Genomic DNA, 111,115 nt, shown 5'->3' on the forward strand with positions numbered 1-111,115 from the left:
TGGCGGCTCGCACAAGGCGCATATCCACCCCGAGGGATGCTGGGGGCTTCGACGCGGGCGGACCTATGAATTCGGTGCCTCCGAGATTGATTTTGTCTGCGAACATGCAGAGCCGCATGACGGCCGTCCCTATTTCTGCTTTCCAATTTTGGCGCATGGTGAAACGGTCGGTCTGCTGCATCTGCGCGCGCATGAAGATTGCGGTGACGAGTTTCACGCCAGCAAGAAACTGGCGCAGCTATGTGCCGAGCAGATCAGCATGGCAATCGCCAATGTTCGGATGCGCGATCAGTTGCACGATCAGTCGGTGCGCGACCCACTGACCGGGTTGTTCAACCGACGCCACATGACTGAGACCTTGCGCAAGGGGATAAGTCGCAGTCAACAGACCGGTGCACCGCTGAGCGTGATTGCCGTGGATGTGGACCATTTCAAGAAGTTCAACGACACGCACGGGCATGATGCGGGCGACATGGTTCTGCGCGCGGTTGGGGCCGCGTTGGCACAGGGCTGTGACCGGGACGAGGTCGCCTGCCGCATCGGTGGCGAGGAATTCATGCTGATCCTTCCGGACAACACGCCCGAAGATGCCATGACCCGGGCCGAAAAGTTGCGACAGGCGGTCGAAGTCATTTCCGTTCGCTATGGTGAGAAATCCCTGCCGCGCATCACGATATCCGTTGGAGTGGCGCATTACCCGGCACACGGAACCATGCCGCAGGATCTGATGCGCGCGGCGGATGATGCGCTGTATGCGGCCAAGGACAAAGGGCGCAATCAGGTACAGGTTGCGCGCGACGCCCCCTGCGACCTTGCAAAGTCCGCAGAACACACGCCCCCCACACATGCGGCGCAAAAATCGGCGCCACCGGCAAGCGCGGCCTGAAATCCTTGCCGAATCGCGCCGCAGGTCGGATCAATCCGCATGGACCTGCACAGTACATATCCCGGGATTGAGGATCTGAAGTGGCGCGCAAAACGGCGGCTGCCGCATTTCGTCTGGGAATACATCGACAGCGGAACCGGGGTTGATGCGGCGCGGCGCCGAAACCGGGCGGCTCTGGATCGTATCCAGTTCAGCCCATCGATCCTGCACGGTGAACTGGAGTTCGACACGGGCGTGCGGTTCCTTGGGTGCGAATACACGGCCCCCTTCGGCATCGCGCCAATCGGAATGTCCGGCCTGGTCTGGCCGGATGCCGAAGGTATCCTGGCCCGTGCCGCCGCCGCGGCTGGAATTCCTTACACATTGTCAACGGTCGCCAGCCAGAGTCCCGAAGATCTCGCCCCGCATCTGGGCGGCACTGGCTGGTTTCAACTCTACCCGCCGAAAGACCCGGACGTCCGCGCCGATGTCCTGAAGCGTGCACGGAACGCCGGGTTTCAGACGCTGGTTCTGACAACGGATGTACCGGTCGCCTCACGTCGCGAACGGCAAACGCGGTCCGGACTGACCCAGCCACCCAAATTCACCCCGCGCCTGATGGCGCAAGTGTGCCGGCGTCCGGCCTGGGCCATGGGGATGTTGCGCAATGGCGTGCCCAGGATGCGCACCCTGGAGAAATACATCGACAGTACCCAAAACCTGCCGCCGACGGCGCATATCGGATACCTGCTCCGGGCGTCTCCGGATGTCGACTATGTCAAGTGGCTGCGCGACCACTGGGACGGGCCTTTGATCGTCAAAGGCGTGTTGCGCCCCGAAGATGCTGAGCGGCTGCATCCGGTCGGCGTCGATGCCTTGTGGGTATCGAATCACGGCGGCCGACAGTTTGACGCCGCCCCCGCCACGATCGATGTCCTGCCTTCCATCCGCGCCGCAACAAGACTGCCGTTGATATTTGACAGTGGCGTCGAGGGCGGGCTGGATGTTCTGCGCGCTCTGGCCGCAGGGGCCGATTTCGTCATGGCCGGACGGGCATTTCTCTATGGCCTTGGGGCGCTTGGCGCGCGCGGCCCGGCGCATGTGATCGACGTTCTGAGGCAGGACATGCTGGCGAATATGGGTCAGATGGGGGTCGCAAATCTGGCTCAGTTACCCCCGCGTAAAGAGGGCAATTGATGCTGCGGCGCAGCGTGCGTATAAGAAATCCGCGAACATAGGGCGTTTGCGAGCGATAACATGCCGGTTCTACCCAGAACGACTGATATACGCGCGCATAATCTCCGCCTATTACCACGCCCAAACCAATAAGACCGGGACATCACATGACCGACTTCAACAAGATCCTGATCGCCAATCGCGGCGAGATTGCCATTCGCGTGATGCGCGCAGCCAATGAAATGGGCAAACGCACCGTCGCTGTCTTTGCCGAGGAGGACAAGCTGGGGCTGCATCGCTTCAAAGCGGACGAGGCATATCGCATTGGCGAGGGCATGGGACCGGTCGCGGCGTATCTGTCCATCGACGAGATTATTCGCGTGGCCAAGGAGTGCGGCGCGGATGCGATTCATCCGGGCTATGGCCTTTTGTCCGAGAACCCGGATTTCGTGGATGCCTGCGTCAAGAACGGTATCACCTTCATCGGCCCCAAGGCCGAGACCATGCGCGCCCTTGGCGACAAAGCCAGCGCGCGGCGTGTTGCGATAGCGGCAGGTGTTCCTGTCATCCCGGCGACCGAGGTGCTGGGTGACGACATGGACGCCATCCGAAAGGAGGCGGCCGAGATCGGCTATCCGCTGATGCTCAAGGCGTCGTGGGGCGGTGGCGGTCGCGGGATGCGGCCCATCGACTCGGAAGAGGAACTGGAGGAGAAGGTCCTTGAGGGCCGCCGCGAGGCCGAAGCCGCCTTTGGCAACGGTGAAGGCTATCTGGAAAAGATGATCACCCGCGCCCGCCACGTCGAGGTGCAGATCCTGGGCGACAAGCATGGGGAGATTTACCACCTCTACGAACGGGACTGCTCGGTTCAGCGTCGCAATCAAAAGGTCGTGGAGCGCGCGCCTGCCCCGTACCTGTCTGAAGAACAGCGCGCCGAAATCTGCGAACTCGGCCGCAAAATCTGCGCTCATGTGAATTATGAATGCGCGGGCACCGTTGAATTCCTGATGGATATGGAAACGGGCAAGTTCTACTTCATCGAGGTAAACCCCCGCGTGCAGGTCGAACACACGGTCACCGAAGAAGTCACCGGGATAGACATCGTTCAGGCGCAAATCCTGATCGCCGAGGGCAAGACGCTGGCCGAGGCCACCGGCGCCGCCAGCCAGGCCGGTGTTCAGTTGAACGGCCACGCGTTGCAGACCCGGATCACGACCGAGGACCCGCAAAACAACTTCATCCCCGACTATGGGCGCATCACCGCCTATCGCGAGGCGACCGGAATGGGCATCCGGCTGGATGGTGGGACAGCCTATTCCGGCGGGGTGATCACACGGTTTTATGACTCTTTGCTGACCAAGGTGACAGCATGGGCTCCGACACCGGATATGGCGATTGCCAGAATGGACCGCGCCCTGCGCGAGTTCCGTATTCGCGGCGTCAGCACCAATATCGACTTTGTCATCAACCTGCTGAAACACCCGACCTTCCTGTCGAATGAATACACAACCAAGTTCATCGACACGACGCCGGACCTGTTCACGTTCAAACGCCGTCGCGACAGGGGCACAAAGGTTCTCACCTACATCGCGGATATCACCGTGAACGGGCATCCCGAAACCAAGGACCGCCCCAAACCGCGCCCCGACCTGAGAGAAGCCAAGCCCCCGGCGCTGAAAGCCGAGCCCCAGATGGGTACCCGCAATCTGCTCGAGCAGAAGGGGCCGCAGGCCGTGGCCGACTGGATGAAGGCACAGCGCCAGCTGCTGATCACCGACACCACCATGCGGGACGGGCACCAATCCTTGCTGGCCACCCGCATGCGCTCGATCGACATGATCAAGGTCGCTCCGACCTATGCCGCCAACCTGCCGCAACTGTTCAGCGTCGAATGCTGGGGCGGCGCGACGTTTGATGTGGCCTACCGGTTCCTGCAGGAATGCCCGTGGCAGCGCCTGCGTGATCTGCGCGAGGCAATGCCGAACCTTATGACCCAGATGCTGCTGCGCGGGGCGAACGGGGTTGGCTACACCAATTATCCCGACAACGTGGTTCGGGAGTTTGTTCGTCAGGCATCACAGAATATCGACGTGTTCCGGGTGTTCGACTCGCTGAACTGGGTCGAGAACATGCGGGTCGCCATGGATGCGGTCGTTGAAAATGGCAAAATCTGCGAAGGCACGGTCTGCTACACGGGCGACATCCTTGACCCGGACCGTGCCAAATACGACCTGCAATATTATGTCGGAATGGCCAAGGACCTGCGCGATGCCGGGGCGCATATTCTGGGGCTGAAAGACATGGCGGGGCTGTTGAAACCGGCCTCGGCCAGGATCCTGATCCGCGCATTGAAAGAAGAGGTCGGGCTGCCGATCCATTTCCACACCCACGACACCGCAGGCATTGCCAGCGCGACCATTCTGGCCGCGTCCGAGGCTGGCGTAGATGCGGTGGATTGCGCGATGGACAGTTTTTCGGGCAACACGTCACAGGCGACGCTGGGCACGGTGGTCGAGGCCCTGCGCCATACCGACCGGGACACCGGGCTGGACATTAAGGCGATCCGCGAGATCAGCGATTATTTTGAGGCAGTTCGCGGCCAGTACGCCGCCTTCGAATCCAGCCTGCAGGCACCGGCCTCCGAAGTGTATCTGCACGAGATGCCGGGTGGGCAGTTCACCAACCTCAAGGCGCAGGCACGGTCTCTGGGCCTTGAAGAGCGCTGGCACGAGGTGGCGCAAATGTATGCGGATGTGAACCAGATGTTTGGTGACATCGTCAAAGTGACACCCTCGTCCAAAGTGGTCGGCGACATGGCGCTGATGATGGTCAGTCAGGGGCTGACACGCCAGCAAGTCGAAGACCCGTCGACCGATGTGGCCTTTCCCGACTCGGTCGTGGACATGATGCGCGGCAATCTGGGGCAACCTCCGGGCGGGTTCCCCGACACGATCATTCGAAAAGTGCTCAAGGACGAGGCCCCGAACACGGCCCGTCCCGGAAAGGATGTCGCGCCGGTCGATCTGGAAGCCACTCGCGCAGATCTGTCCAGTCAACTGGACGGCAAAGAGGTCGATGACGAGGATCTGAACGGATATCTGATGTATCCCAAGGTGTTCCTGGACTACATGGGTCGCCATCGGATTTACGGCCCGGTCCGTACCTTGCCGACGCGGACATTCTTCTACGGTATGGAGGCCGGAGAGGAGATCACGGCTGAGATCGACCCCGGCAAGACGCTTGAAATCCGGTGTCAGGCCATTGGTGAGACTGATGAAAAGGGTGAGGTCAAAGTCTTCTTTGAGCTGAACGGCCAGCCGCGTGTGATCCGCGTCCCGAACCGCATGGTGACATCGGCCACCCAAGCCCGTCCCAAGGCCGAGGTGGGTAGTCCCAACCATGTCGGCGCGCCGATGCCGGGAGTGGTGGCAACTGTCGCAGTGACCGCAGGGCAGGAGGTCAAGGAAGGAGACATGCTGCTGACCATTGAAGCCATGAAAATGGAAACCGGCATCCACGCCGAGCGTGACGCAACAGTCAAGGCCGTGCATGTGCAGCCCGGCGGTCAGATTGACGCAAAGGACTTGCTCATCGAACTGGAATAAACTGCGCAACGCGATACAGTCATGGGGGCCGCGTGGGACACCGCGCGGCCTTTTTCGTGAGAGAACGGAGCCTTGGCATGCTTACGATAACCCCGATCTACGCCGCCCTGCTGGCGTTTCTGTTTGTGGCCCTGTCCGTCAACGTGATCCTGCGACGGCGCAGCGACAAGGTGTCGGTGGGCGATGGTGGTCAGAAAACGATGATCAAAGCCATGCGAACGCAGGCCAATTGCGCAGAATATGCACCATTTGCCCTTCTGCTTATCGCCATTGTCGAGTTGCAGGGCGCCAGTGCATGGCTGATCAATCTGCTTGGCCTGACACTGGTTGCAGGGCGTGTTTTGCACGCCTACGGTTTTGGCCGCACACCCCAGATCATCATTTTGCGGCAAATGGGCATGGGGCTGACCTTTGCCGCGATTCTGTTGGCAGCCATGGCAAGCCTTGCGCTGGTACTGTAGGCCTTAGCCCGCCAACACCTGCATCTCGATACCCGGTGCAGTCCGGAAGAGCGGCTCGAATTGACCGATCCTGTCCTTGCCCGTCACCGACATCAGCTTCACCAGCAAAATCATGGCAGCCAGAACCGCGATCTTAAGGTCTCCGGCACGCATCATATCGTCCCTCCGGCCATTTTCTTTTCGAAATTTTCTGGTCTTTTAACGTCCGAGACGCCGGTTTCCGTCGAAAGATTTTTGCTGGCTGATGTGTTTTTCCGCTTGCAGCGCGGCATGGGAATTAATACATCCCTCCTCACTCAACGGCGCGGGCGTAGCTCAGGGGTAGAGCATAACCTTGCCAAGGTTAGGGTCGGGCGTTCGAATCGCCTCGCCCGCTCCATTGAGAGGCCGAAAGGCCAAGCATGTATCTGATGCGGGCGTAGCTCAGGGGTAGAGCATAACCTTGCCAAGGTTAGGGTCGGGCGTTCGAATCGCCTCGCCCGCTCCAGATACCAAATTCTCTGAACATTCTGGTTCTTTGTGGGGCGTTGCGCCATTCTGGCTGCATTGCGCAACACAGGATCATTGCCCATGTCAGATTATGTTATCCGGCCCCTGACCGCCGACGAAGTTCAACACGCCGTGGATTGGGCCGGGCGAGAGGGTTGGAATCCGGGTGTTCATGATGCCGAGTGTTTTCGCCCGACGGACCCGGATGGGTTTCTGGGTGGGTTTCTGGATGGTGAGATGATCGCCTCGGTCTCGGCCGTGAACTACGACGACGCGTTTTCGTTTCTGGGCTTCTACATCGTGAAGCCGGAATTCCGGCACCACGGCCACGGGCTGGAGATCGCCGGGCACGCGCTCGCCCATTGCACAGGGCGCAATATGGGGCTGGATGGCGTCGTCGAACAGCAGGACAACTATCGCAAATCCGGCTTCACCTTCGCCTACAACAATTACCGTTTTTCCGGGACGAAGACTCGGATGCTTGCCAAGTTGGGCACCGAACCAAACGACCACGTAACCGATCTGAACAGCGCATCCGATGAGCTGAAAGCATACGACCGCGAGCTGTTCCCCGCCCCGCGCGAGCTGTTTCTAGATAGCTGGCTGAGCGCCTACAGCCATGTCTCGAAGCTGTATTCCGAGAACGGTAAAATCCGCGGCTATGCGACGCTGCGCCCCTGTCTGACCGGCTACAAGGTTGGCCCTTTGTTTGCGGATACGCCCGAAATTGCGAGGGCTCTGCTGGGTGCACTTCTGGAGGCGGTTCCAGAGGACCATAACGAACACCAAGTCTTCGTAGATATGCCCCAACCCAATACGGCAGCCTTCGCGCTAGCCAGCGAACTTGGGCTGGACAAGGTGTTTGAAACGGCCCGGATGTATTCCGACCACGAACCGGATATCGATCTGAGGCGCATCTTTGGCGTGACGACGTTCGAACTGGGCTAAAACGCCTTGAAGGTCATCGTGGTCAATGACCGTTCGATGTTTGGAATCACCAGCAGGTGCTCATTGATGAAATGACCCACATCTTCGGTCTCGGGGATGTAGAGTTTGAGCATCAGGTCATATTCACCGCTGGTCGAATAGAGTTCCGAGTGAATTTCCCGCAGAGCGATCTCTTCAGCGACCTTGTACGTCGTGCCGGGTTTGCAGCGGATCTGAATGAATACGCAGGTGGACATGGGCCGGGCCTTTTTGGTTCAGTTGAGCGCAGGCTGTCATGGGCTGCGCCCGGGTGCAATCCCTTGCAACAGTTTGCGCCCAATGGCTGATGCGGTCTGGATCAATCCACCCCACCCCGTCTATAAGCGCGCCTGTAACAAAAGGAATTCGCCCATGCGCAGTGCAAAGATCAGCCGTCAGACTGCGGAAACCGATATCTCGGTTGAGGTCAATCTGGACGGGACCGGCCAGTATGACAACCAGACCGGCGTCGGCTTCTTTGACCACATGCTGGATCAGTTGGCCCGCCACTCGCTGATCGATATGACGATCCGCGCCAAGGGCGATTACCATATCGACGACCACCACACCGTCGAAGACACCGGCATTGCTCTGGGTCAGGCGTTGACGCAGGCTTTGGGCGATAAGAAAGGCGTCCGTCGCTATGGCGAGTGCCATCTGCCCATGGACGACGCGCAAGTCCGCTGTGCGCTAGACCTGTCGGGCCGTCCCTATCTGATCTGGAACCTCGACCTGCCAACGCCCAAGATCGGAGCGTTCGACACAGAACTGGTGCGCGAGTTCTTTCAGGCGTTGAGCACACATGGTGGCATCACCCTGCATATCGACCGATTGCACGGATTTAACAGCCACCACATTGCCGAGGCGGCGTTCAAGGCTGTCGCACGTGCACTCCGTCTGGCCGTTGAAACCGATCCGCGCAAGGCGGATGCGATTCCGTCGACCAAGGGTGCGCTCTGAATGCTCACCGCGATTATCGACTATGAAAGCGGCAATCTGCACTCGGCTGAAAAGGCATTTCAGCGCATGGCACGTGAGATGGATGCAGGTGAGGTCGTGGTCACTTCTGATGCGGACGTTGTGTCGCGCGCAGACCGGTTGGTTCTGCCGGGGGACGGAGCGTTTCCGGCCTGCGCCGCAGAACTGCGCGGTCACAAGGGCATCTATGACGCGATGGTCGAGGCGGTCGAGCAGAAAGGCCGCCCCTTTCTGGGCATCTGTGTCGGCATGCAACTGATGGCCACCAAAGGCCATGAATATGTCGAGACCGGTGGCTTGGGCTGGGTCGCGGGCGATGTCGTGCGGATCGAACCCTCGGACAAGGCGCTAAAGGTGCCGCATATGGGTTGGAACGATCTGGTGCTTGAGAGCGACCACCCGGTCTTTTCGGGGGTCCGTTCAGGCGATCACGTCTATTTCGTGCATTCCTACCACTTCCGGGTTGATGACCCCGCGCAGCGCCTGGCTTATGTGGATTATGGGCAGGAGGTCACGGCCGTCATTGGCCGCGACACGATGCTGGGATTGCAGTTTCATCCCGAGAAAAGTCAGGATGTGGGGCTGCGCATGATCGGGAATTTCCTGACCTGGGCTCCCTGAGCAGTTATTGAACCCGCGTCCAGGTCTGACCACGGCAAACCAGACCACCGGCGACACAGCCTTTGACCGTCAGTGTGTTCTGTCCATCCAGCGCCATTTTCGAACTATAGGTTTTGTCGCGATCAGGCGCCCAGATTTTTCCACTGTCGTATTGGCCACCACCATCGGGCACCATGTCCCAGATGATCTGCTTGCCGAGGTTTTCGTAATCCAGCTGCTCATCGCCGTTTGCATCAAACGCAGTGTCGATGGTCCCACAGATGGCGCTGCCGCAGGACCCGATGGACACATGCAGATAACCACCGGTATCGCCCGGCTGGGTTTTCCAAATCCCGTCAACCGGATCAGCGGCAAATGCGGTGGATGCCAGAGCGGCAAAACCCGCTGCGAGTACAATTCTCTTCATGATGTTCTCCCTATTTTGCCATCAGTCTGGCCCGACCACCAGTTTCGGGCAAGATTGACTTTGCGTCGCGTTGCATCCCCTACCCGGCTTGTGCGATATCCCGCCCGAATATCCGTGATACAAGGCCGCACGACATGATCCTCTACCCTGCTATCGACCTCAAGGACGGCCAGGCCGTGCGCCTGCTGCGTGGCGAAATGGACAAGGCCACGGTTTTCAACGATGACCCGGCGGCTCAGGCCCAGGCTTTTGTGGAGGCCGGCTGCGAATGGCTGCATCTGGTCGATCTGAACGGGGCATTCGCCGGTGAACCGGTCAACGCGGCCCCGGTCGAAGCCATTTTGAAAGCCTGCAAAGTGCCAGCACAACTGGGTGGAGGGATTCGCGACATGGCCACCATTGAAATGTGGTTGGACAAAGGTCTGGCGCGGGTGATCTTGGGCACCGTTGCCGTCGAAAACCCCGAACTTGTGCGCGACGCAGCCAAAGCGTTTCCCGGTCAGGTCGCCGTCGGCATTGACGCGCGAAACGGGATGGTGGCCACCAAGGGCTGGGCCGAAGAAACCGATGTCGAAGTCACCGATCTGGCACGCAGTTTCGAGGACGCGGGTGTCGCGGCGATCATCTACACTGATATCAACCGCGACGGCGCAATGCAGGGACCGAATATCGAAGCAACCGCAGCATTGGCACGCTCGGTCTCGATTCCGGTCATTGCATCCGGTGGCGTCTCGTCGATTGGCGACCTTGTTGCCCTGCGCGATTGTGGCGCAGGATTGAATGGTGCGATTTCAGGACGCGCGCTTTATGATGGGGCGATTGATCTGAAAGAGGCCCTTGAGGAACTCAAGGCGTAGTCCGATGTTGAAACCGCGCGTGACACGATCCGACCTGCCGGCGACAAGCCTGCTACACAAAAGGCATCAGGCGGGTGATTTTCTGGACTGCTACAGCGTCGCGTCCGATCTGCCTCCGCGACCAGCAGCGGAAATCATCACCTCTTTCCCGGGCTGGGCCATGGCGCTGGTCCGCTTGCGCGGCCTTCTGGTTGCGCCGTTTGGGATCAGCAAATCCGGACCCGCTGCTGAGGATAAGGTCGGTATTTTTCCGGTTGAACACGACGACGGGACAGAAGTGATCGCGGGGTTCAACGATCGCCATCTGGATTTCCGGGTGTCGGTCCATTCCGAAGGTGGTCGCGTTTCATTGGCCACCTGGGTGCACCGGCACAATCTGGGGGGACGGCTGTATCTGGCCTTGATCCTGCCGTTTCACATCTTGATCGCCCGGAACGCGCTTGCGCGGGTCAGCCGCGCAAGCCCCTGATTTGATTTCGGTTACCCCGCTGCGGCGGCGGTCAGCTTGGCCAGCGCGCCGCGCATTTTCTCGATGACCGGAGAATTCTCGACCGCATCAAGCTCATCCATGGTTTCCTTGGGGTCTTCATACGCCAGCCAGACCTGACCGTTCTCGTCCTCATAGGCCTGCACCTTGAGCGGCAGGAACAGACCTGCGCGTGGATCGATCTGCATGGCGGGTGTGCCAAGCGCCGGATTGCCGAAGATCAGCACCTGATTGGCCGGGATAGTCATGCCGACCTTTTCCGCCCCTGCCGCGTGGTCCACACGGGCAAAAACGGTCGCACCCGCATTTCCGACGGCAGCCTCCAGTGCGTCCAAAGCCTCGGACACAGATTTGTCGGTGTTGATCTTGATGATGTCATCGTCCGCCATCGCTGCGACAGCTCCTCCGAGAATAAATGCCGTTGTCAAAATGAGTTTACGCATCTCATTGATCTCCTGATGAATTTGGGGACAGTTTTCACAGGTTTAAGTCGACTGGCAATCACAAGTCTGGCATCGGCGGGGCTTTGCCGGTACAGGTGCGGCAACAAAGGAAGGCGTATGCTGAAAACCCGTATCATTCCCTGTCTGGATGTCGCCGATGGCCGTGTGGTCAAGGGCGTCAATTTTGTCGGCCTGCGGGATGCCGGAGACCCGGTGGAATCGGCCAAGGCCTATGACGCGGCGGGGGCGGACGAGATCTGCTTTCTGGACATCCACGCCACCCATGAAAATCGCGGGACCATGTTTGATGTCGTGCAACGCACTGCAGAGCAGTGCTTTGTTCCGCTGACCGTGGGCGGCGGTGTGCGGACCAAGGATGACGTGCGCGCCCTGCTGCTGGCGGGGGCGGACAAGGTCAGTTTCAACTCGGCTGCCGTCGCCAATCCGGATGTCGTGGCCGAGGCGGCCGACCAGTTCGGCAGCCAGTGTATCGTCTGTGCAATCGACGCAAAGACCGTCAGCCCCGGAAAGTGGGAGATCTTCACGCATGGCGGGCGAAAGCCAACCGGTATCGATGCCGTCGAGTTTGCCAAAACGGTGGTCGCCAAGGGCGCGGGTGAAATCCTGCTGACCTCGATGGATCGCGACGGCACAAAGGCCGGGTTCAATCTTCCGCTGACCCGCGCAATCTCGGATGCAGTGGACGTGCCGGTGATCGCTTCGGGCGGGGTTGGCACCCTGGATCATCTTGTCGAAGGTGTGACCGAAGGCGGGGCAAGCGCGGTTCTGGCCGCGTCGATCTTTCATTTTGGCGAGTTCACCATTCGCGAGGCCAAGGAGCATATGGCCGCCGCCGGTATCCCCATGAGGCTGACATGAGTATTCTGCACGATCTGGCCGCAACGATCGAAGCCCGCAAAGGTGCCGACCCCGAGTCCAGCTGGACAGCCAAGCTGTTGGCCAAAGGACCGGAAAAATGTGCCGAGAAGTTCGGAGAAGAGGCCATCGAGGCCATCGTCGAGGCCGTCAAAGGCGATCAGGACAGGTTAACGGCCGAAGCAGCAGACGTTCTGTACCACCTGCTGGTCATGCTCGCTGCGCGCGATGTGTCTCTGGAGTCCGTTCTGAAAGAACTTGCGGGGCGCCAGGGAACAAGTGGGATCAACGAAAAGGCTGCGCGCCCGCAAACCTAGAACCCGGGCTTTCGTCGCGTCGGCACACCGCATATAATCGACTGTCAGAGCGCTCCGGCGCACTCACAACGGGGATGGCCCAAGTGTTCCGACGTTTTGCATTTGCGCTGATGCTTTTGTGCGGTCTGTTGTTGGCCGCTTGCGCGACACCACCACCCTCGGACGGTCAAGAAGTGCAAAGGCTGGCTGCTGAAATACGCAGTCTCGGACCGGACGTGGACCCAGCGGAGGCAGATCGCGCAGCAAAGATTGCCTATGCCTATACCGCCCAGTTGGTAAAGGAGTACGAAATCACTGACCCGCCACTGATCCACAACACAAAGGTGAATAACGGGTTGCGCCCGCGGGGGTTGTGCTGGCACTGGGCTGAAGACATCGAACGCCGATTGAGGCAAGAAAACTTCAAGACCCTCACACTCCACCGCGCCATCGCCAATGCGGACAACCCGTTCCGAATCGATCACAGCACGGCGATTATCAGCCGAAACGGCGACACGTTGTATGAAGGCGTGGTTCTGGACCCGTGGCGCTATGGCGGGGTACTGTTCTGGTCGCCCTTGCTTGAGGACACACGGTACGACTGGGTGCCGCGTGAGGTGGTTCTGGAGAAGCGGCGTCAGGAACAGGTGGCCCGGCTGAAACCCTATGCCGGCGGGTAAACCGCTACAGTTTGGACGAAATGATCCCGGTGCTGAACCCGCCCATGCGCAACTCTCCAAACAACCGTTGATATTCGATTTTGGGACATCGGTTCATAACCACGTCGACCCCGCGCGCCTTTGCCTGTGCTGCGGCTTGGTTGTTCTCAACGCCGATTTGCATCCAGATCGTTCGCAGCGCCGGGAAGGCGTCCAATGCGTCGTGGACGATGGGCGGTACGGCCTCTGACTTGCGGAATATGTCAACCATATCAACGGGCTCTGTTATGTCTGACAGTGCACCCTGAACCGTCCGGCCAAAAAGCTCTTTTCCCGCGTGACCCGGATTCACCGGGATGACGTTGTACCCTTTCAGCGACAAATATCGCGCCACGTAGTAGCTGGGCCTAACCGGATTCATCGATACGCCCACAACTGCAACCGTTTTTGTGCGCTGCAGGATGGATTTGAGAAAATCGTCGGAATACTCAGGCATGCGCTTACCTTAGGCATGGTTCAGACAAGAAAAAAGCGCCCAAGAAACCTTGGGCGCAAGTTTTGGAACGAGGGACAGTGAAATGACCCGCGGCAGTTCCGTTCCGCGGTCACTGTGACATTTAAGCATGATTTGGTTAAAAAAAAGAGGGGCCGCTCTTTTTTGTGATGACTTTTCACAAACGGCGGAACTTGCCCTATTCCCGATACAGAATACCCGGCCAGTTTTCCTCGGCCATATGGATGTAATCGCTGCGATCCTCGCGCCAGATTTGCTCGATCACCGGCGAATGGGTCAGATACAGCCTGCCATCGATCACCTGCCAGGCCATCGGATCCGTGCTTTCAAGTACTCCAAGCGCCATCCCGTAGGAACAATAGCCGCCGAACTGCGGCGCAAAGGCGCGCGGGTTGCTTTCAAACAGCTCCCGGTTTTCCTGCGATGCGAAGAACCACAACGCCCCTTTCCACATCACGGCAATCTCGGGCTGGCCGCGCATGGGAACGTCACCTTCAAAGTAGGATACGGGATCATATCCTGCCATCGCGGCTCCGTCGGTCACAAAGTAGACAGGCTTGTCCTGCGCATGAACGGCAGAACCAAGAAAAAGGGCGGTCAGCGCGCCAAAAAGGGAACGTCGGGTCAGCATCACAGATACAGGGTTAGGATTTCAGACCCTCAACCTGCAACTTTTTCGGCGATATGACACCCCCGTTGACGCGGTTGTGAACGCCCGTGTCGCCAAAAGCCGAGGTCAGTCAAAGATGTCCTCGATGACGTCCCACGCCTCATCCAGAACATGTGAGAACAGGCTTCTTTTCTTCTTCTTGCGTTTTGATTTGTGGGGCATGTTTCGAACCGATTTGTCCCGCACGTATTTGTTGCTGTCCACCTTGCGTTTTGGCAGCATCTTGAGGTTGTGCAACGGCGCGCCGCAACTGGAACAGCTGAGTTCGTGACGCTGCTTGCCTTTGAGAACCAGCGCGGCACGTGTCCCGCAATAACAGCAGGTTGCGATTTTGGACGGACCTGAAATAGCGCTCTCCCGTTATCTGTGCCGAGACGCATATAGGGCGATTGCGGCCGCATTTGAAACGTTCAGGGACCCAAACCCGCCGACTGCGTCAATTTTCACCAGATGATCCACCGTTTCCTTGGTTTTTTGTCGCAATCCTGGCCCTTCGGCTCCGAGCACAAGTGCAACGGGACGATCCCGCTGGTCCCCTAGAGTGGCCTCGATCGTTTCCTGTGCCTCACCGTCGAGGCCCAGAACCAGAAAACCCATGTCCTGAAGTTCGAGAATCGCATCCGCCAGATTTCGGACACGCAAATAAGGCTGGCGTTCCAACGCACCGCTGGCCGTTTTGGCCAACGCACCCGTCTCCGGTGCAGAGTGGTGGCGGGTGCCGATCACCGCGCTGGCCCCCAACACCTCGGCCGACCGCAGGATTGCCCCAACGTTGTGCGGGTCGGTGACCCGATCCAGCAGAATGACACGCGGGTTTTCACGCCCGATACAGTTCTCGACCAGCCCACCCCAATCCAGCGGTTTGACTTCGAGCGCGGCCCCCTGATGGACAGAGCCGGGATCAATTGGTGCGGTGAACTTCCGTGGATCGGCCATCTCGGCCTCAATCCCGGAAAACGCAATGGCGTCGGTCAACTTGTCCTGTGCATTCCGGGTTACGATCAGGCGCAGTTTCTGCCGTTTGGGGTTCATCAGTGCATCCCGAACCGCATGTAAGCCAAACAGCCAAACCGTCTCGGACGCGGCCGCTTTACGCGCCTGTTCCTTTTCGACGACCCACTTGGGTTTTTTCATTTTCTGGGCCTCCGGGCCGGGGGATTGATTTCCTGTGCGACGGCGGAAATTTCCTGTTGACGCTCCTTTAGAGCGCTAGTAATCACGCCTCCACGTCAGGTGCAACGCCTGACAGTGGGCGACAGGCCGCAAGGTGTGGCAGGGGACTGTAACTCCCTCGCGGAGACGCACGCCTGGTTCGATTCCAGGGTCGCCCACCATCTTCATAAATTATCGTTTAAGATCAATGACGTTCTGTACCGCAGTTCTGACCCACTCCCCCGCCTTTTCATGCTGCCGGAGTACAGGTTCACGTCCACGTAAAACGGCAGGGTTGCCTTGACCTGATCCGAGGTTTGGCGCGCTGTGCAGATGATAGACCGCGCGCTTCCCACCTCTCAGGGTTTGCATACCGAGTATCAAGCCAACTGGTTTCAGGTCCTTGGCTGCCACACAGACAGACATTACCAAACGGCAGTTGCCTGCGCGATTGGGTTCAAGCGTCTTGAAAGGGTCTTAGAGAATTCGGCTCGGCCAGTCAGCCACTGGCGGCTTCATTTAGGACCTCTCCTACTTCATCAATCTCGCGAAGTTTCTGCAAATCATCGCAAGACTTTTGATTTCCGTCGAAACACTGGAGTTCCAGTTGTTGCCGGTCCAAACTTTCCTGCTCCTTTTGAATGCTCGCTTCCTGCTCCGGGGTGGGAGGAGGAACGTCGCAGGCCGAGACCAATAACAGTGAAGCGAGAATAATGACTTTTTTCATTTGCAATCCTCTGAACGCAAGACCCCGACAAATTGTCGGTTATCACTCAGTCCAAACTGTAACACAAAGTCGAAAGAAACCAGTGCTTTTGAGTTGAGAAACTACGCATTCCTTCTGCTTCATCTATCACCTGTGGCTGAACGAGGTTTCGTGCGATGCGCACCTATTCCAGTTTGCCCGAATTCGGTGACCTAATCACGGACTTCAAAGGCAATGCCGCCTCGGGTCTTTCGAAGTAAAGCACGGCGGACACCTGATGACCTTCGTCTGGCATGCCTGCCAAATTCATCCGCAGGCAACCGCTCCCCGCTGCCGCGGATTACACTCGTGCACTTGCCAGAAAGGGATGCAGCTCAGGTGAATGGGCCACGTGAAGTCCGTTCACGCCGCAGCGCGCTGCGCAGTCACCCGATCAAACCAGTCTGCGATGACCTCGATATCCGCAGACAGTTGCTCCGCCTCACCCCCGGTGAATTCCCGGAACTTGGCACTGTTCAGATCGTTTACACCAACCAGAACCGGAATGTCCTGTGCCAAAGCCTCGGCAATCACCGGGCGAAAGCCGCGCCCGTCTGCCTCGTGCTTGCCGAATTTATTGATGATCAGCAGTTGCGGATCATCCGCCAGTGAAGCGGTGACGTATCCAACGGCCTGTTCAAGTGCCGCCGGATCCAATCGACAACCACGGGAGTGAGCACCCAGCGATTGCGAGATGCGGATCGTTTCCCCGTGCGGCAAGACCCGCACATCCATATCGCATTTGCTGCTGTCGGTGCATTCGGTGTTGGTTTGTACCACCCCCGCCAAGCGTGCGCCCGACGTCAACAGCCGTTCAGCAACCGCACTCAACAGGCGGTCGGTTGCGCCTCGATCCGTTGTCGTGACATAGGCCAGATACATTGGGGTCCCCCGAAGTCCTAATGGTGACAGTTCAGATAGCACGCCGGACCCTGCTCGACCACTCCCCACCTTATGGCAGCGGAGACAGACCGATCACAGGTGCGTGCAGGTGCAGAAGAGCCAAGAAAACGGCAATCGTTGCCAGCCATATCCAGGGGCGTGGCCAGGGACGTGGCGCCCGCAGCGACAGCCGCGCCGTGTTACGTGTCAGTCGGGCCCACTCGACCCCCATCTCGCGCGCTTTGCGGCGATCAATCAGTGCCATACCCATCGCCGCGAACCCCGCAAACAGCCCGAACAGGATGACATGGGACAGGCTGCCATTGGCCACCAGATGCGCAATTGCCCACAACATCAGGGCTGCGAGGATAGGATGGCGTGTGGTGCGCAGGACACCGGGTTCGTCAGGATCAAAGGGCGCTCGGCCTAAGCCACCAAACGAAAACGGGTTATTCGTGGCCAACCCTGCAAGGGCCAGCCAGCAGACCAGCGGCATGATCAGCAAAGGCACCCAGCGCAAGAAGGGGAAAGGCGGAATGATCTCAACATAAGGAGCATGTGTGGCGGCGATGATCAGCCACGCTAACACCATCAGCGATAACAGGGAATAGGCCGTGAAATACCCTGTGCGGCCCAAGGTATTGATCAACCAGCCCCGCACCCCCGGACGTACGGGAATGACATGGCTGAGCAGAAAAGTAACGAGTGCTGCAAGGAATACGCCCCAGCCGGCCATGATTGTCTCCGAACCTGTTGTCGCCCGGTGTAAACTGCGCTGCGCGGTTGGTCCTTGTCCAAAATCAAATTTGGCAGGGGCGGAAAACCACCCCTGCCCCGTGGTTAAAGACCCAAAGCCTTGCGCCGTTCTTCGGCAAAGCCCTGCACCATGCGGTCGGCGATCAGCGCGAGGATTGCCATCGCAGCGCCAGCCGAGATGCCAAGGCCGACATCCGCCTGCCCCAGCGCGAGGTAGATTGATTGTCCCAGACCGGTGGTGCCGATCAGCGCGGCGATCACCAGCATGGCAAAGGCATACAGGATCGTCTGGTTCAGCCCCAGCAGAATGGTCGGCGCGGCGTACGGCGCGCGGACATCGCGCATGATTTGCCAGTCGGTTGCGCCGCTGGAAATGGCGGCTTCCATCATTTCATCTGGTGTGTTGACCAACCCGTGGCGTGTGTAACGGATCATCGGAACGATGGCATAGGCACAGATCGCCAGAAAGGCCGAAAACTCGCCGATCTGAAACACCATCAGAACCGGGATCAGGAAGACGAACAGAGGGATTGTCTGCAGCATGTCGCAAATCGGCCGGACGACTTTCCAAACGGGTTCCCACACCGCACTGGCCAATCCGATCATCCCGCCAATCACAGCGCAGGAAAACACCGCCGCGCCGCTGAGGTAGAGTGACAAAAGCGCCCTCTCCCACAGGCCAGAGATCAGGATCGTGCAGAGCAATCCCACTGACAGGGCAGACAAACGCCAGCCTCCGGCGACCCAAGCCAGCGCTCCGGCGCCGGTCAGAACGAAGGGCCACGGCAGGTTGGCGATGCCGGTTTCCAGCATGCCGATCAGGATCAGGACGACCAAGCCACCGGTCATGTGCCCGCGCCAGGTCATCAACAGGGCAATGACCGCACCGACCGCGAAGAGGCCATAGCTCATGGCAGGCGCCCACTGGAAGCCCCATGTAAAAGGCAGAACTGCTTGGTCCAGACCAATCCGAAGCGGCAGCAGCACGTAGAACAGCGAATTGTTCTTGAGTGCGTCCAGCCAGGGGCCATTGTTCTGCGTGAACGCGGTCAATCCACTGTCCACGGCTTGGGCCACCGGGTCCAGCAGGGTCAGTCCCGCCGGGTTCGGCAGCCACGCCCAGAATACGGCTGAGATCCCCACCGCAAAGGCCAATACTGCCCAGACCACACGTTGATCGTAGCGTTTGCGTTCGGTCGCCAGCGTGCCGCTCATGCGGTCAATCACTACGGCAAACACCACAATCACGAGGCCAGCCATCAGCGATTCGCCGAACTGTGCCTTGCGCATGGTCAGCAGGACCTCCCATCCGATATCGTTAAAGCCACCAATGACTGCGGCGATGATGACCATGGACAAAGCGGCCATCAGGCACTGGTTCACGCCGACCATGATCTGGGTGGTCGCCGCAGGAATCTCGACCTGAAACAGCTGCTGGAACCGCGTGCCGCCGGACATGATGGCGGCCTCTTTGATCTCGGGCTCAACGCGTTCAAGCCCGAGCATCACATTGCGCGCCATTGGTGGTGCGGCGTAAATCGCCGAGGCGATCAGCCCCACAACTGGTCCAAAGCCGAACAGCAGAAGCAAAGGCGTCAGATAAGCAAAGGTCGGGACCGTCTGCATGACGTCCAGCACGGCCTGCACGAAGGATTTCACCCTTGGTACCTCATTGGCGAGGATACCGATGGCCCCGCCCATGATCAGCGCCACAGGGACTGAAACGGCGACGAGCGCCAATGTGTTCATGCTTTCGGCCCAATAACCCGAAGCCAACACAAAGCTCAGCCCCAGGAACCCCAAAGCGGCCATCGGCAAACCGCCCAGATACCAGCCCAAAGCCGTGACAATTCCGATCAGAATGGGCCATGGGGTATTGCCCAACACGAAATTCGCCCAGTTCATCGGATAGGCCATCAGGTCCGAGAACAGCCGCGCCGCTGGTTTGATGCCGTTCAGGAACCAATCCAGAAACGCACCAACCCATTCGGTCACCGGCAATTCCCAGGCAGTGGGCCATTTGATCAGCCAAGGTGCGATGCCTTCCAGCGAGAGGCAAAGCGCGCCCACAACCACGGTGATCAGCGCAGCCTGTGCGCCCGCTGTCAGCCGCTGCGCCTGTTGCCCGGGGATATCGGTGACGGCAGTCATGTCTCGTCCACCTGCAGGGCGGCAGCCAGATCAGAAGGATGAACGGTACCAACGATTTCGCCACTCGCGTCCCGCACCGGGACCGGCTCGTATAACTCCATGCAACTGGCCAGCGCCGAGTCCAGCGTCATCCCGGTCGTCAGCCCCGGATCGTCCGGCCCACAATCACTGTCGCGATCCCGCATGACCGAGGCGACTTTGGCATGCTGGCCCTTGGCAACGTCCTTGGAAAACTCGCGCACGTAGTCATCTACGGGACGCAGGACGATATCTGTCGGCGTTCCGATCTGGACAATCTTGCCATCCCGCATGATCGCAATCCGGTCGGCCAGTTTCAGTGCCTCCTGAATATCATGGGTAATGAACACGATGGATTTCTTCAGGGTCGCCTGAATGTGCAGGAACTCGTCCTGAAGCTGGCGGCGGATGAGCGGATCGAGCGCCGAAAACGGCTCGTCCAGAAACCAGATATCGGGATTCACGGCCAGGGATCGAGCGATTCCGACACGTTGGCGTTGCCCGCCAGAGAGCTGGCGCGGGAAACTGTCTTCGCGCCCGTCCAAACCGACCAGAGAAATCACTTCCTGTGCCCGCGCAAGTCGTTCCGCCTTGCCAACACCCTGAACGCGCAGAGGATAAGCCACGTTTTCCGCGACGGTCATATGTGGAAACAAACCGAAATGCTGGAACACCATACCCAGCTTTTTTCGGCGTAGTTCCGTCAGGGCTTTCTTTGAGGCACCAACAACGTTTTCGCCATCCACACGAATCTCACCGCCAGTTCCCGGCAGCAATTGCGAGATACAGCGGATCAGCGTAGACTTGCCCGACCCGGACAAGCCCATGATGACGAAAAGCTCGCCGTCCTTGACCTCGAAATTGGCATCCTGAACCGCGGGAATAAAACCGTTCTCGCGCAGGTCTGCGGCGGCCTTGTCCGCGTCGTTCCCTGACCGAGACAGCGCGTCGGTCAGAGCTTTGTCAGCGCCGGGACCAAAGACCTGCCAGAGATTCTGGCAGGCGATGGCTGGCGTCATCGTCTCGGTCACCTATGCGACCTTACTGCGTGGCTGCGTCGACAACCGGACGCCATTTGTCCTCATTTTCCGACATCCATGCGGCCACGACCTCTTCGACCTGACCGCCGTCAACATCGATCGCACCCATCATGGGTTGCTGATCTTCGACCGCCAACTGGTAGTTGGTCAGGATTTCGTAGGCGGCAGGCCATTTCTCTTCCATGCCGCTCCACCCCGCCTTGAAGATGCGCGACGGGGAAAAGTCGCAGTCATTCACAGCATTGGGGTTCGGACCCCAGGCCGGGTCGCTGAAACAGGCCTCTTCCCCTGCTGGCAAATCAACAAACTGCACGTCATAGGCGGACATTGCCCAGTGCGGTTGCCAGAACGTGATTAAAAGCGGCGATTTGCGCTCGGTCGAGGCGCGCAGTTCGGCGATCAGAGCGCCTTCGGACCCCGCCGGAACCGCCTTGAACGGCAACTCTAATCCGGTCATACGGTCCGCCCCGGGAGTACCCCAGTCGGCCGGGTAGTCGACCAGACGGCCACCGGGCAGCGTCTCAGCCGTGGCAAAGACCTGTGCGCAGTCTTTCAAGGCCTCCCAGGCCGGCAAGCCAGGACACAGGTCCGCCACATGCGCCGGGTAGGCAATGCCTTCCTTGGCATCCAGCCCGAGATCTCCGATTTCTACGACGGTGCCTTCATCGATCTTCTTGGCGTATTCGTCAGACACGTTCGACGACCAGATTTCCAGCGTCGCATCAATGTCGCCGTCTGCCAACGCCTGGAACTGGTTCATCATACCGGCGGTGACATATTCAACATTGTATCCAGCGGCCTTGAGCATCTCACCCGCGACATGCGTGGTCACGTGCTGTCCCGTCCATTCGTTGATCGCCAGTTTGATCGGTTCGTCCACGGCACCCATGTCCGCCGCCTGCGCCGATCCAGCAACCGCAAGGGCCAATAGGCTTAAACTCAGTTTTTTCATGTTTTTTTCTCCCTGTTTCATTCTCTTTGTCCCGGCTAGCGATGCGACGCCAACCGAGGGAAATCTGTCAAAGCGGCACCTGTCGCAGCATGCACAAATTTGGCCAAAAAAGGAAAGGGAACAGTCGCCCCGGAACGCCGCTTCTTTCGGACCGCTCCTGCCGCTGCGTCCCCATTTGACCAAATCACACCCACCCGGCTTCGCTAACCCGGAAGGTTAGGGGGATATTGATTGACTAGTCAATATAAAACACGCGACCGGCGCTCATCGTGTGTGAACTGGTTTCTCCTTGCCTTCCTGACACAATCACCGAAACTCGGACTCCGAAGGGAAATTGCAATGCACCACTTTGACGAGATCTATGAGATTGCAGCAAAGCGCCACGGCGGACCGGACGCGTTGGACGGCAAGCTGACCAAACCCAAGTCAACGACCGAACTTGCCGCGATGCCGGAAGATCGCTGGCTGTCCATCATCACGAAATGCGTGTTTCAGGCAGGTTTCAACTGGAAGGTCATAGAGAACAAGTGGGATGGATTTGAGGCCGCGTTTGACGGGTTCGATGTTGGCCGATGCGCCTTTATGGATGACGAGAAATTCGACGCCTTGTTGCAGGACACCCGTATTGTACGCAACGGCACAAAGATCGCTACAGTGCGTGACAATGCGGCCTTTCTTCTGGAATTGCGGGAAGAAGGTGGCGCGGGTCAGGTGTTGGGGGGCTGGCCCTCGACGGACTACATCGGACTATTGGCCATGCTCGCCAAGCGCGGCTCGCGCCTGGGCAGTGCCTCTGCCCAGTTTGCGATGCGGTTTGCCGGGCGGGACAGCTTTATCCTATCGCAGGATGTGACGGCACGGTTGGTTGCCGAAGGGGTCATAGACAAGGCCGCAACCTCCAAAAAAGCGATGACCTCCGTTCAGCAAGCCTTCAACACCTGGATGGATCAGTCCGGTCGATCGCTGACCGAAATCAGCCGAGTTCTGGCGATGAGCCTTTGAAAACGGTTTGCGGTCTCCGCTCATCCCTTTAGGCTCACCGCCATGGCTATCCGTGTGTTGTTCCTGGCCCTTTTGTTGGTTGCGTCCTGTGGTCGTCCGCTGACCGATCACGAGCGCGCCTTTGCGGATACCGTTCAGGGCGAAACGCTGAATCTGGATCGCGTGCGTCTGGTCGAGGGTGCGCCGGTGGCACCGATAACCTACTTCCGTGAGGCCCGACCCCGGCTTGCGTGTCGCGAGCGCATCCTGCCGCCGATAGAAGACGGCATGGTGACCGGCAAACCGGCGGCAGTTGCCCTGTTCAACAAGGTCTATTTCACCCGCGACTGGTATCTTGAAGACTATATGTCGGAGTACCCAGAGGAGATGAACCTGATCGCGGCGATGTTGCTGGCCCATGAACTGACCCATGTCTGGCAATGGCAGAACCGCAAGACGACCGGGTATCACCCGTTGCGTGCGGCTGCCGAGCATGGCGGACGCAAGGACCCTTACCTATTTGATCTGGACACGTCCCCGGATTTCCTGTCCTACGGGTTCGAACAGCAAGGCGCGATTGTCGAGGAGTACGTGTGCTGCCGCGCGCTTGATCCGGGCGCAGAGCGCACCCAAAGGCTTCACGACATGCTGAGCGTGCATTTCGACCTGGAACAGCTCCCTAAAGGCAATCGCGAGAAAGATGTGGTGATCCCATGGAGCGGAGCCAAGGTTCAGGGCATCTGCAGTTGACGGGTCAGTTCTCCTGCAGTGTTTGCAGGTAGGTAACCAGATCCACGATGGGCTGACTGGTCAGGATCGGTTGACCGGCAGGTGTTTTCATTGATGTGTCCTGACCTTCGAAATACGGACCATAGACCGGCATCGGGCTGCCATGGCTGACCAGAGGATCACGCCCGTCGATCCGGGCGACCACGCGGGCCGTCGGGAAAACACCGTCATCGCCCGCCAGCATTCTCAGGTTCGTTGGCTGGATGATGAGGACGCTGGCCATTGGGCCCTGCCCGGTTGCATCAAGCCCGTGACACGTCGCGCAATAGTGCCGATAAAGTTCGGCGCCCGTCTCCACGTCTTGCCCCCACGCAGCATGTGATGCCGTCACCGCAAGTCCGATCGACGCAGCACCAAGTATCCCCTTAATCATCGCATCCTCCTGTCAAGATTGACATTTACAGGCTTGCCCGGCGGGCACACAGGCGCAATGATCCAGATCAACGAAATCGGCGCAGAGGGTTTGGGCAATGACACAATACGCAGCCATCATGCTGGCCGCCGGAATCGGGGTGCCAATCCTGGCCGCCCTCAACGCAGCCCTCGGAAAACTGATCGGCTCGCCGACCACGGCAGCGGTCATCCTGTTTGCCATCGCCTTTGGTGCGTCGGCGGCAGTGATGCTGCTGTTTCCGGGGTTCGAGGCACTCGCGAAAGTTGCACAGGCGCCAAAGCACCTGTTGCTGGCGGGCGTGCTCATTGCCTTTTATGTCCTGTCGATCACGCATGTCGCCCCGCATTTCGGTGTCGGCAACGCAGTGTTCTTTGTGCTGCTTGGGCAATTGATCAGTACTGCGGCCATTGACCATTTCGGGCTGTTTGGCGCGCAAATCACCCCGCTGACATGGATGCGCGCAGGCGGAATTGCCGTCATGGCCGTCGGCGTTGCAATCACTCAACTGGCCTGAGCACTCCGCCCTCCAGCCGCACCACCCGGTCCATCCGCCCCGCCAGTTCAAGGTTGTGCGTGGCGATCAGCGCCGACAGCCCCTCGTCGCGCACAAGTGACATGAGCGCGTCGAACACCTGATCGGATGTATCCGGGTCCAGATTGCCCGTTGGTTCGTCCGCCAGAAGGACCCGCGGTTTGTTGGCCAGCGCCCGGCAAAAAGCCACGCGCTGCTGCTCGCCGCCCGACAAGGCCGCCGGGCGATGGCTGGCCCGCGGTGCAACTCCGACGCGTTCCAGCAAGCGCATGGCACGGTCCTGCGCGGCACCCTCGGAAACGCCGTTGGCCAGTTGCGGCAGGGTGATGTTTTCAAGCGCCGTGAACTCGGGCAACAGATGGTGGAATTGGTAGACGAATCCCACGTCCTGCCGGCGCAAGGCGGTGCGAGTCCGGTCCCCCTTTCCAGACAGGTCCTGTCCACCGATCTCGACCGTTCCGGCGTCGGGTGTGTCCAACAAGCCGGCGATATGCAGCAATGTCGATTTGCCGGCCCCCGAAGGCGCGACCAGCGCCACGGCCTCGCCCGAGCGCAGTTCGAAATCGGCACCGCGTAACACCTGAACCTCACCCGGCGTGCCCTTTAGGTAGGTTTTGGTCAGGCCGCTCAGACGCATCGCCACATCATTCATAGCGCAACGCCTCGACCGGATTCAGACGCGCCGCACGGCGGGCCGGGAAATAGGTGACAAAGAATGACAGGCCCAGAGACAACCCGACCGCCTTGAGCACGTCCGACAGATGTAGCTCGGCCGGCAGCGCATAGATGCCCCGAATGGCCGGATCCCAGACCCCGCCGCCCATGACAAAATTCACGAACGAAAAGATCGGGTCGATATAGATGGCAAACAGGCACCCCAAAAGAACCCCCATCGCGGTTCCGATGAGTCCCGTGAACGCACCGCAGATGAAAAAGACGCGCAACACTGATCCTTCGCTCAGCCCTATGGTGCGCAGAATGCCAATATCCCGTCCCTTGTTCTTGACCAGCATGATCAGGCCCGAAACGATATTCATGGCGGCGATCAGAACGAGGATCGAGAGGATGATGAACATCACGTTGTCTTCAACCTCCAACGCCCTCAGAAAACCGCCCGAGGCATCCTGCCACGTCCAGATCTGGCTGCGGTCCCCGGCGGCCTCCAGGATCGGGATCAGGATTGGACCCAGATCTTCGGGGCGCGCCACCATGACTTCGATCTCATCAGCCACGCCTTCGCGATTGAAAAAGCTCTGGGCTTGGGAAAACGGCATGTAGACACGCGTGCGGTCGATGTCGTAGCGCCCGGCGGAAAAGACGTAGACGACGCGGTAGGCGTTGACGCGCGGCGACGTGCCAAACGCCGTTTTGACGCCGTTTGGCGATGTCAGCTTGACCGTGTCGCCGACCGTGGCGCCGATACTGCGCGCGACGCCCGAGCCGATGGCGATGACGTCTTCACCTGTCACAAACTGGGACAGATCCCCCGTGGCCTGTTCACTTTGGGCGACACCGGGCAAGTCGCGCAGATCATCGGGCCGAATTCCAAACACTTCGACCCCGCTGCTGCGGTCGCGATTGGTGATTAGGACCTGCCCCTTGACCAACGGCGCGACACGTTCGACCCCTGCAACCCCCGCAATGCGGGACGACATGTTTTCGTAATCGGAGATCGTACGATCAACGCGCCCCTGCGCATCAATCTCGCCGGACGAATAGACCGTGACATGAGCGTTGGCGCCCAGAATTGTGCCCACGAACTCTGCGCGGAAACCGGACCGTACGGACAAGGTGGCAATCAAGGCAAACACCGCCAGCGTAATGCCGATCAAGGAGATCCACGTCATAACGCTGACGCCACCTTCGGCACGGCGCGCGCGTAGATACCGCCAGGCTATTTTCCATTCAAATGGCGCAAAGGGCGGGGGTGTGTTGGCCATGCCTGCTCCGGTTAATAGATCGCGGCGACCCTTTCGGCATTTTACCGGATGGTCAACCCGGTTGTCAGACTGTGCGGTGCTCTCAGCCCTAGAGCGCCGAGGTTTCCTTTAGCACCATCTCTGCCTCAGTCCGACCGCATATTCCCCTCGCCTCCAAGGCCGCGAAGACCTTTTGGCGCAGGTCATCCGGTAAGTTCGAGATCGCCCGGTTGTGCAATCCAAGGCTCAGCGGTTCGGGTTTTTCCAGTTGAGAAACTAGGTCCGCCAGTTCGTCTTGCGAATATGTCGGCCACAATCCGATATTCTGGGGATGGGCGTGTTCGAACCAAGGGGCATATCCGGCTGGAGTTTTCAGGCAAAACGCATTCAACAGCATGAATTCCGACGGACGCCTGCGCGAGGCAAACAAGGACTGAACGGACCCGTAGCGTGCATTTATCTCGTCCAACAGCCCAAGGATAAGGGACCTGCGCACCGGAAACGGCGTCGAAAAAGTCGTGGTCTGGCATTGAGACAAATCCGGGCGGTCCACACCCAGTGCATCCAAACTCTGGCAAAACCAGTTTTGGTGATAGTCGCTTTTGACGTCGATGAACGAGATACGGGCCGCACCTGTTGTCGAAAAGAACTCTTCTTCGTCAAAGGGACGCAAAAACAGGTTCTTGGTATCCAGTATGACCATGTTCTCAGACGCCGCGACACGCGCGGCCCCAAGCTTCAACACCTGCTGCGCCCTGTATCCATTGTTGCCGCGCCATCCCCGTTTTCGGATCAGCGGGAGACGACAACGGTTTTCAATCAGGACCCGATCGCGCAATGGCCTGCGCGTACTATGGCCCGGTCCCAGTAAAACGTCATCACCGCTCAGAACCTGCACCTTGGATCGCAACGGCCCATAGTCGGAAAGGATCGGCTCGACTTTGTGTCGAAGGGTGGTTTCGTCAACGTCGTTCAGGATCACGTGGATGGATGCGACTTGGTCAGGGGCGACAAACCGGGCGAAGGACATGGCCTGAAGTTTGAGCAGGGGGAAATCTTTGGAATAAACGATGGTGGAAAAGCTCAGCAAAACGCATATTCCTTCTGGCCGCTTTGCCCTCCTGTATCACCTGATCCAGTCGGGTCAATTGTTCCTGACGCGCGCAAAAAGCGAATCAGGCATGTATGCCGAACACACAGAAGTAGTCCTCGAGGCCAGCGCACGATACCTCAGGTTGTGAAGTCAATCACAGACAGATGCCGATTGTTTCAGCTATGAAGTCAATGCAGGCATTGCGTGAGTCACTGAACTCAAAATGCAACATTTATTAAGCAACTTTATTTCGCTTTTTGCTTATTTTTAGAAACTTTGTCACCCTGACTGCGGGGGAACACATTTCAGAGCGGGGGTCGCTCATGAATATCTATACTAGACCAGAGGGGTCGGGCCCGATTTTGGCCCGCAATGCATCAACAGACCTAGATTGTGAGACCGCAGCCTTGCTGCGCGCGGCGATCCGGCCGATCTTTGCCAGTGCTGCAAGCTGGGCCAACTTAACGGACATTCTGAAAACCAAAGGATACGATCTGGCGTTCCGGCAAGGGCGGTTGTGCATTACCGACCGTACCAGCGGCGCCCGGGTTTGCGGGCTGCGGTTTCTTGGGTTCGAGTTTCGGGATCTTGTTCGTCGGCTTGGACGTCCGATTGTCGTCGCCCGGGGCAACGGAGCCGATGGCGACGTGCTTGCCGTGCGGCCGACACGCGGTGGAGCCTAGTAGCTCCGCCAGAACTGTGCCGAACGTCTCAGGGTTTTCGACAGGCTGTGACGAGCGGCAATCTTGATCGGTTCGGGTGTGTCCGAGTTACGCAACACCTCGACAATCAACCTCAGCGGCATGTGCCCGCGGCGATAAAACTCCGCAAAATCCTGCTGGGTCAGATGGCGCGCGGAATTGAAACCCGCATAGTATTTCATCCAGACACCCGCATAGTCTTGGCCGGTTGCGGCATCGTCACTGGTGGCCCCACGGTCCCAGAACAGGGATATCGGGTCATCCATCCGCTCGCCCTGGTATCCGCCCCCGATCAGGCGCAGCATCAGGTCGTAATCCGCGGCGATGCGAAACTGCGTGTCATGGCCACCGAGGGCGAGGAACACGTCCCGCTTCAGAAACACCGAGTTATGGCAAAACGGCATCCGTTGCAGGATGGCCTTCAACGACATGCGTTTTTCCGCTCTTTCACTGCCATCGTCGAACCGGCGCAGCGTTGAGCCATACAAAAAATCGGGGCGGGTTTTTTCCAGGCGATCTGCCGCACGGTTCAGAATGTCGTCTGACGCCAACGAGTCGTCGGAGTTCAGAAACAACAGGTAATGTCCCTTAGCCGCCTGAGCGCCCTTGTTCATCGCGTCATACAAACCGCTGTCCGGCTCGCTGATCACACGTGTACGGTCTGCGTTCTGGCTCACATCCATCAGGAAATCGACTGTGCCGTCGATCGACGCGCCATCCTGTATGATGTGTTCGGCGCGGCTGCAATTTTGCCGCGCCATGCAGTCGATGACGCCGCGAAAGCTGTCCTGCCGTCCCTGTGACACCAGATCATAGGTCGCCGTGATCACCGAGATCAGCGGCGTGTCGGATTGATCAGGCGATTTGCTCATAGATCCCGGCGACCTTGGCGACGGCGGCTTCGGGGCTGAGCTCTTCGCTTTCACCCGTGCGGCGGCTGGTCAGTTCCACGACGCCGTTTTTCAGGCCGCGCGGCCCGACGGTGATGCGCCAGGGCAAACCGATCAGGTCCATGGTGGCGAATTTGCCCCCTGCCCGTTCGTTGCGATCATCGTAGAGCGGCTCCAGGCCCAGCGCGGTCAACGCAGAATAAATCGTTTCGCAGGCGGCATCAGCCTCATCATCGCCCTGCTTGAGGTTGACGATCCCGCAGTGGAACGGAGTGACACCTTCGGGCCAGATAATGCCCTTGTCATCGTGGCTGGCCTCAATGATCGCGCCGACCAGTCGGCTGACCCCGATGCCGTGGCTGCCCATATGAACCGGGACCGGTTTTCCGTCCTGGCCTTGTACAGTCGCGCCCAGCGCTTCGGAGTATTGGGTGCCGAAATAGAAGATCTGGCCAACCTCAATGCCACGCGCCACACGGCGACGCTCTTCGGGAATCTCGTTGAACATCGCGTCGTCATGGGTTTCGTCCGTGCGCGCGTATTTCGAGGTGAACTCTTCGAGGATTGCCTGACATTGCGCCCGATCATCATAGTCGATGACCCGGTCGCCAAATGTGAGGTCGGTTACCGCACTGTCGTAGAAAACCTCGGATTCACCGGTATCTGCCAGTACCAGGAATTCATGGGTGTAATCGCCGCCAATCGGACCGGAATCGGCGCGCATCGGGATGGCTTGCAACCCCATCCGCTCATAGGTGCGCAAATAGGTAACCAGATGGCGGTTATAGGCGTGCAGCGCATCCTCTTTGGTCAGGTCGAAATTGTAGCCGTCCTTCATGTAGAACTCGCGGCCCCGCATCACGCCGAAACGCGGACGGATTTCGTCGCGGAACTTCCATTGGATCTGGTAGAGCGTCAGCGGCAGGTCTTTGTAGCTGTTCACATGTCCACGAAAGATATCCGTCACCAGTTCCTCGGCCGTGGGAGTGAACAGCATGTCTCGGTCATGTCTGTCCTTCATCCGCAGCATTTCCTGCCCGAAGCCATCATAGCGCCCGGATTCGCGCCACAGATCGGCCGATTGCAGGATCGGCATCTGGATCGCGATGTGCCCTGCCCGCGCCTGTTCCTCGTGCACGATGTTTTCCAGCTTGCGCAGCACTTTGAAGCCCAGCGGCAACCAGGAATAGATACCCGCAGCGGCCTGTTTGATCATCCCGGCGCGCAACATCAGCCGGTGGCTGACGATTTGAGCCTCGGACGGATTTTCCTTGAGAACGGGCAGAAAGTAACGGCTGAGGCGCATTGTTTGACCTTCACGGGTAAGACTTAAACAAAAAGGTGATTATTCTAAAGCCCGGCCGGGGGCAATCAGGCACATGCGATTTTGCGAATTGAGGAATATCAGTTTTTTCAGTTGGCCCGCCGGTCAGATTCCCAAATTTCAACAAAAACTGAAAAACTCAGAGGCATCGATTGCCGATAAAGTCATCGAACCGGTCCTGCTAGCGGGCGTCGTCTTGAGTCGCGGTCTAATCGGCGCAGATCTTGCGGGCATCGCGGCAGCGCAGTCACCGAAAAGCAACCGAGAGTTTGACGCCTTTGATCTGGCACCTTTGCACATGGAACTCGATCACCAGGACGTACGGGTCTTTTGATCGCTGGGATCGCTGATTGTGGCACTGATCCCCCATCCGGGAACCCGGTTCATGAACCGCTTGCAAAAAACAGGCCCATGGGCCTAGAACGCCAGAAGACGCCGCAACAAGGGGACCGCCATGGCTTTGCCGGTGAAGGATCAGCTCAGATACTGGGGCATCGCGGCAGCGGTTTTCATATTCATTCTTTGGGTGCTCGGGGATGTCCTGCTGCCTTTCGTGATCGGCGGCGCGATTGCCTACTTCCTGGACCCGGTTGCGGATCGGCTGGAAAAGCTGGGCCTGTCGCGCATGGCCGCCACGGGCATCATAACGGTCGTGGGCATATTCGGTTTTGTTTTGGCAATTCTGATGGTTGTGCCCGCGTTGGTCACCCAGCTGATTGATCTGATCGATGTTTTGCCCAGCCTGTTTCAGGAGCTGCGCAGTTTCATCGAGAAACAGTTCCCGTCGATTCTGGATCGCAATTCCAGCTCGCACCAGTTTCTGGTGTCGCTCGGCGAGACGCTGAAGTCCAAAACCGGCGATGTGCTGCAATCTGTCGTCGCCTCGCTTGGATCGGCCATCAACGTGGTTGTCCTGCTGGTCATCGTGCCGGTTGTCACCGTATATCTTCTGCTCGACTGGGATCGCATGATTGCGCGGATCGCAGAGCTTCTGCCGCGTGATCACGCGCCGACCATCAAGCGGCTTGCCGGTGAAATTGACAACGTTCTGGCCTCGTTCGTGCGTGGCATGGGAACCGTGTGTTTGATACTCGGAACCTACTACGCCGTGGCGCTGATGATCGTAGGCCTTCAGTTCGGCCTGATCGTCGGGTTTATCGCCGGCCTTGTGACGTTCATTCCTTATCTTGGTGCACTGATCGGCGGAACGCTGGCCATTGGACTGGCTCTGTTCCAGTTCTGGGGCGACTGGGCACATGTCGGGCTGGTGGCCGGGATTTTTGCATTGGGTCAGGTGACCGAAGGCAACTTTCTGACCCCGAAGCTGGTCGGTCATTCGGTAGGGTTGCACCCGGTCTGGCTGCTGCTGGCCCTGTCGGTCTTTGGCGCGTTGTTCGGGTTTGTCGGAATGCTGATTGCGGTTCCCGTTGCGGCTGCTTTGGGTGTGTTGGCGCGGTTCGGAACTTCGATCTACCTCGACAGCCGTCTGTATACCGGCCTGGAAAACCAGGACCAGGAAGCCGAGTGAATGCCCCGACAGCTGAGCTTTGATCTGCCGGCTAAAACTGCGCTGGGGCGCGAGGATTTCTTTGTGTCTTCTGCCAATGCCCTGGCAGTGGCGATGATATCCGCCACCTCCTGGCCGGGAAACAAGGTGGTGCTGAGCGGTCCTGCGGGGTCTGGAAAAACACATCTGGCCCATGTCTGGGCTGCCGATACGGGTGGCCGGATCGTGCAAGCCGCGGCCCTACGCTATGACGACGTTCCTGACCTCGCTCGCGCACCGGTCGCAGTCGAAGACGTGCCGGTAATCGCCGACGAGCCCGAGCGACAAAAAGCACTGTTTCACCTGCATAATCTGGTCCTGTCCCAAGGGCATGCCTTGTTGCTGACCGGGCGTCCTGCACCGAAATTCTGGAATTTGCCGCTGGCCGATTTACAAAGCCGCGTGGAAGGTGCCCACCATGTTGCGCTGGATCCCCCGGATGACGCCTTGCTGGGCGCCGTGCTGGCGAAACTGTTCATGGATCGGCAACTCAACCCACGACCGGATGTCATTTCCTATCTGGTCAAACACATGGATCGGCGTTTCGAAACCGCCGCTGCGGTTGTTGCCCAACTGGATCAACTGGCCCTGTCGGAAAAGAGGGATATCACCCGCGCGCTGGCTATACGGGTCTTGAACGCAAACAGTGATCAAACTGACACAGGCGATTGACCCATGAGCAGTGATTTCGCATCCTGAGAACGGAATATCTGGAAAGACCATGGATCAGACTGTCGATGCCAACATCCCGGATTGGGGACCTTTCGGAAGGCCTCTGTTCGATGACCCGGGAACCAGGGCCCTGTCGCGCGTGGGCGTGGTCGATGTCGGGTCGAACTCGGTTCGGATGGTGATCTTTGACGGCGCGGCGCGGTCACCGGCATATTTCTACAACGAGAAAGTGATGTGCGAACTGGGGGCCGGGCTGTCGGAAACCGGGCGTCTCAACCCGTTAGGGCGTGAACGGGCACTTGCGGCCTTGCGCCGATTTCATCAACTGGCCGAGGATTTGGGTCTGCCCGGTCTGCACGTGGTGGCCACAGCCGCGGTGCGGGAAGCCCAGGATGGCCCGGAATTCTGCGAAGAGGTCAAGACCGAGACCGGTCTGCACGTGGCTGTCATCGACGGTCAGGAAGAGGCACGCCTGTCAGCTCAGGGTGTCCTGTTGGGGTGGCCCGGAGCCTATGGTCTGATTTGCGACATTGGCGGGTCCTCGATGGAGCTGGCAGAAATCGGTGAAGGTCAGGTCGGGCGGCGCCTCACGTCGCCTCTGGGTCCCCTGAAACTGCGAGACATCAAAGGCGGGCGGCGCGCGCGCAAGGCGCATATCAAATCCACCATGGAGGAATTGCGCGACCAGATGGGCCCACAGCGTGATCGCCTGTTTCTTGTTGGCGGCAGCTGGCGCGCGTTTGCGCGCCTGGACATGCTGCGCCGAGGCTACCCGCTGAACGTGCTGCACGAGTATCGCATGACAACGAAACAAGTGCGCGAAACCATCAAGTTCATCGAAAGAAACGACCCGGACAAGCTGCGTGGTCAGGCAGGTGTCTCCGGTTCGCGGATGTCATTGATCCCGTTTGCGATGGATGTTCTGGCGCGGCTGATCCGCACGTTCAAGCCCAAGGATATCGCAATCTCCAGCTATGGGATCCGCGAAGGGCTGCTCTACGAACAAATGTCGCAAGAGCTTCGCGATCGCGACCCATTGATCGAGGCCAGCCGATTTTCCGAAGCCAAGGATGCCCGCCTGCCGGGATTTGGCCGTCATCTTTATGAATTCGTGATGCCGTTGTTCAGATCCGCTTCACCCGCACGCGTGCGGTTGATTCAAGCCGCGTGCCTGTTGCATGACGTCAGCTGGCGCGCGCACCCGGATTATCGCGCCGAGGCGTGTTTTGATTATGTGACCCGTGCCAATCTGGGCGGTCTGAAGCACTCGGAACGGGTGTTCATCGGCCTGGCCCTGCAGCACCGGTATCGCAACAAACGCGAAGGCAACCGCTTTGCCCCGCTCTACGATCTGCTGAGCGATGCCGATCAGAAACAGGCCGAAATACTGGGCAAGGCGATGCGCTTTGGCGCCATGTTGTGGATGCACAACGACGCCAATATGGGCCGGTTGCGTTTCTTCCCCAAAAAGCGGCAACTTGATCTGTTTCTGCCCAAGGCGGCAGAACCCTTGTTCAGCGAGGTTGCCGAGGCCCGACTGAACTCACTGGCGAATGCCCTGAAATCAGAGACCCGCGTGATAATCAAAGGCTAAGCCCTTAGGCGGTCAGATATCCGTTGCGCCCTCGGGTGCCTCGTCAGTCTCTTCTGGCTCATCGGAAGGACCTTTGGGAGGTTTCTTTCGGATAATGATATCGCCGTTTGGCAGCATCTCGGGCGCGTCATAGACGCTCCAGTCCTGTATTTCACCGGCCAGTTCGGCCAGGGCGGGACCCATTTCCTCAAAGAATGACTGCATCGCCGGACCAAACCGGCTGGCCAAACCGCGCAGATCATCCAGCGCCGGCTCCATTTCCTTGCGCAGGCCCTCAAAAAACAGCTCGGCGCCCTGCTCCATTAGCGACTTTCCATCGTCGTCCTGCGCGCTGACCGGACCGGTCAGCAGGACAGGGATCACACTGATCGCGAGAAATCGTTTCATAGGCAGAAATATAAGCGACACGGAGAAAGCCTGAAAGGTCATAATTCGATTTCCAAGGTAACCGGGAAGTGGTCGGAGGCAACCAGCAAGGCGTCACGAAGGTCGGTGGACGCCCAGCAGGCTGCGTCGTGAAACGGATGCCAGATACGCCATTCCGGACGCCGGTCGCGCAGGTCCTTACTGATCATGATGTAGTCCAGCAAGGCCTCAAGAAAGCGTCCTTCATCAGGTCGCGCAAATCGAGCGGTCGACGGTACAGATCCAGGTCGGGGTCCGGACGCAGTGGCTGCATGCGGGTCATATAGTCCGGCCTGCAGCAGAATTTCGACCGAGGAATGCCCGAACAGATGTTCAAACTCATCCAGTCCGGGTCCGTCGTTTAGATCACCCATCAGGATTACCGGCTCATCCGCCGCCAGATGTGTCTCGACCCGCCGCGCCAGCCAGACCGCCTGCGCCAATTGCTTGCGGCGGTTGGCGATCGAGATGCGGATGGCTTCGTCGCGGGTCTCGGCCCCATGCGGTGCCTTGGACTTCAGATGTGCGCCGATCAGGCGGAACTCGGCCCCGGTCTGAGTGCGAACGGCCAATTCCATCGGGGGCTTTGAAAACCGAACCAGGTCCTCGGTTGCGTCGATATCCAGATCGATTCGAAAATCGCCGTCAAAACGCGGTGCGTCAGTCGAATCCGCATCGCCTTGCGGATCATGGCGCACCGTCAGAACCATGGGGTCGTAAAGCAGCGCCAGTTCCTGATGCGTGTCATTGGCGAACCCCATGATCGCGTTGGATGTGCGCAGACCGAAGGCCTCGGCAAACTCCTGCAGCGCACGAACCGTGTTTTGCGTCTTGCCGGTATTCGGGGCCTCGACGATCAGCATCGCGTCGGCATCAACCGCGGTCAGAACAGTAGCGATGGCTTCGATCTGCTGTGCTTTGGTCACGTCCTGACGGCCAGACCAACTGTCGTCAACGATCAGGTTGTCCTTGCGGTCGAAAAGGTTGGCGAACCATTCGATATTGTATGTCGCCAGCCGCATCCGCCTAGACCCGTGCGCCGTTGATCTCATCCCAGGCGCGGTTGATATCAATCATCTTTTTCTCGGCCAGACGGATCGCCTCTTCCGGTACACCGCGCGCCATCATGGCGTCTGGATGCGTGTCCCGGACCAGCTTGCGCCAGACTTTTCGAATGTCCGGCAGCGGCATTTCGCGCGGAACACCCAAAACCGTGTATGGGTCCTTGGGCGCGTCGGGCACAAATCGCGCGCGCAGCGCCATGAATTGGGCATCAGTCTGACCAAAGATGTTGCTGACATCCTCCAAAAACTCGTTCTCGTTTGGATGATAAAACCCGTCCGCCATGGCGATGTGGAACAGCCCCTCCATCAGATCACATAAGGTCGTGCTGTCTTCGGAAAACATACTCGCGATCTTCCGGGCGTAATCCTGATACCCGGCAACATCCGTCCGGGCCATGTTGAAGACACGGGCAGCGCCCTCTTCATCCTCGCGCGCAATCTGAAACACGTCACGAAAGGCGGTAACCTCGTCCCGGGTCACCTGCCCGTCCGCCTTGGCCATTTTGGCACCCAAAGCGATCACGGCGATTGTAAAGGCAACGGATTTTTCGGGGGGGGATCGCAGCTTTTCGAATACGGCCGTCAGGCTTTCGCCCTTGGCAAGCGCGCTGAGTGCGTCGGATATTCGGGTCCAGATCGACATGGCCGCACCCTAGCGCCACAATGCGCGCCTGTCAGGTGCCGCAGATCAATCCGACCCAAGTATTTTTTGCATCAGGACAAGATCCAGCCACCGGCCCCATTTGAACCCGACTTCGGCCATGCGGCCAACCTCAACGAAACCCAGACGAGTATGAAAGGCAAGTGCGGCCGGGTTTTCTGCGGAAATCCCGGCAACAAGTACATGCACGCCATCGTCGCGTGCGACAGCCTCCAGCCGGGTCATCAACGCCCGGCCGCCGCCTTTGCCGCGCGCTGCAGGGGCCAGCTGTATGGTCAGTTCTCGACTGTGGGCATAGCCCGGGCCGGGCCGGAACTGCCCGTAGGTCGCAAACCCGACGACCTGCCCCTCGACCTCGGCGACCAGAAACCGGGCGCCCTTGTCGCGGATGTCCGCCGCGATGGCTTCGAGTGATTTGAGGTCTGTGGTAAAAGTCACCAGCGTGCCGGAAATGATCGCGTTGGTTATCTCTTGAACAGCTTGCGCATCCGGGACCTCGGCTTGCCGGACAATCATTCCAGCACACGCGGCCCATGTGGCGTTTCAAACTCAGCCCGCAGCCCGGGTGCACCTGTGTGAAACTGCACGCCGTCCACTGTCCCTGTCAAAGCCGCAATTTCCAAAGCCTTAGGGTGTGACACATGCAGTTGACGCAGCGTGCAGCCACTTGCCTTCAACATCGTTGCCGGATGCAGATCACCCAGCCACTGGATTTGCGCCGGGTACAGATTGTCAAACGGCAAGCGCCCCGATTTCGGCACAGCCATACGCCACCTAAGCGCACCGCGCGCCAGATCGATGGGAGGCACGGGCCCATCCGGCATCGCAACCTTCTCGATATCCTCAACCCGGCAAATCCAGTTTGTCAGTTTTGGCGGACCTTCGAACCGGTCCAGATCAAACCACCGCGGCTGATCTGGATCAGGCGCGCCAGGATCAATCGCTATCGCTTCGAGGTACAGATTGTCTGCTAACCCAAGCAGCCTGTTGTAGGTCCCGAACTTTGCGTGCTTGCCACCGTCCTGCAGCTTGACGCCCAACGCCTCTTCGACATGTGACGCCGCCGCATCGAGTGTTTCGCCGGCAATCGCAAGATGATCCAGTTTCACGCGTTTTCTCCCAAGCTCAGTGATCCCTGAAAGATCGGTGCCCCGCCGTTTTTATGTCTACCCGCGGGCTTCGCCGATCAGTCGCAAAATGTCCTGTGCCGCCTCGGGAATATTGGTTCCCGGGCCAAAGATCGCTTTCACACCGTGATCGTACAGGAATTGATAATCCTGCTGCGGAATAACGCCGCCGCAGATCACGATGATATCCTCGGCACCTGCCTTCTTGAGCTCCTCGACCAGTTGCGGTGCCAGGGTTTTGTGTCCTGCTGCCTGAGACGAAATTCCAACGACATGGACGTCATTGTCGACCGCATCCTGCGCCGCCTCGGCCGGGGTCTGGAACAATGGTCCCACATCAACGTCAAAACCGATATCCGCAAACGCTGTCGCGATCACCTTGGCACCCCGGTCATGCCCGTCTTGCCCCATCTTGACCACCAGCAGACGCGGGCGGCGACCCTCGGCCTCGGCGAAGTCTTCGATGGACTTCTGAATAGCGGCAAAGCCTTCGTCGCCTTCATATGCCGCGCCATATACCCCTGCCAGTGTTTTCACCTCGGCGCGATGGCGACCGAATTCTTTTTCCATTGCCATGCTGATCTCTCCTACGGATGCGCGGGCGCGGGCGGCCTCGACGGCTGCGGCCAGCAGGTTTCCGCCCTCTTTGGCGGTCTTGGTCAGGGTGTCCAGTGCGTGTTGGCAGGCGGCCTCGTCTCGGGTCGCGCGAATGCGTTCCAGTCGGGCGACCTGCGCCTCGCGCACCGCGACATTGTCGACGTCAAGAATGTCGATCGGGTCTTCCTGTTCCTTGCGGTATTTGTTGACCCCGACGATGACCTCTTCGCCCCGGTCGATCATCGCCTGACGCCGCGCGGCGCTTTCTTCAATGCGCAGCTTGGGCATGCCGGACGCGACGGCCTTGGTCATGCCGCCCATCTCCTCAACCTCTTCCATCAGGGCCCAGGCCTTTTCGACCAGCTCATTGGTCAGGCTTTCGACGTAGTAGGACCCGGCCAGCGGATCGACGACATCGGTCACGCCGGTCTCTTCCTGCAACACAAGCTGGGTGTTCCGCGCAATGCGGGCCGAGAAATCGGTGGGCAGGGCAATCGCCTCATCCAGCGCGTTGGTGTGCAAGCTTTGCGTGCCACCCAAAACCGCGCTCATCGCCTCATAAGCGGTGCGGATCACGTTGTTGTACGGATCCTGCTCCTGCAGTGACACACCCGAGGTCTGGCAGTGGGTCCGCAACATCTTGGAGCGTTCGGATTTTGCGCCAAAGTCAGTCATGACGCGGTGCCACAGGGTCCGGGCGGCACGCAGTTTGGCGATTTCCATGAAGAAATTCATGCCGATGGCGAAGAAAAACGACAAACGTCCCGCGAACTTGTCCACATCCATGCCCGATTGCGTGGCCGCGCGCACATATTCGCGCCCGTCGGCCAGCGTATAAGCCAGCTCTTGCACGAGGTTCGCGCCAGCCTCTTGCATATGATAGCCCGAAATCGAGATTGAGTTGAATTTCGGCATTTCGTTCGAGGTGAACTCGATGATGTCCGAGATGATCCGCATCGAGGGGTCAGGTGGGTAGATATAGGTGTTGCGCACCATGAACTCTTTCAGAATGTCATTCTGAATGGTGCCGGACAAAACGGATTTATCGTGGCCTTGCTCTTCACCCGCCACGATAAAGCTCGCCAGTATCGGGATCACCGCGCCATTCATGGTCATCGAGACCGAGACCTTGTCCAGCGGGATGCCGTCGAACAGGATTTTCATGTCCTCGACACTGTCGATGGCCACACCGGCCTTACCGACATCGCCCACGACACGCGGGTGGTCGCTGTCATAGCCCCGGTGCGTGGCCAGGTCGAAGGCGACCGAGACACCCTGCTGACCCGCCGCCAAATTGCGACGATAAAAGGCATTCGACTCTTCCGCCGTCGAAAACCCGGCGTACTGGCGGATCGTCCACGGCCGCCCCGCATACATCGTCGCCTTAACGCCGCGCGTGAATGGGCCGAAGCCCGGCAGCGACCCCATATGTGGCAGATCGACGGTGTCGTCCTGCGTGTAGAGTGGTTTGACGTCGATCCCCTCAAGGGTTTCCTTGGTCAGATCATCCAACGGCCGTCCGCGCAGCTCTTTCTCGGCCAGCGCGCGCCAGTCATTCGTGTCGGTCATTGAGTTTCCTCTCGTCAATTCGGATCGCAGTCAGCATTTCCGCGTCTGCATTTGAGCGTTCTAGAGATTTCAGTTCCGCGTACCCGTCGGCACCAGAGGCCAGCCACGACAGGTCATCCGCGTATGTGGACCACAACTGCAGGGTTTGCGCCTGGCTCAGACCTTGTGGTCTGGGGTTTCTGTCACGGTTCGTCCAGACATCGCTGTGCATTTGCGGCGCATTGCATCGCGCTACCTCATTCATCTGAGCGTCCGGATGGCCCGCAAATTCCTCGAAGGGTAAAACAGCAACGGATGCGCCCGGAAATCCGTCTGCCAGGTCCGTAATCACGTGTCGCCAGCTGCGTTCACCCCCGACGATGCGTTTCCAATGCGCTGGCGCAACTGGATTGTTACCCCGCCGGATCATGTAAGCCGCGACAGAGGCCCAATACATATCCAGCGAACGGATATTCAACACCACCCTCGACACCCAGCCGTTGAATGCCGTAGCGAGCAACTGCGCGCGTGCCAATGCGTCGGGATACAGCGTTGATTGTCTGAGGTTTTGTGCCATCCGACCGAGAAAGTTCTCTTCGCTGATCAACAGCTGTTTGACGCCATCGTCTTGGCAGTCCTGCAGATTGCACTGCAGCCGCTCCAGCGCTTCGGGTGTCAGCGACTTCAGGGCGTTCAACTCCGTTTTGCGAATCCAGTCCGGCCCCCAGAAGGCAATGCCCTGACGTGCAAACTCCGTCTCGTTGCGTTGAACGTATTCCTGAAAACTGGTGGTCGCGCAGCGATGGGCGCCGAGATGCAGAACTACTTCCATAGCCTCACCCCCTGACCGCACCTTGACCGGACTCCGGGCCGCAACAAGTGCTCATTGCAGCCGTTTAAGCCGGACGTTCCGTTTGTTGCCCCTAACTTTTTTGAGGCGATGCGCATTTCGCCGGTCGCATTCGCGAACACAGGGTCTATATTCATCGGAACAGGAGGCCATATGAATCGCACGCTTGCCCTTGTTTTCTCGGCACTATTCCCGCTGGCTGCTCTGGCTGCCGACGGATCCACCCCCGCAGAAGACGAATTTGTTCGCCCTGTGGGCGACAGCGACCTCAGCGAATTCCTTTGGACGCATCGCCCGATCGTGGTTTTTGCCGATACTCCGGCTGATCCGAGGTTCCAGCAACAGATCGACATGCTGCTGGAAGGGGAAGAGGCGATGCGCGACCGGGATGTTGTTGTTCTGACCGACACCGATCCCGCCGCACGATCCGCGATCCGGTCCAAACTGCGCCCGCGCGGGTTCCAAATGGTGTTTGTCGACAAGGACGGCGTGGTCAAACTGCGCAAACCATCGCCGTGGAGCGTGCGCGAAATCGGCCGTTCCATCGACAAAACCCCTCTGCGTGAACGCGAAATCCGCGAACGGCGAGAGGGCGGCTGAGGCCCGCATCCCTTGCTGAAACGTGAATGTTCACCTATATTTAAGGCAGACAGGGCACGAGGTCCTGTTGGCAAACACGGAAAGGACAACTGGATGGAAAAAGATCCCAACATTCCGTTTACTCCGATCCCTGTGACAGGTCGGACGGGACCTCGTCCGGGCTACTGAGCTGTTTGGCCAGAGCTTCGGCGGCGGCCTGACCGTTTTCCGCATATTCTTTGATGAGCCGCAGAGCATATTGCCCCATGGCAAAAGCGCTTTTTCGGGTTTCGAAATAGTCCCGATACATCAGTATGCGCCGTTCCTGGGCCATGTCCTGACTGCGAAAGATGTCACCGCGCATGTCTTCGGCCTGTGCGGCAAGCGATTTGATCAGACTGTAATAGGCCACCACAGCGTCAATCGTGATCCGGGGAAGCACTTCGATTTCGTCGACCAGCGAATCGTAGACAAAATCATGATGTTCCCGGGGGATCAGAGGGATGAAACCTGGGTCCGCTTTCATTCGATCGACCAAGGCTTCGGCTTCGGTCTCGGCCTCGCCCCGGTCCCATAAAATCTGCAGCGTGTTTCCGATTTCGGCGTAAAGCGCCTTGTGATAGTCCCTGAGCTTTTCCGCCTTGTCGCGGGATTTACCCAACGCGCCGAAAATCGCCGTGGTCAACCAGCCCGTCGCGATCACGAGGCCCGCAATGATCGCCGCCCAGATACGATCATCCAGTTCCACCTGTGTTGCGAGCACAACCAGGCCGCTGCCGAATATGACCAACAGCGGCAAGGCAATGTTAAAGATGAACTGCACAAACACCCGGCGGGCCACATGGGCATCCTCGGACAGCCAGAAGGCAATCACAAGAACAGCGCCGGCAAAAAACGCCAGAAGCAGCCAGTTATGGGACAGAAGTTCGGCCATTACCGGGTCACTCGAACTCCATGATCACGTCATCAACGGCCAGACTATCGCCAGGTCCAGCATTGATTTTGGAAACGACGCCCTTTTTCTCGGCGCGCAGGATGTTCTCCATCTTCATCGCTTCGACGGTGCAAAGCGCCTGCCCCTCCTGCACCTCCTGCCCCACATCGACATCAATCTTCACGATCAATCCCGGCATCGGGCAGAGCAGCATCTTCGAAGTGTCGGGCGGCAGTTTCTCGGGCATCAGCTTGGCAAGTTCGGCTTGACGCGGACGGCGCACATGCACTTTTACATCGGCACCCCGGTTGCGAACACGAAAGCCGCCCGAGACCTTGCCGACCTTCAGAACCAGCGGGCTGCCATCGACGTCCAGAACAGCCAGTTGATCGCCCGGCGTCCAATCAGACGTGACACGAAGGGTCGAGCCGTCTTCAAACCTGACGCTGGCCCCGTCTCTGTCCGCGTCGACGCGCACCGTATATTCCTGCCCCTCCAGCGAGACGGCCCAGCGGTTGCCGACCTTGCGCTCGTGATTGTCCATGCGACCGGACACACGCGTCCGCCGGATTTCTGCGACGCGATGCATCGCCGCACAGGAGGCGGCGATGCGACGCAAATCAGCCTCGGGCAATTCAACACCGTCGAAACCGTCCGGGTATTCTTCGGCAATGAAGGCGGTGGTCATATCGCCGCTGATAAATTTTGGGTGGTCCATAACCGCTGACAGGAACGGCAGGTTGTGCCCGATGCCTTCGACTTCGAAACTGTCAAGCGCCACCCGCATCGCCTCAATCGCGGCGTCGCGGGTCGGAGCCCAGGTGCAGAGCTTGGCGATCATCGGGTCGTAATACATGCTGATCTCGCCGCCCTCATAGACGCCGGTGTCATTTCTGACTGCAGCATCACCTTCGGGGGCATCGCCCTGCCACTTGCCGTTGACCAGCATCGGGCCTGCCGCCGTTTCCTGCGGCGGGCGGTACCGGGTCAGGCGGCCAATCGAGGGCAGAAAGTTGCGGTAGGGATCCTCGGCATAGAGGCGGTTTTCGATGGCCCAGCCCGTGAGGGTCACGTCATCTTGCGTTATCGACAAAGGCTCTCCTGCAGCAACGCGGATCATCTGCTCAACCAGATCGACGCCGGTGATCAACTCGGTAACCGGGTGTTCCACCTGCAGACGGGTGTTCATTTCAAGAAAGTAGAAGTTCTTTTCCCCATCTACGATGAACTCTACCGTTCCGGCGCTGGAATAGCCCACGGCCTTGGCCAGGGCGACGGCCTGTTCCCCCATCGCGCGGCGGGTGGCCTCATCAAGGAACGGCGACGGCGCTTCTTCCACTACCTTCTGGTTCCGACGCTGGATCGAGCATTCCCTTTCGCCCAGATAAATGCCGTTCCCATGGGTGTCGCACAGAACCTGAATTTCGATATGGCGCGGCTGGGTCACGAATTTCTCGATGAAAATCCGGTCATCCCCAAAAGAATTCGCCGCCTCGTTCTTGGAAGACTGGAAGCCTTCACGCGCCTCTTCGTCGTTCCACGCGATCCGCATGCCCTTGCCCCCGCCCCCGGCGCTGGCCTTGATCATCACCGGATATCCGATCTCGTTAGAGATTTTCACCGCCTCGTCAGCATCCTCGATTAGACCCATGTAACCGGGAACCGTGGAAACGTTCGCCTCCTGCGCGATCTTTTTCGAGGTGATCTTGTCGCCCATCGCCTCGATGGCGCCTTTCGGAGGGCCCACAAAGGCAACACCTTCGGCTTCAAGCGCCTCGGCAAACCTGGCGTTTTCAGACAGAAATCCATACCCGGGGTGAACCGCCTGTGCACCACTCAGACGGATGGCATCCATGACCTTGTCGATGACGATATAGGACTGGTTGGCCGGCGGCGGACCGATATGAACCGCTTCGTCCGCCATCGAGACATGCAGGGCCTGGCGGTCCGCGTCCGAATAGATGGCGACCGTGCCTATTCCCATTTTGCGGGCCGTCTTGATGACCCGGCAGGCGATCTCGCCCCGGTTGGCGATCAGGATCTTGTTGAACATGGAACGTCCTTTGTCTTGCTGTGCTGAAAACGCAAAACGCCACCTCCGGGCAAAAGCCCGGTGATGGCGTGATACGCGATGACGGTCGGGGCGTAACGCGCCCCGGAAATTCTGGTGTTAGTTACAGTTGTTCTGCGTCTTGCAATACAACACGTTGCCTGCCGCACCGACCGCAGCGCCGAAAAGCGGATCGGCGTTGAGGACCGCGGCTCCAACCGCGCCCGCGCCACCGCCAAGCAGGGCTTGTTCACCGGTGGTGTCGCCACAGGCCGCAAGGCCTGCGCAAGCTGCAATTGCAAGGAAAATTCGGGAGGTACGCATGATATTTGCCCCTTCTTCGTTATTGACTGCTTGGGGCTCAGATGCCGGGACAACCGTCGCGCGCGCAACAAACGATGCCGTAAGACGGGCTTTTGCGCGGTTTTTTGCCGTTTTTTGCCCGCCAATTGGGGAAAGAAAAACGCGGGCAGGACTATGTGGGGAACACAAGCCTGCCCGCGGAAGGAAGGGGTACGGAATAGTAGGTGCATGTGCGGCGCAGGCAAAGTAGAGCCGCACGGCCCGCTCACCTTGCACCGCACAATATCAGTCGGAAACAAAGTATTGTTTCCAATTGAGATTCCGGCTGGAATCTGCCCATACGGCGGGTTTTCGCGCAGAATTGCGCCGATCGCCCTTTGATGCGGGTCAACCCGACGCAGAACGCGCGTTGTCACAGTGTCGTTACATTTCTCAATCCAAACCGGCCTTTTCGCAGATGCGGCATCACAGGGCGACGGCATCGGCCTGAACGGAAATATGTTCACATTCATACGCTTGGCAGGGCGGTTCACCTTGCCGCGAGCCGATACGTCTTGATAAGCACATTCCCTTGAGAAATTTGGGCTTTTTCGTCCCAATCTCGTGATTTCCGCAGCCACAAGCTGCGTGAAACGGTGCAAGCGCTTACTCGCACACAAGGAAACACCCACATGAATTTGATACAAAGAAAGGCGATCCTGCTTGCCGCCTCTGCGCTCTGTGTAACCGGCACGATTGCGTTGGCTGAGGACGCTCAAACGCAGGCCGAACTGGATGCGCTGCGCGCGCGGGTCGAAGCGCTTGAGGCCAACCAAGCAGGACCTGCCAATGGTGATTTCAGAATCGGAAACACCGTCCTGGACGTCTACGGCTATGTCAAAGCCGATTTCTTCTACGATTTCGAATTTGATCAGGGCGATACCGCTTTTGTGAACGTCATCGGCGAGCCATCGGCTGCCACCGATGGAACCTTTGGTGCAACGCTCCGCCAATCGCGGATCGGGTTGCGCACAAGCACCCCAAGCAGCATTGGCGAAATTGGCGGACAGTTGGAGCTGGACCTGTTCGCCTCGAACGGCACCGCTGAACTGCGGCTGCGCCATGCCAACATCACGATTGGCGACAGTTGGCTGATCGGGCAGTACTGGACCAACTTCATGCCGCTGGATACCTACCCAACCTCGGTTGAGTTCAACGGACCGGTTGGCATCGCCTTTGCGCGGGTGCCACAGGTCCGCTACACGGCCAATCTGGGCACGAACACCGTGTTCAGCACCTCGATCGAAGAAAATGTCAGCGGATCGAACTCTGACGATCCGGTTCTGACGGCAGCAGCCGAGTATAACAACGGCACCTATATTGCGCGTGCCGCGGCACTGTACGGCAACGCACAAACAAGTGATGGCGCGACCGAGGTCGATCAGTGGGGCGTTACCCTGTCCGGATCGGTCCGGCCCTGGTCCGGCGGCCTGTTTCAGGTCAACTATGTCCATGGCCAGGCCCTTGGCCCGTATTTGATTGGCCTGGGCGATGCGATTGTCGGAGGCGAAGCCAACGATGTCGATGGCTACACGGTCGAGTTCCGCCAGGATCTGAGTGAAAAGTGGAACGTGGGCATCGCCTACGGGCATGAGGATTATGATCTGGCCACATCGACGGGAACACTGGCCTTCACCGAGTTGGAGACGATCCACGTCAACGCCTTCTACAAAGCGACCGATAGCCTGACCCTTAGCGCCGAATACATCTATGGCGAGCGGAACGACGTGAATTCCGGTCAGGACTTCGACGGCAGCCGGGTTCAGCTGGCCGCCCAGCTGAATTTCTGACGCGCCCATTGGACCCTGCCCCACACCGGGCGGGGTCGCTCTCATTAAAGGCGGCGTCAGGTTCAGCATGCTCAGTCTGCCGCAAACAAATCGGGGAATGACGCACGTGCGGCATCCAGATCAATCACCAGCAAAGCATCATAGCTTTCCGGGTCGAACGGATCTTCCGCTGGGATGACCTCCCGCCCGAACAGCCAGCTGAGCCGCCCCGCATCCAGATTGCCGCGCTCAAACGGCTGATCACCGAACTGCTGCCACAGCGCCTCCATGAATCCCGCATCAGCTCTGCGGTCGGCGGGTTTACGATCCCGGAACCGTTCGCGCCGGGTGATCGGGGTCACACCTTTTGGATTGGCACGGCGAATGGTGAACTGAAAATCGGTACCGGGCAGGCGTCCGGGGAAACCGCGGTGTTTCAGCATATCTGCTCCTCCGCTCGTGAGGCTTTTTCGACCCCAGATAATGGGGAGATACTGAATCGGCCTATTTTGGTCATTGCCCCTCCCAAACACACTGCGATTGATCCAATTGGTAGGCCTCAAAAAACTGCGTCGCATCCGGGGCGACATCGCCAAACTCTATGGGTCTGTCTGACAGAGAAATGACAACCACAGCCGGGTCCAACTCATGCTGCGCGACGTAGGCGACCGCCAGTGTCTGGCACAGATGCTCCATATCCTTCGAGGCCACGTCGTACCCGATCCGCCCGACAGTTGCGCCGATCTTCGGCGCGATAAAGCGAAACCGCAGCCACAGCTCTCCGGGGTTATTGTCGAGCAGCACGTCACTCAGATGCACGGGCTGACCAGAGGGCACCGGCAGCAGTGCTTCTGTCTGCGCAAATACGGGTTGGGCAAATCCGGAAATCACCAAACATATGGCGCGACCCCGGACCCGCCAACGGCAGGCTCCTCCTTCCGGGATCGCGCGCGCAGTGCTGTTTGCCTGCGCTGTGCTATATTTGGCGGGTCGGATCATTCAACTATTCAGCGGTTCTTGTCAAACCTGCCTCTTTTTTCGGCTACATTTGGATGTTCTGTCGGCTTTTCTATCTCCTTGGCCGACGACCGGGAGTACCAACTCGCACACTCACAGCGGAATATTGTCGTGCTTCTTCCACGGATTCTTTAGTTGCTTACCGCGCAGGCTTGCAAAGGCCTTTGAGACCCGCCGCCGGGTGGAATGCGGCATGATCACCTCATCCACAAACCCGCGTTCAGCGGCGACAAAGGGGTTGGCAAAGCGGTCTTCGTAATCCGCCACGTGTTTCGCGGTTTTGTCCGCGTCTGCCAGATCGGCCCGGTGAATGATCTCGGTCGCGCCTTTGGCGCCCATCACGGCGATCTCGGCGGTTGGCCAGGCATAGTTGAAATCCCCCCTGAGATGCTTTGACGCCATAACGACATAGGCGCCGCCATAGGCCTTGCGGGTGATGACGGTCACCTTCGGCACCGTCGCCTCACCATAGGCATAGAGCAGCTTCGCGCCGTGTTTGATCACGCCACTGTATTCCTGCGAGGTGCCCGGCAGAAAGCCCGGGACATCCACGAAGGTCAGGATCGGGATCTCAAAGCAATCGCAGAACCGCACAAACCGGGCGGCTTTGCGCGAGCTGTCAATGTCCAGACATCCTGCCAGAACCATCGGCTGGTTCGCCACGACACCCACCGTCTGCCCCTCCAGCCGGATAAAGCCGGTGATGATGTTCTTGGCAAAGTCTTCCTGAATCTCGTAAAAGTCGCCCTCATCCGCGACCTTGGTGATCAGTTCCTTCATATCGTATGGCGTATTGGGATTTTCAGGTACCAGCGTGTCCAGAGATCCCTCTATCCGGCCCGGCTCATCAAAGAACGGACGCACGGGCGGCTTTTCGCGGTTGTTCAGAGGCAGGAAATCAACAAGGCGACGCACCTCGGCCATGGCTTCGACGTCGTTTTCAAACGCCCCGTCAGCAACCGAGGACTTTTTGGTATGTGTCGAGGCGCCGCCCAGTTCCTCGGCGGTGACGACCTCGTTGGTGACCGTCTTGACCACGTCGGGACCGGTCACGAACATGTAGGAGGAGTCTTTGACCATGAAAATAAAGTCGGTCATCGCCGGGCTATAGACCGCACCGCCGGCGCAGGGGCCCATGATCACGCTGATCTGCGGAACGACGCCCGAGGCGGTGATATTGCGCTGGAACACTTCGGCGTAACCGGCGAGCGAAGCGACGCCCTCTTGGATTCGCGCCCCGCCCGAATCGTTGATGCCAATGATCGGCGCGCCGTTCTGTACGGCCATATCCATGATCTTGCAGATCTTCTGAGCGTGCGTTTCTGACAGAGAGCCACCGAACACAGTGAAGTCCTGACTGAACACATAGACCATGCGGCCGTTGATCGTGCCCCAGCCGGTGACCACGCCGTCTCCGGCAGGTTGTTGCTTTTCCATTCCGAAATCGGTGCACCGGTGACTCACGAACATGTCGAATTCTTCGAAACTGCCTTCGTCCACCAGCAGTTCAATGCGTTCCCGCGCGGTCAGCTTTCCGCGCGCATGCTGTGCGTCGATCCGTTTCTGTCCGCCACCCAACCGGGCGTTGTTGCGGCGGTCTTCAAGCTCGGAAAGGATGTCTTTCATGGCGATGATCCCCTGTAAAATCTGGCTGGACCCTACCGCTTGCGCCGTCTGAGCCAAAGCGCTTTTCGGCAAATTTGCAAAGTTTAAGCAACAACAATCTGCCAAACTGTAAAGTTGCTAAGTTTCAAGTTGACATGATGTGACGTATGGCAATCCCGAATTCCCTGACTATACATGTGAACCATGCAGTTCAGCTTGTCGTCGGTGCGCCGTACTCCACCCACAATTACCACACTTGTCCTGCTCTCGGGGTTGTCCGCCCTGAGTATGAACCTGTTTCTTCCCAGTCTGCCCAACATGGCCCTGTATTTCGAGACCGATTACAAGGTCATGCAACTGTCTATCGCCTTGTATCTGCTGATCAATGCAGTGCTGCAGATCCTAATCGGACCGATTGCGGACAAGGCTGGTCGGCGTCCGGTTTTGCTTTGGGGTTTGGCCCTGTTCCTGTTGGCGACTCTGGGGTGCATTTATGCGCCCAATGCCGAGGTTTTTCTGGCGTTCAGAATGTGTCAGGCAGTCGTGGTGGTCGGAATGGTGCTGAGCCGCGCGGCCGTGCGTGACATGTATGATCAGGATCAGGCGGCCTCGATGATCGGTTATGTCACAATGGGTATGGCAGTGGTTCCGATGATCGGACCGGCAATAGGGGGCGTGCTCGAGGAAAGTTTTGGCTGGAAAGCCAATTTCTGGCTTCCTTTTGCGGTGGGGGCCCTGACTCTGGCCCTGACTTACACGGATTTTGGAGAAACCTCGGTCAAAAGCGGCAAGACGCTGTTGCAGCAGTTCAGAGAATATCCCGAGTTGCTCACATCACCACGGTTCTGGGGGTATTCCCTGTCGTCGGCGTTTTCCTCGGGTGCGTTCTTTGCCTATCTCGGCGGCGCACCCTTTATCGGCACCGAACTGTTTGGCCTGAGCGCTGCCGAAGTGGGCATCTATTTCGGCGCGCCGGCCGTCGGCTACTTTGTCGGCAATTTCCTCAGCGGCCGCTATTCCGTGCGCTTTGGGGTAAACCGGATGGTTCTTTGGGGATGCTGGCTGAACGCCCTGGGCGTGGCCATATCCGCAGTGCTGTTTCTGGCTGGCTTTGGAACCGCGATCAGCTTTTTTGGCCTTATGACTTTCGTGGGTGTCGGCAACGGCATGACCATTCCAAACGCGACGTCGGGCGCCTTGTCCGTTCGGCCGCATCTGGCCGCAACCGCCTCGGGCCTGAGTGGCGCAATCATGCTGGGAGGCGGCGCCGCGCTCAGCGCGCTGGCAGGCGCCCTTCTGACAGTCGAAACCGGTGCGATGCCGTTGCTGTGGCTGATGTTGGCAACGGCGGTTCTGGCCATCGCAGCAATTGGCGCGGTCATCTGGCGCGAACGGCAATTGGGGCTGTAACAGCGCTTGCTCCCAAGTGTTTGCAAAGTTAGCTTGCGGACACTGAATAGTTGCAAAGGCACGCCCATGGCCACCCAAAAACTCTATGCCGGTGCAAAACTGCGCGAGATGCGCACGCGTCTGAGCCTCACACAACGGGAATTTGCCGCAAAGCTCGGCGTCTCACTGCCCTATCTGAACCAGATGGAGAACAACAACCGCCCAATCTCGACGACTGTTGTCCTGGCGCTGGCACAGGAGTTCGGCATGGACGTCACCGAACTCAGCACCGGCGACAGCGAGCGACTTGTCTCGGATATGCGTGAAGCGCTGGCGGACCCTGTCTTTGCCGACGCCCTGCCCCCGCTGGCCGATCTGCGCCTGACCGCGTCCAATGCCCCGGCTTTGGCCCGCGCGTTTCTCGAACTGCACCGGACCTATCGCCAGACCCATGAACGACTGGCATCGCTCGACGAGGCGCTGGGACGCGAAGACGCCCGCATACAGGCCAGCCCGTGGGAGGAAGTGCGTGATTTCTTTCATTATTGCGACAACTACATTGATGCAGTGGACCGGGCCGCCGAGTTGTTTGCCAACCGCGCTGATGGCCCTGGCGGCATCCGTCAGGCCGCGCTGAACAGCCTGTCAGAGCGTGGCATACAGGTGTCTTTCGCCGACATCGAATCCCTCCGCAGTTATGATCCGGAAAGCAAGATTCTGCGCCTGTCGTCGCGCGCTGCGCCACAAACCCAAGTGTTCCAGCTGCTGTTGCAAGTTGCCTTGATCAGTCAGGACAAGCTGCTGGAGGCAACGCTGGACTTTGCCAAGTTTCAAAGCGAAGAGGCACGGTCCATTGCCAAGATCGGACTGGCGAATTACTTCGCCGGCGCATCGCTGATGCCGTATAGCGCCTTCCTGACCGCCGCGCAGGAAGACCGACACGATCTGGAACTGCTCAGCAACCGGTTCGGGGCATCCATAGAACAAATTGCCCATCGCCTGTCGACCCTGCAACGCCCCGGCGCCAAGGGCATTCCGTTCTTTTTCGTTCGGGTCGATCAGGCAGGAACGATTACCAAGCGGCATTCGGCAACGCGCCTGCAATTCGCCCGGTTCGGCGGTGCCTGCCCTTTGTGGAACGTGCATCGTGCCTTTGAGACACCGGGGCATTTTCTGCGGCAGCTCGCCGAAACACCGGACGGGGTCCGGTATATTTCGCTTGCGCGGGATATATCAAAACCGGGTGGATCATTCGGCGCGCCGGTCCGGCGCTATGCCATAGCTTTGGGCTGCGAAGTGCGTCACGCCGAGGCGCTGGTCTATGCCGACAATCTCGACATCAACAACGCCAGCGCCTATGAGCCGATTGGCATTTCCTGCCGCATATGCGAGCGGCAGACCTGCCATCAACGGTCAGTCCCGCCACTGGAGCGTCGCCTGACGATCGACACCCATACGCGCGGCACGCTGCCTTATGAAGTCACCTGAAACTGCGCCCCGGCACGTTTTGGGCTGTGCCTCAAGGCGCAGGTACAGGTTCTATTCAGGCTTTCGAAAGGATGGCCCAGATCTCGTCTTTGAGAACCGCCCTTTTCTTGCGCATCTCAACCTCTGCCAGATCATCCATTGGCTCGATATTGGTTTCAGCCCGATGCACGACGCGGTTGACCTCGTGATATTCATCGGCCAGCCGGGCAAAATGTGCATCCGATTGCTTGAGCTGGCTCATCAATTCGACTTTGTCCGGGAATTCTTCGGCCAGTTCATGCGGGGTATGAGACATTCCTGTTCGCTCCTTTATCCGTGTTTGCGACCCAGTGCTAAATTGTATGGTGCCATCTCACTTTGACCCGGATCAATAAACACACTCGGTGACCGAATTCGCCACCTCACAGAGCCTGGTCGCTCAACCGCTCAACGCTGCGCCGTCGCCCATTGCGGGTGTATCCACGGGCGATCATTTGCTCGTGGCAAGGGGGTCTTGCCCAACAGGTCGTCGGACACTTTTTCCCCGACCATGATCGACGGCGCATTCAGATTCCCGTTTGTGATCTGGGGAAAGACCGAACTGTCGGCGACGCGCAAAGCGTCAACTCCGATAACTCGCCCCGTCGGATCAACAACCGCGTTCTTGTCGCTCGCGCGTCCCATCCGGCAGGTGCCGCACGGGTGATAGGCGCTTTCGGCATGTTCGGCGATAAAACCGTTCAGCTCTTCGTCGGTCTGAACCTCGGAACCCGGCTGAATCTCTTTGCCCGCAAAGGGCTTGAACGCGTCCTGACCGAATATCTCGCGTGTCAGGCGGATGCAGGTGCGGAAATCCTCCCAATCCTCGTCGTGGCTCATGTAGTTAAAGCGGATGACCGGCGCGTCTTCGGGTCTGGCCGATCGCAACCTCACCGCTCCGCGCGAAGGGGATCGCATCGGGCCCACATGCGCCTGGAACCCGTGCCCTTCGGCCGCCGCTTGCCCGTCATAGCGAACCGCAATGGGCAGGAAGTGGTATTGGATGTCGGGGTATTCCACGCCTGGTTTTGAACGGATAAACGCCGCGCTTTCAAACTGGTTGGATGCGCCAAGCCCCGTCTTCGTGAACAGCCACTGCGCGCCGATCAAACCCTTGCTGACCAGATTCCAGTGCCGATAGAGCGTGATTGGCTGCAATGAGGCTTGCTGAATATAAAGCTCCAGATGGTCCTGAAGGTTTGCCCCGACGCCGGGCCGGTCCGCGATAACGTCAATCCCATGCTCTGCCAGATGTGCCGCCGGCCCGATACCGGACAGCATCAGCAGTTTCGGAGAGTTGATCGACGACGCAGCCAGTATCACCTCGCGCCGGGCACGGATGATGTCTTTCTTGCCGCCGCGCACCAGTTCGACCCCCGTTGCGCGCCCGTCCTCTATGACGACACGTGCCGCCAGACCCCGCACAACATCACAATTGGGCCGTTTGAGGGCGGGCCGCAGATAGGCATTCGCGGCCGACCAGCGCCGCCCTTTCCAGACGGTCTGTTCCATCGGGCCAAAGCCTTCCTGCTTTTCCCCGTTATAGTCGCCGGTCACCTCGTACCCGGCCTGCCGCCCGGCATCGACAAACGCCTTGAACAGAGGATTTTCTCGGGGGCCCCGCGAGACATGCAACGGACCATCGGTGCCACGCCAGGTCGTATCGCCACCATGGCCTCCGTCGTGCCAGCTCTCCATACGTTTGTAATAGGGCAGCACATCCGCATAGGACCATCCATCGGCCCCCATCTCTGCCCAGGTGTCAAAGTCCCGCGCATGCCCCCGCACATAGACCATCCCGTTGATCGATGATGACCCACCGATCACTTTGCCCCTCGGGCACGCCAGTTTGCGGTTGTTCAGATACGGTTCGGGTTCGGACTGATATCCCCAGTCATAGAGCGACATGTTCATCGGATAGCTCAACGCCGCAGGCATTTGAATGAACGGGCCCGCATCGCTGCCGCCATGTTCGATCACCAGTACCGAGGCACCGGCCTCGCTCAGGCGATAGGCCATCGCGCAACCAGCCGAGCCGGCGCCGACGATGACAAAATCTGCTTCCATATTCCGGTCTCCTTTGACCGCCGCCCGGGACAACGCCTCCGGCCGGAGTATTTTTCAAGAGATGAGGAGGTTACTCACCGCGCGGGTAGCGCTGGCTTTCCTCAACGATGTTCAGATCCATGTGGTTGCGCATGTAGCGTTCGGACGCCTTTTGCAGCGGCTGGTAATCCCAGGGGTAGTAGCCGCCTTGCCGAAGCGCCTCGTAAACGACCCAGCGACGCGCCTGATTGGCGCGCACGTCCGCGTCGAACTTGTCCAGGTCCCAGCGCGCTTCGGATTTGGCACGCAGGGTCTGCAGAGTTCCAGCGTGTTCCGGCTGATCAGCCAAGTTGTTCAATTCGTTTGGATCTTCGTCCATATCGAACAGCTGATCCGGGTCCAAGACGCACCGATTGTATTTCCACTTTCCATATCGCATGGACACCAACGGCGCGTATGACGCCTCGGCCGCATACTCCATCGCAACCGGTGCCGTTCGGTCAAAGCCCTTGGCAAGCGGGACGAGGTTTTCCCCGTCCGTCCATGGCGCAATATCCGCCATGTCCACAGAGGCCAATACGCCAAGCGTCGGCGTGACATCAATCGTCGACACGGGTGTGTCTATCCGCCCAACTGGCAAACCCGGTGCGGAGATCATGAGAGGCACGCGGGATGAGCCTTCGAAGAAGGTCATCTTGAACCACAAACCCCGTTCACCCAGCATGTCACCATGGTCCGAGACAAACAGGATAATCGCCTCCTGCCGAGTGGTATCCAGCACCTCTAGGATCTCGCCGATCTTGTCGTCCAAATACGAGATATTGGCAAAATAGGCGCGACGAGACTTGCGGATGTCCTCTTCGGAGATGTCAAAGCTGCGCCAGTCATTGGCGTCGAATATCCGCTGGGAATGCGGGTCCTGATTTTCATAGCCAAGGTCCGCAACCTCGGGCAGCAGGTGTTCGCAATCCTCGTAGAGGTCCCAGTACTTGCGGCGCGCGACATAGGGGTCGTGCGGGTGGGTAAAACTGACGGTCATGCACCAGGGGCGGTCGTCCTTGCCACGCGCGAGGTCGTAGAGCTTGGCCTTGGCGTTGTACGCAACCTCGTCGTCATATTCCATCTGGTTCGAAATTTCGGCGACGCCCGCACCGGTCACGGATCCCATGTTGTGGTACCACCAGTCGATCCGCTCGCCGGGTTTGCGGTAATCCGGGGTCCAGCCGAAATCGGCGGGGTAGATGTCGGTGGTCAGGCGATCCTCGAACCCGTGCAATTGGTCGGGTCCCACAAAATGCATCTTTCCCGACAGGCAAGTGTAGTATCCTGCCCGGCGCAGGTGATGCGCATATGTCGGAATATCACTGCGAAACTCGGCGGCGTTGTCGTATACGCCAGTGCGTGACGGAAGCTGACCCGACATGAAACTGGCGCGACCAGGCGCGCAGAGCGGTGAGGCCGTGTAGGCGTTGGCGAACCGTGTCGATCGATCCGCCAGTTTCTTCAGGTTCGGCACATGGAGCCAGTCTGCGGGACCATCGGGAAAGAGGGTTCCGTTGAGCTGATCCACCATCAGGATCAGAATGTTGGGCTGTGTCATTTTTCGGCCTCAAGAAAGGTGTTGAGGACCCGCATTGCGTGATTTACCGCCAGTTGCGGTTCTTCCGGCGCGCTCAGAGCTGCCCTGATGTAGAGCCCGTCGATCAAGGCGATCATGTTCTCGGCCGCCTCAACGGGATCGGCGAGCATCGGGCGCAGTGCAAAGATGAGGTTGGACCGAATACGCGCCTGATAGATCTGCCACAGCCGCAGAGCATCTTCGTTCGTCTGGGCCAGCACATAAAAGGTCATCCAGGCCGCGATCACGTCAGGGGTGAAACAGGACGGCGCGAAGCAGGCCCGAATGATCGCCTGAGCGCGTTCCTTGGGTGCGGCAGACTTCAACTCGCCGCGGGCTTCTTCACCGAAATCCGCCAAGATCTGGCGCATGGCCGCCAGAAAAATCTGATCCTTGCCACCAAAATAGTGATGCGCCAGCGCGCTGGACATGCCGGCCCGCTTGGCAATCTGGCTGACGGTGACATCAAGGGATTTTTTGGCGCCCAGTTCGGCAATCGTCGCCCGGACGATCGCGTCGCGGCGGATTGGCTCCATTCCGACTTTCGGCATCGCTCTCCCCCTGAAGACTTGCAGATCACACAAACGCTAGGGGGTTTTTATTGACTCGTCAATCAATAACGTTTTGAGAGCTTTGGGCTCACAGCTTGGGCGCGATGCTGGGAGGCGTCAAGTCACTGCGGTTCAGAACCGCTTCGCGCCAGGAAATAAAGCTGACAGCGGCAAGGATCAGCGTGCCGCCGGCGACAACCCATATGTCGACCCGTTCATGGAACACCAAGGCACCCAATAGTGTCGCCCAGATCAACTGTAAGAAAGTGACCGGTTGGGTGACGGCGACCGGCGCCGCCTGCAGGGCCAATGTCATGAAATAGTGCCCGGCCGTGGCAAAGCTGGCAACCAGAAACAACACGCCGAGATCGCGCAAGCTGGGCGGTGACCAGACGGCGATTGCAAACGGGATCAGAACGATGGTCACCCAGATCGACAGATGTGCCACAACAACCGAAGGCGGTACGTCGCGAACCAGAACCTTGGCCAGCAAGTAGGACCCCCCCAGCGTAAGCGCAGTTCCCAGCATGGCCAGATGACCCGCCGACACCTCGCGGAACCCGGGGCGCAGAATGATCAGGACGCCGATCAGGGCAACCAGAATCGCTGCGATGCGCCGAAAGGCGAGCTTTTCACCCAGAAACAAAGCAGCGCCAAGCGTGACGTAAACCGGGGTCATGTAGTTCATCGCGGTCACTTCGGCCAAGGGGATCTGGGTCATCGAAAAGAACCACAACATGACCGCAACGCCATGGATAATGCCGCGAAGCCCGAACAGCGCAATATGCCTCCGCGTGAGGTGGGTTGCCATGATCTGCCGAAGTGCAGGCAGCAAAAACACCAGCCCCAGTACATAGCGCAAGAACGCCGCTTGAATCGGGTCCATCGTGGTTCCGAGGGATTTGACCAGCGCGGTCATCACGACAAAGGACAACCCGGCTGCAAACATCCAGAACATGCCCGCAATCGGACGGGAAGCGGCGAGTGATGTCATGCCATCGGTTGAACACGGAAAGCCGGGCGACGACAACCCTTCACATGACAACTAATTTCCACGCAATGGCCAGCATGACGACTCCGATCAGAACATCCAGCAGCTGCCACGCGCGCGGGCGCGTGAAAACAGGCGACAGAATTCTCGCGCCATAGCCGAGTGAAAAGAAAAAGACAAAGCTCGACACCATGGCGCCTATCGCAAATCCCAGACGGTCATCATATTGAGCGGAGATCGATCCGATCAAAACGACAGTGTCGAGATAGACATGCGGGTTGAGCCATGTGAACGCCAACACGGTCAACAGGGCCGCACGCAAGGTTGTGCGTTGGCCTGAACCGACTTCGAGTGCTGCTCCGCCCTTCCACGCCGACCAGAAACTGCGTAACCCGTACCAGATCAGGAACATCGCGCCGCCATAGCGCATCACCGTTTCGAACCATGGCACCGCCTGTGCCAGCGTACCGAAACCCGCTACGCCAGCACCGATCAGAATGGCGTCTGATACTGCGCAGGTCAGGCAGAGAATAAAAACGTGCTCGCGCCGCAATCCCTGCCGCAACACAAAGGCATTCTGCGCCCCGATCGCAAGGATCAGACTAAAGCCCAGGGCAAACCCGGCGATCATGGATGTGGGCATGAAACCTCCTGTCATCTGAATTCTTGACTAATGACAGGGGGCAACTCTATCAAATTAAAGATACTGAACCGAATTAAGTTTGGCTAATGCTGCTCGATCCCAATCACTTGTCCGCACTGTCCGCAATTCTGCGCCACGGCAGTTTTGAAATCGCGGCCGCCGAACTCGCCGTTACGCCGTCCGCCATATCGCAGCGGATCAAGGCGCTGGAAGATCGCGTTGGGGCCACCTTGATAAACAGGGGGCCACCCTGCACCGCAACACCTGCGGGCCTCCGCATTGCCCGGCACGCCGAGGATATTGGCGTGTTGGAGGCACGGCTGGCACGGGAACTGACGCTGGATCGCGGGGGTGGTCCCGTGCGGGTGCGGATCGCCATACCCGCCGATGTCCTGGCCACCTGGTTCATCAATGCGATGGCCCAAGTGGATGACATATTGTTCGACCTCGTAATCGATGATCAGGACTACTCGGCCGAATGGTTGAAACGCGGCGAAGTCAGTGCCGCGATCACCGTCGGCGACCAGCCGGTGACGGGCTGCGACGAGATCGATTTGGGCACCTTGCAATACCTCCCGACAGCCAGCCCGGATTTCGTACGCAAATGGTTCCCCGATGGCGTGTCCTCCGCATCGCTGGCCCGCGCACCTTGTTTGACTTTCAATCGCAAGGACAGTTTGCAGAAAGCGTGGATGGAGAAACAGGTTGGCCGCCGCATCTCGCCCCCGTCGCACTTCCTGCCGTCTTCGCAGGGTTTTGTGGAGGCCGCGATTCTGGGGTTGGGCTGGGGCATGAACCCAAAACAACTGGTTGAACAGCCGATTCAGCAAGGACGTTTGTGCACCTTGTTGCCAGATGCGCCTCTGGATGTTTCGCTCAAATGGCAGGTGATCCGCGTTCTGGCCCCTGCCCTGCAGCCACTGACACAGGCCGTTCGGCAAGCAGCCAGAGACTACAGCGCCCGACAAGCCGGTCAGAATGACGTGGCTCAAGATTGAACCGGTTGCCCCGTTTGCGGGACAACCACCCTGTAGCACAGAACCGATCCCAACAGGCTGACAAGAACGATGAACACAATCGCCAAAGAAACTTCGTGCAAATGGGCGACACCCGCCAATGCAGCCGATAAGACCACCGCAGAGATCCTGGATATACTTTTGATTGCGGCGGACGCTTTGATGCGTTGATCTTTTGGGGCTACGTCCAGAAAATAGAGTTTCCGCGCACTGCTGACACCAGTTACCGCGACAGTTGCGATAAACAAGGAAACCGCATGCAGGTGCACGTCATGATCAATGCCTAGGAAATGTGCGGACAGCAACACAATACCTGTAGATGCAACCAGCAACGTCCCCGTGACCATCACTGCGCGATGGGATTTCATATTGACCATCTGCCACAGCGGGGCCGCAACAAGGTAGCCTGACGCAGACGAAACGATCATCGCGGTCAGTCCCTTTGCGGATGCGTGGTGTTGCTCGGCGGTGAGCAGCGCAAAAAACGGAACCGAAAGAGACACGACAACCAATGGCATACGCATGAGCATGTACCGTCGAAACCAAGGTTCGTCGAACATGGCCAGAATATCGGTGAAGTAGGCGACCAGTGATCGCTTTTGCGCCGACGACGTATCAAGCGGTGCCTTCGGTCGTTTAGACAATTCGGACATGGCAAGAATCGACAGTCCGGACAACAGGAAGAAGGTCACCGATACTGCAATGACGGCGGTATGACGTGAAAAGGGCGGATTGTCCTTCATGATCTGGTGCACCAGCAACGCCAAACCGATCGCTCCGAGACCACCGGCGCCCAATTGCAGGTAACGCATCACCATGCGGGATTTCGACTGGACGTGATCCCCCAACAGATCGGTAAACATCAGGGACTGTATCTCTTCGATCAGCCCGATCAGAAAAAAAGCGGCAACAAAGGCCAGCGCAATCAAGGGAACTACACCCGTTGCCGCTACAAACAATGCCATGACGAGGCAGGCGCCGATTGCAACCTCGGTCAGGGCAATCGCGCGTTTTTTTTGTTGTTTGGCGGCAATCGACTGAGCCAGGAATACGTCCGGTATCATACTGCCAAACATACGCACCGATACCAGCGCGCCCGCCACGAACATTGGCAATTCGAAGGATACGGCCAAAAACGGCAACACGACTGATGGGCTGCCAAGCGTCCAGGCAATCTGGGACAGGATGCTCTGGCCGGCCAGAACTGGGACATTTCGTTTCGCTGGGTTGGGCGGGTTTTCAGCCATGCGGTCGCTTACTTTTTGCAATTCTCATTCGAATGGAACTGTCCATCCGTGTTCCGGATCGTCAACCTGTGTCAGATGGTTATACAGAGTCCACGCCAAGCGGCCAAGAACTCTGGCATTGGGTACAAACGAAAAACCCGGCCACGTGGCCGGGAATTCGTAGAGCCGACTTGTTCTTTTGCGTCAAAGCTGCGCCATGACCTCGTCCGTGGCTTCGAAATTGGTCGTCACGCGCTGCACGTCATCGTCATCTTCCAGCGCGTCAACCAATTTCATCAAACGCTGCATGTCCTCCAGATCCAACTCGGTGGTTGTGGTTGGTTTCCAGACCAGCTTGGTCGACTCGGATTCGCCCAGCGCGCTTTCAAGAGCGTTCGACACCTCGTTCAAGTCGGTATCGGCGCACCAGATGATATGCCCGTCATCCGCGCTTTCGACATCTTCAGCGCCGGCCTCGATCGCGGCTTCGAAAATGGTATCGGCGTCGCCTGCAGTCGCGAGGTACACAACCTCGCCCTTGCGTTCGAACATGAACCCGACGGAACCCGTCTCACCCAGGTTTCCGCCGTTCTTGGAAAAGGTCGAGCGCACGGTCGACGCCGTCCGGTTGCGGTTGTCGGTCATTGTTTCGACGATCACGGCCACGCCATTTGGACCATAACCCTCATACCGGATTTCTTCGTAGTCATCGCCCTCGCCCGCCTGCGACTTCTTGATCGCGCGGTCGATCACGTCTTTTGGGACCGAGTTCGACTTGGCCTCTTTCACCGCCAGACGCAGGCGCGGGTTCTTGTCGGGATCGGGGTCGCCCATCTTGGCGGCAACGGTGATCTCTTTCGACAGTTTGGAAAACAGCTTGGACCGCGCGGCGTCCTGACGTCCCTTGCGGTGCTGGATATTGGCCCATTTGGAATGGCCTGCCATTGTGCGTCCTCGTGTTGGTAAGTGCGTATTCGGCGCTCATATAGACGTTTGCGGGGCGCGGGATCAAGAGAGCGGCTTGCTCAGATGCCGGCTGAGGCTATGGTGGCGGCATGACGACAGATCAGATTATTCTCTTCGCGCTTTTCATCACCGTATTTGGAATGCTTCTTTGGGGTCGGTTTCGATATGACCTGGTGGCTTTTGCTGCACTGATGATTGGTGTTGTGCTTGGGGTGGTGCCTGTCGACAACGCGTTTGCCGGGTTTGGGCATCCCGCAACGATCATCGTCGCGCTGGTTCTGGTGGTGTCGGCCGGGCTGGTTCGGTCGGGCGCGGTGTTCCTGATCACCCGCACGCTCGTCGATGCATCGCGCGGGTTGGGTGCTCATATCGCATTGATGGGCGGCATCGGCGCCGTTCTGTCGGCTTTTATGAATAACGTTGCCGCCTTGGCGCTGTTGATGCCGGTCGACATCCAGACCGCGCGCAAAGCGGGACGATCCGTTGGCCTGACACTGATGCCCCTGAGCTTTGCGACCATTCTGGGCGGGATGGCCACTCTGATCGGGACACCGCCAAACATCATCATCGCATCGATCCGGGCTGAAACGCTGGGTGAGCCGTTTCGCATGTTCGATTTTGCGCCGGTCGGGGGATTGGCGGCCATCGCCGGGTTGGTTTTTGTGTCGCTGGTCGGGTGGCGCCTGATCCCGAACCGGGGACCGCAGACCGAGACATCCGAAGTCCTCGCCGAGTACATTGCGGAGCTGACAATTCCGCCCGAGGCGCCACAAATCGGCAAGCGTGTCAGCGAACTCTACGAGGCCGCCGAGAAATCCGATGTGGCCATCATCGGCCTGATCCGCGATGGCAAACGACGGTATGGACGGTCCACGCACGCCACGCTGCGCGAAGGGGACGCACTGGTGCTGGAGGCCCGTCCCGAGGCTCTGGACGAGTTCCGGGCGGCCCTGAACCTCGATTTCTCGGACACACGACGTCAGGAATTGCTGACGGCAGAAGGTGAAGGTCTTGAGGTGATCGAAGTCGTTGTCCCCGAAAGTGCCCGCATCACGGGCCGAACTGCGCAGGGGCTTGGGCTTGCCTGGCGGCAGAGCACGGTGCTGATGGGCATCTCGCGCCAAGGTCGGCGGATCACTGAACAGGTCCGAAAAACCGAAGTTGAGCCAGGTGACATCCTGTTGTTGCTCTGCCCGCGCGATCGCGGCGCGGATGTCACGGAGTGGCTGGGATGTCTGCCGCTTGCACAGCGCGGCCTGAATGTGACCGCCAACGACAAGGCATGGCTGGCCATTGGATTGTTTGCAGCCGCCGTTCTGGCGGCAAGCATTGGCCTGATCTACCTGCCTGTCGCGCTGGGGTTTGTGGTCATCGCTTACGTGCTGACCAAGGTCATGCCGATCAGCGATATCTACAATCACATCGAGTGGCCGGTGGTGGTTCTGCTGGGGTCAATGATTCCGTTGGGCAGCGCGTTGGAGACGTCGGGGGGCACCGAACTGATTGCAAACGCGCTGGTGCAACTGACCGATGGCCTTCCCGCCTGGGCCATTTTGACGGTCCTGATGGTCGTGACCATGACGTTGTCGGATGTGCTCAACAACACCGCGACGGCCATCGTTGCAGCACCGGTCGGTATTCAAATGGCGCGGACACTGGAGGTGTCGCCCGATCCTTTCCTGATGACCGTTGCCGTTGCCGCCTCTGCCGCGTTCCTCACGCCCATTGGGCACAAAAACAACACGCTTGTCCTCGGCCCGGGTGGCTACCGCTTTGGGGATTACTGGCGCATGGGCCTGCCGCTTGAGGTCCTGATCGTTGCGGTTTCAGTCCCCGCAATCCTTGTCTTCTGGCCGCTTTGAGCGCTAAAGGCGGAGCATGAAACGCTTTTTGATCCTGCAACTGCGCCCGGAAACCGACGCATCGGACGCCGAGTATGCGTCCATTCTGGACAAGACCGGATTGTTACCCGAACAGACGCATCGGATCCGTTTGGATTGCGAAGGCCTTCCGGAGGGGCTGGACGTCACGGACTATGCAGGTGTCATCGTCGGCGGCGGGCCCGGATGTGTCAGCGACGACCCGGCAGCAAAATCCGATCTGGATGTCAGGATTGAAGGCACAATCATGGACCTGATGCCGCAGATCACCAGGCACGATCATCCCTTTATGGGCTGTTGTTACGGTTTGGGCATTCTGGCGGCGCATTTGGGGGGCAGTGTCAGCAAGGATCGGTACAGCGAACCTGTCGGACCATCGTCCTGCAACCTGACCACTGACGCCGCGAACGACCCTCTGACCATTGGATTGCCAGAGACCTTCGACGCCTTTGTCGGCCATAAAGAGGCCGTTCAGGCCCTGCCGGAGGGCTGTGTACACCTTGTGGCGTCGGACCCCTGCCCGTTTCAGATGATCCGCTGGGGCCAAAACGTTTATGCCACGCAGTTTCACCCCGAAGCGGATGCCAAAGACTTCGAGCAACGCATCAACATCTATAAACATCACGGCTATTTCCCGCCCGAAGATGCCCAGCGCCTGATCGACATCTGCAACGCGGCGGACGTCACCCAACCCGGCGAAATCCTGCGCCGGTTTGCCGAGCGCTACGGGTGACCCAACGGCGCGGTTGCCTGCGCCTTGAGCCCTCGCATAGGCTGGTCCGAACGACTTTGGGAGGAGTTGTTTCTTGGATCTGCTAATCAATGTCGGCCTGCCGATCTCGCTGGCCATTATCATGTTGTCCCTGGGTATCGGGCTGGAGATTGCCGATTTTCGCCGCGTGCTGCGCCGGAAATACCCGTTCGCCATCGGAGCACTGTGTCAGGTTGTCCTGCTGCCCGTTGCGGCGTTTGCGACGGTAAAGGTCTTCGCTCTGCCGCCTGAAATCGCGGTCGGTTTCATGCTGCTCAGTTTTTGCCCGGGCGGCGTGACCAGCAACATCCTGTCCAAGCTCGCCAAAGCGGATGTCGCACTGTCCGTCAGCCTGACGGCGGTGATCAGTCTGTTGTCCATCATGACGGTTCCGGTCCTTGCCGCCTGGTCCGTTACCTATTTCATGGGTGAGAATGCACCCGAGGTTTCGATCAGTGGCCTTGCGATTGCAATGTTTCTGATCACGACCTTGCCCGTCGCGCTAGGGGTCAGCCTGCGCCATTTTGCATCCGGTGTGGCCAGCCGTATCGACGCACCGCTGTCCAAACTGGCGACCGTTCTTTTTGTCTTGATCGTTCTGGCAGCGCTCGCAGGAAACTGGCAGCTCTTTGTCGACAATCTTGGTGTCATGGGGACCGGTCTGATCTCGCTGAATATCGCCCTTTTGCTGATCGGATTAGGTCTGGCGCGCGCCGCAAATCTGTCGTGGAATGAGAGTAAGACGATCTCGATCGAGACCGGCATTCAGAACTCGACGCTGGGGATTACCCTGGCGGCTTTGATAACGAGTACGGAGAGCGGCTTCAGCCCCTTGGCTTTGCCATCCGCGGTTTATGGGATCACGATGTATGCCGTCGCGATTCCGTTTCTTGTCTGGTACCGCAACCGCTGAAAGGACAGCCGATGACCAACAATACTGCAGATGCGATCGTCGTCGGTGGCGGGCTTGCGGGTCTGGCGGCCGCCGCAGAACTGGGCGATCGCGGTAAAAAGGTCATTATTGTCGATCAGGAGCCCGAGCATTTCCTGGGTGGTCAGGCGTTCTGGAGTCTGGGCGGGCTATTCATGGTGGACACGCCCGAGCAGCGCCGCATGGGTATTCGGGACAGCCACGATCTGGCATTGCGCGACTGGATGGGCAGCGCTCAGTTTGATCGGGATGAGGACAATTGGCCTCGTAAATGGGCCGAGGCCTACGTGGAATTTGCGGCAGGCGAGATGCGCCCATGGCTGCACGATATGGGTTTGCGCTGGTTCCCCGTCGTAGGCTGGGCCGAGCGCGGTGGATCCTACGCGGACGGGCACGGAAACTCTGTCCCACGGTTTCACATCACCTGGGGGACCGGCCCCGGTGTACTCGAGCATTTCATTCGCCGGGTGCAGGAACACGTAAGCAACGGCCTGATCCAGTTGAAATTTCGCCACCAGGTCAGCCACATCATCATGCAGAACGGAATCGCCAAGGGTGTATCGGGTGAGGTGCTGGCGGATGACACGGTGCAGCGTGGCGGCCAGACCAACCGAGACGAGGTAGGTGAATTCGAGGTCTACGCGCCGTCGATCATCGTGACTTCGGGCGGGATCGGCGGGAATTTCGAGATGGTGCGCAGGAACTGGCCTAGGGACCGGTTGGGTGAGCCACCGCAGGACATGGTGGCCGGTGTGCCGTTCCATGTGGACGGGCGAATGATCCCCATCAGCGAAAAGGCCGGCGGTCATGTCATCAACGGTGACCGGATGTGGCACTATACCGAAGGCGTGCGGAACTGGGACCCGATCTGGCCTGCGCACGGCATCCGAATTCTGCCCGGGCCCAGTTCGATGTGGTTCGACGCCAAAGGCAACCGCCTCGAGCCGCCATGCCTGCCGGGGTTCGACACACTGGGAACCCTGCGCGAAATTCTGAAAACAGGTTACGAGTACAGCTGGTTCGTCCTGACGCAGAAGGTGATCAAAAAGGAATTTGCCCTGTCCGGATCAGAGCAAAACCCCGATTTCACGTCGGGCAGCTGGAAAGAGGTCATTCGCCAACGCATCCTGTCCGGTTCCAAGGCGACCGCTCCTGTCGAGGCGTTCAAGGAGAAAGGCGAGGACTTTGTGGTTGCGAATACCCTGACGGAGCTTGTCAGTGGCATGAACCAGCTTGGCGGCGGCCTGATCGACGAGGGCCACCTACGTGCCCAGATCGAGGCGCGGGATTCCCAGGTCGACAACCCGTTTTCCAAGGACGCGCAGATGATGGCGATCCTGGCGGCGCGCAACTATCGCGGTGACAAGCTGATCCGTACGGCCAAACCGCACAAGTTTTTGGACCCGGCCAACGGGCCACTGATCGCGGTGAAATTGCATGTGCTGACCCGTAAGACTCTGGGCGGGCTTCAGACCAATCTCGACAGCCAAATGATCGGCGCCGACGGTCAGGTTGTCCCCGGTCTCTTTGCGGCGGGCGAGATCGCAGGCTTCGGCGGCGGCGGCTACCACGGCTACAACGCGTTGGAAGGCACGTTTCTGGGGGGATGTATATTCTCCGGTCGCAACGCCGGACGCTCGAGGGCCGTCGCCTGACGGCCCCTCATTACTTGCGAACGAACTGAACCACCGGCTCTCCTGCTGCGTCCAGCAAGGCCAGAGCGTCACCCTGCATCGCGTAGGTTGTAACACCTTGCAAAGCTTTGAAGAACTGGCGTTCCACCTCGTCCAGCGGCGGTGGGCAGGCCATCAGCGTCGCCGCCATGTTGTCGGGGAACTCCATGCGGTTCCCGGAGATTTCCGCCTGACCGTTGAACCTGTTGCAGCCGCCGGTTCCGGCAAAGGCCCCACCCTGCGCAAACGCGATTTCCGGTCGCCTCTCGGTTTCAATCGGTGTGCCATTCAGCACGGCGGCGATCCATTCGGTGTTTTCCAGCATCGCGGCGCGTTGCGCCTGCGTTTGGATCAGCAGCATATCGACCGAACGTCCCGCTCCATCGGTCAAAACCGGATACGCGGTGTCTGTTGTGAACAGCATTGTCTGGCCCTGAAAGATCGAGCCGCGCACGACATAGCGATGACGTTGCTGAACCAGGGCCTCATCATAGGTCAGTTCAAACGAGGCGGGCACGCCGTCTAACGCATAGCGTTGCGCGGCCAGCGTTACTGCGGGCGCATCCGCCACTGAAACGTCCTGCAATTCGACATAAAGCGTCGCATCGGGCGGGGTCGCGATACGCTCTCGATAGGTGGCGGTGCCTTGAACCGTTCCAGCAAACCCCGAGGCACACAGAACGGCCCACACAACGGTGCTGGCCAGCGTGACGTGTCCTATTCCAGACATGATCCAAATCCCTTTTGCAAATCCTATTCACAAAAGATCGTGTATCCACATTTATTTACAAGGCTGTTTCGCTGGCATGGCAGGTCTGCGCCGTCGTCACAACGGCCAGATCAATGGGATCAGTAGTGAAGCCAGCAATCCTACGGTCAGATTCAGGGGGATGCCGACTTTCATGAAATCCACAAACCTGTACCCGCCCGGACCGTAGACCATCATGTTCGTCTGGTACCCGATAGGGGTTGCGAACGAGGCCGATGCCGCCACCATCACCGCCACAACCAACGGGCGGGGGTCGATCCCAACCGCCTCACCCAACCCGATGGCAATTGGGGTCACAACAACGGCGACGGCATTGTTCGACACAAGCTCGGTCAACACCGACGTCAGCAAGTAAACGGCCCAGATGATCAGGAAGGGCGGCAGCGCGCTCAGGCCCGGCGCGATGGCTTCCACGATCAGCGACACCGCGCCCGAACTGCTCAGCGCGGCGCCGATGGCCAGCATCGCAAAGATCAACGCCAGCAGACGCCCCTCGACAAAGGAAAAGGCTTCGTCTGCGTCGATGCAGCGGGTCAGCAGAACAATTGCGACGGCGAGAACTGAAAGAAGCAAGATCGGCGCAACGCCGACCGCTGCGAGCGCGACCAGTCCCAACAGAGAGCCGATCGCAATCGGCGCATGGTTGCGCCGGAATGCCCGTGCAGAAGGCTGGGTGACGTCGACCATATCCATGTCAGCCGCGAGCTTCCGAATATCAGCGGGCGCGCCTTCGAGTAGAAGTGTGTCCCCGACCCGAACCACCAGAGCATCCAATTGTCGACCAATGTTCTGGTTGCGGCGATGAACCGCCAGCACATAGACACCGTATCGGCGGCGCAGACGCAACGCGCCCAGCGTGCGGCTCACCATACGGCACCCGGGTGTGATCAGCACTTCGACCGTTTTGGTCTCAACGGCGGAAACCTGGTCCACGCGCTTGAGCTCTTTGTTGCTCTGCAGGCTCAGCAGCTCGGTCATTTCGGTGCGCAAGACCACTCTGTCGCCAACTTTCAAGGTAACACCCTTGAGATTGCGGCGCAGAGACTCGTCGCCCCGGATCACGTCGATCAGGCGCACGCCGGGGCGCTTGAACAATTGCACACCCGTGACCTCGCGCCCGATCAGGTTGCTCTCGGGCGGGATCACCGCCTCGGTAAAAAACTTCATCTTGGATCTGTCGCTGAGCATCGAGGCCATGCTGTCGCGCTCCGGCAGAAGGCGCGGCGCGATGAACCGCAGATAGATCATGCCGTAAATCACAAGAGCGATGCCCAGCGGCGTGACTTCGAAGATCGTAAAGGCCTGCATGCCCTGAGCACGAGCGACACCGTCCACAAGCAGGTTGGTCGACGTACCGATCAGTGTCAGCGTGCCACCCAGAATAGCCGCATAGCTTAACGGGATCAGCAGTTTGGACGCGGGCACGTTCAAGGTTCGCGCGATCTGCACGAATACGGGGATCATCACAACCACAACCGGCGTGTTCGACACCACCGCCGAGGCGAAAACGACAAACGCCATCAAAAGTGCGATTGCGATCTTGGGATTAACCTGTGCCTGCTTTTGCGCGGTCGATGTAAAAGCATCAAGTGCGCCGGTTCGCACAAGAGCCCCCATGATGATGAACATCGCCGCGATCGTCCACGGCGCGGGATTGGACAACACGGCCAGCGCGTTCTGATAGGGCAGGATGCCGGTGACCAGCATCAGGGCCACACCGCCGATTGCCACAACTTCGGTGGGATAGACCTCGCGCAGGAACATGATGAACATGCCCGCAACGATCACAAGCGCAAGAATCGCGCTGCCTGTCTCTGTCAGTGGTAGGAATTGCATTCGTGGTATTCTGTCCGAACCCTGGCCCAAGCGCCTGACAGGTAGTTTCCCGCATTGAACGCGGCAGGGCAAGTCCGACGTGGTTTTTACAGGCTGGCCTGTTCCAGCCGGCCCCCAATACGCACCATGCGCACCGTTTTGGCTTGGCCATCCCGGTCATCCGTTTCAACGAACATTCCGCTCAGGGTGGCCTCGCCGTTGGCGGGCGTGAACCGCGTCTTGGGCATGCCGGTGATAAAGCGGCGCATGGGCTCCTGCTTGTCCATGCCTATCACCGAGTCGTAGTCGCCGCACATTCCCGCATCCGTCAGATAGGCCGTGCCACCCGGCAGGATCTGGGCATCCGCCGTTGGGACATGCGTATGGGTACCGACAACGAGGCTGGCGCGTTTGTCGCAATAGTGACCCATGGCCATCTTTTCGGACGTTGCCTCGCAATGCATGTCGACAACAATCGCCTGCGCCTGCCCCCCACGGGGGTGAGACTTGAGAATCGGTTCGATGGCTGAAAACGGATCGTCGAACGGCCGTTTCATGAACACTTGCCCCAGAACCTGCACCACCAGTACCTTGCGCCCTCCGGGGGCGGTATACAGGCGATGCCCGCGACCCGGCGCGCCCTTGGCAAAGTTCACCGGGCGCACGATGCGCGGTTCGCTTTCGATGAATTGCAGCATGTCTTTCTGATCGAATGCATGATCGCCCAAGGTCAGGCAGTCTGCCCCAGCGCCCAAAAGCAGCTTTGCGTGCTCGCCGGTCAATCCCATCCCGTTCGAGGCGTTCTCACCATTGACCACGACAAAATCGAGCCGCCAGTCTTCGCGAAGACGCGGCAAATGCTGCTGAACGGCCGCGCGCCCCGCGCGCCCCATGACGTCACCCAGAAACAGAATTCTCATGTCTCGGGTCGTATTGGCTGTGAGTGGCAATAACAAGGCGCAACCATGAATTATCCTTCACGACTGTCAGGCTTGAATTCGTGTGCCAGTATGCCAACCTAGAACCCAATCCGATTGATGCAGATGGAGATTTTCATGAAACCGATTGTTCTGTCGACCATTGCCGTTCTTACGGCCACAAGCGTTTCGGCTCAGACGACCAAAACCTCGATGGCCAATCCTGCTGCCACGTTTTGTCTTGAAAATGACGGCGAGTACCAGATCCGCAAGAACACCGATGGCAGCGAATATGGCGTCTGTATCCTCTCTGACGGAACCGAGGTCGACGCCTGGGACTATCTGCGCAGCCATTTCGAGAACTGATGGCTAGAAGGTCAGCACCCGGCTTTCAGTGACCACCATATCCAGCGGCTGATCGGTCGCTTCCAACGGTAAGTCCTCCGCCTCCTGCGCGTCGAACGCAAATCCGATGGCAAGTGTGGGACGTTTGGCCCTCAGACCTTCCAGCGTGCGATCATAAAACCCCCCGCCATAGCCTAGACGGCCGCCACGCCCATCAAAGGCAACCAGCGGCACGATCAGGATTTCGGGATCGAAGTAGTCGTCTGACAAGGGAACTCTGGCGCCGAACGGGCCATCTTTCAGGTCACCTTCGGGCGTCCAGCGGGAAAACCGAAGCGGTTGGCCCGCGCCTTGGATCACCGGCACGCCAACGGGCCCGTAGGCTGAAGCTTCGGCCATCGTCGGCAGTGGGTCGATCTCAGTCCGGATCGCCATGTAACCGGATACCGGCACGCCCCGATACCCGGCCAGTACCTCTGACAAGCGTCCGGCTGCACCCGGCACCTGCGCCTCAAATGCATGCTTGCGGCGGGCAAATCCCGCCTTGCGCGCGGCGGCTTTCACTTCGGTCAGATCAGTCACAACAGAACCACGCTGGCAAGGCCAAGGAAGATAAAGAAACCCATAACATCGGTCGTGGTCGTGACAAATGTCCCTGACGCCAGAGCCGGATCAACACCCAACCGGTCCAGCACCACGGGAAACACTGTGCCTGCAAATCCCGCGATGATCATGTTCACGACCAAGGCAGAACCGATCACGATGCCAAGCAGGGGCGAGTCGAACCACAACATCCCAACCGTGCCCAGCACGATAGCAAAGCACAACCCGTTCAGCATGCCGACCAACAATTCACGCCGGATGACCCGCATGACATTCGCGCGGGTCAGGTCCCGGGTCGCCAGCGCGCGCACCGCAACCGTCAGGGATTGCGTGCCAGCATTGCCGCCCATCGACGCGACAATGGGCATAAGAATGGCCAGCGCGACCAACTGACCGATCGCTGCCTCGAATTGTGAAATCACCAGCGACGCACAAATCGCTGTACACAGATTGACCGCCAACCAAGGCAGGCGCCTGCGGCTGGTCGCCGCGACACTGTCAGACAACGAGCTTTCCTCGCCCACCCCGGCCAGGCGCAGAATGTCTTCTTCGTGTTCTTCATCAAGAACAACCATTGCATCGTCAATGGTGATTACCCCAACCAGTCTGCCATCCGCATCCACAACCGGCGCCGAGATGAGATGATACTGATTGAATGCATAGGCCACATCCTCTTCGTCCTGATCCACCGGAATGACATGGAATTCCTCTTCCGAAATATCACGCAGCGGAACGTCGCGTCGCGTGGCCATCAGTTTTCCCAGTGTCACCTGCGCCACAGGTTTCGTGCGGGGATCGATCAGAATGACGTGGTAAAACTGTTCGGGCAGATCATCATTGGCGCGCATGAAGTCGATGGCCTGCCCCACTGTCCAGTGCTCGGGCGCCATGACAACTTCGCGCTGCATGAGGCGACCTGCCGAGTTTTCGGGATAGGACAGCGCCTGCTCGGCCGCAATCCGTTCGGAATCCTCAAGGACATCCAGGATGGTTTCCTGCTGCGGTTCCTCCAGATCTTCCAGAAGGTCAACGACGTCGTCGCTCTCCATTTCCCGGACAGCTTCGGCCAACACGTCGGGTTTGAGAACGCCGATAACCTCTTCACGGACCGCTTCATCCAGTTCTGAAAGAATATCGCCGTCGAATTCCTCGTCATACAGCCGGATCAGGCGCGCACGATCATAGGCATTGATCTGTTCCAGGAGATCAGCGATGTCGGCCGCGTGAAGCGGTTCCATCAATTCGATCAGCTTGGCGCGGTCATCCACGTCCACTGCATACAGGATTGCCGCGACCGTCCGACGATCCAGCGCATACGCGCCGTCGTCCCGGGGCTGATCGGGCTTGGCCTCGTCAATGCCTGTCGTCATGCGCTGCCCCCTTGGTTCGGTGATTGGCCTTTAAATAGAAGAAGCAGCTACCGGAAAACAATGACAATGGTCCGATTTACCCACATCTTTCGCCTGCTTATGCTGCTGAGCGGTCGCAAACAGGTGGAGAACAGGGCAAATGGCGCAAAAGACGCTTTTGAAAGGGCGCATTCTGAGTTTCGAAGGTTCACCCTTTCAAGGTGAGCCGACCGACGCGGCCAGAATTCACGAAGCGGTCGTGATCCAGAACGGGCGGGTGTCCGATGTCGGCGCCGCTGATGCAATGATCCGAACACATGAGGATGCCCAAGTTCTCGACTATGGTGCGCAGGTGATCATGGCCGGCTTTGTCGACCCGCATGTGCATTATCCACAGACCGCCATGATCGCCAGTTGGGGCAAGCGTCTGATCGACTGGTTGAACACCTATACGTTTCCCGAAGAGATGAAGTTTGACGATCCCGATTATGCGACGGAAATCGCCAATCGGTATCTTGATCTAACCGCTGCGCATGGGACAACGACCATGAGCAGCTTTTGCACAATTCACCCAGAAAGCGTGGACGCGTTCTTTGCCGCCGCGCAACAGCGTGGGCAGCGTGTGGTGGCGGGTAAAACCTGTATGGACCGCAACGCGCCGGATGGGCTGTGTGATACTCCCCAAACGGCCTACGACCAGTCGCAGAGTTTGCTGGAAAAATGGCACGGCGTAGATCGCCTGTCCTATGCGATCACACCCCGGTTTTCGCCCACATCCACACCCGAACAGCTTGAGGCGCTGGGGGCGCTCTGGGCTGAGTACCCGCATTGTCTGATGCAAACGCATCTCAGCGAGCAGACCGATGAAATCGAATGGGTCCGATCTCTTTTTCCCGACGCCCGCGACTATCTGGATACCTACGAGCAGTTTGGCCTGCTGGGCGCTGGCGGGTTGTACGGACATGTCATCCATCTGGAACCCCGCGAACGTGACAGGCTGCGCGACGTGGGCGCCGCGTTGGTGCACTGTCCCACATCCAACACGTTTATCGGGTCCGGTCTTTTTGACATGAACGGCCTGATTCATGAGGGCCACCGCGTGGGGCTGGCCACGGATACCGGCGGCGGATCGAGCTTTTCGATGCTGCGCACGATGGCTGCAGCCTATGAGGTGGGTCAGCTGCGCGGTCGCCCGCTGCATCCGGCGCAACTGTTGTGGCTGGGCACGGTCGGGTCAGCGCAATGTCTGCGCATGGATGACTGCATCGGCAACGTTGCGCCGGGGATGGAGGCTGATTTTGTTATCCTGGATCTGGCCTCCACGCCTGCAATTGCCCAGCGCGAAGCCCATGCTGAAGACATCTGGGAGGCCGTTTTTCCAACCATCATGATGGGTGACGACCGGGCGATATCCGAAGTCTGGATTGGTGGGCGGCGCGTCACCGTCTAGCCCCTTAAGGATTGCGCCAGTGCGTTTTGTCGCTCGATAACCCGTGGCAGATCCAGGGTCGTGATCTGCCCGTCTCGAACGATCTGGCGCCCCTCGACAAACAAGTGCCTGACCTGCATTGGCCCGGCCAGCAGCAGCGCAGCTGGATCCCAACTGCCGGCGCTTTCGATGCAGCGGGTGTCCCAGATGGCTATGTCCGCACGCTTTCCCGGCTCCAGGCGTCCGCAATCGGGGCGGTTCAATACATCCGCGCCCCCGCGTGTTGCAATCTCCAACGCCTCTCGTGCCGACATGGCGTCCGCCCCGTTCGCCACTCGTTGCAGCAACATGGCCTGCCGTGCCTCGAGCATTAGGTTGCCGTTGTCATTGCTGGCAGACCCATCCGCCCCAAGGCCCACCTTGACCCCCTGATCGCGCAGGGTTCGGACCGGGGCAATACCTGAACCCAGGCGACAGTTGGAACACGGGCAATGGGCGACGCCTGTTCCGGTTCTGGCAAACAGGTCAATCTCGGCCCCGTTCAGCTTGACACAATGGGCATGCCACACGTCGGTGCCCGTCCATCCCAAGTCCTCGGCATACTGACCGGGCCGACATCCAAATTGCGCCTGAGAATAGGCGATGTCCTCTTCGTTCTCTGCCAGATGGGTGTGCAACATGACACCCTTGTCACGCGCCAGCACCGCTGTGTCCCGCATCAGGTTCCGGCTGACCGAAAACGGGGAACACGGCGCCAGACCAACCCGGCACATGGAGCCTTCGTCAGGGTCGTGAAAGGCGTCCACAACCCGGATCATGTCGTTCAGAATATTGCTTTCCGCTTCAACCAGACTGTCCGGGGGCAGCCCTCCATCGCTTTCACCGATGCTCATGGCACCCCGTGTCGGGTGAAACCGGATGCCCAGTTCGGCAGCAGCCGCAATGGTGTCATCCAGACGTGCTCCATTTGGATAGAGGTACAGATGATCCGAACTGAGGGTACACCCCGACAGGGCGAGTTCGGCCAGTCCGATCTGCGCAGACGTGGACATCTCTTCCGGTCCGAACCGCGCCCAGATCGGGTAAAGGGTCTGCAGCCAGCCAAACAACAGTGCGTCCTGTCCGCCCGGAACGGCGCGGGTCAAAGTCTGATAGAGATGGTGATGCGTGTTCACGAGACCCGGTGTCACGACGCAGCCGTTGGCCTGATGGATTTCGCCGGTTGTCGTCAGATCTGGGCCAATCTCCTCAATCTGCCCGTCCCGAACCAAGATGTCCGCGCCGGACAGCTCGCGCCTGGCCTCGTCCATCGTCAGGATGGTGTCGGCATTCTTGATCAGAAATTCGGTCATTTGTATCTCCTTGCAATGGCCCACTTCGTGCAAGGAGTGTTTTGGCTGGCGGAAAGCAGGCGAAAGAACCAGCCGGTAACTGTCTACTTGTCAGCACCACTGGCAGCAACAGTTTTCAGAAGCGGTTCAGGATTTCCAATGCCGCCGCGTGGATGTCGGCATTAGCGGCGGCCAATGCCCTGCCGCCGTCATGGGCGGGTTTGCCCTGCCAATCCGTCACGACACCGCCCGCCGCCTGAATGACCGCAATCGGCGCCTGTATGTCGTAGGCGTTTAATCCGGATTCGATCACAAGGTCGATCTGGCCTGCCGCAAGCAATGCGTATGCGTAGCAATCCATACCGTATCGGGTGAGTTGAACCTGTTCGGCGACGGCCTGAAAGCCGGCCCGATCCTCCGGTGTGCCAACTTCGGGAAAGGTCGTAAACAAAACAGCCTGATCCAACGCCGTGGTCGCCCGGGTTTTCAGGTCGGTTTTGCCCGAAGGCCCGATGGCATGGGCGACGTCAGAGGATCCGACAAAGCGCTCTCCGATATACGGCTGGTCGATTACACCCATGACAGGTCCGTCCTGCGTGCTCAACGCGATCAGAACACCCCAGGTCGGCGTGCCGCTGATGAATCCGCGCGTCCCATCGATCGGGTCCAGAACCCAGCTTCGCCCGCTGCTGCCTTCGACCTTGCCGTACTCCTCCCCGAATACGCCATCCTCGGGGCGGTGCCGGGCCAGTATATCTCGCATCGCTTTTTCGGCCGCGCGATCAGCGACGGTCACGGGGTCGAACCCCTCAGCCAGCTTGTTGGTTGTTTGTAGATTGGATTGCCGGAAATATGGAAGAATGGCTGCGCGCGCGGCGTCAGCCAATTCTTCGGCAATTTCCATATCGGTCAACGGGGTCTGCTGCATGCGCCACAGGTGCGGCCAGAACCCCTTGAAGTCAAGCCTGTACTATCAGGCGACGTCGCTTAGGACCCGCGCCAGTTCGAACAACCGGCGACGCTGGTTTTCCGGGATCGCGTAGTACGAGCGCACGAGGTCCAATGCCTCTTTGTCGCCCATCAGATCCGCAGGAACCGACTTTTTGCCGGTGTCTTCTTTCTGCGTTTCTTCCAGACCTTCGAAAAAGAAGCTCACTGGTACATCCAATGCCTCGGCAATGTCCCATAGGCGGGATGCGCTGATCCGGTTGGCACCAGTCTCATATTTCTGGATTTGCTGAAACTTGATACCAACTTGCTGAGCCAACTGCTGCTGGGTCATGCCAATCAGCCAGCGGCGATGTCGGACGCGCTTGCCCACATGGACATCGACGTGATGGGTCATTGGTATTCTCCTCTAACTACACAAACATCTGTTCGGGATTGCACACCATGCCGGACTACAGCATTAGCGAGCTGTCGTTAACCGCTCCCTAATCCGGACCGTGCCGCCCCCCCGAAACAGCACTAGCCGTCAATATTGCCTCTTTTTCAGTTTTTTTCAAGTCGGTTGAATCTGAGGCTCTGTACAAAGGTTTGCGGTTGTATCGTTCTGAAACGTCACAAATAGAACCTGCCCACCGGTCCTACCGGAAAACATCGGTGCATGTGACAGGTCGGAAAATCCGAAACCCGATTGACATTTCCTGGGTCCCACGCGCCTATGCGCCAATGAAATAGGGGGCCTGCATGCTAGCGTATCGCGTTCAATCCCGGGGAGAAGCGCCCCAGTTGTGCGACATAGAGGTGCCTGTGCCGGGTGACGGGCAGGTAAGGGTTGCCATCCGAGCCTGCGGGCTGAATTTCGCCGATTTGCTCATGCAGAAGGGCACCTATCAGGACACACCCCCTGCCCCGTTTACACAAGGCATGGAGATTGCAGGTATTGTTGACGAAGTTGGACACAATGTCCCGAATCTGAAGCGCGGGGACCGAATCGCGGTCTATTCTGGTCAGGGCGGGCTGGCCGAGTTTGGCGTTTTCGACGCCGAAAGGGCGATTATCCTGCCCGAATCTACGGGTTTCCAAGAGGCAGCGGCCATTCAGATCGCGTATGGCACCAGCCATATCGCGTTGGATCACCGTGCTCGGTTGCAGCCGGGTGAAACGCTTTTGGTCACCGGCGCGGCGGGCGGCGTTGGCTTGACGGCAGTCGAAATCGGCAAACTGATGGGCGCAACCGTGATTGCGCACGCGCGCGGCCAAGAAAAACTGGCGGTGGCGCGGGCCGCCGGTGCAGATCACCTGATCGATGCATCCGAAGATCTGCGAGAGCGTGTCAAAGCTCTGGGTGGCGCGGACGTCGTGTACGACGCAATCGGCGGCGATGTGTTCAAAGCGGCGTTACGGGCGACGAGCCCAGAAGGCCGTTTGTTACCCATCGGGTTTGCAGGCGGCGATGTTCCGCAGATCCCGGCCAATCACCTTTTGGTCAAGAACCTGACAGTGATCGGCTTTTACATCGGTGGTTACCTGAACTTTCGTCCCGAGATCGTTCGGGCAAGTTTTGAAACGCTTTTCCGCTGGCACGCGGAAGGCAGGATCAGACCTCATATCAGCCACACGCTGCCTTTGAGTGAAGTCGAGTACGGCTTGCACCTGCTCAAAGAGCGAAAATCAACGGGCAAAATCATCATCACCCCGTAACCCTGGTTATCCGACCACCGCCTTCAACGGCGCACCACCCAACATGCGGAAGTTCTGCCGCACGAGGGCAGCCAAGGCCTCAACCACGGCGCCGCGACCGGTATCGCCGCCATACAGGTTGATCTTATGCGCTGGCAGCTCCGGCAGCACGGCGCTGGATTCGATCTGCTCCAGATGCGCTGCCTCGGTTCCGTCCAGCATCGCATGGACCGCGAGATCCGCGCTGACGGTGGCCTCGATAGTGCGATCGTTTTCCGTTTCCACAGACAACTCCCAGGGGATACCGGCCGCATCCAGCGCCGCAATGACCTGCGGCCGGAACAGGCAGCGCCGTCCCAGCGCCAGAGGCAGCGGGCGTTTTCGCCATGCGGACCCGCCCGGCGCCCCGATCCAGCGCAGCGGAAGTTCGGCGATCGTCTCGGCACCGTCTGCCGTCGTCGGCTCGGTCGTGAGGATCACATCACATTCACCGCGCTTGTACATGTCTTTCAACTGCAGCGAATAAGAGGATACAAGTTGCACGCGAACCCGCGGAAAATCGGCGTTGAACCGCTGCAGGACCCGCGGGATCGCCGGATAGACGATGTCATGGGGGACGCCCAGAACAACCTCACCCTCAAAGGCCTGATCGGTCAGCTTTGAAATCACTTCGTCGTTCAGTGCCACCATGCGGCGCGCGTAGGCCAGCAATTGCTCGCCCGACGCCGTCAACGCAATTGTCCGGCCGCTCCGATCCAGCAACTCGAGCCCCAGCAATTCCTCCAACCGCTTGAGCTGCATCGAAACCGCGGATTGCGTCAGGTGCAGAAAACCCGCTGCCCGGGTGACGCCGCCCTGATCGGACACCGCCACAAAAGAGCGCAAGGTGGTGATATCCAGATTCCGCATCTTCACGATTCCTTATGGAGAACATCAAAAATATTCGTTTTTAAAATATGTCATGCCACTCCATATAAATCAAGAAACTTGATGGTACCCGAGATTATCATCGCAGAATGAAGAAAGGACAATTGCTATGACCCAAATTGCAGTCACCCGACCCTGCAAACCCGCCAAGCGGTCCGGTTTGGGAATGATCTGGCAAGCGGTTGCCCTGATGCGCCAACGCCGCAAGCTGGCCAGGCTGGATGATCGCGCGCTGGACGACATCGGTGTGACCCGCTCGGAAGCGGATGCAGAGGCGCGCCGCTCTGTCTGGGATGCCCCGCAATTCTGGCAGAAATGACACAATTACAGACGAGTAGCTCTGAAATGGCGGCCTGTTGACACAGGTCGCCATTTTTGTTGGGCGTTTTAAGCAGTTTTGCGCGGGAAACTCTTGAAACACAGCCTGCAGTTGCCGATATTTGCTGAGAAAGCGTCCCGCATAGGCAGGGCGCACTAAAGATATGTAAAGGGAGACCCTTTGATGGCACAATTCGACACGATCCGGACGGCATCCGGCGCGCGCGCCGCCGAGATCGATGAGGGCCTGCGCGCCCATATGAACAAAGTCTACGGCACGATGTCCGTGGGCATGCTCATTACATTTGCGGTGGCATGGGCCGTCGGCTCCAGCCCGCAACTGCTGTCGGTGTTCCGTGATCCTGTCACGCTGAGCCCCAACATTCTGGGCTGGATCATCATGTTCGCGCCTCTGGCAATGGTGTTCGGCTTTGGCGCCGCGATCAACCGCCTTTCGGCGGCTGCTGCGCAACTGTTCTTCTACACGTTCGCCGCAGTCATGGGCCTGTCGCTCAGCTGGATTTTCGTGGCTTTCACCGGCATCTCGATCGCTCAGGTCTTTCTCGTGACCTCGATCGCCTTTGCGGGCCTGTCACTCTATGGCTACGTCACAAAGAAGGACCTGTCCGGCATGGGCACGTTCCTGATGATGGGCGTGATCGGTCTGATTGTCGCCATGATCATCAACCTGTTCCTGCAGTCGCCAGCCATCATGTTCGCCGTGTCCATCCTGGGCGTTCTGATCTTTGCCGGTCTGACAGCCTATGACACTCAGAAGATCAAGACCACATATCTGGAAATGGCACATTCCGGAGATCAGGAGTGGCTGGGCAAAGCGGCAATCATGGGCGCGCTGAGCCTCTATCTTGACTTCATCAACATGTTCATGTTCTTGCTGCAACTTTTTGGAAGCCGCGAGTAACTTTCACTCGTCTCTAGAAAAGTCTGAGCCCCACCTAGCAGGTTGCTGGGTGGGGCTCTTTTTTTGTGCGTATACGATCGCTTTGCCGAGAGTTCAGCAATGTCCTCGCACAATGAAACCTTTTTTCTTTTGATGGGGTCTTCCTCCTGGCTTTTATGGACAGTGGTTGTTTTCGTGATCCAACTTCTGAGTGCAAAGATGCTACCCCGTCGTACAGTTTCCGCTTCGACGACGCCCCAAAGCAGCGTGCGTCACCCCACTGTAAGGCCGGTTTGCCCCGCACGCAGTTTGAACCCAATGGAAGATGCCTGTGTCCTGCATCGCGTTCGCAGCTTGCGAGGAGTCCAACCGGAGTTCAGATCAAGTTGATGCGACCTATCCGTTCCGCAGAAACTCGCTCGGGCTGACGCCGAGGGTTTGCCGAAACATGTAGCTGAAGGCGCTGGACGATTCGTATCCCATGTCGAATGCTACCGACGTCACACTCCGACCGGATGCGAGGAGTGAAACGGCGTGCAAGATCCGGACGTGCCGTAACCATCTGGACGGAGGCATGCCTGTGTCAGCAATAAACAGGCGCTCAATCGTCTTTCGGCTCGCAGGTACATCTGACAGCCAAGCCGCCACAGAGCGAACACTGCCGGGTGCATCAAGCGCGGCCTGGGCAATCCCACGAATGCGGGTATCTTTCGGCAGAACAACAGACAGCGGCACGTCTGACGCGGAGAGCAGTTCATGCCGAAGCAGTACGTGGAGCGCCTCGTTGTGCCTGGTCTCTCGGGCATTGGTGCCCTCTGGCATGACTGCGGCAAACAATGCGCTAAGGAGGGGTGTCATCGCAACGACCCGGCAGTCACCACCAAGCCGGTCGGCCTCTTCGCGGTTCACATCCACGTAAAGCATCACGTTGTTGGTGCCGTAGCGCATCCAGTGTTCGGTATCCGGAGGTATCCAGATCGCCATCGCCGGACTCAAAAGCAAAACGCGGTCCGGAGTTCCTACGTACATCGACCCTGACGCGGCTGAGATGAGCTGACCAAAATCGTGCGTGTGCCAATCGTAGCTTTCTCCTGTAGCCGGTGTGATTGTCTCCCCCAGATATCGCGGGCGATTCACCTTGACTGGCTGTATGGCATTCATTGACGAATCCTCGATGATGTTTGCCCATCTTTCGACAGACAGACATACCATGCCTGATTAGATTTCACCACTAAATCGGGCATTGGGCCCGGTTAGTTGCATCGGGCGGCACAGCCAAAATGAACAACCGCAAACTGATGACCTGGTTCGCAATGGGCCATTTGGCCAATGATTGGCCGATTGCCGCGCTGTGGCTGATCGTGCCTGCGGCAGGTCTTGCCATGAACCTGTCGGCCGCTGAGGTTGGACTGCTGTTCACGTTGTTCAGCGTGGGAGGCGCGCTGGCCTATGTCCCAGCGGGACTGCTTGCGGATCATGTTTCGAACCGGGGCCGCCTGCTTGTTGCAACATTCTTTTGGGTCGCTCTTGGCTGTGTGCTGGCGGCAGCCGCCCCCGGGTTCTGGAGCCTGGCAGTTCTTCTGGCGGTTGCCGGGATGGGGAACGCAGCCTGGCACCCGATCGCAACAGGCGTGCTCACGCGCAACAACGAGAATGGTCGCGCGCACGCACTGGGGATCCATGCGATAGGTGGCTCTTTCGCCGAAGTCTTGGCTCCGTTGTTCGCTGGATTGCTTCTGTCATTCTTTGACTGGCGAAGTACGCTGGCGATTTCGGTTCTTCCCGCCGTTCTGCTGGGACTGTGTTTCCTATGGGTTGCGCGCAAAGTATCCGTTGTCGAAAGAAGGTCCATGGATCGACAAGGCGTGTGGGACGTGATGCGCGCCTGGCGCACTGGCCGCGGGTTGCGCATTGCCGCGATGATTTCGCTGTACAACATGGCGCTAATCGCATTGCTCAGCATGATCCCGTTTTATCTGGCGGCGGTTCATGACTTAACTCCCGCCACAATCGGGGTCATTTTTGCAGCTCTGCTCATCACGGGCGCACTTATCCAACCCTGGGTTGGATGGATATCCGATACGCTGGGTCGCAGGCCGGTTCTCGCAATCGGGAATGGGCTTGCCGCCTTGGCAACGGCAACGCTGGTTTTTGAGCAGTCATTCTGGGTCATGATTGCGATGATGGCGCTTGGGATCGCCGCCTTGGACGCCATCCGGGCGACGATGCTCGCAACCAGTGTCGACTACACCGGCCAGAGCGAAAGCACGACGTTGGGTCTGGCCTTCGCTCTCCTCGATGGTGTCGGCGCGTTTGGAGCGGTTCTGGCCGGGATTGCAGCCGGCATCTCGTGGAGCGTCATGTTTGGCTTTGCCGCCGCGCTCGCATCTGGCGCAGCAATTCTAAGCTTCGGCGCTGGCTGCAGATCACCGAAAAGCGGCACTATGACCGCAGTCACCCGGCTCGCACCGTGGCAGGAGCGACACCGGCCCAGACAGGAACAAGAAAAGCAGTTTCTCGACAAAACACCAATGGAATGGGAAGGCACGACAATCGAGGAGGCAAAAGCGGAGATTATGAGACGCTACTGGCTGCGCTGAGTGAGTTGGAGAGACCCCCTGGCCACAAGCCATCTCCGCCATCGCCGGCTGCAATAGCTATGTTGTTCGTTTCTTCCAGAGTGGCCACACCGCCCGTTGGTTTCGGCGCAGCAAATAAAAACGGAAACTGAAGTTGATGAAACCCGAAGTGCAGCGAATGAGGTGATTGAAAGCAAGCTTTCACCACGCGCAGTTCGTATTCTGGAAGCCCTGGCGCAGGCTCAGGCGGCATGGTGTCGCGTGGCGCCCTGTTGATCCATGGGGGGCCGAATGTCACCGTGAGTGACGAGGGCTTAACACAGGTCAAACATCCGTGCGCCTGCGTTCGGACCCGTCGAATGTGCATACGGCGCTTGGACACTCGTTCGGTGCGTTGAACCGATGGGCCAAGACAAAACGGTCTTTTGAACACGCGTTGTATTGCGATCAGAATGATCGCCGACACGCTTACCTGACAGCAAGAACCCTATTTGCGTGTGGGGATTACGGTGGGGCCGCAACTATGGCTGAGCGGACGCTCTGGATGTCGAAAACTACCGACCGGTCTACCTTGCGGCGCGCAGGTGCGGTACTCCAAGAATTGTAAAGAACCGTCAGTGCTACAAGTCAAATACGAAAGGTGTCCGACAGGTCCCAGACCGCGTACCCTATCACCCAGTTCGGTGGGTCATGCCTTGGTATCAAACAACAAAGCCCACACCAATGAGGTGGGGGGGATGTATCGCGACAGTGAATCGAAGAGATCAACTGCAGTTCAAAGGAACTGCGAAACCTGAACTACGTTCCGACGAGCCTTTGCGAAATACATCTCCGGCTGGCAGGCACCCGGTGAATCGCTCGGTCTGACTGCCAAAACTGGCCCCGACAGAATTGTCGACCCGCGTGCTGTTGTCCCGCGTACGCAAAACACCAAACAATGTGCCGTTGACGCTGACCGTGCTGAGAAACAGGTTTGTGTCGCTGCCGGACAGTTGCACAGCACTCGTGTCGCTTCGTCCGCCGTTATCGATGGCAACGCCTGCAACTTTCGACGGATCGACCTCGTCCGACAAAACCGAAACCGTTGGCAATTCGGCCAGTTCGGCCGGCACGTTCGTCGCTGGCGGCACAAAGGCCACTGCGCCTTTAACGTCGGAAACCGTGCGGGGTTCGCCGTCAATGCCCGTAAAGCCAACACCTTCGCGGTTAAACGGGTCTTCACAGGCCGAGAGGGTCAGAACGGCGATTGTGGATAACAAGATTTTTTTCATGACGGTCAACATTTTGTGGCGGTTTGCTCAACCGTACTTGCAGGCCGCGTCAAAAAGCAAGCCGCAGGCCAGACGATTGGCCATGCGGCTGATGCGCCACTGCAACGGCGCAATGGATACTCGACCCGGCACTCCGCCTCCTAGCGACCGGTGAAAAACGCAAAGAAAAAGGTCCTGCAAACGCAGGACCCTTCAAAGAGTTCGGATAGAACGGCAGATTACTTGATCTTGCCTTCCTTGTACTCGACATGCTTGCGAGCAACCGGATCGTATTTACGAACGGTCATTTTCTCGGTCATGGTGCGCGCGTTTTTCTTGGTCACGTAGAAGTGGCCCGTGCCCGCGGTCGAGTTCAGACGGATCTTGATTGTCGTCGGCTTCGCCATGGTGATCTCCTGCGTCCAAAAGGCAGAGGCCTATTGGTTGAATTCCTATGAGCGTGCGCTTTTACCCGGTCGCGCGCCCGAGTCAAGGGCATTTGGCACCTCAGATTAACCGAAGAGAGCGAGTGATGTGGTGCCCTGTCCCGCCCACGCGAGCATTGGTCACAACAGCGCCATTCAAAAAGGGAATTCGCACGTTTTCAGAATTTTGCCTCATTCGCGAGATAGCCAGTAGCTCATGACACCTATGAGCAGAGTGACCTAGAATGACATTTCGCATGATACCTTTATCGCTATTAGTTTTTTTGAGCGCATGCGGGGATTCGATTTCCACCATTCCGATTCCTCACACGCCAATTGGTGCCGAGCAGGGTGCGAGCGGCAGTGCGGCAGTGCCATTGAACAGCTCTCAAGCAGCGACGTATCGACTGTCTCCCGCGGAAACAGTCACCGTGCAGAAAATCGACGAGAACACGACCGTCAAAACCTACATTTTAGGCGCACCACCGCCGGCCGTGAATTTTGCCGCCCAAACGCCCGGAAATGTTCCTGTTTATTCCGTCACCACACGTAAGACCAATGCACAGGCCGCGGCTGACGCCGCGAAGAAGTCAATGCCCGGCAAACCGATTCAGTTTGGAAAGACCAGCACCCAGCTACGGCGTATTGTCGTCAATGGTTCGAGCTATGGAGTGGTCAAACCGGTTGGTTACGTACCAGGCCCACTGTCGCGCAAGTATGTAGCATGGGAATCGACGTTGCTGCGTATCGTCACGACTGAAACAGGATGCAACATGAAGAAAGTACGGGATGGCGGTTTGGTTCAGGGTCTGTGGCAAAACTCATTCGTCATACCGCTTGAGTGTTGACGCCGACCCGAAAAGATATGCGCGGAGGGCCTGTAAGCCGGATCCTGTTCCGGGGTTGCCCCCTTCGATGACCATTCCTCTAGGCCGCGCATTGCTGCGCGGCTCAAGCTGCCAACCCGGTCCCTCTTGGCCAAGACGCGCTTAGCGGCGGTATCGGCTTGCGCCGACCAGCCCGCGCGGGGACCCTATTTGGCATTGCTCCTGGTGGGGCTTGCCGTGCCGCCCCTGTTGCCAGGGGCGCGGTGGGCTCTTACCCCACCGTTTCACCCTTACCTTGGACCGAAATCCGCGGCGGTTTGATTTCTGTGGCGCTGTCCGTCGGGTTGCCCCGCCCGGGCGTTACCCGGCACCATTGTCTTGTGGAGTCCGGACTTTCCTCTCGGGCCGAAGCCCCAGCAGCCATCCGGCCCTCCGCGCGGGAAATGACGTATGCGGCGTGCCCGGCGGCGTCAAGGGTGGATCGTCCCGGCAAGGGGCCAGCCCCTTCTTGGCCTGCGGCCAATTCAACCCCGAGGTATTTTCGGCCAGATGAAGGGGGGATCAGGCTTAAATGGCAGTTCGCGCAAGCACAGAAAAATCGGCTGGGCCCAGCGGGCCGCGCGCCCAGGGACGGTATCTGAGGCGGACGGTGGCCAGCAGTGTTTCGTCGTCCATTTCTGCGGTGAACCCCGCGCTGTGGGCCAGCGCGCGGAAGAGTTCGGGCGGCGCATCGGAGGGACCATCCCCATATCCACGGCGGGCTGCAAGATCCTGACGTTCAAACCGCTGCCAGTCAAATTTTGGGCCGGGGTCAAATTTGCGGCCCGGAGCCATGTCCGAGTGGCCGATCACGCCATCGGGGCCTATTCCCCATCTGGTCATGATTTGCGGCAGCAAGCTGTCCAGCACCGCCATTTGCGGTTCGGCAAAGGGGTGGGTTCCGGCATTGTCCAGTTCTATTCCGATCGAGCGGGAGTTGATGTCGGTCTGACCGTGCCATTCCCCTGCCCCAGCGTGCCAGGCGCGGTCTTCCTCCTGCACCATATGCCAGATCGTGCCATCAGCGCCGATCAGATAATGGGCGGAAACCTTGGCCTCGGGATCGCACAAACGGTCCAGTGCAGCCTGCGCATCCTCCATCGCCGTGTAGTGCAGAACGATCAATGACGGCGTCAAACCATCCCTGCGCGGACCAAAATTGGGCGAGGGATGCCAGATCGGCGTCGGTGGATCAGTTGCTGACGGCACTGCGGAACGGGCCGGGATCCCAGTTGCAGGCGAAACCGTCTCCGTCGGGATCCAGCCCTTTCCGATCACGCTGGGGCCCGCCACTGGACAAAAACTCGATCTGCGCCTGATCCGGCGATGGAAACTGTGCACAATTGCGTTCGGCTTTTGCCTGCAAGTTGAAACCCGCGCGGCTGTATAGCTGCATTCCCACGGGGTTCGACGTGCTCAGCGCGTACTGCACGATGTTCGGCTGACCATCCGTTCCGCGCTGCGGCACGGCGGTCGGGGCCACTACTTCATAGGTCTGCCGGTTCTGTTCGATCAGCGCCGCATCGGATTCGATGGATCGACGGCCCGAGACGGCCTCAAAATCCTGTTCATCCGAAATTTCGGGGCTGCTTGCGGTCGGGATTGGTGCAGTTGCTTGTCCGGAAGTGCTTGCCAGCGCAACGGCCGTCTGATTGGCGATGTCTGCATTAGCACCGGTGGCAGCCGACTCCAACGTGGCCGCCCCAGGCGCTCCAAGTGGTTCTTGCGAGACGTCCGCAGGTGCGGGAAACGGATTGACCGCGCCACCCTGCCCGGCCAATTGCGCCTCGCGTTGTGCCTGATACTCCGGCGTATTGAACCCCGTACCGGCAACCGGTGCGACCGTGTCGCACGCCGCAATGAAACCGATGGCCGGGACCAGAAGCATAAAGCGCATTCAGCTGCTCCGTCTTTCGTTGTCTTGCCTGCCCTGAGGCTTACCACCATTTCCCGGGCTTGGCCACAAAACCGGCCGCACCCTCCAGCGCGTAGGCCGTGTTGAGCAACTCGCCCTCGTCCCATGGGCGCCCGATCAATTGCAATCCGAGCGGCAGGCCCTGCGCGTCCAGCCCAGCGGGCACCGAAATACCGGGCAGACCGGCCAGGTTGACCGTGACCGTGAAGACGTCGTTCAGATACATCTGTACCGGGTCGGCCTCGGTCATCTCGCCCAGACCAAACGAAGCGGACGGGGTTGCGGGCGTCAGAATTGCGTCAATACCGGCAGCAAAGACATCCTCAAAGTCTTTCTTTATCAGGGTTCGGACTTTGCGCGCGCGGTTATAGTAGGCGTCGTAGAAGCCAGCCGACAGAACATATGTGCCGATCATCACCCGACGCTGCACCTCGTGGCCAAACCCTTCGGCGCGGGTCTTTTCATACATCTCGGTAACGCCATCGCCCTGCGCCAGTTTGGCGCGGCGACCGTATCGCACGCCATCATAACGCGCGAGGTTCGAGGACGCTTCGGCCGGGGCGATCACATAATAGGCCGGCAATGCGTATTTGGTGTGGGGCAGCGAGATATCGACCATCTCGGCACCTGCTTCCTTGAGCATCAGGGCCCCATCAGCCCACAGCTTTTCGATCTCGGCAGGCATTCCATCCATACGGTATTCCTTGGGGATACCGATCTTTTTGCCTTTGATGTCGCCGGTCAGCATGGCTTCGAAATTCGGGACGGCGAGTTCCGCGCTGGTCGAATCCTTGGGATCGTGGCCGCACATGGTTTCCAGCATGATTGCGGCGTCACGTACGCTTTTGGTCATCGGGCCAGCCTGATCCAGCGAGGATGCAAAGGCCACAATACCCCAGCGCGAGCACCGACCGTAGGTCGGTTTGATGCCCGTGATGCCCACAAATGCCGCCGGTTGGCGGATCGAGCCACCAGTGTCGGTTCCGGTCGCCGCCAGACACAGGTCTGCCGCAACGGCTGACGCAGACCCGCCTGACGAACCGCCCGGGGTCAGCTGCGCATCGTCGTTTCCACGCCGCCACGGGCTGACGGCATTGCCGTAAACCGAGGTTTCGTTGGACGAGCCCATGGCGAATTCGTCCATGTTCAGCTTGCCCAGCATCACGGCCCCGGCATCGGCCAGTTGCTGTGACACGGTAGACTCATATTCGGGCTTGAACCCTTCCAGAATCTTTGAGGCCGCTTGCGACGGCACGCCCTTGGTGCAGAACAAATCCTTGATGCCAATCGGCAGACCGCACATCGAGGGCGCTTCACCGCCTTTGATCCGTTCGTCCGCTGCCTTGGCCCGCTCAATCGCAATCTCGGGCGTCTTGTGGACAAAAGCATTCAGCGCATTAGCTTCATCGATCGCCTTCAGGCAGGACTCTGTAAGTTCAACCGAGGTCACGTCACCCGCACGCAGCGCATCGCGCGCCTCGGCCAAGCCCAGTTTGTTCAACTCGCTCATGTCTTACTCCACCACTTTGGGGACTGCGAAAAACCCCTCACGCGCATCGGGGGCATTGGCCAGAACCTTGTCCTGCTGGTTTCCATCGGTAACCACATCTTGGCGGCGCTTCAGGCGCATGGGTTCAACCGAAACCATCGGTTCCACACCGTCGATGTCCACCTCGTTCAGCTGCTCGATGAACCCCAGGATCGTGTTGAATTCCGAGGCCAGCGCCGGCAGCGCCTCATCCTCGACCTTGATCCGGGCCAGTTTTGCCACCTTGGCAGCGGTGCTTTGGTCAATCGACATGGAAACCCTCATATGCGTTAGGGGGCATTTACCCGTCTGTTGCACCGGTCGCAAGACCGCCGGGTCGCGCCACAATGACTATCTTTGGTCCGCGATCTGCAATGCCCCATTCAGAACTGAATACCTCATATGCAAAAAAGTAAACCGGTTGGTTCATTTTGGTTCTTGAAAACTGAACTGCGCTGTTCATTTTCTAAGATGTGTCACAGCACAAAACCGGAGACAGAAAATGAAAACCTTTCTTACTGCCGCTATCTTGTCTGCTACCGTTCTTTCCGCGCCGGCCATGGCCATGGGCGTCGATTTGACCAACCTGACCCGTAACCTCAGCTTCCCCGAACCGGTCTCGGAACCGGTCACACAGGACCAGGCCAAACCCCTGAAGTAGGAAGCTGCCACCGCCGGGTCAGGAGCCCCCGACCTGACCCGGCATTGATGCAATTGGCTGCTGCACCTCTCGCTTCAAGCCGCTACCATAGGCCCACACATCCCAGTGACGTCCGGTAGTCGGGCAAGCCAACGGAGCGGAATATGAGTGGGCGAAAGCAAGCAGTTCTGGACGCAATTGATGCGGCCAATTCTAACGACCCGAATATCGAAGAGAATCAGCCCGAAGCATTGTTGTACGGCCAACGCATGAGTGCCGAGCTTGAGCGTTTGTTTCCAGATGCTTCCGATGCCCTGCAGATTGCGGCGCGCGGGCAGCACGTCGAGCGATGGAAGCTGGGGCGGAATGAGTACCCGGACGGGCGCGCAGGTTACCTCGCATGGCGAAAGGCGCAAGGTGAGCATCACGCGGATGTCGTGATGTCCCTGATGACACAGGGCGGATACGGGTCCGAGGCTATTGACGCCGCTGGCCGAATGCTGCGCAAACAGGGGATCAAGCGTGACCCCGAGGTTCAGGCCCTTGAAGATGTGATCTGCTTTGTTTTCCTGAAATGGTATTTTCAGCCGTTCGCCGCAAAGCACTCGGCGGAAAAAATTCAGCGCATTGTCGAAAAAACGGCCAGAAAGATGTCGACCGAGGGACGCGCAAGGGTTCTGGAGGAATTCGATCTGCCCCGGCATTTGGCGGCTGCGTTTCGGAACTGATGCGCTACCACTGAATAGTGACCATGACTTAACGAAGAATTAACCAATTGGCGGTCCGATCGATCCCATCAGAACGTTCGGAAGTTCAAACCCCAGATGCTCAAGAACTTTTTCGTCCTCTTTGGATTACTCGCCTGCCTTCTCGGCTGTCAGGAGATGCCGTCCAGCCAGCCGAATGCACGCATCATCGCCGTGGGTGACTCTCTCATGGCGTGGAACTCGACGTCCGGCTCGTCAATCCCGGATGTGATCGAGCAAAGCATCGGCGCACCGGTTGTCGACAGGGCGATGTCCGCAGCGTGGTTGCAAACCCAATTTGACGAAAACGGTCGGCCGGAATCGGGCGTTCAGGCGCAGTTTATCGAAGGTGATTGGAGTTGGGCCGTCATAAATGGCGGCGGCAATGACCTTATGCTCGGCTGCGGGTGCATGCGCTGTGACGCGACGCTGGACAACATGATTTCTAAGGACGGGCAAAGCGGCCAGATACCGCAGTTTCTGCGCCAGATCCGAAGCAACGGAACGCGTGTGATCTATGTCGGATACCTGCGCAGTCCCAAGCTGTTGACTCCAATCGAACACTGCAAAGCGGAAGGGGACGAGTTCGAAGCCCGGATCGCCAGGCTGGCGCAGCAGGACGAAGGCATCACATTTGTATCAAGTCAGGATGTCGCGCGCCCCGGGGATGTCTCGTATTTCTCGTTCGATCTGATTCACCCCTCACGCAAATCCAGTCGCATAATCGGTGAGCGGGTGGCCAATATCATCCTGACCGAAGGGTTCTGACCACGTCGGCTCAGGCTTGTTCAGCCGCCGATACCTGATGCCTGCTGCGCAGGATTGCCTGTCGATACGCCTCGATCATCCAGCCCAGCATGATGGCATTCAGGATGTGCCACATGAAATGTGTCCCAACTGGAAACTGAGTACACAGCGGAATGTCCGTTGCGCGAAACGTGATCGACAGGATCAGAATGAAAGCACCGACAGTCATTCCCAGCGCAAATTTCGGCTCTCTGTTGCGCAGCAGAACCGCATAAATCAGGATCAACATGGGAACCGGAGCATAGACCGCAGACCCGCCAAGGCCGGGAATAAACTGGAACAGAGGAACGGTTGCGGCTGCGTAGGGTATGAACAATACTGTTCCACCGGCCGCAAGAACGGGTGACAACCGCCAGATGTCCCGATTGACCGCAAATATGTAAACAAGAATGAACAGCAGAATGGGCGTGGTATCCGCGATGGCGGCCCAAACCTGCGCATGCGTGTGAAACAGATAGCTGCCGATCCCGATCATCGCCAGAATCAGAACCAGCGCTATCGCCAGTGGCATGTTCTGGCCCCGCACCCGCCGCCACATGATCCAGGCCGAGATCAGAAAGGCCGCGTTTGTAACGGCATTGATCGGCTCGGCCCAATAGGCAGGCGACAAACGTTCGCAATAGCCGTCAATTTCCTGCATCCAGTCCATGGAATTTTACATAGCGGATGCTACGCTGCTGCCAATAGTCAGTTCAGGAGGAATTTTCGATGAATATCATTTGGCTGGGGCATGGAAGTTTCCGCATAGAAACCGCTGGTCAGGTGCTTCTGATCGATCCATGGCTGACGGGTAACCCGGTCCTGTCCGAGGCGCAGCATGATGCGGCATTGGACGGCGCCACACATATCCTGCTGACCCACACGCATTTTGACCACGTTGCCGATGTTCTGTCGCTTGCAAAACATCTCGGCGTCCCGGTGGTCGGGCAATATGACCTGATGGGGTACTGGAGCGAGGCCGAAGGCATCGAGACCGTCGGGTTCAACAAGGGCGGAACGGTCAACCTGAACGGGATAAAGGTGACGATGGTGCCGGCCTCTCACAGTTCGACATTCTCAACACCTGTCGGGTTGCGCACTGGCGGCAGCGAGGTTGGCTTCATGATCGCGACCGAGGGACACATGGTGTATGTCTCCGGCGATACGGACATCATGGCGGACATGGACTGGATGGGCGACTACTACAACCCGGATATCGGGATCCTGTCGGCAGGCGGTCACTTTACCATGGACATGAAGGCGACGGCTTATGCCGCCAAACGGTATTTTAATTTCAAGACCGTTATTCCCTGTCACTACAAGACGTTCCCGGTTCTGGAACAATCGGCACAGGAACTGATTGATGCGCTGCCAGGTGTCAATGTGATTGAGCCAGAATTGATGAAGGCAATCACGCTCTGATGCCCGCCACTGATTTCAGCCCGCAGGAATACGCTGCCCGGATCGCAAAAACACACGCCGCGATGGACAGCCAGGGCATTGATACGCTTCTGATCACCGACCCGTCGAACATGGCGTGGCTGACCGGGTATGACGGGTGGAGCTTTTACGTCCCGCAAATGGTGATCCTGCCAAAGTCCGGTTCGCCGCTCTGGTGGGGGCGGGCGCAGGACAAAGCCGGGGCGCAACAGACAACCTGGCTGACAGAGGATGCGCTGTTTGACTGGCCGGAGGCGCACGTTCAGCACCCGGATCATCATCCGATCGACTCCTTGGTGACCCTTCTGCGGGATCACGGATGGATCACCCGGCTGGGCGTCGAGATGGACAACTATTACTACTCGGCTGCCAGCCACAAAGTTTTGGAAACGGCGTTTGGCGTGCAGAGTTTGACCGACGCCACCGGGCTGGTGAACTGGCAGCGCGCCGTCAAAAGCGACGCTGAAATCGACATGATGCGCAAGGCCGGTCAGCTGACAGCGCATATGCACAGCATTTTGCGCGACACCTTTCGGCAAGGGCTACCAAAGAACCAGTTGGTGGCCGAGGTACAGGCGGCGGGCATCGCGGGACTGCCCGGTCTGGCCGGGGATTACCCGGCGATTGTGCCCATCGCCCCGTCGGGGACTGAAGCCTCGGCCTCGCACATCACATGGAACGACAGACTTCTCACCGCAGGCGAGGCGACCTATTTCGAGATTTCGGGCTGCTACAGGCGCTATCATTGCCCGGCCAGCCGCAGCCTGTTTCTCGGCGATCCTCCCCAGGACATCCTGCGTGCCGAACAGGCGGTGCTGACGGCCATTGACGATGCGCTCGCCGCCGCCCGATCCGGAACAACCTGCGAAGACGTCGCCGCGTGTGTGTACGCCAGCTTCGCCAAGGCCGGTTACACCAAGGGCAACCGCACCGGGTACCCGATCGGTTTGAGCTATCCGCCCGATTGGGGTGAGCGCACCATGAGTTTGCGCCCGGGTGACACAACCGAGTTGCAGGACAACATGACCTTTCACCTGATGCCCGGCCTGTGGACACCGGATTGGGGCCTGGCCATCACCGAAAGCTTTGTTGTGACGCCAGAGGGCGGAAAACCTCTGGCGGAGATTCCGCGAGAGCTGGTGATCAAGCCCGTCTGAGCCTGCAAAGGGTATTCTACCGCTGTGCCGCGAAGAAACGCCTTAGCAGCGCAGCCGCTTCGTCCCCGGCGATGCCATCATAGACTTCGGGAACATGATGGGTTTGCGGATGTGTAAAGACCCGGGGGCCGTGGGCCACGCCCCCGGATTTCGGATCCGACGCGCCGTAGTAAATCCGCCTGATGCGCGCGGCGGCCAATGCGGCGGCGCACATGGCACAGGGTTCCAGCGTGACATAGAGATCGTGATCCGGCAGACGTTCCGAGCCTGCATCGGAACATGCCGCGCGTAACGCCAGGATTTCAGCGTGCGCCGTGGGGTCGTTCAACTCGCGCGTCCGATTGCCTGCTGAGGCAACGACGCGGCCATCCGGCGCAACGATGACGGCACCGACCGGCACCTCTCCGCGATCCGCGGCGGCGCGCGCCTGTTCCAGCGCCTTGTCCATATGCGATCTGAACGCCATGCCCCTGACTGCATCAGAAACCCGCCTTTCGCAAGCAGGCGGGATGCGTTATGGCCGGAGCATGAGCAATACCCCTCCTCCCGGCGACCGGATCGCCAAGGTTCTCGCCCGTGCCGGTGTCGCCTCGCGCCGCGAGGCCGAACGCATGATCGAAGCGGGTCGCGTCGCCGTCAACGGCAAGGTCATCGACAGCCCTGCGCTGAATGTGACGGCCAAGGACAAGATTGCCGTCGATGGCAAGCCGGTTTCGGAGCCGGAACCGTCGCGTCTCTGGCTCTATCACAAGCCGCCCGGTCTGGTAACGACAACGCGCGACGAAAAGGGCCGCGCAACGATTTTCGACAAACTGCCCGAGAACATGCCCCGAGTCATGAGTGTCGGCCGTCTGGACCTGAACTCGGAAGGGCTGCTTTTACTGACCAACGATGGCGGTATCAAGCGCAAGCTGGAACTTCCTTCAACCGGGTGGCTGCGCAAATACCGTGTTCGGATCAACGGCCGCCCGAAAGACGAGGATTTCGCCCCACTGCGGCAGGGGCTGGTGATCGAGGGTGAGCGATTTCAGCCGATGACCGTGACGCTGGACCGCCAACAAGGTGCAAATGCATGGCTGACCATTGGCCTGCGCGAAGGCAAGAACCGCGAGATTCGACGGGCGGTTGAAGACATCGGTTTTTCGGTCAACCGCTTGCTGCGCGTGTCATACGGCCCTTTCCAGTTGGGTGACCTGAAACCCGGCGAAGTTGAAGAAATCCGTCGCCGCGTGATGCGCGATCAATTGGGCCTTGATGCCGAGACGGATCCCACCGCTACCGCAAAACGTCCCGTAAGACCGCAGCGAAAACGGGCAGCCATAGGCAAGAAACCTCGCAAGTGACGCCGGTTTGACTACCTTTCCCCTAGCGCCAAGCCCTCGCATCCACTAAATTTTCTGTGAATGTGTCTGTTGGGGGGCTTTATGTCCGGGACCGGAGTCCAAAAACTGGCCTATGCGGCCCTGCTCGTGCTTTTGTTTGGCGTCTGTACCGGCCTGTTGGGAGGTCTGTAGGACATGGCCAAACGGTATGGCGGGAAATTCAGCCCCGACGGCGCCCAGTCGCCCGATGAACCGCCCCGGCGCGGACAGTTCGATGGCGCGCGGGTCGAACCTGCGGGCGCGCGGGCAAACGTATTGTTCATTCCGGCCATTCCGTTGGTGTTCCTGTCCCTGAACGATGGGGCGGTCGGAATGACGATGGGTCTGGTTGCAGCGGGCTTGCTGACTGCCGCAGCGTTCCTGTTGCGCGAAGGATTGCGGGCCGAGGCGGCCTACAACGCGCGCCGAACAGCCAGGCGGCCCGCCTTTCCCCGCAAGATTTTCGCCAGCATACTGACGGGTGTCGGCGCTGCGCTCGCGTCTTATCGAAATGAGTATCTGGACGCTGAGGCCGTCTCGCAGGTCAGCCTGATCGCACCTGTCCTGTTTGGCGTCGCCGCGACGGCGCTGCACTCGATATCCTTCGGGATTGACCCCATGAAAGACAAGGGCATGGAAGGTGTCGACACGTTTCAGCAGGACCGTGTGGCCCGCGTAGTCGAAGACGCAGAATCCCATCTGACCAAGATGACGGACGCCATCAAGCGCGCCGGAGATCGCAAAATCGAGGCCCGGGTCGAACGGTTCCAGGACACGGCGCGCGATCTCTTTCGCACCGTCGAAGAGGACCCGCGGGATCTGGCCGGCGCGCGAAAATACCTGACCGTCTACCTGCAAGGCGCGCGCGACGCGACGGTGAAGTTTGCGGATGTCTACGCGCGCACCCGCGACGCACAGGCTTTGGCTGATTATTCCGCATTGCTGGACGATCTTGAACAGAATTTTGCGGCCCGCACGCGCAAGATGCTTTTGGATGACCGCAGCGATCTGACAGTTGAAATTGACGTGTTGCGCGACAGACTGCAACGCGAAGGCGTCCGGTTGGACTGACCGGCCACAAAAATGAGCGAGGAACATCCCCATGTCCGATGAGATCAAGAACAAAGCGGTCGAGGCCGAAGCTCTGGTGCAGGAAGTGACTGCGGTTGCGCTGCCGGAACCAAAGACCGAGATCGTCTTGTTGGAGGAGGCAGACGAACCGGTCAGCGCCGAAATCCGAAAGCGCATGGATGAAATCGATATGGACAACACCAATTCGATTGTCTCGTTCGGGTCTTCTGCACAGGCTGAGTTGCAGGAAATCAGCCAGGCCATGCTGGCCGACGTACGCAACAAAGACGTCGGACCCGCAGGCGACAGCCTACGCAATATCGTGACCACCATCCGGGGGTTTTCGGTCAGCGAGCTCGACGTACGCCGCGAACGCAGCTGGTGGGAAAGGCTGCTGGGGCGGGCCGCGCCATTTGCCAAATTCACCGCCCAGTATGAAGAGGTGCAAAGCCAGATTGACCGGATCACCGACAATCTGTTGGGCCACGAGCATACTTTGCTGAAAGACATCAAGTCATTGGACTTGCTATATGAAAAGACGCTGGATTTCTACGACGAACTGGCGCTCTACATCGCTGCGGGTGAAGAAAAACTCACCGAGTTGGACAGCCATGACATCCCGGAAAAAGAGGCCGAGGTTCAGGCCGCACCAGAAGATCAGCAGGTGATGAAAGCGCAGGAACTGCGCGACATGCGCGCCGCCCGGGACGATTTGGAACGTCGGGTCCACGATCTTAAACTGACACGGCAGGTGACGATGCAGTCTTTGCCGTCCATCCGTCTGGTCCAGGAAAACGACAAATCTCTGGTGACCAAGATCAATTCGACGCTGGTGAACACTGTACCACTGTGGGAAACGCAGCTGGCGCAGGCGGTCACCATCCAACGCAGCGCCGAAGCAGCCGCTGCAGTGCGCGACGCCAATGATCTGACCAATGAATTGCTGACCTCGAACGCCGCCAACCTGCGCGAGTCGAACAGGATGATCCGCGGAGAGATGGAGCGCGGCGTCTTCGACATCGAGGCCGTGAAGCAGGCCAACGCGGATCTGATCGGCACGATCAACGAAAGCCTTGCCATCGCCGACGAGGGCAAGGCCAAGCGCGCTGCTGCCGAGGAAGAGCTGCAGAAGATGGAGACGGAGCTGCGCGACACGCTGGCTGCGGCCAAAGCCCGCAAGGACGGAATCGGTGACAACGCCGGTACGGCAGTACCGGGTTAAAGGCGGGTTGGGCGTGCGGCCTTCGAAACACCTGAAACTCGGGCTTGGGATAATCTCGTTTTTGGCACTCGCCAATTGCGAGGAAACCTTGACCTCCGCCGTCGCCCCCGAACCTCGGCCAACCGCACCGGTCCCTGCGGCCAATGCCTATGTCCCGGCTTCGGCCGCCAGCCAGGATCTGGCCCGGTTCTATCAAAGGGTGCAGCGCGATCTGCTGACGCGCGGCCTGTTGCGCACCGATGGCGGCGGAGCGGACACGCCTTACGATGCCGACGATCTGGCACGGAATTTTGAGGTTATCGCCTTTTACAGCGAGTATCCGGATCACGTCGTGTCGATCGGATCGCGGCAGACAGACGGACAGCTCAGCCGTTGGTCCGGTCCCGTGCGTATCCAAAGCGAATTTGGCCCTTCGGTCCCGCCCGCCACCCGAGAGCAGGATGCGGCACAGGTTCGCTCTTACGCGGCACGGCTGGCGAGATTGACCGATCACCCGATTTCAACGGTCTCGCGCAAGGCGAATTTTCACGTCTTTTTTGCGGGTAAAGACGACAGCGCCTATGTCGTCACCCGCCTGCGGGAACTGATCCCGAATATCAGTCAGGCGTCACTAGATCTTGTTGCCAATCCGCGCTCGAGTTTCGATTGTTTTGTGTTTGCCTCGGCGACAAGCGACGCTCCGCACAAATATGTTCGGGCCGTCACGCTGATCCGCGCCGAACTGCCCGATCTGGTGCGTCTCAGCTGTATTCATGAAGAAATCGCGCAGGGATTGGGCCTGTCCAATGACAGTCCTGCGGCGCGGCCATCAATCTTCAACGATGACGACGAGTTTGCCCTGCTGACCAGCCACGATGAGAAACTGCTTATGATGCTTTACGATCCACGTCTTGACCCCGGTGTCACGGTGGATCAGGCCCGGCCCGTCGTTCGGATCATTGCACGCGAATTGATGGGGCAGCCGCTCTGACCCCAAGGACAGGAGAACCCACATGGGAATTTTCGATTTTCTGACCGGAGAATTCATTGATGTCATCCACTGGGTCGATGACACCCGCGACACGATGGTCTGGCGGTTCGAACGCGAAGGCCATGAAATCAAATATGGCGCCAAGCTGACCGTGCGAGAAGGTCAGGCCGCCGTGTTCGTGCACGAAGGGCAACTGGCGGATGTGTTCACACCGGGTCTCTATATGCTTGAGACCAACAATATGCCGATCATGACAACACTGCAGCATTGGGATCACGGGTTCCAATCGCCCTTCAAGTCCGAGATCTATTTCGTCAACACCACACGGTTCAACGACCTGAAATGGGGCACGAAGAACCCGATCATGCTGCGCGATCCCGAGTTCGGCCCCACCCGTATCCGGGCGTTCGGAACCTATACCGTGCGGGTGAAGGATGCGGCCAAATTCCTGATTGAGATCGTCGGCACCGATGGTGAGTTCACCATGGATGAGATCAGCTTTCAGATCCGCAACATCATCGTGCAGGAGTTCAGCCGCGTCATCGCTGGATCGGGTATTCCGGTGCTCGACATGGCTGCAAACACGGCCGATCTGGGCAAGCTGATTGCGGCGGAAGTTTCACCGGTTCTCGATGGTTACGGGTTGGAGATGCCGGAGTTCTATATCGAAAACATCTCGCTGCCGCCTGCCGTCGAGGCCGCGCTGGACAAGCGGACATCGATGGGTCTGGCCGGGGATCTGGGCAAGTTCACGCAGTATTCGGCGGCTGAGGCGATGACCGCCGCCGCCAACAACCCCGGACAAGGCGGCGGCATGGGGGCCGGTCTTGGCATGGGAATGGGCATGGCGATGGCCAACCAAATGTCGAACATGGCAGCGGGTCAGTCGAGCGGCCCATGGGGCGGTTCCGCCCCCGCTGCCCAGCAACCACCTGCGCATGCGGCCCCGCCGCCCCCTCCGCCTGTCGAACATGTCTGGCATATCGCGGTCGACGGGCAGACCAGCGGGCCATTCTCCAAGGCCAAGATGGGGCGTATGGCCAGCGAGGGCGACCTGACCCGCGAGACCCATGTCTGGACCGCCGGTCAGGATGGCTGGAAAAAGGCGGGCGACGTGCAGGAACTGGCGCAGTTGTTCACGATATTGCCGCCGCCGCCTCCGGGAGCCTGATTCAGCCCGACGTGACGCCTGTCAGCGACAAGGAACCCGATGACCGAAGAACACCGCTTTCCCTGCGATCAATGCGGCGCCGATTATCGGTTCAACCCCGGTGACGGCAACCTGACCTGTGATCATTGCGGGCATTCCGAGGCGATAAGCGCCGGTCCATGGGGCGGGGCCAGTCTGAAAGAACTGGATTTCGACGCCGCGCTTGCCGATCAACTGCCCGACAGCGAAATCGAGGAGACCCGTGTTCTGTCCTGCCCCAACTGCGCGGCTCAGGTGGAGTTTGACCCGAGCACACACGCGGCAGAGTGCCCGTTCTGCGCCACACCGGTTGTGACGGACACCGGGGTAAACCGGCACATCAAGCCAAAGGGGGTTCTGCCCTTTGCACTGGATGAGCGCAGCGCTCATAACGCCATGAGCAATTGGCTCGGGCGGTTATGGTTCGCGCCGAACGGGCTGAAGGACTACGCCCGAAAAGGGCGCAAAATGCAGGGCATCTACGTGCCGTACTGGACGTTCGATGCCGACACGAAATCCAGATACCGCGGCGAGCGGGGCGTGGTTTATTACGAAACACGCACCGTCATGCGCGACGGTAAACGCGTGCAGCAACAGGTCCCCAAAGTGCGCTGGACGCCCAAGTCCGGTCGGGTGGCCCGGTTCTTTGACGATGTTCTGGTGCTGGCCTCGCGCTCGCTGCCCAAGGCATATACCGACGCTCTGGAGCCCTGGGACTTACCCGCGCTGGAACCGTATCAGCCAGAATACCTCGCCGGGTTTCGAGCCGAAGCTTACACGGTTGAATTGCCAGACGGGTACACCGAAGCCCGCGCGCATATGGCGCGGGTAATCGAGCGCGATGTCCGCTTTGACATTGGCGGAGACCGACAGCGCATCCATTCAGTGGACACGGATATTCAGGACGTCACGTTCAAGCATATTCTGCTGCCGGTCTGGATGGCAGCATACAAGTATCGAGGCCAGACCTATCGGTTTGTCGTAAACGGGCGCACCGGACGCGTGCAAGGCGAGCGGCCCTGGTCCGCAATCAAGATTACGATTGCAGTTGTTGCGGGCTTGCTCGTGGCTGCAGGTGTCGGTTATCTGGTGGCAACGGGGCAGCAGTAACCCCATCTGCGCTTGATCAGTCGCGTTTAATGTCGATCTTTCTGGATGTTTCCGACTTTTCGACCGGTTTTTTCGGAACGGTAATGTGCAGGACGCCCTCTTTCATGCGAGCGCTCGCTTTGGCACCATCTGCATCATCCGGCAAACGGAAGGACCGGCGGAAAGCCCCATACTGCCGTTCGGAAAAGTACCACGTGTCACCTTTCTTTTCCTCGTGTGTTTTCTTTTCGCCCCGTATCGTGACAACGCCCTCCTCGACCGTCAGGTCTATGTCATCGTCTGAAACCCCCGGCAATTCCATCGAGATACTGTAGGCGTCGTCACTGCCCGATGCCTCGGTCGCAGGGCTGAGCCAGTCGGCCAGTTTGGTACTGAAATTGCGAAACGGGTCGTAAAGCGAAGGCCAGAGGCCCGTGTGATCGGATTTTTCAACCATATTCAGTCCTCCATTCACAATTTGCCCGATTCTTTCATTCCATTGGCGCACTGTCCTTGATCCGTCGCAAATTTGCGCAGGCCCTCTTGCGCCCACACCACCCTGAGGCCATCCTGCGCGCCGTAACCGTGGGGAGAATTGGTGGTGCCGATCAACGTTCTGGACACTTTGTTGAGGGACCGGCATTCCTGCCGCGCGTTTCGGACCGACCCGGTTCCAAAACCACTCATCAAGCAGATCATTTCCAGCGCAACCCGCGTACCCAGCTGGTGCAACGCCCAGCCCTGGCATCTGATCGTCACCAGCGGAGAAGAGACCGAAGCCTTCCGGCAGGCCCTGCAACACGAGGCCGCCACTGGAACGCCAAACCCTGACCTGCCTTTTCCGGCATCCTATTCCGGTGTCTATCGGGAGAGACGCCGCGCCTGTGGCTGGGCGCTCTATGATGCCGTTGGAGTGGAAAAGGGGGATCGTGCGGCCTCGGCCAGACAGATGATGGAAAACTTTGCGCTGTTCGGCGCACCGCATTGCGCGATCCTGTCCAGCCCGGCCGAGCTTGGCCCGTATGGTGCGATGGATTGCGGAGGCTTTGTCACCGCCTTCACGCTGGCTGCTCAGGCGCTTGGGGTGGCGACCATTCCACAGGCCGCCGTTGCGTCTTACGGGCCGTTTCTGCACAAGTATTTCGACATTCCCGATGATCGCCTGATTTTGTGCGCCATATCCTTTGGCTATCGCGACCCAGATCATCCCGCAAACGCGTTTCGGACAGATCGCGCAGCGTTGGGTGACATTGTCGACTGGCGCGGCTAAACCGCTCTTCAATCACCGTCACACATCTTCCGGAGATACCCATTGCGCGCTTTGCTTCAGCGAATTTCCCGTGCCAAGGTTGTAGTAGACAAAGCGGTTGTCGGACAATCGGGACCCGGTCTGTTGATCCTTGTATGCGCCATGCAGGGCGACGACGAAAACCAGGCCCGTAAACTCGCCGAGAAGATCGCCAAGTTGCGTATATTCAAAGACGATGCCGGCAAGATGAACCGTTCGTTACTGGATACCGATGGGACCGCCCTTGTGGTCAGCCAGTTCACGCTGGCCGCCGATACATCCGGCGGCAACCGACCCGGTTTTTCACAAGCCGCGCCACCGGATATCGGTGAACACTTGTACACCCTGTTTGCGGAACACCTGATCTCACTGGGTATCGGAGTCGAAACAGGGCAGTTCGGGGCGGATATGGCCGTCGAACTGGTGAACGACGGACCGGTCACGATCTGGATGGAAACGTCATGAACCTTGCAGACCAGGCAATCAGGATCTGGCAGGCCGGGGTGGCCGCCGTTGACGGGTACACGGCAACCAAGGCGGCGTTGCCGGACGTTCTGAAGCCTGATCGCATTCTGGCGGTGGGCAAACCGGCAGCCGCAATGGCACGCGCCGCGCTCGACCATTTTGGCCCGGTACCGACCCTCGTGGTCACCAAGGATGATCACGCACAGGGTCTCCCCGCAGGCGTCGACGTGATCGAAGCGTCACATCCCGTCCCAGACAACCGAAGCCTTGCAGGCGGCCGGGCATTGCGTGAGGCAGTTGAAGCAATGCATCCGGAGTCGCACCTTTTGCTTTTGGTCTCTGGCGGCGCATCTTCCTTGGCCGAAGATCTGCAACCGGAAAAAACGTTCAAGGATCTCGAGACCCTGAACCGGAAATTGTTGTCCCAAGGCTTGGATATCGAGGCGATGAACGCCGAACGGCGCAAGCTGTCGCGGATCAAGGGCGGCGGATTGCTGTCTCGGTTCCCGGGTCGGCGAGTAACCGTTCTGGCGATTTCCGATGTGCCCGGGGACGACCTGAATGTCATCGGATCCGGCATCGGTGCCTTGCCCGCGACCTATGTATTTCACGCGACAACCCGGATCATTGCCTCGAATGCGCATGCGCGTGCCGCAGCCGCAGCAGCGGCTCAGGCGGTCGATCTGACCATTCTGGCGGACCGGGAAGCACTCCATGACGACTATCTGTCGGTGGCAACAAAGCTTGGGCCGCAATTGCGTGACATGCGGCCGGGCGTCATGATCTTTGGGGGCGAGCCGACCGTGGTGCTACCTGACAATCCCGGTCGAGGTGGGCGCAATCAGGCTCTGGCGCTGGCGCTGGCGCGAGAGATCAGGAACGTCAACGGGATTGCCGTGGTTGTCGGCGGGACCGACGGCACAGATGGCCCGACCGATGCCGCCGGAGGAATCGTTGACGGAAAAACGTGGACTTGTGAGGCAGAAGGTTTTCTGACCAGTGCGGACAGTGGCAGCTATCTGGACAGGATGGATGCGTTGTTGGTCACCGGCCCAACCGGAACGAACGTTATGGATCTGGTTGTCGCAATACGCCAATGATTCGACGCATATGCCCCCGCCCCTAACCACGAACATCGAAAGACTGCCGCAAAACGCCAAGGAGACCTGATTTCCACCAACCCAGGGTGCGTAAAGAGCGACAGTTTTGTCCGGTTGGCCGCCGTGATCATTGCAAAACAATAAACCTTGCCCGGTAGACTGAAATACGCCAACGTTGACTCATGCGTCAATAAAAAGCCCGGAGAGGGCGGCAAATCCAACAAACAGGGAGAAATTTGGATGAACGACCAACTCAACTTCATGGCAAGCCAGGTGACCGCCGGGAAACTGACCCGCCGCGAATTCATGGGCAAGGCAGCCGCCCTGGGTGTGTCCGCAGCCGTAGCCAGTACAGTGTTCGCCGGCGCCGCGCGCGCGGCTGGCCCCAACAAAGGCGGCGATCTAAAATTTGGTTTGCAAGGCGGTGAATCGACCAACTCGCTGGATCCGGCCACATATGCCAGCTCGGTGCCGTTCCAGAACGGCAAGCAGTTTGGTGATCAGCTTGTCGAAGTGGCGCCGGATGGCACCATCGAACCGCGCCTGGCCGAAAGCGTCGAAGGCAGCGCCGATGCCAAGGTCTGGACCTTCAAGCTGCGTCAGGGCGTTGAGTTCCACAACGGCAAGACCATGACCAGCGAAGACGTTCTGAAGACAATGGAACGTCACTCGAACGAAGATTCAAAATCCGGTGCTCTGGGTATCATGAAGGGCATCGAGTCGATGAAGGCCGATGGCGACAACTTTCAGGTCACATTGACAGAACCGAACGCCGACCTGCCTTACCTGCTGGCCGATTACCACCTGATCATTCAACCCGATGGCGGCATGGAAAACCCCGGCGCGGGTATCGGCACCGGCCCCTACAAGGTGGAAGTGGACGAACCGGGCGTACGTCACGTGTTCACGAAATTCGAAAACCACTGGAGCGACTATGGCAACTTCGACAGTGTCGAAGTGGTCGTGATCAACGACGCAACGGCCCGTACCGCTGCACTGCAGTCGGGTCAGGTCCATGCGATCAACCGGGTCGAGCCCAAAGTCGCCGACCTTCTGGGCCGTGCTCCAAACCTGACAGTGCATTCGACCGCCGGTCGTGGTCACTATGTCTTCATCATGCATTGTGACACTGCGCCATTCGACAATAACGAACTGCGGACAGCGCTGAAATATGCAATCAACCGCGAGGACCTGGTTGACAAAATTCTGCGCGGATACGGCTCGATCGGAAACGACATGCCGATCAATGCGGCTTATCCTTTGTTCGACGAGACCATTGAGCAGCGTGAATTCAGCGTTGAAAAAGCGGCGGAACACTACCAGAAGTCCGGCCACGATGGGTCGCCGATCATTCTGCGTGTTGCCGATGGTGCGTTCCCGGGTGCTGTAGATGCTGCTGCTCTGTTCCAGCAGACCGCAGCGCAGGCTGGAATTCCGCTGGAGATCAAGCGTGAGCCCAATGATGGCTACTGGTCCGAGGTCTGGAACGTTCAGCCGTTCTGTGCGTCTTACTGGGGCGGCCGTCCGGTTCAGGACCAGATGTACTCGACTGCATATCTGTCTACTGCAGACTGGAATGACACGCGGTTTAAGGTTCAAGCGTTTGACGACTTGTTGTTTGCGGCAAAGGCGGAACTCGACCCTGAGAAACGCAAAGGTATCTACAGCCAGATGGGCCGCATGGTCCGTGACGAAGGCGGCCTGATTTGCCCGATGTTCAACGACTTTGTAGAAGGGATCAGCAACCAACTGGATGGCTGGGAAACTGATCCAACGCAGGAAATGATGAACGGCAACGTTTCCCGCAAAATGTGGTTCGTCTGATACGGACTACGGATCATGCATCCCATCATCAAACTGGTTTCCCAGCGCTTGGCGCTGGGACTCCTTTTGCTGTTCGGCGCTTCGGCCCTGATTTTTGGCCTGACCGAAGCCCTTCCCGGAGACGCCGCGCAAGCCGTCCTGGGGCAGTCCGCCACCCCAGAGGCCCTTGCAAACCTGCGCGAAGAAATGGGGCTGAACCGCCCTGCCCTGACCCGCTACTTTGAGTGGCTGGGCGGCATTCTGCAAGGCGACCTGGGTCAGTCTCTGACCAACAAGCTCGACATTGCCGAATCCGTTGGCGGCCGTTTGAGCAATACTCTGTTTCTGGCGTTCTGGGCTGCGATTGTATCCGTTCCTTTGGCCATCTTCCTTGGCCTGCTGGCAGTACGCTATCGCAACCGCTGGCCGGACAAGCTGATTTCAGCGGTCACGCTGACCACCATTTCCATTCCAGAATTCCTGATTGGTTACGTACTGGTCTATTTCGTCGCCGTGAAACTGGGCATGTTCTCACCGCTTGCGATGATCAATGACAGTATGACACTGAGTCAAAAACTGAACTCGATTGCGCTGCCGGTCATCGTTCTGACCATGGTTGTGCTGGCGCATATGATGCGCATGACCCGTGCCGCGATCCTGAACGTGATGCAATCGGCCTATGTCGAGACGGCTGAACTCAAAGGTCTGAGCAACTTCATGGTCATCTACCGCCACGCTTTTCCAAACGCGGTGGCACCCATCGTCAACGTTGTGATGATCAATCTGGCCTATCTGGTGGTCGGTGTTGTCGTGGTCGAAGTGGTGTTCGTGTATCCCGGCATGGGGCAGTACCTTGTGGACCATGTGACCAAGCGTGACGTTCCGGTTGTCCTGGCCTGCGGTGTGATCTTTGCCGCGATCTATATCGGGTTGAACATGGTTGCAGACATCGTTGCCATTCTGGCCAACCCAAGGCTGAGGCATCCGAAATGAAGAACATCCCTGTCTCTGCATTGATCGGGTTGGGCTTTACCGGCTTGTATTTCTTCATCGCGATCTTTGCACCCCTGCTGGCCCCGTACGGCATGGCCGAAGTTGTTGGCGACGTTTGGGAGCCCTCCAGTTCAGAATTCTGGCTGGGCACCGACAATATCGGGCGCGATCTGCTCAGCCGCATGATCTATGGCGGGCGCACGACGATCTTCATCGCCACCGCTGCAACGATCCTAAGCTTTGTGACCGGATCGATCCTTGGCTTTCTGGCCGCCGTCCTGGGCGGCTGGGCCGATCAGGTCATGTCACGCGGTGTTGATCTGATCATGTCCATCCCGACCCTGATCTTCGCGCTGGTGGTTCTGGCCATGGTGCCCGTCACTATTCCGGTCCTGATTATCGTCATGGGCCTGCTGGACTCAACGCGCGTCTATCGTCTGGCCCGCGCCGTCGCCGTTGATATCGCGGTGATGGACTATGTCGAAGCCGCCAAACTGCGGGGTGAGCGTCAGGCCTGGATCATCTTCCGGGAAATCCTGCCCAACGCTTTGTCACCGCTGGTAGCCGAACTTGGGCTGCGGTTCATCTTTATGGTTCTGTTTGTCTCGACCCTGTCCTTTCTGGGTCTGGGTGTTCAGCCGCCTCTGGCCGATTGGGGCGGCATCGTGAAAGAAAACAAGGACGGCATTGTCTATGGCATCGGCGCGGCGCTTTATCCCGCTGTCGCCATCGCGACGCTCGCGATCTCGGTCAACCTCGTGGCGGACTGGATCCTGAACCGCACCACTTCGCTGAAAGGAGGCCGGGGATGAGTGATACACTTCTCAAGGTCCGCAACCTCAAAATCGGCGCGACTGTCTATCCACCGGGAGAAAAACCCCATGACATCGAAATCGTGCACGGGGTCAGCTTTGATCTCGAGCGCGGCAAGGTGCTGGGGTTGATCGGTGAATCCGGTGCTGGCAAGTCAACGATCGGGTTGGCATCCATGGCCTATGGCCGAGGCGGCGTTGAAATCACCGGCGGTGAGGTTTGGGTGAACGGGCGCGATATCCTCAAGACATCCTTGGGTGATATCCGCAAGCTACGGGGTGGCGAGGTCACGTATGTCTCGCAATCCGCCGCAGCCTCGTTCAACCCCGCCAAGAAAATCATGGATCAGGTGATCGAAGCGGCGGTTGAGCAGAAGAAATTCTCGCGTAAAGAGGCCGAAGGTCGTGCGCGTGAACTGTTTACCAAACTCGGCCTTCCAGACCCGGACAATATCGGAGAGCGGTACCCCCACCAGGTCTCCGGCGGTCAGCTACAGCGTTGCATGACTGCGTTGGCGCTGTGTCCCGAGCCGGATTTAGTGGTGTTCGACGAACCGACCACGGCGCTGGATGTGACGACTCAGATCGATGTCCTGATGGCAATCAAAGAAGCCATTCGCGACACCGGGGTCGCCGCGCTCTATATCACGCACGATCTGGCCGTGGTTGCACAGGTCAGCGACGACATCATGGTGCTGCGCATGGGTGACATGGTCGAATACGGCACTACCGACCAGATCATCAACAACCCGCAGGAGGAGTACACGCAGGCGCTGGTCTCGGTGCGCTCGATCGAGCACGAAGAAAAGCAGCCGACACCCGAACCCGTGCTCAGTGTCGACGGCATAACCGCGCGCTACAAAGGGCTGAATTTCGACGTTCTGCACAACGTCAATGTCGAGTTGCATCCGGGGCAAACACTCGCGGTGGTCGGTGAGTCCGGTTCAGGAAAATCCACTTTGGCACGTGTGATCACTGGTCTGCTGCCGCCACTTGATGGTGAGATTAACTTTGCCGAGCGCAAGCTTAGCCCTGATCTGAAGGGCCGCACACGTGAAGACCTGCGCGAGTTGCAGATGATCTACCAGATGGCCGACGTTGCGATGAACCCGCGCCAGACCGTTGGCACGATCATAGGGCGGCCATTGGAGTTCTACTTTGGCATGCGCGGTGCCGAAAAACGCAAGCGGATCATCGAACTGCTGGACGAAATTGAACTTGGTGAAAAGTTCATGGATCGCTATCCGGCGGAGCTGTCCGGTGGCCAGAAACAGCGTGTCTGTATCGCACGATCACTGGCGGCCAAGCCCAAGATGATCATCTGCGACGAGGTCACTTCGGCGCTCGATCCGCTGGTTGCGGATGGCATTCTCAAACTGCTGCTGGAACTGCAGAAGATCGAGGATGTGGCTTACCTGTTCATCACCCACGATCTGGCCACTGTCCGCGCCATTAGTGACAGCATCGCGGTGATGTATCAGGGGCGCGTGGTCCGCTATGGACCCAAGTCGCAAGTCCTGAGCCCGCCGTTCGACGACTACACCGACCTGCTGCTCAGCTCGGTCCCCGAGATGCATCTTGGCTGGCTGGAAGAGGTCGTCGCGCACCGCAAAATGGAGAGTGCCGGCAACTGATCCCGGCATTTCTTCATATTCGAACGAAACTTCAAATCCCGGCGTCAAGGTGCGAAATCGGCGGCGGGATTACCTTTACACAGGCACGAATTGGCGCTTCAGGTCTCCTGACTGTTGCCAGTTACCTTCCAGTTGGCGTCAAGGAGGTCGAAACATGGACCGTAAACTTCTTCTGATCATCTTAGATGGCGTTCCCTGGCGCAATTTCCGTCGACTTTTTGGTAACCTCGAAGGCTGGGTTCAACGCGGCGACGCGCAGGTCTGGAAACACCGCGCGGTGCTGCCTTCAATCTCGGCCAGTTGCTATGCCTCGATCCACACCGGTGTCCCGCCGCAGGAACACGGATGCACCGGCAACGGCAATGTCTTTCGCCTGAAGCACAAAGACATTTTCAGCCAGGTGCGCGAAGCCGGTGGGGTAACCGGGGCCGTGACGCACAGCTTTTGGTCGCAGTTCTTCAACCGCCACCCGTTCGATTATGTCCGCGACGTCGAATACGACGAACCGGACAGCGGCAGCATCAACCATGGACGGTTTCACACAATGACCGGCTATGGAAAAGACAACCAGATGACGCCGTCAGATGTGGACCTGTTTGCAACGCTCACCAACCTGTGCCTGCGCTTTGGTCTGGACTATGGCATCCTGCATACCTGCACCCTGGACAGCATGGGACACCGGTATTTCCATGAAAGCCAGGAAATGGACCACGCCTGCTTTGTCATGGATGAGATGCTTGCCCCCTTTATCCCGCGGTGGCGTCAGCTTGGCTATGAGGTGATCGTGACGGCCGATCATGGTCAGGATGACCGGGGTCATCATGGCGGTCGCGACCCACTGCAGCAGGAAACCGCCCTGTACTACTTCGGGGATGCTGCGGGGCCAGAGGCCGACGACGTGATCGACCAGCTACAATTGGCGCCGACCATCTTGAACCGCATGGGTGCGCCGATTGCGGACACAATGAAAGCTCAGCCGTTTCTGACTTGAGCGGGACGTTTCAGTCGTAAGACCAGATGCCCTGCCCCAGTGCCTCGATTGCGACGGAAATCCTTTCAAAACTGTCCGCCGCCCGCTTTACGCTTGCACGGGCGCGCAGGTATCCATGAACCAACCCCAGTTCATTGATCCAGTGCGCCTGCCCGCCCGCTGCAGCGATCTTTTCGCAATAGGCCCGCCCATCGTCTCGCAGCGGATCACAGTCAGCTGTCACCACGACGGTCGGCGGCAGACCGGTGAAATCGCTATCCTGCAGGGGAGCGGCGGTCGCGTCGCCCTTTGGCACATCTGCGCCAAACCGCATCTTTTCATAAAACTGAACATCGTGCCGGGTCAAAAGCGGAGCATGGGCATGTTCCAGATAAGAGCCTTTGGACGTGTCGCCCCCCAGACCGGGATAGATCAGAACCTGCCCCAGGATCGTCGCCTCGCGCCCCCGACTATAGTGTGACACGGCGGCCGCCAGATTGCCCCCGGCGCTGTCACCGGCCAAAACCATAGGGGCCGAGAATTCTCGAGCCGCCCATTCCACCGCGGCACAGCTGTCCTGAAACTGTGCCGGGTGCACGTTCTCGGGACATAGTCGGTAATCTACGGACATGACACGATACCCGGTCTGCGCACAGATTTCGGCGCATACATCATCGTGGCTGTCGAGACCGCCCACAACAAAACCGCCGCCGTGAAAATAGGCGACGGTTCGGGTCGGATCTCCGGCCGTGTAGATACGGACCGGCACACCGTCCGCCGACCCGTCCTGTGCACTTACACCAACCGGGCGACTCTGGCGAAACTCACGACACATCTCGTCATAAACGCGCCGCTGATCGGCGATGGACAAGTCAACCGCGTCGTCCGGATAGCTTTCTGCAGTCCGACGAATGAATCCCCAGGTTTCCTCGTCAATCAGACGCTCATAGTCCATCGCCCCTCCAGATCAGTCAGTCCACTCCCACGGCCGGGTGAACGATCCCAGCACCTTGCTGACATCGTCCTCGGAGGAGCCGTTCGCGTCAAGCTGTGCAACGAGCCCGCGTTTCTTGTCGTCGATTACGGACACAACCCGTGCGGCAACATCGGACGCTTCCAGCGCACCGTTGTAGATCCGGGTGATCGCCTGTTTGCGCAACTCGGGTTTGAAGACTTTGCCAACGGCCGTTTTTGGCAACTCAGACAGGATCGTCATATGTTTGGGCTGCGCCGCACGTTCGTGCACGTGGATTTTGCAGTACTCCATCAACGCGTCTTCGGTGACTGACGCGCCTTCGACCAATTCGACAAACGCGCAGGGCACCTCGCCCGAATGGGCGTCCGGCTGACCGATGGCCCCAGCGAAAGCGACCGCCTCGTGGCCCAGCAGGGCCTCTTCGATCTCGGCGGGATCGATATTGTGGCCGCCCCGAATAATAAGGTCCTTTGCCCGACCTGTGATCCACAGATACCCATCCTCGTCAAACCGTCCCAGATCGCCGGTGCGCAGGTATTTGTCATAGTGGTAAAGGTTGGTGTTCTTGTCCGCTTCGGTATAGGTATTGCCCGGGTACACACCCGGGTTGGAGACGCAGATTTCGCCGATCTCGTCCACAGGGCATTCGGCGGGACCGTCCGGTCCGTCCCGCAGGATTTTGACATCCGTATACGGGAAGGGAAAACCGATCGAGCCGATCTTTTTCTCACCGTCCACTGGGTTGCAGGACACCAGACAAGTGGCCTCAGTCAGGCCATAGCCTTCAACGATGGTCACACCTGTCGCCTCTTCGAAGCGGCGGAACAGTTCAACCGGCAGCGGTGCCGATCCAGAGAATGCGGTTTTGACGGAGGAGATATCCGCATCCACCGGTCGCTGCATTTTGGCGGAGATCGCCGTTGGAACGGTAATGATAAAGCTCACTTTCCAGCGTTCGATCAGCTTCCAGAAGTTGTCGAACACACCGTCCCCGCGATAGCCCTGAGGCGTCGGGAAAATCACATGCGCGCCAGACGAAACTGCAGCCATCATGATGACATGCACGGCAAAGACGTGGAACATCGGCAGCGGGCACATGATGACGTCGTTTTCGTCGAACAGAAGCGTATGGCCCAGCCAGCCATTGTAGACCAGGCCGGAATACTTGTGCTGCGCGACCTTGGGCATACCAGTCGTGCCACCGGTATGAAAGTAACACGCGACGCGATCTTCCTTGCTGTCTTCAAAAGTCAACGTCGTCGGTTGCTTGGCCAGT

The 111,115-nt window shown here is 58.8% G+C and carries 116 protein-coding genes, 3 tRNA genes and 1 other RNA gene (2 of these 120 cut by a window edge); 57 read left to right on the top strand and 63 right to left on the bottom strand.

Going from position 1 to position 111,115, the window contains the following annotated elements; genetic code table 11:
- The 4 genes from ACR3E0_RS14680 to ACR3E0_RS14695 form a co-directional block, all read left to right on the top strand.
- Window positions 1-886 carry the 3' portion of a sensor domain-containing diguanylate cyclase gene (locus ACR3E0_RS14680; protein ID WP_480481057.1) on the top strand. It extends 854 nt beyond the left edge of the window, so 886 of the gene's 1,740 nt are visible here — the last part of the coding sequence; its start codon lies beyond the left edge, outside the window; it ends in the stop codon at window positions 884-886.
- 39 nt (window positions 887-925) lie between these two features.
- Window positions 926-2,062: an alpha-hydroxy acid oxidase gene (locus tag ACR3E0_RS14685; RefSeq protein WP_480479551.1), complete on the top strand. Its 1,137-nt coding sequence runs from the start codon at window positions 926-928 to the stop codon at window positions 2,060-2,062.
- A gap of 146 nt (window positions 2,063-2,208) precedes the next feature.
- A complete protein-coding gene (locus ACR3E0_RS14690) occupies window positions 2,209-5,646 on the top strand; it encodes a pyruvate carboxylase (protein WP_480479552.1) in 3,438 nt (1,145 codons plus the stop codon).
- A 77-nt stretch (window positions 5,647-5,723) separates the two neighbouring features.
- A complete protein-coding gene (locus ACR3E0_RS14695) occupies window positions 5,724-6,107 on the top strand; it encodes an MAPEG family protein (protein ID WP_480479553.1) in 384 nt (127 codons plus the stop codon).
- Window positions 6,108-6,110: 3 nt separating this feature from the next.
- Here ACR3E0_RS14695 and ACR3E0_RS14700 read toward each other — a convergent pair whose 3' ends face one another.
- A complete protein-coding gene (locus tag ACR3E0_RS14700; RefSeq protein WP_480479554.1) occupies window positions 6,111-6,263 on the bottom strand; it encodes a hypothetical protein in 153 nt (50 codons plus the stop codon).
- A gap of 148 nt (window positions 6,264-6,411) precedes the next feature.
- Here ACR3E0_RS14700 and ACR3E0_RS14705 point away from each other — a divergent pair.
- From ACR3E0_RS14705 to ACR3E0_RS14715, 3 genes are all read left to right on the top strand, one after another.
- Window positions 6,412-6,486: transfer RNA gene (locus tag ACR3E0_RS14705), tRNA-Gly, on the top strand.
- A gap of 33 nt (window positions 6,487-6,519) precedes the next feature.
- A tRNA-Gly gene (locus ACR3E0_RS14710) sits at window positions 6,520-6,594 on the top strand.
- 83 nt (window positions 6,595-6,677) lie between these two features.
- On the top strand, window positions 6,678-7,544 hold the full coding sequence (locus ACR3E0_RS14715) for a GNAT family N-acetyltransferase (RefSeq protein ID WP_480479555.1): 867 nt from the start codon (window positions 6,678-6,680) through the stop codon (window positions 7,542-7,544).
- On the opposite strand, the gene ACR3E0_RS14720 is transcribed toward ACR3E0_RS14715, so the two are convergent.
- Entirely contained in the window at window positions 7,541-7,780 is a 240-nt protein-coding gene (locus tag ACR3E0_RS14720) for an Lrp/AsnC family transcriptional regulator (RefSeq protein WP_117868312.1), read from the bottom strand. The genes ACR3E0_RS14715 and ACR3E0_RS14720 overlap by 4 nt on opposite strands.
- 154 nt (window positions 7,781-7,934) lie before the next feature.
- Here ACR3E0_RS14720 and hisB point away from each other — a divergent pair, with 154 nt between their 5' ends.
- On the top strand, window positions 7,935-8,522 hold the full coding sequence (gene hisB, locus ACR3E0_RS14725; protein WP_480479556.1) for an imidazoleglycerol-phosphate dehydratase HisB: 588 nt from the start codon (window positions 7,935-7,937) through the stop codon (window positions 8,520-8,522).
- The gene (hisH, locus tag ACR3E0_RS14730; protein ID WP_480479557.1) at window positions 8,523-9,161 is read left to right on the top strand and encodes an imidazole glycerol phosphate synthase subunit HisH; all 639 of its coding nucleotides are present in this window, start codon (window positions 8,523-8,525) and stop codon (window positions 9,159-9,161) included.
- A 4-nt stretch (window positions 9,162-9,165) separates the two neighbouring features.
- On the opposite strand, the gene ACR3E0_RS14735 is transcribed toward hisH, so the two are convergent.
- On the bottom strand, window positions 9,166-9,567 hold the full coding sequence (locus tag ACR3E0_RS14735) for a DUF2147 domain-containing protein (RefSeq protein WP_480479558.1): 402 nt from the start codon (window positions 9,565-9,567) through the stop codon (window positions 9,166-9,168).
- Between the two features lie 134 nt (window positions 9,568-9,701).
- Here ACR3E0_RS14735 and hisA point away from each other — a divergent pair, with 134 nt between their 5' ends.
- Entirely contained in the window at window positions 9,702-10,424 is a 723-nt protein-coding gene (hisA, locus tag ACR3E0_RS14740) for a 1-(5-phosphoribosyl)-5-[(5-phosphoribosylamino)methylideneamino]imidazole-4-carboxamide isomerase (RefSeq protein ID WP_480479559.1), read from the top strand.
- Between the two features lie 4 nt (window positions 10,425-10,428).
- Complete coding sequence (locus ACR3E0_RS14745) at window positions 10,429-10,893, top strand: DUF2867 domain-containing protein (RefSeq protein ID WP_480479560.1); 465 nt, start codon at window positions 10,429-10,431, stop codon at window positions 10,891-10,893.
- Between the two features lie 11 nt (window positions 10,894-10,904).
- On the opposite strand, the gene ACR3E0_RS14750 is transcribed toward ACR3E0_RS14745, so the two are convergent.
- A complete protein-coding gene (locus ACR3E0_RS14750) occupies window positions 10,905-11,354 on the bottom strand; it encodes a DUF302 domain-containing protein (RefSeq protein WP_480479561.1) in 450 nt (149 codons plus the stop codon).
- 117 nt (window positions 11,355-11,471) lie between these two features.
- Here ACR3E0_RS14750 and hisF point away from each other — a divergent pair, with 117 nt between their 5' ends.
- The 3 genes from hisF to ACR3E0_RS14765 all read left to right on the top strand — a co-directional run bounded on the left by hisF (window position 11,472) and on the right by ACR3E0_RS14765 (window position 13,206).
- Window positions 11,472-12,233 carry an imidazole glycerol phosphate synthase subunit HisF gene (hisF, locus tag ACR3E0_RS14755; RefSeq protein WP_480479562.1) on the top strand — a complete coding sequence of 254 codons (762 nt, stop codon included), beginning with the start codon at window positions 11,472-11,474 and terminating at the stop codon, window positions 12,231-12,233.
- Window positions 12,230-12,547 (top strand): phosphoribosyl-ATP diphosphatase, encoded by a 318-nt coding sequence (locus ACR3E0_RS14760; protein ID WP_480479563.1) that lies wholly within the window; start codon window positions 12,230-12,232, stop codon window positions 12,545-12,547. The genes hisF and ACR3E0_RS14760 overlap by 4 nt, the downstream gene beginning before the upstream one ends.
- A 110-nt stretch (window positions 12,548-12,657) precedes the next feature.
- Window positions 12,658-13,206: a hypothetical protein gene (locus ACR3E0_RS14765; protein WP_480481059.1), complete on the top strand. Its 549-nt coding sequence runs from the start codon at window positions 12,658-12,660 to the stop codon at window positions 13,204-13,206.
- Window positions 13,207-13,210: 4 nt separating this feature from the next.
- On the opposite strand, the gene ACR3E0_RS14770 is transcribed toward ACR3E0_RS14765, so the two are convergent.
- The 4 genes from ACR3E0_RS14770 to rlmB all read right to left on the bottom strand — a co-directional run bounded on the left by ACR3E0_RS14770 (window position 13,211) and on the right by rlmB (window position 15,503).
- A complete protein-coding gene (locus ACR3E0_RS14770) occupies window positions 13,211-13,681 on the bottom strand; it encodes a CoA-binding protein (RefSeq protein ID WP_480479564.1) in 471 nt (156 codons plus the stop codon).
- Window positions 13,682-13,877: 196 nt separating this feature from the next.
- Window positions 13,878-14,330 (bottom strand): YHS domain-containing (seleno)protein, encoded by a 453-nt coding sequence (locus tag ACR3E0_RS14775; protein WP_480479565.1) that lies wholly within the window; start codon window positions 14,328-14,330, stop codon window positions 13,878-13,880.
- 105 nt (window positions 14,331-14,435) lie between these two features.
- Window positions 14,436-14,717: a hypothetical protein gene (locus ACR3E0_RS14780; protein ID WP_480481061.1), complete on the bottom strand. Its 282-nt coding sequence runs from the start codon at window positions 14,715-14,717 to the stop codon at window positions 14,436-14,438.
- Window positions 14,718-14,729: 12 nt separating this feature from the next.
- Window positions 14,730-15,503, bottom strand: a complete 774-nt coding sequence (gene rlmB / locus ACR3E0_RS14785; protein WP_480479566.1) for a 23S rRNA (guanosine(2251)-2'-O)-methyltransferase RlmB — start codon at window positions 15,501-15,503, stop codon at window positions 14,730-14,732.
- A 116-nt stretch (window positions 15,504-15,619) separates the two neighbouring features.
- Here rlmB and ACR3E0_RS14790 point away from each other — a divergent pair.
- Window positions 15,620-15,703 (top strand) — tRNA-Tyr (locus ACR3E0_RS14790).
- A 317-nt stretch (window positions 15,704-16,020) separates the two neighbouring features.
- On the opposite strand, the gene ACR3E0_RS14795 is transcribed toward ACR3E0_RS14790, so the two are convergent.
- The 6 genes from ACR3E0_RS14795 to ACR3E0_RS14820 all read right to left on the bottom strand — a co-directional run bounded on the left by ACR3E0_RS14795 (window position 16,021) and on the right by ACR3E0_RS14820 (window position 22,065).
- Window positions 16,021-16,248, bottom strand: a complete 228-nt coding sequence (locus tag ACR3E0_RS14795) for a hypothetical protein (protein WP_480479567.1) — start codon at window positions 16,246-16,248, stop codon at window positions 16,021-16,023.
- Between the two features lie 381 nt (window positions 16,249-16,629).
- Window positions 16,630-17,148, bottom strand: a complete 519-nt coding sequence (locus ACR3E0_RS14800; RefSeq protein WP_480479568.1) for a DUF2478 domain-containing protein — start codon at window positions 17,146-17,148, stop codon at window positions 16,630-16,632.
- A 70-nt stretch (window positions 17,149-17,218) separates the two neighbouring features.
- A complete protein-coding gene (locus ACR3E0_RS14805) occupies window positions 17,219-17,884 on the bottom strand; it encodes an NnrU family protein (RefSeq protein ID WP_480479569.1) in 666 nt (221 codons plus the stop codon).
- Between the two features lie 104 nt (window positions 17,885-17,988).
- Entirely contained in the window at window positions 17,989-20,055 is a 2,067-nt protein-coding gene (locus tag ACR3E0_RS14810) for an ABC transporter permease (RefSeq protein WP_480479570.1), read from the bottom strand.
- Window positions 20,052-21,092, bottom strand: a complete 1,041-nt coding sequence (locus tag ACR3E0_RS14815) for a quaternary amine ABC transporter ATP-binding protein (RefSeq protein ID WP_480479571.1) — start codon at window positions 21,090-21,092, stop codon at window positions 20,052-20,054. The genes ACR3E0_RS14810 and ACR3E0_RS14815 overlap by 4 nt, the downstream gene beginning before the upstream one ends.
- Window positions 21,093-21,114: 22 nt before the next feature.
- Window positions 21,115-22,065 carry an ABC transporter substrate-binding protein gene (locus ACR3E0_RS14820; protein WP_480479572.1) on the bottom strand — a complete coding sequence of 317 codons (951 nt, stop codon included), beginning with the start codon at window positions 22,063-22,065 and terminating at the stop codon, window positions 21,115-21,117.
- Window positions 22,066-22,404: 339 nt separating this feature from the next.
- Between ACR3E0_RS14820 and ACR3E0_RS14825 the strand changes: the two genes are divergently transcribed.
- Window positions 22,405-23,067, top strand: coding sequence for a DNA-3-methyladenine glycosylase I (locus ACR3E0_RS14825; RefSeq protein WP_480479573.1), 663 nt, complete (start codon window positions 22,405-22,407; stop codon window positions 23,065-23,067).
- Window positions 23,068-23,109: 42 nt separating this feature from the next.
- Window positions 23,110-23,796, top strand: coding sequence for a hypothetical protein (locus tag ACR3E0_RS14830; RefSeq protein ID WP_480479574.1), 687 nt, complete (start codon window positions 23,110-23,112; stop codon window positions 23,794-23,796).
- Between the two features lie 4 nt (window positions 23,797-23,800).
- On the opposite strand, the gene ACR3E0_RS14835 is transcribed toward ACR3E0_RS14830, so the two are convergent.
- Window positions 23,801-24,208 carry a c-type cytochrome gene (locus ACR3E0_RS14835; protein ID WP_480479575.1) on the bottom strand — a complete coding sequence of 136 codons (408 nt, stop codon included), beginning with the start codon at window positions 24,206-24,208 and terminating at the stop codon, window positions 23,801-23,803.
- A 97-nt stretch (window positions 24,209-24,305) separates the two neighbouring features.
- On the opposite strand from ACR3E0_RS14835, the gene ACR3E0_RS14840 reads away from it, so the two are divergent.
- Window positions 24,306-24,743, top strand: a complete 438-nt coding sequence (locus ACR3E0_RS14840; protein WP_480479576.1) for a DMT family transporter — start codon at window positions 24,306-24,308, stop codon at window positions 24,741-24,743.
- On the opposite strand, the gene ACR3E0_RS14845 is transcribed toward ACR3E0_RS14840, so the two are convergent.
- From ACR3E0_RS14845 to ACR3E0_RS14855, 3 genes are all read right to left on the bottom strand, one after another.
- Window positions 24,727-25,413, bottom strand: a complete 687-nt coding sequence (locus ACR3E0_RS14845) for an ABC transporter ATP-binding protein (RefSeq protein WP_480479577.1) — start codon at window positions 25,411-25,413, stop codon at window positions 24,727-24,729. The two genes, ACR3E0_RS14840 and ACR3E0_RS14845, sit on opposite strands and share 17 nt — an antisense overlap.
- Window positions 25,406-26,701 (bottom strand): lipoprotein-releasing ABC transporter permease subunit, encoded by a 1,296-nt coding sequence (locus tag ACR3E0_RS14850; RefSeq protein WP_480479578.1) that lies wholly within the window; start codon window positions 26,699-26,701, stop codon window positions 25,406-25,408. Before ACR3E0_RS14850 ends, ACR3E0_RS14845 begins: the two co-directional genes overlap by 8 nt.
- Before the next feature lie 88 nt (window positions 26,702-26,789).
- On the bottom strand, window positions 26,790-27,770 hold the full coding sequence (locus ACR3E0_RS14855) for a DUF6492 family protein (RefSeq protein WP_480479579.1): 981 nt from the start codon (window positions 27,768-27,770) through the stop codon (window positions 26,790-26,792).
- 326 nt (window positions 27,771-28,096) lie between these two features.
- Between ACR3E0_RS14855 and ACR3E0_RS14860 the strand changes: the two genes are divergently transcribed.
- The gene (locus ACR3E0_RS14860; protein ID WP_480479580.1) at window positions 28,097-28,456 is read left to right on the top strand and encodes a hypothetical protein; all 360 of its coding nucleotides are present in this window, start codon (window positions 28,097-28,099) and stop codon (window positions 28,454-28,456) included.
- On the opposite strand, the gene ACR3E0_RS14865 is transcribed toward ACR3E0_RS14860, so the two are convergent.
- Complete coding sequence (locus ACR3E0_RS14865; RefSeq protein WP_480479581.1) at window positions 28,453-29,346, bottom strand: glycosyltransferase family 2 protein; 894 nt, start codon at window positions 29,344-29,346, stop codon at window positions 28,453-28,455. The two genes, ACR3E0_RS14860 and ACR3E0_RS14865, sit on opposite strands and share 4 nt — an antisense overlap.
- On the bottom strand, window positions 29,330-30,670 hold the full coding sequence (proS, locus tag ACR3E0_RS14870) for a proline--tRNA ligase (protein ID WP_480479582.1): 1,341 nt from the start codon (window positions 30,668-30,670) through the stop codon (window positions 29,330-29,332). Before proS ends, ACR3E0_RS14865 begins: the two co-directional genes overlap by 17 nt.
- Window positions 30,671-31,142: 472 nt before the next feature.
- Between proS and ACR3E0_RS14875 the strand changes: the two genes are divergently transcribed.
- Genes ACR3E0_RS14875 through ACR3E0_RS14885 form a run of 3 tightly spaced genes read left to right on the top strand, consistent with a single transcriptional unit; the run spans window position 31,143 to window position 34,500 of the window.
- Window positions 31,143-32,216, top strand: a complete 1,074-nt coding sequence (locus ACR3E0_RS14875; RefSeq protein ID WP_480479583.1) for an AI-2E family transporter — start codon at window positions 31,143-31,145, stop codon at window positions 32,214-32,216.
- Window positions 32,217-32,906, top strand: a complete 690-nt coding sequence (locus ACR3E0_RS14880; protein ID WP_480479584.1) for a P-loop NTPase family protein — start codon at window positions 32,217-32,219, stop codon at window positions 32,904-32,906.
- A gap of 49 nt (window positions 32,907-32,955) precedes the next feature.
- Entirely contained in the window at window positions 32,956-34,500 is a 1,545-nt protein-coding gene (locus ACR3E0_RS14885) for a Ppx/GppA family phosphatase (RefSeq protein WP_480479585.1), read from the top strand.
- Between the two features lie 12 nt (window positions 34,501-34,512).
- Here ACR3E0_RS14885 and ACR3E0_RS14890 read toward each other — a convergent pair whose 3' ends face one another.
- The 7 genes from ACR3E0_RS14890 to ACR3E0_RS14920 are packed head-to-tail and all read right to left on the bottom strand — an operon-like array spanning window position 34,513 to window position 40,734.
- Window positions 34,513-34,887 carry a hypothetical protein gene (locus tag ACR3E0_RS14890; protein ID WP_480479586.1) on the bottom strand — a complete coding sequence of 125 codons (375 nt, stop codon included), beginning with the start codon at window positions 34,885-34,887 and terminating at the stop codon, window positions 34,513-34,515.
- A gap of 38 nt (window positions 34,888-34,925) precedes the next feature.
- Window positions 34,926-35,927 (bottom strand): endonuclease/exonuclease/phosphatase family protein, encoded by a 1,002-nt coding sequence (locus ACR3E0_RS14895; protein WP_480479587.1) that lies wholly within the window; start codon window positions 35,925-35,927, stop codon window positions 34,926-34,928.
- Between the two features lie 4 nt (window positions 35,928-35,931).
- Window positions 35,932-36,612 carry a TerB family tellurite resistance protein gene (locus ACR3E0_RS14900; RefSeq protein ID WP_480479588.1) on the bottom strand — a complete coding sequence of 227 codons (681 nt, stop codon included), beginning with the start codon at window positions 36,610-36,612 and terminating at the stop codon, window positions 35,932-35,934.
- 45 nt (window positions 36,613-36,657) lie between these two features.
- Window positions 36,658-37,146, bottom strand: coding sequence for an N-acetyltransferase family protein (locus ACR3E0_RS14905; RefSeq protein ID WP_480479589.1), 489 nt, complete (start codon window positions 37,144-37,146; stop codon window positions 36,658-36,660).
- Entirely contained in the window at window positions 37,143-37,739 is a 597-nt protein-coding gene (locus ACR3E0_RS14910; protein WP_480479590.1) for a VOC family protein, read from the bottom strand. The genes ACR3E0_RS14905 and ACR3E0_RS14910 overlap by 4 nt, the downstream gene beginning before the upstream one ends.
- A 57-nt stretch (window positions 37,740-37,796) precedes the next feature.
- A complete protein-coding gene (gene scpA, locus ACR3E0_RS14915; RefSeq protein WP_480479591.1) occupies window positions 37,797-39,923 on the bottom strand; it encodes a methylmalonyl-CoA mutase in 2,127 nt (708 codons plus the stop codon).
- Window positions 39,907-40,734: a hypothetical protein gene (locus tag ACR3E0_RS14920; RefSeq protein WP_480479592.1), complete on the bottom strand. Its 828-nt coding sequence runs from the start codon at window positions 40,732-40,734 to the stop codon at window positions 39,907-39,909. The genes scpA and ACR3E0_RS14920 overlap by 17 nt, the downstream gene beginning before the upstream one ends.
- A gap of 171 nt (window positions 40,735-40,905) precedes the next feature.
- Between ACR3E0_RS14920 and ACR3E0_RS14925 the strand changes: the two genes are divergently transcribed.
- Window positions 40,906-41,352 (top strand): DUF4174 domain-containing protein, encoded by a 447-nt coding sequence (locus tag ACR3E0_RS14925; protein WP_480479593.1) that lies wholly within the window; start codon window positions 40,906-40,908, stop codon window positions 41,350-41,352.
- A 118-nt stretch (window positions 41,353-41,470) separates the two neighbouring features.
- Here ACR3E0_RS14925 and ACR3E0_RS14930 read toward each other — a convergent pair whose 3' ends face one another.
- The 3 genes from ACR3E0_RS14930 to ACR3E0_RS14940 form a co-directional block, all read right to left on the bottom strand.
- Entirely contained in the window at window positions 41,471-42,265 is a 795-nt protein-coding gene (locus tag ACR3E0_RS14930; protein ID WP_480479594.1) for a hypothetical protein, read from the bottom strand.
- Window positions 42,266-42,272: 7 nt separating this feature from the next.
- Window positions 42,273-44,318 carry an acetyl-CoA carboxylase biotin carboxylase subunit gene (locus tag ACR3E0_RS14935; RefSeq protein ID WP_480479595.1) on the bottom strand — a complete coding sequence of 682 codons (2,046 nt, stop codon included), beginning with the start codon at window positions 44,316-44,318 and terminating at the stop codon, window positions 42,273-42,275.
- A gap of 117 nt (window positions 44,319-44,435) precedes the next feature.
- Window positions 44,436-44,639, bottom strand: coding sequence for a hypothetical protein (locus ACR3E0_RS14940; protein WP_480479596.1), 204 nt, complete (start codon window positions 44,637-44,639; stop codon window positions 44,436-44,438).
- Between the two features lie 650 nt (window positions 44,640-45,289).
- On the opposite strand from ACR3E0_RS14940, the gene ACR3E0_RS14945 reads away from it, so the two are divergent.
- Entirely contained in the window at window positions 45,290-46,447 is a 1,158-nt protein-coding gene (locus tag ACR3E0_RS14945; RefSeq protein WP_480479597.1) for a DcaP family trimeric outer membrane transporter, read from the top strand.
- A 71-nt stretch (window positions 46,448-46,518) separates the two neighbouring features.
- Here ACR3E0_RS14945 and ACR3E0_RS14950 read toward each other — a convergent pair whose 3' ends face one another.
- The 3 genes from ACR3E0_RS14950 to ACR3E0_RS14960 all read right to left on the bottom strand — a co-directional run bounded on the left by ACR3E0_RS14950 (window position 46,519) and on the right by ACR3E0_RS14960 (window position 49,069).
- Entirely contained in the window at window positions 46,519-46,869 is a 351-nt protein-coding gene (locus ACR3E0_RS14950) for a hypothetical protein (protein WP_480479598.1), read from the bottom strand.
- A 70-nt stretch (window positions 46,870-46,939) separates the two neighbouring features.
- The gene (locus tag ACR3E0_RS14955; protein WP_480479599.1) at window positions 46,940-47,425 is read right to left on the bottom strand and encodes a DUF6497 family protein; all 486 of its coding nucleotides are present in this window, start codon (window positions 47,423-47,425) and stop codon (window positions 46,940-46,942) included.
- A gap of 111 nt (window positions 47,426-47,536) precedes the next feature.
- The gene (locus ACR3E0_RS14960; RefSeq protein ID WP_480479600.1) at window positions 47,537-49,069 is read right to left on the bottom strand and encodes an acyl-CoA carboxylase subunit beta; all 1,533 of its coding nucleotides are present in this window, start codon (window positions 49,067-49,069) and stop codon (window positions 47,537-47,539) included.
- A gap of 183 nt (window positions 49,070-49,252) precedes the next feature.
- Between ACR3E0_RS14960 and ACR3E0_RS14965 the strand changes: the two genes are divergently transcribed.
- Both ACR3E0_RS14965 and ACR3E0_RS14970 read left to right on the top strand, forming a co-directional pair.
- Window positions 49,253-50,458, top strand: a complete 1,206-nt coding sequence (locus ACR3E0_RS14965; RefSeq protein ID WP_480479601.1) for a multidrug effflux MFS transporter — start codon at window positions 49,253-49,255, stop codon at window positions 50,456-50,458.
- A gap of 66 nt (window positions 50,459-50,524) precedes the next feature.
- On the top strand, window positions 50,525-51,925 hold the full coding sequence (locus ACR3E0_RS14970) for a helix-turn-helix domain-containing protein (RefSeq protein WP_480479602.1): 1,401 nt from the start codon (window positions 50,525-50,527) through the stop codon (window positions 51,923-51,925).
- Window positions 51,926-51,980: 55 nt separating this feature from the next.
- Here ACR3E0_RS14970 and ACR3E0_RS14975 read toward each other — a convergent pair whose 3' ends face one another.
- The 6 genes from ACR3E0_RS14975 to ACR3E0_RS15000 all read right to left on the bottom strand — a co-directional run bounded on the left by ACR3E0_RS14975 (window position 51,981) and on the right by ACR3E0_RS15000 (window position 57,792).
- On the bottom strand, window positions 51,981-52,220 hold the full coding sequence (locus ACR3E0_RS14975; protein ID WP_480479603.1) for an HP1242/YdcH family protein: 240 nt from the start codon (window positions 52,218-52,220) through the stop codon (window positions 51,981-51,983).
- A 131-nt stretch (window positions 52,221-52,351) separates the two neighbouring features.
- On the bottom strand, window positions 52,352-54,010 hold the full coding sequence (gene betA / locus ACR3E0_RS14980; RefSeq protein ID WP_480479604.1) for a choline dehydrogenase: 1,659 nt from the start codon (window positions 54,008-54,010) through the stop codon (window positions 52,352-52,354).
- Window positions 54,011-54,080: 70 nt separating this feature from the next.
- Window positions 54,081-55,589, bottom strand: a complete 1,509-nt coding sequence (gene betC / locus ACR3E0_RS14985; RefSeq protein ID WP_480479605.1) for a choline-sulfatase — start codon at window positions 55,587-55,589, stop codon at window positions 54,081-54,083.
- Window positions 55,586-56,158 carry a choline-binding transcriptional repressor BetI gene (gene betI, locus ACR3E0_RS14990; RefSeq protein ID WP_480479606.1) on the bottom strand — a complete coding sequence of 191 codons (573 nt, stop codon included), beginning with the start codon at window positions 56,156-56,158 and terminating at the stop codon, window positions 55,586-55,588. Before betI ends, betC begins: the two co-directional genes overlap by 4 nt.
- 88 nt (window positions 56,159-56,246) lie before the next feature.
- Window positions 56,247-57,152 carry a DMT family transporter gene (locus ACR3E0_RS14995; RefSeq protein ID WP_480479607.1) on the bottom strand — a complete coding sequence of 302 codons (906 nt, stop codon included), beginning with the start codon at window positions 57,150-57,152 and terminating at the stop codon, window positions 56,247-56,249.
- A gap of 40 nt (window positions 57,153-57,192) precedes the next feature.
- The gene (locus ACR3E0_RS15000) at window positions 57,193-57,792 is read right to left on the bottom strand and encodes a LysE/ArgO family amino acid transporter (protein WP_480479608.1); all 600 of its coding nucleotides are present in this window, start codon (window positions 57,790-57,792) and stop codon (window positions 57,193-57,195) included.
- A gap of 86 nt (window positions 57,793-57,878) precedes the next feature.
- Here ACR3E0_RS15000 and ACR3E0_RS15005 point away from each other — a divergent pair, with 86 nt between their 5' ends.
- A complete protein-coding gene (locus ACR3E0_RS15005; RefSeq protein ID WP_480479609.1) occupies window positions 57,879-58,790 on the top strand; it encodes an ArgP/LysG family DNA-binding transcriptional regulator in 912 nt (303 codons plus the stop codon).
- On the opposite strand, the gene ACR3E0_RS15010 is transcribed toward ACR3E0_RS15005, so the two are convergent.
- Entirely contained in the window at window positions 58,781-60,055 is a 1,275-nt protein-coding gene (locus ACR3E0_RS15010; RefSeq protein ID WP_480479610.1) for an MFS transporter, read from the bottom strand. The genes ACR3E0_RS15005 and ACR3E0_RS15010 overlap by 10 nt on opposite strands.
- A gap of 183 nt (window positions 60,056-60,238) precedes the next feature.
- A complete protein-coding gene (locus ACR3E0_RS15015) occupies window positions 60,239-60,979 on the bottom strand; it encodes a YebC/PmpR family DNA-binding transcriptional regulator (RefSeq protein WP_480479611.1) in 741 nt (246 codons plus the stop codon).
- Window positions 60,980-61,089: 110 nt separating this feature from the next.
- Here ACR3E0_RS15015 and ACR3E0_RS15020 point away from each other — a divergent pair, with 110 nt between their 5' ends.
- The 4 genes from ACR3E0_RS15020 (at window position 61,090) to ACR3E0_RS15035 (ending at window position 66,217) form a co-directional block, all read left to right on the top strand.
- Window positions 61,090-62,862, top strand: coding sequence for an SLC13 family permease (locus tag ACR3E0_RS15020; RefSeq protein ID WP_480479612.1), 1,773 nt, complete (start codon window positions 61,090-61,092; stop codon window positions 62,860-62,862).
- Between the two features lie 16 nt (window positions 62,863-62,878).
- Complete coding sequence (locus ACR3E0_RS15025; protein WP_480479613.1) at window positions 62,879-63,613, top strand: glutamine amidotransferase; 735 nt, start codon at window positions 62,879-62,881, stop codon at window positions 63,611-63,613.
- Window positions 63,614-63,686: 73 nt separating this feature from the next.
- Window positions 63,687-64,544, top strand: coding sequence for a bile acid:sodium symporter family protein (locus ACR3E0_RS15030; protein ID WP_480479614.1), 858 nt, complete (start codon window positions 63,687-63,689; stop codon window positions 64,542-64,544).
- Window positions 64,545-64,555: 11 nt separating this feature from the next.
- Window positions 64,556-66,217: an FAD-binding dehydrogenase gene (locus ACR3E0_RS15035; protein ID WP_480479615.1), complete on the top strand. Its 1,662-nt coding sequence runs from the start codon at window positions 64,556-64,558 to the stop codon at window positions 66,215-66,217.
- A gap of 10 nt (window positions 66,218-66,227) precedes the next feature.
- Here the strand turns inward: ACR3E0_RS15035 and ACR3E0_RS15040 are convergent, their stop codons facing one another.
- From ACR3E0_RS15040 to ACR3E0_RS15050, 3 genes are all read right to left on the bottom strand, one after another.
- Window positions 66,228-66,965, bottom strand: a complete 738-nt coding sequence (locus tag ACR3E0_RS15040; RefSeq protein WP_480479616.1) for a YbaY family lipoprotein — start codon at window positions 66,963-66,965, stop codon at window positions 66,228-66,230.
- 96 nt (window positions 66,966-67,061) lie between these two features.
- Window positions 67,062-68,840 carry an SLC13 family permease gene (locus ACR3E0_RS15045; RefSeq protein ID WP_480479617.1) on the bottom strand — a complete coding sequence of 593 codons (1,779 nt, stop codon included), beginning with the start codon at window positions 68,838-68,840 and terminating at the stop codon, window positions 67,062-67,064.
- A gap of 86 nt (window positions 68,841-68,926) precedes the next feature.
- The gene (locus ACR3E0_RS15050; protein WP_480479618.1) at window positions 68,927-69,739 is read right to left on the bottom strand and encodes a TIGR00282 family metallophosphoesterase; all 813 of its coding nucleotides are present in this window, start codon (window positions 69,737-69,739) and stop codon (window positions 68,927-68,929) included.
- Window positions 69,740-69,874: 135 nt separating this feature from the next.
- On the opposite strand from ACR3E0_RS15050, the gene ACR3E0_RS15055 reads away from it, so the two are divergent.
- A complete protein-coding gene (locus ACR3E0_RS15055) occupies window positions 69,875-70,102 on the top strand; it encodes a putative hemolysin (RefSeq protein WP_480479619.1) in 228 nt (75 codons plus the stop codon).
- 3 nt (window positions 70,103-70,105) lie between these two features.
- Here ACR3E0_RS15055 and ACR3E0_RS15060 read toward each other — a convergent pair whose 3' ends face one another.
- A complete protein-coding gene (locus ACR3E0_RS15060) occupies window positions 70,106-70,663 on the bottom strand; it encodes a 5-formyltetrahydrofolate cyclo-ligase (RefSeq protein WP_480479620.1) in 558 nt (185 codons plus the stop codon).
- Window positions 70,660-72,054, bottom strand: a complete 1,395-nt coding sequence (gene mgtE / locus ACR3E0_RS15065; protein ID WP_480479621.1) for a magnesium transporter — start codon at window positions 72,052-72,054, stop codon at window positions 70,660-70,662. Before mgtE ends, ACR3E0_RS15060 begins: the two co-directional genes overlap by 4 nt.
- Before the next feature lie 139 nt (window positions 72,055-72,193).
- Between mgtE and guaD the strand changes: the two genes are divergently transcribed.
- Window positions 72,194-73,483, top strand: coding sequence for a guanine deaminase (gene guaD / locus ACR3E0_RS15070; RefSeq protein ID WP_480479622.1), 1,290 nt, complete (start codon window positions 72,194-72,196; stop codon window positions 73,481-73,483).
- Here guaD and ACR3E0_RS15075 read toward each other — a convergent pair.
- The 3 genes from ACR3E0_RS15075 to ACR3E0_RS15085 all read right to left on the bottom strand — a co-directional run bounded on the left by ACR3E0_RS15075 (window position 73,480) and on the right by ACR3E0_RS15085 (window position 76,138).
- A complete protein-coding gene (locus ACR3E0_RS15075; protein ID WP_480479623.1) occupies window positions 73,480-74,814 on the bottom strand; it encodes an 8-oxoguanine deaminase in 1,335 nt (444 codons plus the stop codon). The genes guaD and ACR3E0_RS15075 overlap by 4 nt on opposite strands.
- 115 nt (window positions 74,815-74,929) lie before the next feature.
- Window positions 74,930-75,721, bottom strand: a complete 792-nt coding sequence (hisN, locus tag ACR3E0_RS15080) for a histidinol-phosphatase (RefSeq protein ID WP_480479624.1) — start codon at window positions 75,719-75,721, stop codon at window positions 74,930-74,932.
- A gap of 45 nt (window positions 75,722-75,766) precedes the next feature.
- Window positions 75,767-76,138 carry a helix-turn-helix domain-containing protein gene (locus tag ACR3E0_RS15085; RefSeq protein WP_480479625.1) on the bottom strand — a complete coding sequence of 124 codons (372 nt, stop codon included), beginning with the start codon at window positions 76,136-76,138 and terminating at the stop codon, window positions 75,767-75,769.
- A gap of 344 nt (window positions 76,139-76,482) precedes the next feature.
- Between ACR3E0_RS15085 and ACR3E0_RS15090 the strand changes: the two genes are divergently transcribed.
- Window positions 76,483-77,439, top strand: coding sequence for an NADPH:quinone oxidoreductase family protein (locus tag ACR3E0_RS15090; RefSeq protein ID WP_480479626.1), 957 nt, complete (start codon window positions 76,483-76,485; stop codon window positions 77,437-77,439).
- A gap of 6 nt (window positions 77,440-77,445) precedes the next feature.
- On the opposite strand, the gene ACR3E0_RS15095 is transcribed toward ACR3E0_RS15090, so the two are convergent.
- Window positions 77,446-78,327 carry a LysR family transcriptional regulator gene (locus ACR3E0_RS15095; protein ID WP_480479627.1) on the bottom strand — a complete coding sequence of 294 codons (882 nt, stop codon included), beginning with the start codon at window positions 78,325-78,327 and terminating at the stop codon, window positions 77,446-77,448.
- Between the two features lie 127 nt (window positions 78,328-78,454).
- Between ACR3E0_RS15095 and ACR3E0_RS15100 the strand changes: the two genes are divergently transcribed.
- Entirely contained in the window at window positions 78,455-78,664 is a 210-nt protein-coding gene (locus ACR3E0_RS15100; RefSeq protein WP_480479628.1) for a DUF1127 domain-containing protein, read from the top strand.
- Between the two features lie 183 nt (window positions 78,665-78,847).
- Complete coding sequence (locus ACR3E0_RS15105) at window positions 78,848-79,585, top strand: Bax inhibitor-1/YccA family protein (RefSeq protein ID WP_480479629.1); 738 nt, start codon at window positions 78,848-78,850, stop codon at window positions 79,583-79,585.
- A 375-nt stretch (window positions 79,586-79,960) separates the two neighbouring features.
- On the opposite strand, the gene ACR3E0_RS15110 is transcribed toward ACR3E0_RS15105, so the two are convergent.
- Entirely contained in the window at window positions 79,961-80,725 is a 765-nt protein-coding gene (locus tag ACR3E0_RS15110) for an AraC family transcriptional regulator (RefSeq protein ID WP_480479630.1), read from the bottom strand.
- Between the two features lie 119 nt (window positions 80,726-80,844).
- On the opposite strand from ACR3E0_RS15110, the gene ACR3E0_RS15115 reads away from it, so the two are divergent.
- The gene (locus ACR3E0_RS15115; protein ID WP_480479631.1) at window positions 80,845-82,164 is read left to right on the top strand and encodes an MFS transporter; all 1,320 of its coding nucleotides are present in this window, start codon (window positions 80,845-80,847) and stop codon (window positions 82,162-82,164) included.
- A gap of 743 nt (window positions 82,165-82,907) precedes the next feature.
- Here the strand turns inward: ACR3E0_RS15115 and ACR3E0_RS15120 are convergent.
- Both ACR3E0_RS15120 and rpmG read right to left on the bottom strand, forming a co-directional pair.
- Window positions 82,908-83,414: a hypothetical protein gene (locus ACR3E0_RS15120; RefSeq protein WP_480479632.1), complete on the bottom strand. Its 507-nt coding sequence runs from the start codon at window positions 83,412-83,414 to the stop codon at window positions 82,908-82,910.
- A 218-nt stretch (window positions 83,415-83,632) separates the two neighbouring features.
- Window positions 83,633-83,800, bottom strand: a complete 168-nt coding sequence (gene rpmG, locus ACR3E0_RS15125) for a 50S ribosomal protein L33 (protein ID WP_005630270.1) — start codon at window positions 83,798-83,800, stop codon at window positions 83,633-83,635.
- Between the two features lie 263 nt (window positions 83,801-84,063).
- Between rpmG and ACR3E0_RS15130 the strand changes: the two genes are divergently transcribed.
- On the top strand, window positions 84,064-84,666 hold the full coding sequence (locus ACR3E0_RS15130; RefSeq protein ID WP_480479633.1) for a hypothetical protein: 603 nt from the start codon (window positions 84,064-84,066) through the stop codon (window positions 84,664-84,666).
- 17 nt (window positions 84,667-84,683) lie between these two features.
- Here ACR3E0_RS15130 and rnpB read toward each other — a convergent pair.
- From rnpB to gatC, 5 genes are all read right to left on the bottom strand, one after another.
- Window positions 84,684-85,081, bottom strand: an RNA gene (gene rnpB / locus ACR3E0_RS15135) — RNase P RNA component class A.
- Between the two features lie 131 nt (window positions 85,082-85,212).
- Entirely contained in the window at window positions 85,213-85,893 is a 681-nt protein-coding gene (locus ACR3E0_RS15140; RefSeq protein WP_480479634.1) for an N-acetylmuramoyl-L-alanine amidase, read from the bottom strand.
- Window positions 85,877-86,581, bottom strand: a complete 705-nt coding sequence (locus ACR3E0_RS15145) for a hypothetical protein (RefSeq protein ID WP_480479635.1) — start codon at window positions 86,579-86,581, stop codon at window positions 85,877-85,879. Before ACR3E0_RS15145 ends, ACR3E0_RS15140 begins: the two co-directional genes overlap by 17 nt.
- A gap of 40 nt (window positions 86,582-86,621) precedes the next feature.
- Window positions 86,622-88,109 carry an Asp-tRNA(Asn)/Glu-tRNA(Gln) amidotransferase subunit GatA gene (gatA, locus tag ACR3E0_RS15150; protein ID WP_480479636.1) on the bottom strand — a complete coding sequence of 496 codons (1,488 nt, stop codon included), beginning with the start codon at window positions 88,107-88,109 and terminating at the stop codon, window positions 86,622-86,624.
- A gap of 3 nt (window positions 88,110-88,112) precedes the next feature.
- A complete protein-coding gene (gene gatC / locus ACR3E0_RS15155) occupies window positions 88,113-88,400 on the bottom strand; it encodes an Asp-tRNA(Asn)/Glu-tRNA(Gln) amidotransferase subunit GatC (RefSeq protein WP_480479637.1) in 288 nt (95 codons plus the stop codon).
- 229 nt (window positions 88,401-88,629) lie between these two features.
- Here gatC and ACR3E0_RS15160 point away from each other — a divergent pair, with 229 nt between their 5' ends.
- From ACR3E0_RS15160 to ACR3E0_RS15170, 3 genes are all read left to right on the top strand, one after another.
- Entirely contained in the window at window positions 88,630-88,788 is a 159-nt protein-coding gene (locus tag ACR3E0_RS15160) for a hypothetical protein (protein ID WP_480479638.1), read from the top strand.
- Between the two features lie 143 nt (window positions 88,789-88,931).
- Complete coding sequence (locus tag ACR3E0_RS15165) at window positions 88,932-89,495, top strand: DUF4202 domain-containing protein (RefSeq protein ID WP_480479639.1); 564 nt, start codon at window positions 88,932-88,934, stop codon at window positions 89,493-89,495.
- A 156-nt stretch (window positions 89,496-89,651) separates the two neighbouring features.
- Window positions 89,652-90,281 carry an SGNH/GDSL hydrolase family protein gene (locus ACR3E0_RS15170; protein ID WP_480479640.1) on the top strand — a complete coding sequence of 210 codons (630 nt, stop codon included), beginning with the start codon at window positions 89,652-89,654 and terminating at the stop codon, window positions 90,279-90,281.
- Window positions 90,282-90,291: 10 nt separating this feature from the next.
- On the opposite strand, the gene ACR3E0_RS15175 is transcribed toward ACR3E0_RS15170, so the two are convergent.
- Window positions 90,292-90,969, bottom strand: coding sequence for a ceramidase domain-containing protein (locus ACR3E0_RS15175; protein ID WP_480479641.1), 678 nt, complete (start codon window positions 90,967-90,969; stop codon window positions 90,292-90,294).
- A gap of 59 nt (window positions 90,970-91,028) precedes the next feature.
- On the opposite strand from ACR3E0_RS15175, the gene ACR3E0_RS15180 reads away from it, so the two are divergent.
- Together ACR3E0_RS15180 and ACR3E0_RS15185 are read left to right on the top strand one after the other, a co-directional pair.
- The gene (locus tag ACR3E0_RS15180; RefSeq protein ID WP_480479642.1) at window positions 91,029-91,721 is read left to right on the top strand and encodes a metal-dependent hydrolase; all 693 of its coding nucleotides are present in this window, start codon (window positions 91,029-91,031) and stop codon (window positions 91,719-91,721) included.
- Window positions 91,721-92,896, top strand: coding sequence for a M24 family metallopeptidase (locus tag ACR3E0_RS15185; RefSeq protein ID WP_480479643.1), 1,176 nt, complete (start codon window positions 91,721-91,723; stop codon window positions 92,894-92,896). The genes ACR3E0_RS15180 and ACR3E0_RS15185 overlap by 1 nt, the downstream gene beginning before the upstream one ends.
- Before the next feature lie 16 nt (window positions 92,897-92,912).
- Here ACR3E0_RS15185 and ACR3E0_RS15190 read toward each other — a convergent pair whose 3' ends face one another.
- Entirely contained in the window at window positions 92,913-93,362 is a 450-nt protein-coding gene (locus tag ACR3E0_RS15190; RefSeq protein WP_480479644.1) for a nucleoside deaminase, read from the bottom strand.
- A gap of 61 nt (window positions 93,363-93,423) precedes the next feature.
- Here ACR3E0_RS15190 and ACR3E0_RS15195 point away from each other — a divergent pair, with 61 nt between their 5' ends.
- From ACR3E0_RS15195 to ACR3E0_RS15220, 6 genes are all read left to right on the top strand, one after another.
- The gene (locus ACR3E0_RS15195; protein ID WP_480479645.1) at window positions 93,424-94,239 is read left to right on the top strand and encodes a pseudouridine synthase; all 816 of its coding nucleotides are present in this window, start codon (window positions 93,424-93,426) and stop codon (window positions 94,237-94,239) included.
- A gap of 174 nt (window positions 94,240-94,413) precedes the next feature.
- Window positions 94,414-95,328, top strand: coding sequence for a 5-bromo-4-chloroindolyl phosphate hydrolysis family protein (locus tag ACR3E0_RS15200; protein ID WP_480479646.1), 915 nt, complete (start codon window positions 94,414-94,416; stop codon window positions 95,326-95,328).
- A 31-nt stretch (window positions 95,329-95,359) separates the two neighbouring features.
- Entirely contained in the window at window positions 95,360-96,550 is a 1,191-nt protein-coding gene (locus ACR3E0_RS15205) for a toxic anion resistance protein (protein ID WP_480479647.1), read from the top strand.
- A gap of 61 nt (window positions 96,551-96,611) precedes the next feature.
- On the top strand, window positions 96,612-97,520 hold the full coding sequence (locus ACR3E0_RS15210; RefSeq protein WP_480481063.1) for a DUF2927 domain-containing protein: 909 nt from the start codon (window positions 96,612-96,614) through the stop codon (window positions 97,518-97,520).
- A 22-nt stretch (window positions 97,521-97,542) separates the two neighbouring features.
- Complete coding sequence (locus tag ACR3E0_RS15215) at window positions 97,543-98,691, top strand: SPFH domain-containing protein (protein ID WP_480479648.1); 1,149 nt, start codon at window positions 97,543-97,545, stop codon at window positions 98,689-98,691.
- A 39-nt stretch (window positions 98,692-98,730) separates the two neighbouring features.
- Window positions 98,731-99,819, top strand: a complete 1,089-nt coding sequence (locus ACR3E0_RS15220; RefSeq protein WP_480479649.1) for a TFIIB-type zinc finger domain-containing protein — start codon at window positions 98,731-98,733, stop codon at window positions 99,817-99,819.
- Between the two features lie 16 nt (window positions 99,820-99,835).
- Here the strand turns inward: ACR3E0_RS15220 and ACR3E0_RS15225 are convergent, their stop codons facing one another.
- On the bottom strand, window positions 99,836-100,255 hold the full coding sequence (locus ACR3E0_RS15225) for an Hsp20/alpha crystallin family protein (protein ID WP_480479650.1): 420 nt from the start codon (window positions 100,253-100,255) through the stop codon (window positions 99,836-99,838).
- 144 nt (window positions 100,256-100,399) lie between these two features.
- On the opposite strand from ACR3E0_RS15225, the gene ACR3E0_RS15230 reads away from it, so the two are divergent.
- From ACR3E0_RS15230 to ACR3E0_RS15265, 8 genes are all read left to right on the top strand, one after another.
- On the top strand, window positions 100,400-101,068 hold the full coding sequence (locus ACR3E0_RS15230) for a nitroreductase (protein WP_480479651.1): 669 nt from the start codon (window positions 100,400-100,402) through the stop codon (window positions 101,066-101,068).
- A 42-nt stretch (window positions 101,069-101,110) separates the two neighbouring features.
- Window positions 101,111-101,551, top strand: a complete 441-nt coding sequence (gene dtd / locus ACR3E0_RS15235; protein WP_480479652.1) for a D-aminoacyl-tRNA deacylase — start codon at window positions 101,111-101,113, stop codon at window positions 101,549-101,551.
- A complete protein-coding gene (locus ACR3E0_RS15240; protein ID WP_480479653.1) occupies window positions 101,548-102,651 on the top strand; it encodes a DUF4147 domain-containing protein in 1,104 nt (367 codons plus the stop codon). Before dtd ends, ACR3E0_RS15240 begins: the two co-directional genes overlap by 4 nt.
- Before the next feature lie 240 nt (window positions 102,652-102,891).
- Window positions 102,892-104,475, top strand: coding sequence for an ABC transporter substrate-binding protein (locus ACR3E0_RS15245; protein WP_480479654.1), 1,584 nt, complete (start codon window positions 102,892-102,894; stop codon window positions 104,473-104,475).
- 15 nt (window positions 104,476-104,490) lie between these two features.
- Window positions 104,491-105,447 carry an ABC transporter permease gene (locus ACR3E0_RS15250; protein ID WP_480479655.1) on the top strand — a complete coding sequence of 319 codons (957 nt, stop codon included), beginning with the start codon at window positions 104,491-104,493 and terminating at the stop codon, window positions 105,445-105,447.
- The gene (locus tag ACR3E0_RS15255; RefSeq protein WP_480479656.1) at window positions 105,444-106,259 is read left to right on the top strand and encodes an ABC transporter permease; all 816 of its coding nucleotides are present in this window, start codon (window positions 105,444-105,446) and stop codon (window positions 106,257-106,259) included. Before ACR3E0_RS15250 ends, ACR3E0_RS15255 begins: the two co-directional genes overlap by 4 nt.
- Window positions 106,256-107,893, top strand: a complete 1,638-nt coding sequence (locus tag ACR3E0_RS15260) for an ABC transporter ATP-binding protein (RefSeq protein WP_480479657.1) — start codon at window positions 106,256-106,258, stop codon at window positions 107,891-107,893. Before ACR3E0_RS15255 ends, ACR3E0_RS15260 begins: the two co-directional genes overlap by 4 nt.
- 154 nt (window positions 107,894-108,047) lie before the next feature.
- On the top strand, window positions 108,048-108,884 hold the full coding sequence (locus tag ACR3E0_RS15265; protein ID WP_480479658.1) for an alkaline phosphatase family protein: 837 nt from the start codon (window positions 108,048-108,050) through the stop codon (window positions 108,882-108,884).
- 10 nt (window positions 108,885-108,894) lie between these two features.
- Here the strand turns inward: ACR3E0_RS15265 and ACR3E0_RS15270 are convergent, their stop codons facing one another.
- A complete protein-coding gene (locus ACR3E0_RS15270) occupies window positions 108,895-109,818 on the bottom strand; it encodes an alpha/beta hydrolase (protein WP_480479659.1) in 924 nt (307 codons plus the stop codon).
- Window positions 109,819-109,830: 12 nt separating this feature from the next.
- On the bottom strand, window positions 109,831-111,115 hold the 3' portion of the coding sequence (locus ACR3E0_RS15275; protein ID WP_480479660.1) for an acyl-CoA synthetase. 605 nt of this gene lie beyond the right edge of the window; only the last 1,285 of its 1,890 coding nucleotides appear in the window; the start codon falls outside the window, past its right edge; its stop codon occupies window positions 109,831-109,833.

It is taken from the genome of Ruegeria sp. AJ12 (assembly GCF_056536245.1).

Bases quoted from the DNA above. Each gene is read 5' to 3' on its own strand.
- ACR3E0_RS14685 (WP_480479551.1), top strand. From the start codon at position 926: ATGGACCTGCACAGTACATATCCCGGGATTGAGGATCTGAAGTGGCGC.
- ACR3E0_RS14690 (WP_480479552.1), top strand. From the start codon at position 2,209: ATGACCGACTTCAACAAGATCCTGATCGCCAATCGCGGCGAGATTGCC.
- ACR3E0_RS14695 (WP_480479553.1), top strand. From the start codon at position 5,724: ATGCTTACGATAACCCCGATCTACGCCGCCCTGCTGGCGTTTCTGTTT.
- ACR3E0_RS14700 (WP_480479554.1), bottom strand. From the start codon at position 6,263: ATGATGCGTGCCGGAGACCTTAAGATCGCGGTTCTGGCTGCCATGATT.
- ACR3E0_RS14715 (WP_480479555.1), top strand. From the start codon at position 6,678: ATGTCAGATTATGTTATCCGGCCCCTGACCGCCGACGAAGTTCAACAC.
- ACR3E0_RS14720 (WP_117868312.1), bottom strand. From the start codon at position 7,780: ATGTCCACCTGCGTATTCATTCAGATCCGCTGCAAACCCGGCACGACG.
- hisB (WP_480479556.1), top strand. From the start codon at position 7,935: ATGCGCAGTGCAAAGATCAGCCGTCAGACTGCGGAAACCGATATCTCG.
- hisH (WP_480479557.1), top strand. From the start codon at position 8,523: ATGCTCACCGCGATTATCGACTATGAAAGCGGCAATCTGCACTCGGCT.
- ACR3E0_RS14735 (WP_480479558.1), bottom strand. From the start codon at position 9,567: ATGAAGAGAATTGTACTCGCAGCGGGTTTTGCCGCTCTGGCATCCACC.
- hisA (WP_480479559.1), top strand. From the start codon at position 9,702: ATGATCCTCTACCCTGCTATCGACCTCAAGGACGGCCAGGCCGTGCGC.
- ACR3E0_RS14745 (WP_480479560.1), top strand. From the start codon at position 10,429: ATGTTGAAACCGCGCGTGACACGATCCGACCTGCCGGCGACAAGCCTG.
- ACR3E0_RS14750 (WP_480479561.1), bottom strand. From the start codon at position 11,354: ATGCGTAAACTCATTTTGACAACGGCATTTATTCTCGGAGGAGCTGTC.
- hisF (WP_480479562.1), top strand. From the start codon at position 11,472: ATGCTGAAAACCCGTATCATTCCCTGTCTGGATGTCGCCGATGGCCGT.
- ACR3E0_RS14760 (WP_480479563.1), top strand. From the start codon at position 12,230: ATGAGTATTCTGCACGATCTGGCCGCAACGATCGAAGCCCGCAAAGGT.
- ACR3E0_RS14765 (WP_480481059.1), top strand. From the start codon at position 12,658: ATGCTTTTGTGCGGTCTGTTGTTGGCCGCTTGCGCGACACCACCACCC.
- ACR3E0_RS14770 (WP_480479564.1), bottom strand. From the start codon at position 13,681: ATGCCTGAGTATTCCGACGATTTTCTCAAATCCATCCTGCAGCGCACA.
- ACR3E0_RS14775 (WP_480479565.1), bottom strand. From the start codon at position 14,330: ATGCTGACCCGACGTTCCCTTTTTGGCGCGCTGACCGCCCTTTTTCTT.
- rlmB (WP_480479566.1), bottom strand. From the start codon at position 15,503: ATGAAAAAACCCAAGTGGGTCGTCGAAAAGGAACAGGCGCGTAAAGCG.
- ACR3E0_RS14795 (WP_480479567.1), bottom strand. From the start codon at position 16,248: ATGAAAAAAGTCATTATTCTCGCTTCACTGTTATTGGTCTCGGCCTGC.
- ACR3E0_RS14800 (WP_480479568.1), bottom strand. From the start codon at position 17,148: ATGTATCTGGCCTATGTCACGACAACGGATCGAGGCGCAACCGACCGC.
- ACR3E0_RS14805 (WP_480479569.1), bottom strand. From the start codon at position 17,884: ATGGCCGGCTGGGGCGTATTCCTTGCAGCACTCGTTACTTTTCTGCTC.
- ACR3E0_RS14810 (WP_480479570.1), bottom strand. From the start codon at position 20,055: ATGACTGCCGTCACCGATATCCCCGGGCAACAGGCGCAGCGGCTGACA.
- ACR3E0_RS14815 (WP_480479571.1), bottom strand. From the start codon at position 21,092: ATGACGCCAGCCATCGCCTGCCAGAATCTCTGGCAGGTCTTTGGTCCC.
- ACR3E0_RS14820 (WP_480479572.1), bottom strand. From the start codon at position 22,065: ATGAAAAAACTGAGTTTAAGCCTATTGGCCCTTGCGGTTGCTGGATCG.
- ACR3E0_RS14825 (WP_480479573.1), top strand. From the start codon at position 22,405: ATGCACCACTTTGACGAGATCTATGAGATTGCAGCAAAGCGCCACGGC.
- ACR3E0_RS14830 (WP_480479574.1), top strand. From the start codon at position 23,110: ATGGCTATCCGTGTGTTGTTCCTGGCCCTTTTGTTGGTTGCGTCCTGT.
- ACR3E0_RS14835 (WP_480479575.1), bottom strand. From the start codon at position 24,208: ATGATTAAGGGGATACTTGGTGCTGCGTCGATCGGACTTGCGGTGACG.
- ACR3E0_RS14840 (WP_480479576.1), top strand. From the start codon at position 24,306: ATGACACAATACGCAGCCATCATGCTGGCCGCCGGAATCGGGGTGCCA.
- ACR3E0_RS14845 (WP_480479577.1), bottom strand. From the start codon at position 25,413: ATGAATGATGTGGCGATGCGTCTGAGCGGCCTGACCAAAACCTACCTA.
- ACR3E0_RS14850 (WP_480479578.1), bottom strand. From the start codon at position 26,701: ATGGCCAACACACCCCCGCCCTTTGCGCCATTTGAATGGAAAATAGCC.
- ACR3E0_RS14860 (WP_480479580.1), top strand. From the start codon at position 28,097: ATGAATATCTATACTAGACCAGAGGGGTCGGGCCCGATTTTGGCCCGC.
- ACR3E0_RS14865 (WP_480479581.1), bottom strand. From the start codon at position 29,346: ATGAGCAAATCGCCTGATCAATCCGACACGCCGCTGATCTCGGTGATC.
- proS (WP_480479582.1), bottom strand. From the start codon at position 30,670: ATGCGCCTCAGCCGTTACTTTCTGCCCGTTCTCAAGGAAAATCCGTCC.
- ACR3E0_RS14875 (WP_480479583.1), top strand. From the start codon at position 31,143: ATGGCTTTGCCGGTGAAGGATCAGCTCAGATACTGGGGCATCGCGGCA.
- ACR3E0_RS14880 (WP_480479584.1), top strand. From the start codon at position 32,217: ATGCCCCGACAGCTGAGCTTTGATCTGCCGGCTAAAACTGCGCTGGGG.
- ACR3E0_RS14885 (WP_480479585.1), top strand. From the start codon at position 32,956: ATGGATCAGACTGTCGATGCCAACATCCCGGATTGGGGACCTTTCGGA.
- ACR3E0_RS14890 (WP_480479586.1), bottom strand. From the start codon at position 34,887: ATGAAACGATTTCTCGCGATCAGTGTGATCCCTGTCCTGCTGACCGGT.
- ACR3E0_RS14895 (WP_480479587.1), bottom strand. From the start codon at position 35,927: ATGCGGCTGGCGACATACAATATCGAATGGTTCGCCAACCTTTTCGAC.
- ACR3E0_RS14900 (WP_480479588.1), bottom strand. From the start codon at position 36,612: ATGTCGATCTGGACCCGAATATCCGACGCACTCAGCGCGCTTGCCAAG.
- ACR3E0_RS14905 (WP_480479589.1), bottom strand. From the start codon at position 37,146: ATGATTGTCCGGCAAGCCGAGGTCCCGGATGCGCAAGCTGTTCAAGAG.
- scpA (WP_480479591.1), bottom strand. From the start codon at position 39,923: ATGACCGACACGAATGACTGGCGCGCGCTGGCCGAGAAAGAGCTGCGC.
- ACR3E0_RS14920 (WP_480479592.1), bottom strand. From the start codon at position 40,734: ATGGAAGTAGTTCTGCATCTCGGCGCCCATCGCTGCGCGACCACCAGT.
- ACR3E0_RS14925 (WP_480479593.1), top strand. From the start codon at position 40,906: ATGAATCGCACGCTTGCCCTTGTTTTCTCGGCACTATTCCCGCTGGCT.
- ACR3E0_RS14930 (WP_480479594.1), bottom strand. From the start codon at position 42,265: ATGGCCGAACTTCTGTCCCATAACTGGCTGCTTCTGGCGTTTTTTGCC.
- ACR3E0_RS14935 (WP_480479595.1), bottom strand. From the start codon at position 44,318: ATGTTCAACAAGATCCTGATCGCCAACCGGGGCGAGATCGCCTGCCGG.
- ACR3E0_RS14940 (WP_480479596.1), bottom strand. From the start codon at position 44,639: ATGCGTACCTCCCGAATTTTCCTTGCAATTGCAGCTTGCGCAGGCCTT.
- ACR3E0_RS14945 (WP_480479597.1), top strand. From the start codon at position 45,290: ATGAATTTGATACAAAGAAAGGCGATCCTGCTTGCCGCCTCTGCGCTC.
- ACR3E0_RS14950 (WP_480479598.1), bottom strand. From the start codon at position 46,869: ATGCTGAAACACCGCGGTTTCCCCGGACGCCTGCCCGGTACCGATTTT.
- ACR3E0_RS14955 (WP_480479599.1), bottom strand. From the start codon at position 47,425: ATGATCCGACCCGCCAAATATAGCACAGCGCAGGCAAACAGCACTGCG.
- ACR3E0_RS14960 (WP_480479600.1), bottom strand. From the start codon at position 49,069: ATGAAAGACATCCTTTCCGAGCTTGAAGACCGCCGCAACAACGCCCGG.
- ACR3E0_RS14965 (WP_480479601.1), top strand. From the start codon at position 49,253: ATGCAGTTCAGCTTGTCGTCGGTGCGCCGTACTCCACCCACAATTACC.
- ACR3E0_RS14970 (WP_480479602.1), top strand. From the start codon at position 50,525: ATGGCCACCCAAAAACTCTATGCCGGTGCAAAACTGCGCGAGATGCGC.
- ACR3E0_RS14975 (WP_480479603.1), bottom strand. From the start codon at position 52,220: ATGTCTCATACCCCGCATGAACTGGCCGAAGAATTCCCGGACAAAGTC.
- betA (WP_480479604.1), bottom strand. From the start codon at position 54,010: ATGGAAGCAGATTTTGTCATCGTCGGCGCCGGCTCGGCTGGTTGCGCG.
- betC (WP_480479605.1), bottom strand. From the start codon at position 55,589: ATGACACAGCCCAACATTCTGATCCTGATGGTGGATCAGCTCAACGGA.
- betI (WP_480479606.1), bottom strand. From the start codon at position 56,158: ATGCCGAAAGTCGGAATGGAGCCAATCCGCCGCGACGCGATCGTCCGG.
- ACR3E0_RS14995 (WP_480479607.1), bottom strand. From the start codon at position 57,152: ATGACATCACTCGCCGCTTCCCGTCCGATTGCGGGCATGTTCTGGATG.
- ACR3E0_RS15000 (WP_480479608.1), bottom strand. From the start codon at position 57,792: ATGCCCACATCCATGATCGCCGGGTTTGCCCTGGGCTTTAGTCTGATC.
- ACR3E0_RS15005 (WP_480479609.1), top strand. From the start codon at position 57,879: ATGCTGCTCGATCCCAATCACTTGTCCGCACTGTCCGCAATTCTGCGC.
- ACR3E0_RS15010 (WP_480479610.1), bottom strand. From the start codon at position 60,055: ATGGCTGAAAACCCGCCCAACCCAGCGAAACGAAATGTCCCAGTTCTG.
- ACR3E0_RS15015 (WP_480479611.1), bottom strand. From the start codon at position 60,979: ATGGCAGGCCATTCCAAATGGGCCAATATCCAGCACCGCAAGGGACGT.
- ACR3E0_RS15020 (WP_480479612.1), top strand. From the start codon at position 61,090: ATGACGACAGATCAGATTATTCTCTTCGCGCTTTTCATCACCGTATTT.
- ACR3E0_RS15025 (WP_480479613.1), top strand. From the start codon at position 62,879: ATGAAACGCTTTTTGATCCTGCAACTGCGCCCGGAAACCGACGCATCG.
- ACR3E0_RS15035 (WP_480479615.1), top strand. From the start codon at position 64,556: ATGACCAACAATACTGCAGATGCGATCGTCGTCGGTGGCGGGCTTGCG.
- ACR3E0_RS15040 (WP_480479616.1), bottom strand. From the start codon at position 66,965: ATGTCTGGAATAGGACACGTCACGCTGGCCAGCACCGTTGTGTGGGCC.
- ACR3E0_RS15045 (WP_480479617.1), bottom strand. From the start codon at position 68,840: ATGCAATTCCTACCACTGACAGAGACAGGCAGCGCGATTCTTGCGCTT.
- ACR3E0_RS15050 (WP_480479618.1), bottom strand. From the start codon at position 69,739: ATGAGAATTCTGTTTCTGGGTGACGTCATGGGGCGCGCGGGGCGCGCG.
- ACR3E0_RS15055 (WP_480479619.1), top strand. From the start codon at position 69,875: ATGAAACCGATTGTTCTGTCGACCATTGCCGTTCTTACGGCCACAAGC.
- mgtE (WP_480479621.1), bottom strand. From the start codon at position 72,054: ATGACGACAGGCATTGACGAGGCCAAGCCCGATCAGCCCCGGGACGAC.
- guaD (WP_480479622.1), top strand. From the start codon at position 72,194: ATGGCGCAAAAGACGCTTTTGAAAGGGCGCATTCTGAGTTTCGAAGGT.
- ACR3E0_RS15075 (WP_480479623.1), bottom strand. From the start codon at position 74,814: ATGACCGAATTTCTGATCAAGAATGCCGACACCATCCTGACGATGGAC.
- hisN (WP_480479624.1), bottom strand. From the start codon at position 75,721: ATGCAGCAGACCCCGTTGACCGATATGGAAATTGCCGAAGAATTGGCT.
- ACR3E0_RS15085 (WP_480479625.1), bottom strand. From the start codon at position 76,138: ATGACCCATCACGTCGATGTCCATGTGGGCAAGCGCGTCCGACATCGC.
- ACR3E0_RS15090 (WP_480479626.1), top strand. From the start codon at position 76,483: ATGCTAGCGTATCGCGTTCAATCCCGGGGAGAAGCGCCCCAGTTGTGC.
- ACR3E0_RS15095 (WP_480479627.1), bottom strand. From the start codon at position 78,327: ATGCGGAATCTGGATATCACCACCTTGCGCTCTTTTGTGGCGGTGTCC.
- ACR3E0_RS15100 (WP_480479628.1), top strand. From the start codon at position 78,455: ATGACCCAAATTGCAGTCACCCGACCCTGCAAACCCGCCAAGCGGTCC.
- ACR3E0_RS15105 (WP_480479629.1), top strand. From the start codon at position 78,848: ATGGCACAATTCGACACGATCCGGACGGCATCCGGCGCGCGCGCCGCC.
- ACR3E0_RS15110 (WP_480479630.1), bottom strand. From the start codon at position 80,725: ATGAATGCCATACAGCCAGTCAAGGTGAATCGCCCGCGATATCTGGGG.
- ACR3E0_RS15115 (WP_480479631.1), top strand. From the start codon at position 80,845: ATGAACAACCGCAAACTGATGACCTGGTTCGCAATGGGCCATTTGGCC.
- ACR3E0_RS15120 (WP_480479632.1), bottom strand. From the start codon at position 83,414: ATGAAAAAAATCTTGTTATCCACAATCGCCGTTCTGACCCTCTCGGCC.
- rpmG (WP_005630270.1), bottom strand. From the start codon at position 83,800: ATGGCGAAGCCGACGACAATCAAGATCCGTCTGAACTCGACCGCGGGC.
- ACR3E0_RS15130 (WP_480479633.1), top strand. From the start codon at position 84,064: ATGACATTTCGCATGATACCTTTATCGCTATTAGTTTTTTTGAGCGCA.
- ACR3E0_RS15145 (WP_480479635.1), bottom strand. From the start codon at position 86,581: ATGCGCTTTATGCTTCTGGTCCCGGCCATCGGTTTCATTGCGGCGTGC.
- gatA (WP_480479636.1), bottom strand. From the start codon at position 88,109: ATGAGCGAGTTGAACAAACTGGGCTTGGCCGAGGCGCGCGATGCGCTG.
- gatC (WP_480479637.1), bottom strand. From the start codon at position 88,400: ATGTCGATTGACCAAAGCACCGCTGCCAAGGTGGCAAAACTGGCCCGG.
- ACR3E0_RS15160 (WP_480479638.1), top strand. From the start codon at position 88,630: ATGAAAACCTTTCTTACTGCCGCTATCTTGTCTGCTACCGTTCTTTCC.
- ACR3E0_RS15165 (WP_480479639.1), top strand. From the start codon at position 88,932: ATGAGTGGGCGAAAGCAAGCAGTTCTGGACGCAATTGATGCGGCCAAT.
- ACR3E0_RS15170 (WP_480479640.1), top strand. From the start codon at position 89,652: ATGCCGTCCAGCCAGCCGAATGCACGCATCATCGCCGTGGGTGACTCT.
- ACR3E0_RS15175 (WP_480479641.1), bottom strand. From the start codon at position 90,969: ATGGACTGGATGCAGGAAATTGACGGCTATTGCGAACGTTTGTCGCCT.
- ACR3E0_RS15180 (WP_480479642.1), top strand. From the start codon at position 91,029: ATGAATATCATTTGGCTGGGGCATGGAAGTTTCCGCATAGAAACCGCT.
- ACR3E0_RS15185 (WP_480479643.1), top strand. From the start codon at position 91,721: ATGCCCGCCACTGATTTCAGCCCGCAGGAATACGCTGCCCGGATCGCA.
- ACR3E0_RS15190 (WP_480479644.1), bottom strand. From the start codon at position 93,362: ATGGCGTTCAGATCGCATATGGACAAGGCGCTGGAACAGGCGCGCGCC.
- ACR3E0_RS15195 (WP_480479645.1), top strand. From the start codon at position 93,424: ATGAGCAATACCCCTCCTCCCGGCGACCGGATCGCCAAGGTTCTCGCC.
- ACR3E0_RS15200 (WP_480479646.1), top strand. From the start codon at position 94,414: ATGGCCAAACGGTATGGCGGGAAATTCAGCCCCGACGGCGCCCAGTCG.
- ACR3E0_RS15205 (WP_480479647.1), top strand. From the start codon at position 95,360: ATGTCCGATGAGATCAAGAACAAAGCGGTCGAGGCCGAAGCTCTGGTG.
- ACR3E0_RS15215 (WP_480479648.1), top strand. From the start codon at position 97,543: ATGGGAATTTTCGATTTTCTGACCGGAGAATTCATTGATGTCATCCAC.
- ACR3E0_RS15220 (WP_480479649.1), top strand. From the start codon at position 98,731: ATGACCGAAGAACACCGCTTTCCCTGCGATCAATGCGGCGCCGATTAT.
- ACR3E0_RS15225 (WP_480479650.1), bottom strand. From the start codon at position 100,255: ATGGTTGAAAAATCCGATCACACGGGCCTCTGGCCTTCGCTTTACGAC.
- ACR3E0_RS15240 (WP_480479653.1), top strand. From the start codon at position 101,548: ATGAACCTTGCAGACCAGGCAATCAGGATCTGGCAGGCCGGGGTGGCC.
- ACR3E0_RS15245 (WP_480479654.1), top strand. From the start codon at position 102,892: ATGAACGACCAACTCAACTTCATGGCAAGCCAGGTGACCGCCGGGAAA.
- ACR3E0_RS15250 (WP_480479655.1), top strand. From the start codon at position 104,491: ATGCATCCCATCATCAAACTGGTTTCCCAGCGCTTGGCGCTGGGACTC.
- ACR3E0_RS15255 (WP_480479656.1), top strand. From the start codon at position 105,444: ATGAAGAACATCCCTGTCTCTGCATTGATCGGGTTGGGCTTTACCGGC.
- ACR3E0_RS15260 (WP_480479657.1), top strand. From the start codon at position 106,256: ATGAGTGATACACTTCTCAAGGTCCGCAACCTCAAAATCGGCGCGACT.
- ACR3E0_RS15265 (WP_480479658.1), top strand. From the start codon at position 108,048: ATGGACCGTAAACTTCTTCTGATCATCTTAGATGGCGTTCCCTGGCGC.
- ACR3E0_RS15270 (WP_480479659.1), bottom strand. From the start codon at position 109,818: ATGGACTATGAGCGTCTGATTGACGAGGAAACCTGGGGATTCATTCGT.